Genomic DNA, 115,343 nt, shown 5'->3' with positions numbered 1-115,343 from the left:
TGCGCGGATGTGATCGTCGATCATGGCCAACGCGACTGACGGATGAGCAAAGTCGATATCGTCCACGTGCCAGTAAGTCACCCTGTCGGCGACCTCGGGGAACCGGCGCTCGATCAGCGGACGGTGCTCGGTCTCCTTGAGCGCGATCACGAGGTCGGCGTCGTCGAAGTCGGCCAATGAACAGGGCTGCGGAAAGCGCGTTGCGCCTTCCGGAACGATGCCGCTCGCGCGGAGACGATCGTCGGTGAAGACTGACATCGGCCCGACATTGTCGGGCGATCCCCGCTCGGCCGCGCCTCTGGACGATGCGCGCCACGCCAGTTGTTCGGCTCTTGCAAGATGGTTGAACAATTCCTCGGCGTATCGACTGCGATAATAGTTGCCGGTGCAGAGAAAGAGGACACGCTTCATGGGCGTCATGATGGCCAATGTGGGCCCTCGCGGTCAACGGCTTGAAATACAGTTTTTCCTGTCCTTCTAATCCCTGCACGTATCGTCGCGTCTTGTTTTATAGACGTTTCTTGAAACGACGGGACCGGCTAATCCTCATCCCTGCCCGTCCGCTGAGTTGGGTGCCAATTGCGGTTCCAATTTTGAGCGGCGGGCGGCAACCGAAAACGGCCTCAGCGTGGGGTTGCTGAGGCCGTCATTCCGTCTGCTGGGGGCGCGGGCGCCAGTGAGCAGGCCGCCTCAGGTTCAGCAGATCGCGCCGGTACATCCGCGGCAGCCTGAATTGTACTCGACGTCGCAGCGCACTTGCCGAGATCTCACGGGGTACCCCACAGGGCGCATCCGGAAATTGGGGTTCGTTAGCAAATCAACGACCCCATCGGCGCAGGCTTCTCTGAAGGACCGGTCCGTTGGGGACGCAGCACGGTCACGTTTCGGAGGAGCTAGCGCACCGGCCCCGAACGTCGGCTCCTCTTTTTGACCTTGTGTGAGTTAGGCAACAGCTGTCCCTCCGCGTACCTGCTAAATAAATGACATTGGGAATTTCAGGGCCCTAGCGCTGGGAATGACAGGGCGCCGCCGGGACAAACCATTTCGGGCCCGGCGGCGTAATTTTTGAGATTTACCGCGCTGACGCGCGAGAGGCGTCTCGAGATGACTGGCGACAAGATTGCTACGAAGGCCGTGCTATTCGCGCCGGCCTAAAGGTCTCAGACCAACAGTTTGCTTCAATCGTGCGAAAGTCAGGCTCCTCGATTTCCGCCATCACGAAGGACCCAAAGGTTATGATCTGACTGGCCGCCCAAATCCGCCCAAGGACAGGCACCGCTGGAAACCATTCCGGGAGCTGGCTGCTTAGTGTCCTTGGGAGATTGGGCACTGTCGCTTTAGGCTGGCGTCACTCGAGCGGTAGAGAGAGCCCCGGCAGTGGCCTATTGCCCTGCTGGCAACCTGTTCTTCCCTTGAGCGGTAGAACCGGCATTGAGGCATCCGGGGCAGTCCGGCTCATGAAATGGGCCAGATTAACGCCCGACGACCACTCCACATAACCAACAGCCGCAAAGCTAACTGCTCCCACGATGAGAATACTGGGCACTGAAGCCGCGACTGCTGACGACAAGCTTTGGCTGCTGAAAAACGGCATCACGATTCTCCGACACCGAGCTGCCACCCGCCCGTGGGTTAGGCCAACTCGCGATGATCGAGTGTGAACGGCCTCACATTTCACGGACACTTGATGCCAATACCGAGCCCGCCGACGCCGGTTCGCGCCCGGCGGGCCGATTTCGCCAATTCAGATCCAGGCCGCGGCCCAGCCTGCTGCTCGCCGGCAGCGGCGATGGCGATCTTATAGGCGTCTGCGGAAGCGCTAGTCTAGACTATGCCCTGGCCGCAAGCCCACTCACCTTTTCCGCTACTGGACCGGTCCCGTCGATCGAAGCGCCGGTTTCAAAATGGTGCTTGTCTTCCGTGTCGGCTGTCAGCACCACAACGGTCTACTGAAGCTCGACCTCCCCGACTGGGACTGGCACGACATCTCGGCACACCTGAATGCCCCGCCTGCGGCAAGGTAGGCTGGGTCGATGCCCAGATGGACTGGGGCGAGGTGATTGATTTCGCCAAGGGCGTCTTGGGCTAAGGCTTTTTCATTCGCCAGCCCGAGCATTTGAGCCGACGGATACGCCTAAAATTTACGTCCGGACAATTCCATCTTTTTGCATTCCCCGCTGACTGTGAGGGATTTCCCTTCCGACCTCAGCGTTTTGGTAGCTTTGCCTGACTGTCGGGAAATAATGATCGAAAGCGAAGCTGTGCTATCCTTTCCACCGATAGCAATTTTTGTCGGACCATCGAAGGAGAAGGAATCTTCGTTCACTCTCCAACCTCCTGCTGTATCGATATAGTACTGGAGGGTCGATGCGGCCATGTTCCAATCACCCGTTGAAGCTGGCGGAAAATCGCACTCCAATGCTGCGACCACAGTTTGCGCGTGACCCTCCAGGGTCAACGCTCCCAAGGCCAGCAGCGATAAAAATCCATTCCGTATGACTTGCACGCAAAGACTCCTCGAGGCGCTCATCGCATATCGATTGGCGATCTCACCAAAGCTGCATTTTAGCCTATTCTCCCCACCCGAAATTCCCGTGTTTCTACGGCCATCGTCGCCATTTCGCAAAGCGCGGAACGCTTATCTCCCAGTCATGCTCAAACGAAGGCCTCTCGAGACCCCGTCCGAAAGCGCTCGGCAATTTGCCGCCGATATGCGGGCGTTCCACGGCGGGCGCGACCGATCAAGCGTGACGAGTTAGCGGCCAATACCCAGGCATCTCCTCCTGCAATATATGCCTAATGGCACGAAGCTCCGGCTTGCCGGCGTCCTCGAGCTGTTCAAGCTGATGCGATCACAGTCCCAAAGACAACGACTGGCAGGAAACTTTGCCCTTGATAGCAGCCTGCGGTTGATTCAGACTCTCGGAAGAAGATCACCGGGAGCAAGACTACGATGGCAACCATCGGCACCGTGACTTTTCTCGTACTTGTGGGCATTCCGATCGCGCTGATCATTGCCGCCCGTTTCAGCGCGCGCGCAGCCTATCAGAAGCAAATGACAGATAACGCGATGCGGTCCATGGGCAACCAGAGCACATGAAACTTGTCTGGGCGGTCGCAGTTTCGCTCATGCCTTGCGTACTTGCCGCGAATGCCAATGCCCAAAACTGTTTCACGGGCCCCATCAAAACGAAGGACGGCTCTTTGCAGACCTGGACTGTCGTCAATCGCTGTGGCGCACCGGTAACGATGCAATATTCGCTAAAGCGGCCCGACGGCAACAGCACAAAAAGCGCAGTCGTTCCAGCCTGCAGCAGACAGCGAATTATTCAGACTTTCGAGACAGATCAGATCGAATTTCTAGGCACAGCCTATGGTGTAGGCTGGGAGAAGATATGCCCATCATCGAACGATGAGATTCGCTTCGAGAAACGACTAGAGAAATCAATCAATGGAGCGGATCAAATCCCCTTTCCGTCCATGAGCCCTCGCCCCTAGCCGGCCCCGCGCCAATAGGCCCTGCGGGGCGGAAATCCATTCCCTAACAAGCCGCCGTCAGTTGGCGATTCCCTCGAAAGGGTACCCGGCAGCCCAGCTCCGGCTTGCTGATGCCTTCCAGCACAGAGCAGACCGATGCTGGCGAGATCCACGAGAAAGAAGCTAAGAAGCGGCAAGGCGCGGACAGTCGCCCTCCCCGCCATGGCGGTCGAAGAGCTGCGCCGCTGGCGCGCGGCCCATGCGGAGGAATTGCTTCGCCTTGGGGTTCCGTGGACCGCCGAGCTTCGCGTCGTCACCCAAGCGGACGACAGCCGGCTCCAGCCGCAAAGCGTGACGCTCGTCGTGCCCGACTTCCTGAGGGGTACGTCACCTTGCACAGCCTACGGCACAGACACGCCAGCCACATGCTGGCATCCAACATTCACCCCAAGGTGGTGCAGAAACGGCTCGGACATTCGTCCATCGCGATCACGATGGATCTGAGCCACCTGATGCCGAATATGCAGGGTGAAGCTGCCCCGGCGGTTGACGGGGTACTGCGCGCGGCCATAAACAAGCGCGCCGACGACGTTGGGTAGCAAGACGGTAGCAAAGTCCTGGCTTTGTTCTCACCCGCCAGCTAGAAACCTCAACGATTACAAGGCTGGGAAGGGTGGCCGAGTGGTTTAAGGCACCGGTCTTGAAAACCGGCGTGCCCGCAAGGGTACCGTGGGTTCGAATCCCACCCCTTCCGCCAGAGCAAATTGAAATCATTATCTTATTTCAGATATCGAGCATTGTGCGCACAAATGACTGCACAATGCAAAGCGACCCCAGCGCGGGCGCGCCGGGGCCACCACTAACTCCCGGTCGAGGGCGCCACCTGATCCGGGAGCTGCATTGACAACTCCCAACATCGCCACCTTGTTCCCGGCTTGTCAGGTGGTTCCCGGCTTATCAGCCCACCCGCAAATTTTCGGCGGACGTTTTCCCGCGATTGTCCTTCGCTTCGTAGCTGACTTTCGCACCCTCATTGAGGCTGCTCAGGCCTGCCCTTTCAACGGCAGAAATGTGTACGAACACATCCTTGCTCCCATCGTCGGGCTGGATGAATCCATAACCCTTGGTCGGGTTGAACCACTTCACTGTACCAGTCGCCACAGACAAATCTCCTTTGAGCCCAGTGGCGACAGCCTAAATAGCGCTGCGCCCCGCAAGAACAAACACACCGCGCAGCCCGGTTAGCAATTCAGCAACCGAACCGGCGCAGGCTTCTTGTGGGACGGGACCGTTGGGGACGAAACATGGCGGTCCGTTTCGGGAGGAGCTGGCGTGCGGCCCTGGCGCCGGCTCTTCTTCCAAACGTTTGTGTGAGCCAAGCAACAGTCGTTTGGCGCAAAGACTGCTAGGCAACCGATACTGGGAATTTCAGGGCCCCAGCGCTGGGAATGACAGGGCGCCGCCGGGACAAACCATTTCGGGCCCGGCGGCGTACTTTTGAGATTTGGCGACTGCGCGCGTGAGAGGCGTCTCCAGGATGAATAGCAATAAAATCGCTACCAAGACTATGTTGGTCGCGCTGGCCATCGGCATTGCCGTATGGGCGACGATGGGCGCTCCCCAGCCGGGCACAAATTCGACCGTTCACCTCGCCAGCAAGCGATAAGCCCAGCGGCACGGACCATGCAGTTAGATTGACGCTGGGGATTTCAGTGTCCCAGTTCAGGAAGGAAACGCCGCCGGGCGTGTATTTTGAGACCGGCGGCGTCTTTTCTCGGGACTATTTCGATGATCCACACGGGTTTCGTGAAGTTGGGCAGCAAAGACTGTAGCTAGCCGCCCTCGCCAAAACCCGATTCCGAAATCTTTAATAAATTCGGACCAGCCTCCCATCCGCGACAGGGAGGTGTATCATGCGTAACCATGACTTCGTGTCCGATGGATTCCTCGCGCTAATCGCGACCTGCCTTGTGCTGTTGTGCTCGGGCCTGCTCGTTATCGCATTTAGCTAGTCTGGACTTTGGCACCCTCATCGTTCCGGATGCTCCTAGGGGCCGCTTGGAGACACTCCGCGCAGAGCATAAGCGCGCCGCATTTTCGTCACGCAAAAACGGCCGGCCTGCTCATCCAGCATTCACGTTCAACTTCCTACAGTGTGGGGTGCCTTAGATTCCACGAGAGGAAACCCCATGAAGCTTAAATTTGCACTTGTTGGACTTGCTGCGCTCGGCAGCCTTGCTGCGGCAGGAAGCGCGTCGGCGATGCCGCTCGCCATACTTTCTCCCGCTTCAAACGTCGAGAACGTCGCCGTAGTCTGCGGCCCGAACGGCTGTGTCCGCACGGCGCCCGTCTACAGGGGGTACGGCTACGGTTACGGCTATCGTGGCTACGGCGCCCGTCGTTACGGATACGTGCACAGGGGCTACGGTTATCATAGGGGTTACGGCTATCACGGCGGTTATCGCCGCTGGTGATTTCGCGCAAAAGCCCGTCGGTAGGATTGATCTGCATCACTCGCGTGTGTTGACCGCGCTGCTACCGCTGTGTTGCGGGGACAGGGCCAGTTGGAAGACCGCCGCCGGGATGCTGCATTTCAAGCCCGGCGGCGTACTTTTTGGGATCAGATCCAAGCCGCCGCCCAAGTCAGGCAGATGATGGCTTATCGAACAGCGGCACCCATCACAGCAAGCCCCCGCGCCTTCGATAGCGCTCTCTGCATACTCGACTTTGCCTTTCCATTCGAAATGAAAGACTTGCCCCTTTCGGTGCGCGCTCACCGTCTGGGCCGGCTTCTGATTAATGGAACAGCAACGTCGTTTGCATAAGATGCAGTCCACTCGCTGCAGGACGCTCGAAAATGACCGAGTACGTCATCAGGGAAGTTGGCCTTCGCCAGTGGCTCGTGTTTGCCGATCGGCGAAGCATCGCTTTTTGCGCCGACGAAGATGAGGCGGTGAAAGCCATGACCGAACATAGCGCGCGCCGCGGTCGACCGCCTGAAACAATGGAAATTGCGTTAAAGGGAAACCCGCCGGCGTGATCCGGCGGGCTCCTCGCGCCTTCACGCTAGGCTAAGTTGACGGCTGCTGCGGCCATCGTCTGCCTTAGCTTGTAGTGCCAACTGTCCGGGCCGATACCGTAGGCTTCCTCTACTGGCCAGACGTCGCCCGAAAGTTCGAACTGGTTGACGTACTCCAACACGCCGGCAATGCCGGCCAGGGTCGATAGTCTTAGCCAGCATCCAAGTAGCATCCGCCTCACGATCGCAGGCCGCCTCTTGGCGGTCTTCGGCGTCCCAGCGAGCATCAGTCCGTGGCTCGGTGGCGTCGGTAGCGAGGATGGCGGCTAGGTGGTCCGCTGTGGCCCGCCGGAGTGTTGCGATAGCTTCCAGAGCGGGATCAGTGGCCGAGATTACGGTTCCGCTCTGCTTCGCTCGCCGGGCAACCTCGGCGAACTAACCGGTGAGCGCCGAGGCTTCCGTCGACCGTGAAGCAGCAACGTAACGTCAAAGGCAATCGACCACGCCACGATCTGCTTTTCGTTTCGCAGATGATGGCGGGCGCTTGGGTCGTCCAGGATCGCCCCCTCGTAGGCCATCGAAGCCATCGACTTCAGAGACAGTTCGCCGAAATCATTGGCTCGCACGCTCCCAAGAACGTTCTGCGCACTGCGGTAGTCCTTCTGAGCTCGCTCGTAGCCATCAAGCTTGCTGGCGAGATCAAGCTCGTCTTGCAGGACCGGCAGAACGGCGCGACCATTTCCTATATGCCCGCGGTGCGCCGGGACGGGGGTTCTTGCGCTCCCATGCGGCGTACTGGTCCCACGCCGCCTTTTGCGCCGCGCCGGCCTGTTTGAGAGCATTGTATGCCGCCTCGAGCGCGCGGAAGGCGTCGCGAAGTTCAGGGCGAGCATCGTCGACGCTCGGGAGCGTAACCGTAGCCGATGCGGGATCAGCGATAATCGATGCACCCGTGCCCTGGCGCAACCAAAGCCCGCTCGCTTCCTTCTCCCGCTACTGGTCCGACCAATAGGATCAAAAGCCAGCTCTATGCGTTGACCATTATTGAGCCCACAGGAGGAGTTCAGCAATGGTCGGCTTTCGAGAGCGGAGGGCCGCATCGGCAGGTGCCGAACGAGAAGCCCGCAAGGTATTCAGACAGGCGGAAGCGAAAAAAGCTTTGAGCGATTACGAGAAAGCGCAAAAGGCCTTCCATGAGAATCGTGAGAGGCTAAAGGCCGAGCGCTTGGCTCGCGAGACCAAGAGCCGCGAGCCAGCCGGAAAGACGCATTAGGACCCTCAGCAGTACGCAATTTGTAACACCGACGATGTACTACAAAGACGCGATCATTGACGAGCTTAGACAGATTGAGATCGATGTGGTCGAAGGCGAAAGGCGGCTCGCAGACCTTGAGGCCCGTTTAATTGAATTGAAGAGGCTGAACGAAGACACCACCAAGATTTAAGCCGAATTCGAAGTGATGCGTAAAAATCAGCTCGACCGGGAACAGAACCGCCAACGCCTGCTTTCGCTTCTCCATCCCTAACGGAAGGGCAATTGCGGATGACTCCCAGAGAACGCCACGACATGCCTTGGATTATCGCAGCCGCCGCCTTGGCTTTCGTCCTAGCGATCGTGGCGGGAGGATTGACCTATTTCCATTAAGCGCCCGCCCCCATCTTCACCGGAACATCAACCGATCGGATGATCGAGCCTCGCTTGCCGCAGACTGTGCAGGTGAATCGCGGCTCGAGATCCGAAAGGCGCATCTCGTCCGGCCATTTCGATGCATCCATTTGGACGTTATGAGAACACCGATAGTCGTGGCAGAAAACGATGATGCGCGTTGCGCCCGTCTCGCGCATTTCGCCGAACGTGATCTTGGTGGGGTAATTCTTCATAGGAGCGCGATTTCAGCGCTTACCGGCGTGATCAGCAATCCCACGAACCTTAGCGGCTGTACTACAGTGGTGCCTACCATTGGTCGGTCAAGGAATTCGCAGACCTTGCCCAAGGGATACCAAGCGCAGCCACCTCGTGGAGTTGCGCACCACGAAGATCTCCGCCATGAGCCCGCAATCGACCTGGTGGCCCAGAGAGCGGTGAGAGTTTCGGCGGCGCCGCGAGAAAGTCCCCCCGCCTCTTTGGAACACAGCCAACAGAACAGTTGTTGTCTTGAGCACCGGTGGAGGCCGCGGAAGTGGCAGACGAACTTGAATATTCAGGGCACCGGCTATTGCTCGTCGAGCAACCTGGCGGCGGCTTCCTAGTTGAGATAGCGCCTCTGGGCGGCCGGCAAACCATTAGAACCATGACCTATCAAAGCTCGCGGGAAGCGATCGCCGCGGCAAAGAGAACCATTGACCAGCACCCGGGACACAGGCGCGCGTCGTAGCGCCCGCAATTCGTTTTGTGATCGGTGATCCGGTTGCATGGGGCTATTCTCGTAGTGGGATGATCCCCCGTACCTTCCCGGTGCTTCCCGCGCGCGTCGATTGCTAAATCACTGACATGCCCACGACCTACCAGCACCGAGGCGTTCCGTTCAGCGTCACCCACCAATACGACGATCAATTCGAGATCGTCATTGAACTCGACGATAAATCGATACGCAGTACCGTGCGCACGAGGCTGCTTGAGCTGGCAAAGCGACGCGCCGAAATGCTCATCAACCGCAAGCTCAAGGAGAAAATCAGGGTTGTCTGAGAACGCGAAGGCCGGCGAAGACCTGTTCGCATGAGCGCAAACGCTTCCCGCCGCTGCCAAACTGCACGGGAAAACGTGGCAATTCCTGATACCGGTGTTAATCTTGAACTTCTCGGGTCACGTCCCAATTCATCTTTAGGATGACTGGCCCCAGCACCGGCCTCTAGGTGTTTAGTCCCGGCATTTGCTGGAGCGGATTAAGTTTGAATCGCTCTGGCTGGGAAGTCCAGCATTTGCAGATGTATTCGTAAGGTGTGAGGCCCTTCAGGGTCTTCAACCGCCGAGCGTAGTTGTAGGCGTTGATGAAGTCGGCAAGGTGAGCTTCGAGCTGATCGTGTCGATCGTAATGGCAGCGTTGGACGGTCGCTTCCTTGATCGTGCGGTTCATGCGCTCGACCTGGCCATTGGTTCAGGGATGCTTGATCTTAGTCAGCCGATGCTCGATGCCATTCTCTTGGCAGCGCATATCAAACATATGCGTCACGTATCTTGCCGTCGGACCATCCGCGTAACGCGGCGGGAAAGTGAACTGAATCCCATTGTCGGTGAGAACCGTGTGGATCTTGTAGGGGACGGCCACAATCAGAGCTTCGAGGAAGGCCGAGGCTGAGGTTCTTCCCGTCTTGCTGACCAATTGCACGAAGGCGAATTTACTGGTGCGATCGATCGCGACGTAGAGGTAGAGCTTGCCTTCAGCGGTCTGGAGCTCAGCGATGTCGATGTGGAAATAGCCGATCGGATAAGCCTTGAACTTTTTCTTCGAAGGCTTGCTGCCTTCGACCTCCGGCAATCGGCTGATGCCGTGGCGCTGGAGGCAGCGATGCAGAGATGATCGCGTCAGATGCGGGATGGTCGGCTGGAGCGCATAGAGGCAATCGTCAAGCGGCAGTAGCGTATGCCGTCGGAAAGCGACGATGACTGCCTCCTCCTCGATGGAAAGGGTAGTCGACTTGGCTTCCTTTGGGCCAGTCGGAAGATCAGCGACGGTGTCGCGCTGCTTCCACTTCGCGACAGTCTTCTGGTTGATCCCGTAGCGCTTGGCGAGCGCTCTCAGGCTCTCTTGACTATTTTGTATTGCTCGACGGACCGCCTCCGTCGTGGTGGCGCAGCCGTGTAAAACTTGTCCCATAGCGCATCCTTCGAATCGTGCGATAAGGATGCACCATCAAAGCTTGGGACAAAACATCTAGGCGTTGTGGACTCTAGGGATTCCCTTTTGAGGCCAAATCAGATTCAAGGCTTCTTTTGGGAGGCGGCCTTGGGTGTGATGGATCGTTTGGTGTTGAGCGACGCGGCTTGGGAGCGCATGGCGCCGCTCATCATTGGCCGGCCCGACCAGAAAGGTTCGACCGGACGCGACAACCGGATGTTCGTGGAAGGGGTGCTCTGGATCGTTCGCACGGGCTCTCCCTGGCGTGATCTTCCGGAGGCGTTTGGGGATTGGAACAGCGTGTTCCGGCGCTTCAGTCGATGGAGCACCAAGGGTGTCTGGTTGCGGATCTTCGAGGCGATGTCCGATGATCCGGACTTCGAATATTTGATCGTCGATTCCACCATCGTCCGGGCGCATCAGCACGCCGCCGGGGCAAAAAAAGGGGGTCTGAAGATCAAGCGATCGGGCGCTCGCGCGGCGGCTTGAGCACCAAGATACATATGGCCGTTCGAGGTTTGGGATGTCCCGTGCGGTTCACCCTCACCGCAGGCCAGAAGGGCGATGCCCCGCAAGCCGCCACGTTGATCGAGGGATTGCCCGCCGAGGTCGTCATGGCCGATGCAGCCTATGACGCCGATCATTTGCGCCAGGCCATCGCAGCCAAAGGCGCGATCGCCGTCATCCCCAACAACCCCTCGCGAGCCCTCAAACATCCGCTCGACAAGCATCTCTATGCCCAGCGCCACCTCGTGGAATGCTGCTTCAGCAAGCTCAAGCAGTTCCGTCGCGTCGCAACCCGCTTCGAAAAGACCGCCCGAAATTACCGAGCCATCGTCACGCTCGCTGCAATCGTCCTATGGATGCGATAAGTGTCAACACCACCTAGGTGTTTTGTCCCAGGCTTTGATGGTGCATTCTTATCGCACGATTCGAAGGATGCGCTATGGGACAAGTTTTACACGGCTGCGCCACCACGACGGAGGCGGTCCGTCGAGCAATACAAAATAGTCAAGAGAGCCTGAGAGCGCTCGCCAAGCGCTACGGGATCAACCAGAAGACTGTCGCGAAGTGGAAGCAGCGCGACACCGTCGCTGATCTTCCGACTGGCCCAAAGGAAGCCAAGTCGACTACCCTTTCCATCGAGGAGGAGGCAGTCATCGTCGCTTTCCGACGGCATACGCTACTGCCGCTTGACGATTGCCTCTATGCGCTCCAGCCGACCATCCCGCATCTGACGCGATCATCTCTGCATCGCTGCCTCCAGCGCCACGGCATCAGCCGATTGCCGGAGGTCGAAGGCAGCAAGCCTTCGAAGAAAAAGTTCAAGGCTTATCCGATCGGCTATTTCCACATCGACATCGCTGAGCTCCAGACCGCTGAAGGCAAGCTCTACCTCTACGTCGCGATCGATCGCACCAGTAAATTCGCCTTCGTGCAATTGGTCAGCAAGACGGGAAGGACCTCCGCCGCGGCCTTCCTCAAAGCTCTAATCGCGGCTGTCCCCTACAAGATCCACACGGTTCTCACCGACAATGGGATCCAGTTCACCTTCCCGCCGCGCTACGCAGACGGCCCGACGGCAAGATACGTGACGCATATGTTTGATATGCGCTGCCAAGAGAATGGCATCGAGCATCGGCTGACTAAGATCAAGCATCCCTGAACCAATGGCCAGGTCGAGCGCATGAACCGCACGATCAAGGAAGCGACCGTCCAACGCTGCCATTACGATCGACACGATCAGCTCGAAGCTCACCTTGCCGACTTCATCAACGCCTACAACTACGCTCGGCGGTTGAAGACCCTGAAGGGCCTCACACCTTACGAATACATCTGCAAATGCTGGACTTCCCAGCCAGAGCGATTCAAACTCAACCCGCTCCAGAAAATGCCGGGACTAAACACCTAGGCCCCCAGAGGTGCTGGGGCTTTTTCTTCGGGAACGAGGCACCAACTGTCAGCCTTGCTTACGTTCATTTGATATTGCAGGTTCCCGTGAGCGGGCACAAACTGCATATATGTATCGACCAGATCACCACTTAGACGCGATAGAATACGGCTTCCTGGGCTTTGCCGGCGCGTCGTTTATCGCGCTCATCGCTAGCATGAGTTGGCTTCTGATGGGTTGAACTGTCTCGTCATGGACGACACAAAACTCGGCCTCAGCTTGCACCCCCTCGCTGGAGCCTTTTCTTAGGATTCGCCAAAGCAGTCCCGGATACCCATCTTCCGGGCATGGCTATCACCCGAAAGCCACTTGAGATTCCGCCGGAAGCTGCGCGCCAGTTCCTGGCCGACATGAAGGCCTATCACGCCGAGCAGGACGATATCCGACGCGATCGGATCGCAGTCGCCACCCGGCATATGCTTCTTGATCATATGCCGGCCGGCACCAAGCTGAGGGTGAGCGAAGTCAAAGAGCTGTTCGAGCTGATGCGATGAGTGAGCCAGTGTGTATCCTTTGCGACGATACCGGCTGAGTCTGCGAAAACCACCCCGATCAGCCCTGGACCGGCAACCACGCCTGCAGATGCGGCGGCGCTGGTGCGCCCTGCCCCAAGTGCAACAGACCGAAGCCGGAAGACGGCATCCCGAGGCTGCCACGCGGATTTCGCAACATGTTCAGCAGACGCGATCGCCGGGGCAATTAAGATTCGCCCGATGGCAACCATCGGCACTGTGGCCTTTCTAGCGGTAATTGGAATTCCTGCGGCATTGCTGATTGCGGCCCGCCTCAACGCGCGCGCGGCCTACCGAAGGCAAATGACCGAAAACGCTATGCGCGGCTTCGGGCCGCGGCCTCAGGAGGATAAGAAAAAAGCGTTATCTCCACACCTTTCTGCGCTAACTGGTCGGCAATCCTCAGCCGATACGCCGTGGCCGAAACCGTAGCTTTCCTAGACCAAATCTCAGAAAGCTAAATTATTTCAGTATGGTTGACAGGACACCCCTTCCGCCACTGCTTTCGATTGGGCGACGTCCTGCCGGGCTCGGAGCTGAGACCAAAGCGGCAGCGATAGCCAACCACCAGATGTCCGCAACGAAGGTAACGGGTTGCGCGCCGCCGTATCCGGCCACCTCCCGCAGGACGTGATCCGCAGAAAGTGATCGCTCCGGCGTTGTGCGGTTGTTTCCGAATATTGCTCGGGCTGGAGCCGCGATGATAGCTCTGAGGAGCAATGCGTCGCGCACTACCTTGGGTTTTGGCCGTTACTTTTCTGATTGGTTTTGTCGCTTCCTTTGCGGAGCTGCAGAGGATGCGCAACCGCTTCGGCGAAGTGTCTCAGCACGCGTTTCACGATCATGCCGCGGTGCGCGAATTCATGATACGCGCTGCGCTATCCGACGCGCCGGCGCCGATCGTCGTGCTTGGCGACAGCATCACCGAAATGGCTCCGCTGCCCCGGCAGCTCTGCGGACGTCCGGTCATCAATGCCGGCGTTGGCGGTCAGACCATCGCGGAGGCAAAGCAGCTCGCCGGGCGCGTGCTGCAGGACCAGGGCGCGTTCTTGCTCGTCCTCGCGGTGGGCGCCAACAACGCCGGATCGCCAACGGCGCAACGCGACTTCACCGACCTCATCGAGACCGTCAAGTCGCTGTCGACGCGGCCATTGGTGGCCATCGCCGTCGCAGCTGACGAACCGACCAACCGGGCGATCGAAGCCGCCGCAGCTGCGCGTGATGTTCGGTTTGTCGACCCGCATCTGCCGCCCGGCGCGAAGATGGCCGACGGCATTCACTTCACTGCGGCCGCCTACAAGGCCTGGGTGCCGGCACTTGAGGCTGCGATCTCGGCGGAATGCACGATGTGACTTGCGAGGGCCGGCCCGGCGACTGGCACGGCCCCCAATACAGGAGCGTTGCATGGTCCGTGCTGCCCTGCCCGCGGCACGCGATCAGGCGCGCAGTCACGTTTGCCGGATGAACTCCGCAATCAGGGCGGCAATTTCCTCAGTCGCATCCTCGAAACAGTAATGCCCGACGCCGGCAAGGCGCCGGACCGGTGCCGCCGGGAAGATTGCGGAGAACAGCGGCAGGAAATGCTCTGCGCGCAGCGTGCGATCCGCCTCACCCCAGATCGCGAGCGCAGGCCTGCTGCGAATCAAACGGTTGGCGGCGGCATCGGGCGCCTGGAATTGATGCGCGCCGGTTGCAAATCCCTTGGCCCAGCCGATCGCACCGAGGCAGTCCGCCGGACGGGCGAAGTGCGCGCCGTAGGCGGCGAGCCAGGCGTCCGTGATGACGGCGTTGTTCTCGAATCCGTTGAGTTTCAGCGTGCTCAAAATGTTGAAGCCGAGCTGTCCGAGAACCGGCTCGAGGTCGCCGCTCGCCTCGGCCTTTGCGATCCATTGAAACCACGGCGAGACCTGCGCGTTGGCGGCGACGCGATCGAACAGATCGCCCTGCCCGAACGGCGTTGGCCCATTGGCGGAGACGATGCGGCGGATCCGGCCCGGATGCCGGGCCGCTAGCCCCATGCCGACCGGGCCGCCGAAATCATGCATGACGAGCGTGATGTTGGTGAGATCGAGCGCGCGGACCAGCGCTTCGAGATTGTCGACATGGTCCTGCAGCCAATAGCTGCGATGCGCCGGCGTCGCGCTCTTGCCAAAACCCATGTGATCCGGAACGACCACCCGGTGCGTCGCACTGAGGCCCGGCACGAGGCGGCGGAACAGATAGCCCCAGCTTGGTTCGCCGTGCAGGCAAAGCACCACCTCGCCGTCCCGCGGACCTTCGTCGACATAATGCATCTGAAAGCCCGGCGCCGCGCTGAAATGCGGTGCGAAAGGAAAGGTGCCGTCGAACGCGGCGTCGGGTTGGATCATGGCGGACCTCAGGAGGTTTTAATTTGAAACCATCGTGTATCGCTTGAGGTTTTACTTTGCAACCAATATATCGAACCCACGATCGGGTGGTTTTCCGGCTGCGGCACTGAGCGCCGATCACCCCCCAGGGAATGAGTGTTGAGGATCACGATGGCCAAGCGAGTGAGCCACAGGGACTCGATGTGCGGCGTTGCCCGGCCGCTGGATGCGATCGGCGACTGGTGGTCGCTGCTGATCGTCCGCGATGCGTTCGACGGGCTGCGCCGCTTCGGCGAGTTTCAGAAAAGCCTCGGGCTTGCCAAGAACATCCTCTCGGCCCGGCTCCGCAATCTTCTGGCGCACGGCATCATGGAGACGGTGCCCGCAAGCGACGGCAGCCCCTACCAGGAATATGTGTTGACCGAAAAGGGACGCAGTCTCTTTCCGCTCCTCGTTGCGCTCCGTCAATGGGGTGAGGATTTCTTCTTTGAACCCGATGAGGCGCATGTGCTGCTGGTCGACCGCAAGAACGGGCTGCCGGTGCGACGGCTCGAATTGCGCGCGCAAGATGGACGCGTCGTTGGCGCGGAGGACACGATGGTGTGGCTGCCGCCGGCTTCACCTGAGTGAGAGAAGCGAGCGTGTCCCACGCGCCATCAACAGCAACCGGATGTTAACCCCCCGTGCCGCAGCATCCGCGCGTGGAGGTTCGACCAATGCAGACATTCCGGATTTCGCTGAGCGATGGGACGCGGCAATTCCACACGGCGATTCAGGCGCCGGACCCCGCTTCCGCGCGCATCAAGGCCGCATACTTCTTCGATATCTCGAAGTGGCGGATTCTGAGCGTGTCGCTGAGTGGAGCCAGCGCCGCGGCGGCGTAGTCGCTGCGCGCCCTACGCCATCCGGTCGAGTTCGGCGACGGCGAGTTGTGCGATCGTAAGGTCGATTTCGGCGAGCGGATCGCCATCCCCCAGAAACCATGCAGCCGACAAGCCGGTCCAGGCTACGATCCATGACAGCAGGCGCCGGCGATCCAGCCGCGCCGCTTCAACGACGATATCGAGCCGCCGTGCAAAGCGTCCGGGTTCGATCGCGACCGGCTGTGTCGGATCCGCAAGATCCGGATTGGTGAAGATGTTGGCGAAGTCGAAGCTGCGCTCGCCGACAAGGTGCTTCGGATCGATCGCAAGCCAGCCGCGCGCGCCGAAGTCGAGCACGTTGTCATGGTGCAGGTCGCCATGCAGGACCACGATCTCACGCTGATCGCCCAGCAGAGCTTCGGCAACTTCCGCGGATCGGTTCAGAATGCCGCCATGCGCCCTCGCCGCGGGCCACAACTCACGAAACCAGTGCGCTAGCGGCGTCAAATCCGGCCGCGGCTTTGCTCTCTCGGCGTGAAGCCGATCAGCCGTCGCACAGAGAATCCTGCAGGCCTCGTCGTCCCCGCCGGTTCGCGCCATTTCGCTGAGCGACGCCGATCCCGACGCCATCTCGAGCAGAAGGGCGTCGCCCTCACGGGCAAGAACCCGCGCCGCACCTTCGCCGTCCCACCACTCCATCACGACGGCACCGAGGCGCTCGTCCGGCTCGTGCGAGAGCTTGAGCATGGCCGGCTCCCCATGCTGGCGCACCGGCAGCAACCGTGCGGCGTGCGTCACGATCGGGTCGCCGTCGGGGACAAGAACTCCAGGCCGAGAGATAGGGAGCGAACATTTGGGTGGACTGACCGGGGACGAAGTAGCGAGCCTCGTGGTTCTAATCATTGCTTCCGCGCGCTGCCACGCCGGTTCCCTGCGGCGCATCGTGGCAGGGCCACGCGAACCGGTTCCCCGCTGCCCTGCCCATGTTGGCTGATGACAGCCCCCACCCATCTCGCGCTACAATGTCGCAGCCGGTGCTACGGAGGGTGTGGCGATGCCGCGAAAGGGAATTACCGGACACGACGAATGGGTGGTCACGGAGGCCCTGGCCACAGCGCTGGTGGCGCTCGAACAGCTGCCGACAAAGCATCAGCCGCGCGCGCATATGGAGGATGTCCGAAAAATCCTGACCGCCAGATGTGAGGCCGGCGCCGTCACGCTGCATCTTGCGCAGGCCAAGTGCAGGTTGTTTCCCGACACCGATCCCCTGACCATCTACGAGGAGTATGGCCTCAAGGACGGGCTCGGCTAGCGCGCGCCGCTTACAGCGCTAAAGCATGATCCGGAAAAGTGCGAAGCGGTTTTCCGAAAAGATCATGCTCAAACAAAGAGCTAAGGCGCGATGACGATTCAACCTAATCTCATCGCGCTTTAGTCGCGGCTGACGCGCCAGATCGTGCCGTTGCCGTCTTCGGAGACCAGCAGTGCGCCGTCGCGCGCGACCGTCACACCGACCGGACGGCCCCACACCTCGGTGTCGCTCACCACGAACCCCGTGACGAAATCCTCGTATTCGCCGGTCGGCTTGCCGTCCTTCATCTTGATGCGGATCACCTTGTAGCCGGTGCGCTTCGAGCGGTTCCAGGAGCCGTGTTCGGCGGCAAACGCATCGCCGCGATACTCCGGCGGAAAGCTGCTGCCGGTGTAGAAGGTCATGCCGAGCGAGGCCGAGTGCGGCTGGATCAGCACGTCGGGCACCGTCACCTTGTCCTTCAGGTCCGGCCGCGCGCCGGCATGGCGCGGGTCTTCATTGCTGCCGATATAGAACCACGGCCAGCCGTAGAACGCGCCTTCGCGGACCCGTGTCACATAGTCGGGCACAAGATTGTCGCCGCGGCCGTCGCGCTCGTTGGTCGAGCACCACGGCGTGCCGCTTCCGGGCTGGATCGCAAGTCCGACGCAATTGCGGATTCCGGTGGCAAACAGCTTCTGGTTCTTGCCATCAGGATCGAAGGCGAGCACGGCAGCGCGGTCGGTCTCGTCGCCCCAGGCAGCGCCGAGTGGGTGGTCGCGGCTCCAGGTCTCGATCCCCTTCGGCGGGCGGCCGAGCCCCTCGCCTGCGTTGCCGGCGGAGCCGACCGACACCAGCATCCGCTTGTCGTCCGGGGTGAAGACGATATCTCGCGTGGAATGGCCGTAGCCGTGCGGCAGCCGGGCGACGACGGTCTCGGGCTTTCCCGACGCCTTGAGATCGCCGTTGCGGTAGGGAAAGCGGACGACGCCGTCGGTGTTGGCGACATAGACCCATTGCGGATTGCCGCCGTTCGGAAAGAAAGCGATGCCGAACGGCTGCCTCAGGCCGGTTGCGTAGACGTCGTTGGTCGCAGGCCTGGTGGCCCCTTCGGCGCTGCGCAGGATACGAATACGGCCGGAGCCGGTTTCCATCACGAAGATATCGCCATTGGGCGCGGTCCGGATCATCCGCGGGCCGCTGAGCCCGCTCGCAAACAGTTCGACCTTGAACCCTGCCGGCACCTGCGGCGCAACCGATGCAGGTCTCGGGATGACGCGCGGAAACTTGCTGCTCGACGCCGTTGCCCCGGGCTTGGGCAAGTCCTGCGGCGTGATCAGGCGCACCGTGCCCGGCTTGTCGCGTTGCCAGTCGCCGAAGGCTTCCGCGCCTTTCAGCACGGGCTCGGCGCCCGACCGCGTGATGCTGACCGCCGCGAGGAAGACGGCCGACAGACCTGCACCGGCAAGACTCGTCCTGGGCATATGCTCCTCGCGCGATTTCCCTTCGGCCACGCCGTTCATAGCGCGGTTCGGCCGCTCCCGCGTTCACAATGTCGTCTGCTTTAATGTCCCTTGGGCGGCGCCGTCAGATCGACCGGCTTGATGATCAGCGCCAGCGGGATCATCACGAGGCCGATGATCGAGAGCATCCAGAACACGTCGATATAGGCGAGCAGGTCGACCTGCCGCTGCAAGGTCTGGCCGACCCAGGCGACCGCCTGGGACGCGGCGTCCGATGCGTTCGATCCCTGCGCCTGAAAGAATCGCGTCATCGTGTCGATGGTCTGCTGATACCCGATATCCGACGGCGCGGCATGCTCGACCAGCCGGCTCTGGTGGAATTGCTGGCGTTGCGCCAGTGCGGTCTGGGCGAGTGCGACGCCCATCGACCCGCCGATATTGCGCGCGACGTTGATCAGCGCCGAGGCCTGGTTGGTCTTGTCCGGCGGCACGCCGTCATATGAGGCCGTCGTGACGGGCAGAAACAGGAACGGAAGCCCGGCGGAGAGGAAGATGCGTGCGAGCGCAGCATAGCCATAGGTGATGTCGCCGTTCAGTCCCGTCAGGTGCCACATCGAGAATGCAACGATGCAGCCGCCGATCGCGATCAGATATTTCGGTTGGACGCGACTGACGAGATTGCCGACCACCGGCATCAAGATCAGCGTGACGATGCCGCCGGGCGACAGTGCGAGCCCTGCAAGCAGCGCAGTATAGTTCAGCTCGGTCTGCAACAGCTGCGGCAGGAGCTGCGTCGATGAGATCAGCACCGCACCGGTGCACAGCATCACCAGGAAACACGATCCGAACTGGCGACGTCCCAGCAGGCGGAGATCGACGATCGGGTCCTTGCGCGTCAGCTCCCAGGGGATCAGCGCGATCAGGCAAATCGCCGAGGCCAGCGCGAAGCCGACGATCATGTTGGACCCGAACCAGTCCTTGCGCTGGCCTTCGTCGAGCACGAATTCGAGCGAACCGAGCCCGATCGCGACCAGCACGAATCCGATGTAGTCGACGCGCAGGCCGTCCTTGAGGAACTCCTTGCGTTCCTGCTCGGCGCCGGACGGCTCCTTGACCAGCGTCCCGACCAGGAACAGCGAGAGCAAGCCCATCGGTACGTTGATCAGAAAGATCCAGTGCCAGCTATAGGTATCGGTGATCCAGCCGCCGAGCGTCGGCCCGACCACGGGAGCAACCACCACCGCGACGCCGTAGATCGCGAACGCCTGGCCACGCTTGGCCGGCGGAAAGGAGTCGGCGAGGATCGCCTGCTCGCTTGTCGCCATTCCGCCGCCGCCAAGACCCTGGATGATCCGGAACAGAACCAGCGCCTCCAGGCTCCAGGCAAGCCCGCACAGCAGGGACGCGAACGCGAAGGTGCCAACGCAGATCATGTAGAAGCGCTTGCGGCCGATCACGGTCGAGAGCCAGCCCGAGATCGACAGCACGATCGCGTTGGCGACCAGATAGCTGGTGATGACATAGGTGCTCTCGTCGATGCCGACCGCCAGGCCGCCCGCGATATGGCGCAGGGCCACGTTCGCGATAGTGGTGTCCAGCACCTCCATGAACGTCGCGATCGAGACGACGAAGGCAATCAGATAGGGGTTATGTCCGCCGGCGGCCGAACGCTCCGGCGACCAGGCTGCGCCGCCGCCTGCCGCAACGTCGCTCATCGCACCCTGGTCCAGGGCACGACCGACATGCCCGGCCCGATCGGAACGTCATTCGGCCAATTGTCGATCAAGATCTTCACGGGAACGCGCTGCACGACCTTGACGAAATTGCCGGTCGCGTTCTCCGCCGGCAGCAGGCTGAACGCAGTGCCCGAGCCCGGCTGAACCGAAGCCACGCGGCCGGTGAGCTTCCGCCCCGGATAGGCATCGATCCTGATCTCGACCGGCTGGCCCGGGCGCATGTCCGTCAGCTGCGTTTCCTTGTAGTTGGCGGTGATCCAGACCTCGTCAGGAACGAACATCATGACGCTCTGGGCCGGCGCCACATAAGTGCCGACCGCGCCGCTCAGCTTGACGACGCGTCCGGATTGCGCCGCGACGATGCGGGTATATTGCAAATTCAATTTGGCCTGATCGAGCTGAGCCTGCGCCTGCTCGAGCGATGCCTTGCTGCTCTTGAGCTGAGCCTCGAGCGTCTTGACGCCGAGCTCTGCGGCAGTCACTGCCGTTCTGGCGCGGCTGGCATTGGCCTGCTGAGCGTCGAGATCCGAGCGGGTCTGCTGCTGCCGCTGCACCGTGCCCGCGCCCTTTTCGACGAGGTTCTGGGCGCGCTCTGCCTCCTCCCGCGCGAACTTTAATTGCGCCTCGGCCTGCTCCTGCTGCGCCTTGGCTTCCTTGATTTGCTCCTGCTGGCTGTCGATCTGGGCCTCGACATTGGCGATGTTGGCCTCTGCGACCGCGACCTGCGCGCTGGCTTGATCGACTGATATCTTGTAGTCGCGCTCATCGATCCTCGCGAGGAGATCGCCGGCATTGACGTGCTGGTTGTCGGTGACGGGGACCTCGACGACATAGCCGCCGACCTTTGCCGCCACCGCAAAGCTGCGTGCGGCCACGAACGCGTCATCGGTCGATTCATAGTGACGCACGTTGAGCCAATAGCTCACGCCACCGATGATCGCGAGCAGGAGCAGACCGGCGCCGACTGTGGCAAGCAGCCAGTGCTCGCGCAGCCGGTCGCGCATCGATGGCTTGCGCTCGGTTTCCTGCTGTGGCGAGGATGCGCTGTCGGGTCGCGATCCTTGCGCGGGATTGCGCTCGGGCTGCCGCGGCTTCTCCCCGGACGGCCCGCGCTCTCGGGTTTGGGCATCCACGGTAGCACCTCAAGCCACGAATGGAGCGATCAAGCCCCGTTAACCGCAGCGTCCGGCGCTTGGTTCCTGTTCGGGTGGGATGCGCTACAAGGCCCTGGAACTGACCATGGGCTGGCGCTGCTCGGCCGTCGACAAATCGCGGTAGGCCGCGGGCTCTCCAGCCAGCGCCTTGAGCGGAACCGTGAGCCGGCACACCAGGCCCTCGGTGCGCCAATCGAAGTCGGCGCGACCGCCGAGCTGGGTCTCGATGCTGGCGATGACGCTTCTCGTGCCGAAACCTCTCTGCTTCGGCTTGGTCACGGGAGGTCCGCCGGATTCTACCCAGGCCAGGATCAGCGTTTCGTCGTGCAGTTCCCAGGTGATCGCAAGCCGGCCCGAGAGCACCGACAGGCTACCGTATTTGGCGGAGTTGGTGACGAGCTCATGCAGCGCCAGCGCCAAGGTCTGCGCGGTCGCGGGCTGCAACTGCACCTCTTCGCCATCGATCCGGATCTGTCCGGCTTCCGAATACGGCGCGATCTCCTCGGTGACCAGCCGCCGGATTTCGGCGCCCTGCCAGCTCGACAGCGAGAGCACCGTGTGCACGCGTGCCAGCGCCGTGATGCGGCCCTCGACCGCTCGCACATAGGCGGTCACGTTCTGCGCGCGCGTCAGCCGCACGATTGATTGCGCCAGCGCCAGCGCGTTCTTGGCGCGATGATCGACTTCCCGCGCCAGGAGATTCTGCCGCTCCTCGGCGCGCTTGCGCTCGGTGATATCGACGGTGACGCCGCTGACGCGCACCACCTTGCCGTTGCGGTCGCTGGTGGCCGCGGCTGTGCCGACGCACCAGCGCACTTCGCCGTCCGGCCGCATGACGCGGAATTCGGTTTCATAGGACGTCTGGCCGTTGCCGAAGCCGGTCCACGCTTGCCGGAGGTGCTCGACATCGTCGGGATGAAACAGCGCCTGTATATTGTCGGAGGTGAGCTTGAAGGATTTCGGGTCGACGCCGAAGATGCGGTATTGCCCCTCGTCCCACATCCAATCGCCGCTGATCCAGTCCCAGTCCCAGGATCCCATCTTGCCGGCAGCGATCGCCATGCTGCGCCGCGCCTCGCTTTCGACCAGCCGCGTGGTCGACTGCTCGAGCTCGGCGGTGCGTGCGCGGACGCGGTCCTCGAGCTCGTGGTTCAGCCGTTCGAGCTCGCGCGTCTTGCGGTAGAGCTCGGCAAATACCCTGATCTTCGCGCGCAGCACCTCCGGCACGACCGGCACCGGCACGTAGTCGACCGCGCCCATCTCATAGCCGCGCAACCGGTCGATGTCGCTGACCTGGATGGCCGAGATGAAGATCATGGCGGTCTTCTGGAAACGCGGATGCTCGCGGATCATCGCGGCGAGCTCGAAGCCGTCGAGCTCGGGCATGCAGACGTCGACCAGGATCACTGCGATCTCGGTCTTGAGCAGCACCTCCAGCGCCTCGCGCCCCGAGGAGGCGATCACGAGGTTCTCGCCGAGATCCTTCAGGATCACCTCATAGGCGAGCAGCTTGGCCGGCTGATCGTCGACGAGAAGGATGTTTACCTTTTCGTGGTCCATCATGTTCGATCGCCGATCAGCGGTGCAGCCACATGCGGATCGCAAGCAGCAATTGGTCGGTGTTGACCGGCTTGGCGAGATAATCGGACGCGCCGGCTTCGAGGCATTTCTCCCGGTCGCCCTTCATCGCCTTGGCGGTCAGCGCGATGATCGGAAGACGGGCGAAGGCCGGGTTCTCGCGGATCACGCCGATGGTCTGATAGCCATCCATCTGCGGCATCATGATGTCCATCAGCACGATCGCGATCTCCGGATTGGATTCGACCAGCGAGATCGCTTCGTGACCGGTTGTCGCAGTCAACACCTTCATACCTCGCCGCTCCAACACGCTCGAGAGCGCGAAGATGTTGCGGGCATCGTCGTCGACCAGCAGTGCGGTCTTGCCAATAAGATCCTCATCGGAACTATTGAGCTTCTCCAGCATCCTCTGTTTTTCGACGGGCAATTCCGTGATCACACGGTGCAGGAACAGTGACGTTTCGTCGAGCAGACGCTCCGGCAATTCCACGCCCTTGACGACGATGCTGCGCGCCATCGTATGCAATTCCGCGTCTTCTTCCGCTGAAAGTTCCCGGCCCGTAAACACGACAACGGGAATATTGGACAGCGTCTCGTCCTTGCGGATCTGATCCAGCACCTCGAAACCGCTCATGTCGGGCAGGCGCAGGTCGAGCACGACGCAGTCGCACGGATTGTCGCGCATCGTCGCGAGCGCCCCTGCCCCGGTGCCGGTGGTCACGATCTCGATATCCTCGTGCCCGAGCAGTTCGGTGATGCTGAGCTGCTCCGCCGCATTGTCCTCCACGATCAGCAGGCGCTTGCGGCGTGGTCTGGCGTATTCCTTGATCTGCGACAGCGCAGCGCTGACGCCTTCCGTGGTGGTCGGCTTGTTGACGAATGAGAACGCGCCACGCGCCAGCGCATGCTGGCGGTCCTCGTCGAGCGTGATGATCTGCACGGGGATGTGGCGGGTCAACGGATTGTGCTTGAGCTGGCTCAGCACGGTCCAGCCGAGCATGTCGGGCAGGAACACGTCGAGCGAGACTGCTCTCGGCTGATACTGCTTGGCGAGCTCCAGCGCCTCGGCGCCCCGTGCGGCGACCAGAACCTTGAATCCCTTGTCGCGCGCGAGGTCGACTAGCACACGCGCGTAATGCGGATCGTCCTCGACGATCAGCAGGATGGTGTCGCCGGGCTCGAGATCAAGCCGGTCGTCCGGAAGCTGCTCGATCACACGCTCCTGCGCGCCTGACACCTGCAACGCCGGCGCCGGCGTGTGCGGCATCGGGAGCGCCTGGGCCTGCTGACGCAGTGCCACCGAGGGGCCGGAATATTTCAAGGGCAGATAGAGCGTGAAGGACGAACCCTTGCCCGGCGTGCTGCGGAGATGGATCTCGCCTCCGAGCAGGCTCGCGAGTTCGCGGCTGATCGCGAGCCCGAGGCCGGTGCCGCCGTATTTCCGGCTGGTGCCGGCATCCGCCTGCTGGAACGCCTCGAAGATCAGCTTCTGCTTCTCCAGGGGAATGCCGATGCCGGTATCGGACACTTCGAACGCAACGACGGCGGGCGCCGCATTGAGGATCGGATGCTCCACACTCCAGCCGCCGAGCGCGGCCGACACGGTCAGGCTGACGCCGCCTTCCGCGGTGAACTTGAACGCATTCGACAGCAGGTTCTTCAGGACCTGCTGCAGGCGCTTGGAGTCGGTGACGATGCTGCGTGGCAGGTTCGGATCGACGTCGATCTTGAACGACAGATTGCGGTTGTCCGCCTCGTGCCGGAACGGGCGGCCGACGGTCTCGAGCAGGTTCGCGGTCAGGATTTCCTCGGCGTCGACCGTGACCGTGCCGGACTCGATCTTGGAAAGATCGAGAATGTCGCTGATGAGGTTGAGCAGGTCGGTGCCGGCGCCGTGGATGGTGCGGGCAAATTCGACCTGCTTGGCCGAAAGGTTGCCGTCCGGGTTGTCGCTGAGCTGCTGTCCGAGGATCAGGATCGAATTCAGCGGCGTGCGCAGCTCGTGGCTCATGTTGGCGAGGAACTCGGACTTGTATTTCGAGGTCAGCGCAAGCTCGGTCGCCTTCTCCTCGAGCGCGCGGCGAGCCTGCTCGATCTCCTGGTTCTTGCGTTCCACCTCGACGTTGCGTTCGGCGAGCTGCTGCGCCTTCTGCTCGAGCTGGTCGTTGGTCTGCTGCAATTCGCGCTGCTGGGTCTGCAACTCGCCGGCGAGCTGCTGCGACTGCTTGAGCAGGCCTTCGGTCTGCATCGTCGCCTCGATCGAGTTCAGAACGATGCCGATGCTGTCGGTCAACTGCTCGAGGAAGGTGATCTGCGAGGTCGTGAACGAGGAGATCGAGGACAGCTCGATCACCGCCTTGACCTGGTTCTCGAACTGCACCGGAAACACGACGAGATTCTTCGGCATGATCCGCATCAAGGCCGAATTGATCGGCACCGCATCGCCGGGAATCTCGGAGACGAGGCGCTGGCGCTTGTCGAGCGCGCATTGGCCGATCAATCCCTCGCCGAACTGGACGATCTGCGGATGCGGATTGCTGCTGTCGCTGGCATAGGCCGACAACAGGCGCAACTGCGCATTCTCGGGATTGTCGACCTGGTAGATCACGCCGGTATGGGCGTTGACCAGCGGCGACAGCTCGGTGAGCAGCAGCCGGCCGACGGTGGTGAGATCGCGCTGGCCCTGGAGCATGTTGGTGAACTTGGCGAGGTTGGTCTTCAGCCAGTCCTGCTCGGTGTTCACGTCCGTCGTCAGACGGAGATTCGTGATCATCGTGTTGATGTTGTCTTTCAGCTCCGCGACTTCGCCGCGGGCGTCGACCTGGATCGATCGCGTCAGGTCGCCCTTGGTCACGGCGGTCGCCACTTCCGCGATGGCGCGCACCTGAGAGGTGAGGTTGGCAGCCAGAAGGTTCACGTTGCCGGTGAGATCCTTCCAGGTCCCGGCAGCACCCGGCACGTTGGCCTGGCCGCCGAGCCGGCCTTCGACGCCGACCTCGCGCGCAACCGACGTCACCTGGTCGGCGAAGGTCGCGAGCGTCTCGGTCATGTTGTTGATGGTGTCGGCGAGAGCGGCGACCTCGCCGCGCGATTTCATCGTCAGGTTCTGCTTGAGGTCGCCGTTGGCGACCGCCGTCACCACCTTGACGATGCCGCGCACCTGCTCGGTCAGGTTCGCAGCCATCAGGTTCACGGTGTCGGTGAGGTCCTTCCAGGTGCCGGCGACGCCGGGCACCTCGGCCTGGCCGCCGAGCTTGCCTTCGGTGCCGACCTCGCGCGCCACGCGCGTCACTTCGCCGGCGAAGGCGTTGAGCTGGTCCACCATGGTGTTGATGGTGTTCTTGAGCTCGAGGATTTCGCCCTTCACGTCGACGGTGATCTTGCGGGAGAGGTCGCCGCGCGCCACGGCCGTGGTCACTTCGGCGATGTTGCGGACCTGCGTGGTGAGGTTCGCCGCCAGGAGGTTGACGTTGTCGGTGAGGTCCTTCCAGGTGCCGCCGACGCCGGGCACGACGGCCTGACCGCCGAGCCGGCCTTCGGTGCCGACCTCGCGCGCCACGCGCGTGACTTCGGCGGCGAAGGAGCGGAGCTGCTCGACCATGGTGTTCAGCGTGTCCTTCAGGAGAAGGATCTCGCCGCGCACGTCCACGGTGATCTTCTTCGACAGGTCGCCGCCGGCGATCGCGGTCGCGACCTCGGCGATGTTGCGGACCTGCGCGGTCAGGTTCGAGGCCATGAAGTTGACGTTGTCGGTGAGGTCCTTCCAGGTGCCGGCGACGCCGGGCACCTCGGCCTGGCCGCCGAGCTTGCCCTCGGTGCCGACCTCGCGCGCCACGCGCGTCACTTCGCCCGCGAAGGCGTTGAGCTGGTCCACCATGGTGTTGATGGTGTTCTTGAGCTCGAGGATCTCGCCCTTCACGTCCACGGTGATCTTGCGGGACAAGTCGCCGCGCGCCACGGCGGTCGTCACTTCGGCGATGTTGCGGACCTGGGCGGTGAGGTTGCCGGCCATCGAATTGACGCTGTCGGTGAGATCCTTCCAGGTGCCGGCGACGCCGGGCACGTTGGCCTGACCGCCGAGGCGCCCTTCGGTGCCGACCTCGCGCGCCACGCGCGTCACCTCGCCCGCGAAACGGTTGAGCTGGTCGACCATCGTGTTCAGCGTGTCCTTGAGCTGCAGGATCTCGCCGCGCACGTCCACGGTGATCTTGCGCGACAGGTCGCCGCCGGCGATCGCGGTCGCCACTTCGGCGATGTTGCGGACCTGGGCGGTGAGGTTGCCCGCCATCGAGTTCACGCTGTCGGTCAAGTCCTTCCAGGTGCCGGCAACGCCGGGCACGCCAGCCTGACCGCCGAGCTTGCCGTCGGTGCCGACCTCGCGCGCGACGCGCGTGACTTCACCGGCAAAGGCGTTGAGCTGGTCGACCATCGTGTTCAGCGTTTCCTTCAGCTGAAGGATCTCGCCCGACACGTTCACCGTGATCTTCTTCGACAGATCGCCCTTGGCGACCGCAGTTGCGACCTCGGCGATGTTGCGGACCTGGCCTGTGAGGTTCGAGGCCATCGAGTTGACGCTGTCGGTGAGATCCTTCCAGGTGCCGCCGACGCCGCGCACGACGGCCTGACCGCCGAGCTTGCCTTCGGTGCCGACCTCGCGCGCGACGCGCGTGACTTCGCCGGCGAAGGCGTTGAGCTGATCAACCATCGTATTGATGGTGTCCTTCAGCTCCAGGATCTCGCCGCGCACGTCCACGGTGATCTTCTTCGACAGGTCGCCACCGGCGACCGCCGTCGTCACCTCCGCGATGTTGCGGACCTGCGCGGTCAGGTTGGACGCCATGAAGTTCACGCTGTCGGTCAAGTCCTTCCAGGTGCCGGCAACGCCGGGCACGCCAGCCTGACCGCCGAGCTTGCCGTCGGTGCCGACCTCGCGCGCGACGCGCGTGACTTCACCGGCAAAGGCGTTGAGCTGGTCGACCATCGTGTTCAGCGTTTCCTTCAGCTGAAGGATCTCGCCCGACACGTTCACCGTGATCTTCTTCGACAGGTCGCCGCTGGCGATGGCGGTGGCGACGTCGGCGATGTTGCGGACCTGCGCCGTCAGGTTCGAGGCCATGAAGTTGACGTTGTCGGTGAGGTCCTTCCAGGTGCCGGCCACGCCGGGCACCTGGGCCTGGCCGCCGAGCTTGCCCTCGGTGCCGACCTCGCGCGCGACGCGCGTCACTTCCGAGGCGAACGAGTTGAGCTGGTCCACCATCGTGTTGATGGTGTCCTTCAGCTCCAGGATCTCGCCCCGCACGTCCACGGTGATCTTGCGCGACAAGTCGCCGCGCGCCACGGCGGTCGTCACGTTGGCGATGTTGCGCACCTGTGCGGTCAGGTTGCCGCACATCGCGTTGACGCTGTCGGTCAGGTCCTTCCAGGTGCCGGCCACGCCCGGCACGATCGCCTGGCCGCCGAGCTTGCCGTCGGTGCCGACCTCGCGCGCGACGCGCGTCACTTCCGAGGCGAAGGAGCGGAGCTGGTCCACCATCGTGTTGATGGCTTCCTTAAGCTGCAGGATCTCGCCGCGGACGTCGACCGTGATCTTCTTCGACAAATCGCCGTTGGCGACCGCGATCGTCACCTCGGCGATGTTGCGAACCTGGTTGGTCAGGTTGTTCGCCATCGAGTTGACGCTCTCGGTCAGGTCCTTCCAGACGCCGGTCACCTCAGGCACCTGGGCCTGACCACCGAGTTTGCCCTCGGTACCGACCTCGCGCGCCACGCGCGTCACCTCGGAGGTGAACACGCCGAGCTGCTTGATCATGGTGTTGACGATGTTCGCCGACTGCAAAAACTCGCCGCCGAGCGGACGGCCATCGACGTCGAGCTTGACGGTCTGGAGCAGGTCACCTTGTGCGACGGCGGCGACCGCGCGCGTCACCTCGCGCGTCGGCCACAGCAGGTCGTCGATCAGCGTATTGACCGAGCTCTCCATGTCGGCCCAGGCGCCGCTGGCGAGGCCGAAATTGACGCGTTGGCGGGTCTGTCCCTCGCGGCCGACGACCTGGCCGACGCGCGCCAGTTGCTGCGCCATGCGCTGGTTGGCGGCGATGATTTCGTTGAGCGTGTCGGCGATCTTGCCGTCGATGCCGAGATAGTCGCCACGCATCCGGACTGAGAAGTCGCCGGCGCGCATCGCCTGCAGCGACTGCAGCAGGTCATGCGAGGAATCGAGGCTTCCGTTTGATTGTTGGCTGCGGCGCGTATCAGCACGGGGACGAGGCGACGAACCGAGATCGGTCATGTAATTTCCCCTACGCGCTGGCCGCGAATCCAGAGACTCGGAAAAGCCAGTGTGACCATAAGAATGACTGCCCTTGATCTATTCAAGCGGGAAAACGCCAAAGCCGCAATTTGTGACGCAAACCGAGTACCTTAATCGCGATTGGAACCAAAAGTTCCGACCGTTGGCCGAACTTTTCCGAAGAACGACGGAGCCGGCCCTGATCGTCCGGCCCTTGCGTTCGCATGGAACATTGACTGCCCCCGCGCGTTTCGGGCGGGGGCAGGATCGGTGATGGTTAAGAAATCAGAACAACTCAAACGGGGCATCGTCGAGAGCCGGCACGATCGCCGGCAGGTGGCTGGCGGCGTGGTCGACTACGCCATTTGCATGCTCGGCCCCGATGGCCGCGTCATCAACTGGAACAAGGGCGCCGAGCGCATCACGGGCTATCCGGCCAAGGCGATCCTCGGCAAGCACTTCGCGGTCTTCTATCCTGCGGAAGACCGCGCATCCGGCGTTCCGGCGAGAGCGCTGCAGATGGCGCGGAAGGAAAAGCACTCAGCGGCCGAAGGCTGGTCTGTCCGCAAGGACGGGTCGCAATTCTACGCCGCTGTGGTCATCGATCCGATCTACGAGAAGCGCAAGCTCGTCGGCTACGCGATGGTTACCCGCGACATCACCGAGCGGCGTCAGGCGCGCGCGGACCTCGAGGCCAGCGAAAGCCAGTTCCGCCTGCTGGTGAGCAATGTCACCGACTATGCGCTCTATATGCTGACGCCGGCCGGCATCGTCGCCAATTGGAACGTCGGCGGCGAACGCATCAAGGGCTATTCGCCCGAGGAGATCCTCGGCCAGCATTTCTCCCGCTTCTATACGCCGGCCGACCAGGCTGCCGGCAAGCCCGCCCATGCGCTCAAGATCGCGGAAGAGACCGGGCATTACGTGGAGGAAGGCTGGCGGGTCCGCAAGGACGGTTCGTTCTTCTGGGCGAGCGTCGTGATCGATCCGATCCGCGATACCGACGGCACTCTGGTCGGCTTCGCCAAGATCACCCGGGATATTTCCGAACGCCGCGAGGCGCAACAGAAGCTCGAACAGGTGCAGCGTCAGCTTGCGGAATCGCAAAAGATGGATGCGCTCGGCCAGCTGACCGGCGGTGTTGCGCACGACTTCAACAACCTGCTGATGGTCATTTCGGGCAATCTGTACCGCATCAAGCGCGAGGTGACGAGCGAGCGGAGCAAGCTTGCACTCAGCGCCATCGAAACCGCATCCGAGCGTGCCGCGTCCCTGACCAGGCAGCTCCTCACCTTCGCGCGTCGGCAGAGTGTCAATCCGCAGAGCATCAACGTCGCTGACAGGGTCACCGCAGTACGAGAGGTTTTGACCAGCGCGCTCGGCGGCGCGATCAAGCTGAACATGGAGATCAGACCGGATCTCTGGCCGATCTTCGTCGATCCGACGGAATTCGAGACCGCACTGATCAACCTCGTGGTCAATGCCCGGGATGCGATGACCGACGGCGGCACGCTGACCGTTGCGGCGCGCAATGTCCCGGAAGCCGCCCAGGTGGTCGTCAGCATTACCGACACCGGCGAAGGCATTCCCGACGATGTCATGAACAAGGTCTTCGATCCCTTCTTCACCACCAAGCCGGTCGGCAAAGGGACCGGCCTTGGGTTGTCCCAGGTTCACGGTTTCGCACACCAGGCGGATGGCCGGGTCGAGATTGCAAGCGCGCTCGGCAAGGGCACGACGGTCAGCATCTATCTGCCGCGGGGAACTGCGGCCGCAAAGCGCACGGCCACGGGGCACAGCGCGCCCGGCTTGGCCACGATCCTGCTGATCGAGGACAATCCTGCCGTCGCCGATGCGAGCACGGGCCTGCTCGAACAGCTCGGCTACACCGTGCGCTGGGCCTCGAACGCGGAGGCCGCCTTGTCGGAGATCGACGCCAACGGAATCGATGTGGTGTTCAGCGACATCGTCATGCCCGGCAGGATCGATGGACTGAAGCTGGCGCGCACGATCCGGGACAGAAAGCCCGAGCTGCCGATCCTGCTGACGACAGGCTACAGCGCGAGCGCACGCGACGTGAGGTCCGACTTTCCGGTGTTACGCAAGCCGTACCACATCCACGACCTCAGCCGCGAACTCGCAAAGTTGACGGGGCACAGCGTCGGCAGCGCGACGAGCGGGCCATCCGGCAACGCTTCGAGCGAGTTCGATGCCACCGCGCATGACGTCGCGGCAAGACCAAAGGCGAAAGCCCGCTCCTAAAGCATGATCCGGAAAAGTGCGAAGCGGTTTTCCGAAAAGATCATGCTCAAACAAAGAGCTAAGGCGCGATGACGATTCAACCTAATCTCATCGCGCTTTAGTTCAAAATCGAAAGGCTAGCGTTCCGCCGGCCAGCTTCGGCGCACCAATTGCACCCGCTCGATGCGGCTGCATTGCTCGCAGCGGTACTGAAGAATATCCCTGCCCTCACTGCCCGGATGGCTGCTCTCGAGCCGCATCGTTCTGATGCAGCTGATGCAGGAGATCAGCGTCAGCAGCGGACTGCGATCGTCATTCATCGATGCCCGCGGTGGCGCGGTCGGATCGGCGATCATGGCGCTGGGCGATGCTATGGTGTTGGCTCTCACCACAAGAAAATGCAGATCCTGCGGTTCGGGTTCCTGCCTTGAAACCTGATTTGGGCCTGAGCCGGCGTTCGAGGCTCCCTTCTTTGGGCGAACCGCCGGATCACACCCGGGCGTTGCTGTGACCGGGCGTAGGCTTCGCCTTGTCCTTGTCCACCTTGACCTTCGTGCCGGCGCGATCCTCGAAGCTCCGGCTGAGCCGCTCCCGGACCGTGGGGAGACGCTCGCCGCCGCCGGCGGCCTTCCACCGGCCGACCAGTTGGGCCACTTCGGCTCGCATCGCCATCAGCCGGTACGATGCTTCGCTGCAATCGAGGTCGCGGTTGACCTGATCCCGGATCGACGCCTCGATCAAGCTCATCTCAGCTCGCAACGTGCTGATCTTGCGCCGAATTTCATTGACCTTGTTGTCCATGGCTTGTTAGAACAAAATAAGAACATATAGTCAAGTCACGATCCAGCAAGCGAGGCAAGCAATGAGCGTGGCAGCGGTAAGATATGGTGGGGTTGCGGAGCGGCTTGGCGGGCTGATGACCCGTGCCCAGGCGCTGCGGTTGAGGAGCCTCGCCGAGGAGGCCTATCAGCCGAACCAGTACGCCCGCGACCTGACGTCCGAGGAAGCCGAACGGCGCATCGGTGCGCTGAAGGCGGAGATCGCGCTGGCGGATTCTTTCTGAACCGTCCGCTCCAACCAGGCCGGACGTCCCCTGAAGGCTTTGATATAGCGGCGCAGCTAGGTCTGTTCCTGTTATTGCTGCTTTGTCTTATTGCTGCTTGGTCCTGGGGGAGCCTGACGTGCTGGAGTTGGAGAAGCGGTCGCCGCTTGCGTTCCCGATTACGCTGAAGGACGGGCGAACGCTCGCGACGGTCGGCGACGCCGCGGACTATCTGTCCGCGCTGAACCTGGATCAGCGCGAGCGCGGATACTGGAAGACGGCGATCATGATGTTCAACAACGCCATGCGCGAGCCGGGCTATCTGAAGATCGCAACCATGAACCTCCGGTCCGCACTCGTGTATGACCGCTTGGTCGACGACGTTGGCTCCTGATTGTGGTGCCGCGGCTACAGCCGAATCGGCGGTGGTTGCGTAAGGCCCTGTTCGTTATGGCCGCAAACAAGGTAACGGCGGTACACGCGACGGCCGGGTGCGCAATGCGCTTCAGCCGCACTCTCGGGCCGCCTTGGAGGGCCAAGGGAACACCAAGGCGGCTCATTTTCTTTTCAAAGCAATTTCGCGCGGACGAACAGCATCCGCAACGCGTTGGTCGCTTGCACCGTCAGCATGGCGTTACCGGCCGCTCTCTCGAGCGCAACCAATGCCTCGTCATGCAGCGAGCGGAACTCCATCCATTCGACGGCGCTGAGATTGCTGATGAAGCGATAGGCCTGGCCGACGGTCGCGAGCGTCACCGTCTCGCCGTTCAGCCGCACCTTGAACGTCGCCTTCAGCGGCGTGTCGGATTTGGATACGTCACCCATGGCGGGGTTGTGCGCCGCGCCACGTTAATGTCAATCTAATTTCTCTGCGTCCGCCTCGGCGCGTCGGCCCCAATAAATCGCAATGTCTGTTAGCGTTTCGTGGGGGTGATTCGTGACTGATCTTGCCAACACAGCCTATCTCGATGCGCTCAATGCCGAGCAGCGCCGCGCTGTCGAGCACGGGGTCGGCAAGGATTGCATCGTCGGCGCACCGCTGCTCGTCATCGCCGGCGCGGGCTCCGGTAAGACCAACACGCTGGCCCACCGCGTCGCGCATCTGATCGTCGCAGGCAGCGACCCCCGCCGCATGCTGCTGATGACGTTTTCGCGCCGCGCGGCGGCGGAGATGGCCGGCCGGGTCGAGCGCATCGCGCGCCGTGTGCTCGGCGATCGCGCCTCGGTCATGACCGATGCGCTCACCTGGGCCGGCACCTTCCACGGCATCGGCGCGCGGCTCTTGCGCGAATATGCCGAGCGGATCGGCGTCGATCCCGCCTTCACCATCCATGACCGCGAGGACTCTGCCGACCTGATGAACCTGGTGCGGCACGATCTCGGTTTCTCCCGTACCGAAAGCCGGTTCCCGACCAAGGGCACCTGCCTTGCGATCTATTCGCGCTGCGTGAACGCGGAGATGCCGATCGAGGCCGTGCTCGGCCAGTTCTTCCCATGGTGCTCCGGCTGGGCCAGTGAATTGAAACAGCTGTTCGGGGCCTATGTCGAGGCCAAGCAGGCCCAGCACGTGCTCGATTACGACGACCTGCTGCTCTACTGGTCGCAGATGATGAGCGATCCGCTGATCGCGGAAGAGCTCGGCAGTCGCTTCGACCACGTGCTGGTCGACGAATACCAGGACACCAACCGCCTGCAATCCTCGATCCTGCTGGCACTCAAGCCCGACGGGCGCGGCCTCACCGTGGTCGGCGACGACGCGCAGTCGATCTATTCGTTCCGCGCCGCCACCGTGCGCAACATCCTGGAGTTCCCGGCCCAGTTCACCCCGGCCGCCGAGATCGTTACGCTCGACCGCAACTATCGCTCGACGCAGCCGATCCTGTCGGCCGCCAATGGCGTGATCTCGCTCGCCAAGGAACGCTTCACCAAGAACCTGTGGACCGACCGGACCTCGACCCGCAAGCCGCTGCTGGTCACGATCCGCGATGAGGCCGATCAGGCCCGTTACATCGTCGAGCAGGTGCTGGCCAATCGCGAGGAAGGCACACTGTTGAAGCACCAATCGGTGCTGTTCCGCACCTCCTCGCACAGCGGACCGCTGGAGGTCGAACTGACCCGCCGCAACATTCCGTTCGTGAAATTCGGCGGCCTCAAATTCCTCGACGCCGCGCATGTCAAGGATATGCTGGCGCTGCTGCGCTTCGCCGCCAATCCACGCGACCGGGTTGCAGGTTTTCGCGTTCTCCATCTGTTGCCCGGCGTCGGACCGGCCTCGGCGCAGCGGGTGCTCGACCGCATGACCGAGGCCGCCGATCCGATTGCTGCGCTCGTCGCGCTGCCCGCTCCGCCCCGCGCCGGTGCGGACTGGCGACTGTTCGTGGAGGCCATCGAGAATCTGCGCTATTCGGAATGGCCGGTCGACCTCGAGCGCGTCCGGCTCTGGTACGAGCCGCATCTCGATCGCATCCACGAGGATTCCGAGACGCGCCGCGCCGATCTGATGCAGCTCGAGCAGATCGCCGCCGGCTACCCGTCACGCGAGCGTTTTCTCACCGAACTCACGCTCGATCCACCCGATGCGACCAGCGACCAGGCTGGCGTGCCGCTGCTCGATGAGGATTATCTGATCCTGTCGACAATCCACTCCGCCAAGGGCCAGGAGTGGAAATCGGTGTTCGTGCTCAACGTCGTCGACGGCTGCATGCCGTCCGATCTCGGCGCCGGCACCAGCGCCGAGATCGAGGAAGAGCGCCGCCTGCTCTACGTCGCGATGACCCGCGCCAAGGACGATCTCCACCTCGTCGTGCCGCAGCGTTTCTTCACCCACGGCCAGGCCGCAAAGGGCGATCGCCACGTCTACGCCTCGCGCACCCGCTTCATCCCGGAACGACTGCTGCCGATGTTCGAGCGGACCACCTGGCCGCGCGCCGCGGCCGCGCAGGCATCCGCAGCCAACCGCGCGCCGCCGATCGATATCGGCGCCCGGATGCGCGGCATGTGGCGCTGACGCCGGTTCGAAGATTTTCATCCGGGCTGGAACAAAGCCGCCGACCTTGCGTTGAGGCGGCGTTCGTAATCGGCAAACGACCATCCCCGACGGCTTCGGCGCGCAGTTGCACGCGGGAGCCGTCTTTTTGCGCCGCGTCAATTCACGCGAAAGCCAATTCACTCAGGAAATAATGTGACGGGCTGGTCGAAGCCCTTCAAGGTGTAATCGGCGCCGGCTGCCGTGATCATGTCGCGGGTTCGATCCCGCACGGCCGTCGTCACAAGAATCTCGCCTGACCTGGCGGCCGCCTGCGCGCGTGCCGCGCGATTGACCACCGTGCCGACTGCCGTCAGGTCGCGGTGGGCCTGGCCGAACTCACCGAAATTGGTGTCACCGCTATCCATCCCGATTCCAATGCCGATCTCGATGTCGCCGGCGCCGATCGCCCGCACCAGCGCGTCGTGCCTGTCGCGAAAACTGCGCTGGATCTGGCGCGCCGCGAGCAAGGCCTGCACGGCATGATCGTCGCGCCGCACCGGAAAATTGAAGATCGCGAACACGGCGTCGCCGATGGTCTTGTTGAGGATGCCGTCATAGCGCCAGATCGCGGCGGCGCAGTCGTCGTAGAACGCGTCGAGCAGCGAGGTCAGCCCGTCCTGCGCGATGGTCTGCGTCAGTGTGGTGTAGCCGCGCAGATCGGCGAACAGGATGGTCGCATCGATGGTCACGGCACGCGCCTTCATGATCTTCGAGAAGGCCATCTCGCAGATCGTGCATGTGTTCGGGTTCATGCGGCTCGGCCGGACGCCGAACAGACGGAACGGCGCCGCCAAGGGACCGCGCAACGGGATCGGCATATGCAGGTTTTGCCAGCAGCCAAGGCAGATCGTTGCAGGTTCCGGAGTCATCGGCGGATCACCTGCTGTTCCAGTGACGAAACCCGGGCCCCCTTGGCACGCTGGTTCATGGGCGTCCCCAATCGAGATTGCCGCGCTCAGGCGGTCGCCACGAAACTCACTCCAATTCGCGTCTTCTTGCTCCAGATCACCTGGCACTCATGGACGACAGAGGCGTCGCGGGCCATCACCAGGCGGAATCGGTGCGGGACGAAGGCCGGATTCTCCACCTCGATGGCCGCCCCTTCCGGCGAGATGTTCACGATCGTGCAATGCATGACCGAACCGCCCGACGAGACATAGCCGGGTTCATTGACCTCGGTTCGCGGATGCTTGCGCTTTTCGTCCACCCGGCTGCTCCCCGCTTCCTCCACGCAAACGTGAGCGATCGGCATTGCAGAAGTCAACGGCTCCGTCGGCTCACATCGGGCTTTCGCACCACGATTTGTGCGCAGCAGTAAGCCGAACCGCTTATCGCGCCAATGCAGATGAGCCCCGCGTCGGCGCGGGCTTGTCGTTCGCGCTGGCGCGAGGATAGCCTCATCCTATGGGCGATGCGCTGGCGCGACGCACGCTCCGGGGAACAATGAACAGGCGCCATGGGGAAACGCGCCATGTTCGAGATTCTCGATCGCCGGACGACTCTGACCGGCAACCAGATCAAGATCCTTGCGGCGGCCATCATCGGCGATGCGCTGGAATTCTTCGACTACTTCCTGATCGGCTTCGTGCTCGCGTTCCTGATTGGACCGTGGAAGCTCACCTTCGGCCAGTCGGCCACCGTGCTGATGAGTTCCGGCATCGGCGCCATCCTCGGCGCCTACCTGTGGGGCTGGCTCGCCGACCGGGTCGGGCGGCGTATCGTCTTCATCGGCACGGTGCTGAACTTCTCGATCGCGACCGGCCTGCTCTATTTCACCCCCGATAATGGCTGGGTCTATCTGGCGATCCTGCGCTTCTTCGTCGGCACCGGCGTCGGCGGTCTTTATTGTGTCGACCTGCCGCTGGTGCAGGAGTTCATGCCGTCGCACAAGCGCGGCTGGATCGGCGGCCTCGTCACCTGCGTGATCCCGCTCGGTGTCGGCCTAGGTGCGGTGCTCGGAGCCGTCATGGGAACCGATCAATGGCGGCTGCTATTTGCGATCGGCGTGTTGCCGTCGGTCCTGGTGCTGCTGGTTCGGATCTGGGTTCCGGAGTCGCCGCGCTGGCTGTGCCGGCAAGGACGCTATGACGAAGCCCGCAAGTCGCTGGCCTGGGCGCTGCAGGTGCCGCCGTCGGAGCTGCCGCTGCCGAGCGCGGCCGACGCCGGTCCGATCGTCACGACGAGCTGGTTCGATCTGTTCAAATATCCGCGCAGCCTGATCGTCTCCTGGCTCGGCAATGCCGGCGCGCAGACCGGCGTCTACGGCATCACGCTATGGGCCCCCGCGCTGTTCGTGCTGCTCCTGAAGGTGACGCCGCAGGAAGCCGCCAAGATGATGATCCTGCTCAGCATCACCGGCTTCCTCGGCCGCATCTCGTTCTCTTATTTCTCGGAGCTGCTCGGACGGCGTGTTGCCGGCGGCCTGCTCGGCTTCGGCGCTGGCGCGCTGACCATCATTGCCGGCTACCACTACGACGCAACTTTGTTCGGCATGTCGGCGTTCTGGCTGCTGCTGGCCGCCGCCTTCTTCTTCGCCGACGGTGGCTTTGCGATCGTCGGTCCCTACGCGGCGGAAGTCTGGCCGTCGCATCTGCGCACCACGGGGATGGGGTCGGCCTATGGCTTCGGCGGCATCGGCAAGATCATCGGGCCGGTCGGGCTCGCGCTGATCGTCGGTTCGAACAACTACCTCAAGCCCGACGTGCCACTGACCCAGATTCCGACCGCCTTTGTCTATCTCGGCTGCTGGTTTCTGATGGCAGGTGCTGTCTATTTGTTCTTCGGGCTCGAGACCCGGGGCAAATCGATCGAGCAGATCGACAAGGAGCTCAACGCGACGGCCGACGTCGCGGCCTCCGCGACGATCCGGCGCGCCTGAGGGAGGCGAACATGAATGTGACTTCTGCGGACCTTATGGGTGATCGCGACGTGATCGCCCGCGCCGAGGCGATCAGGGACGCGGTGGCGGCCGCCTCCAACGATATCGAAACGACGCGCCGCCTGCCGCCCGACCTGCTCGACCGGCTGCATGAGGCGCGGCTGTTCCGCCTTTTGCTGCCGCGTTCAACCGACGGGATCGAGACCGATCCCGTCACCTTCTTCCATGCCATCGAGACCATCGCCAAGGCGGATGCCTCGACGGCGTGGTGTCTGAGCCAGGCCGGCGGCTGCGCGATGTCGGCGGCCTATCTCAACCTGCCGGTCGCGCAGGAAGTGTTTGCCGACCCGCGTGCCGTGCTGGCCTGGGGCCCCGGCCCGAAGGTCAAGGCGATCGAGTGCGAGGGCGGCTATCGCGTCACCGGGGTCTGGTCGTTTGCCTCGGGCGGGCGGCACGCCACCTGGCTCGGCGCGCACTGCCCGGTCTATGCCGCGGACGGCGCGCCGCGCCGGGATGCCAATGGTGAGCAGGTCGAGCGCACCATGCTGGTGCGGACCGAGGACGTCGCATGGACTGACATCTGGAACACGGTCGGATTGCGCGGTACCGCCAGCGACCAGTTCGCGCTCGACGACTTCTTCGTCCGCGCGGACCATTCGATCACCCGCGAATTCGACCGCGAGTGCCGCGAGGATGGCCCGCTGTACCGGATGAGCAACCACACCTGCTACCAGATCGGCTTTGCCGGGGTCGCCTGCGGCATTGCCCGCAGCGCGCTCGACAATTTCGTCGACGTCGCCCGCAACAAGGTGCCGCGCGGCATGAAGAAGACGCTGCGTGACAATGCCGTGGTGCAGTCCGGCCTCGCCCAGGCCGAGGTCAATCTGCGCGCGGCCCGCGCCTTCCTGCTGCAGTCGATGGCCGACATCTGGAAGGATCTGGTTGCCGGCCACAGCATCACGGTCGCGCAGCGCATGACGATCCGGATGGCGGCCACGCACGCCATCCACAAGGCGCGGGAGGCCGTCGATTTCGCCTACAACACCGCCGGCGCCACCGCGATCTTCGACGGCCATCCGCTGGAGCGGCGCTTCCGCGACATTCACACCGTGACCCAGCAATTGCAGGGCCGCTTCAGCCATTTCGAGACCGTCGGCGCCTGGATGCTGGGCGTCGATGCCGACCTCAGCTTCGTTTAACCCGATTTCTCAAGGAGAAGAACCATGCCATTGGGCGGACTACAGCATTACACCATCGAGCCGCAGGATCTGGAGAAGACCAAGACCTTCTATTGCGATGTGCTCGGGCTCGAGAACGGCGAACGGCCGCCGCTCGATTTCCCCGGCTACTGGCTCTATTCCGGCGGCCAGGCCACCGTCCATCTGATGGGCACCCGCAAGCCGCGCGACGGCATCGTGGTGCGCGGCACCGAGAAGAAATATGAGGACACCGGCCGCCTCGACCACATCGCCTTTGCTGCCAGCGACGTCGAGGCCGTGCGCAAGCGCCTGCAGTCGAAGAACGTCACCTTCCGTGAGCAGATCGTGCCGCGCACCGGCGACACCCAGATATTCCTCTACGATCCGGACGGCGTCGGTGTGGAGCTGAACTTCCCGAAGAGCTAAGCGCCGGCGTTTCCGGATCGCGGGTTGCCGGCATAGCGTCCGAAGGACATCGCCGCTTTTGCGCGCCGATGTCCCGGTCATTGACGGCTCAATCCGCGCTGGCCTCAGGCGCTGTGGATGGTTCCCGACAAGGCCCTGACTCGGCCATCACTCGGGCGTGATCCGGTCCGTTTTTCTTCAACATTGAATGACGAATTAACCGGGCCGCGCCGCTGCGGCAGAATAGCCGGGTGCTGCGCCTTTAACCTACCCCAGGGCTTGGTGGCCCGGCTATTCGTCCCCACTGGCCGGCGAGATTTCCTCAGTCGAGCCCGCGTTCGTGGCTCAGGCGGACCATTTCGTTGATGAAGATTTGTTTCTGCTTGTCGTCGAGGCTGGCAAACAGCGGCTCGGCTGCGTCGGCAACGCCGCGCTGATCGACCGCCCGGTCATTGAGGAACTGGGCCTCGTTGCGCATCTGTTCGATAATGTCATCCGGCGGATCGCGCTGCGCCCGCGCGATGCGCAGGTTGAGGCGGTCGGCGCCGTTGTGGCCGAGATAGTGCATCGCACTGTTGAAGCCGGCCCAGTGCTTCTCCTGGTCCGGCGTGAGGTTCAGCTGGGTCTTGATCCGCTCGATGTAGGAATCGCTGTTGGCGACGATCTGTTCGGCGGTCAGCTGCGGCGTGCCGGGCTGGGTGAGCACGGTCGGTGCCTGCTTCGCGCCCTTGTCCTTGGCGGCAGCCTTGGCCGACTTGGTGGCCTTGGCGCCGGCCGCCGGGGCCTGCGCGTTCTTGCCGCTGCCGGCATTGGGGTTGGCGCTGTTGCCATTGTTGCCGGTCAACACCCCGGTCACGCCGGTCACCACCCCGACAACGCCGCCGATGGCTCCGCCGAGGACGCCGCCGACCGGCCCGGCGGCCTTGTTGCCCTCGCGCGCACCCTTTTCGACGCCCTGCACGATCTGCGCATCGACCCGATGAGGCGCTGCGAGCAACGTGACGGTGGCGGCCCCAACCGCGGCGCACAATCTCCATTGCGCTCGCAGCTTCGCTACCGGGATGAGCATGATCGGGTCTCCATGATCGGTGGTGGATTGCGGAATTGATGCGGGAGCAGGTTTGACGAATCCGGACTTTAGCGTTTCCGGCTTCGGCAAGTCTATCGGCCGCACCGGGCATCACCACGGCGGAACAGAGTTCGCTAAGGCTCGACCGGAAAGCTGCGGCTCAACCGCGCACCGCCTCCGACCTTGTCTGCGTCACCCCCCGCGTGCGTCGCAGCATGATCGTAAGACGCGCGGCAAACCGCCGGCAACTGCAATGATGCGAACGACACTGCCTGCTATTTGACCACAACGTTAGTTCTAGTTGGCATCAGCATCTCGTTTCTCGACAGATGCCGGCAATTCTGTTCTGATCGGTGTCAACGCAATCCCGCGACGTCGCGCAAACGCGACGCACAAAAACAACAACGGGATTCAAAAAAGCCTTTTGTCCGTTGGCTACCAGGGAGGGAATGCCATGTCACGGAAGAAGCTCTCGCGCCGAGAATTCGTCGCAGCGACAGCGCTGTCATCGGCCGCGCTGATTACAGCCCCCTACGTGCGTGGCGCCTACGCAGCCGGAAAGCTCTCGATGGGCTTCTGGGATCACTGGGTGCCCGGCGCGAACAGTGCGTCGACCGAGCTGGTCAATGAATGGGCTGCCAAGGAGAAAGTCGAGGTCCAGATCGACTACATCACCAGCCAGGGCAACAAGAACATCGTCACCATTGCCGCCGAGGCGCAGGCGAAATCCGGTCACGATATCTTCCAGATGCCGACATGGTGGCCGCAGGCCAACGCCGAGTTGCTCGAGCCGGTGAACGACGTCATGGACCCGCTCATCAAGCAGAACGGCGAGGTCAACGGCACCGTCAAATATCTCGGTCAGGCCGGCGGCAAGTGGCTCGCCGTTCCCGCAACCCCGGGAAGCCAGATCAAGGGTCCCTGCTCCCGCATCGATCTGATGAAGAAGCATGCCGGCATCGACGTACAGGAGATGTACCCTGCCGGAAGCGAGCCGAAAGCCGATAACTGGACCCTCGATACGTTCCTCAAGGCGGCCGAGGCCTGCCACAAGGGCGGCGTGCCATTCGGGATCGGCCTCGGCGAAACCACCGACAGCGTCGACACTGCAGGCGCGATCTTCCAGTCGTTCGGTGCCGAGCTCGTCAACGCCAAGGGCGACGTCACGGTGAAGACCGATGCCGTTCGTCAGGCGCTCGAATACTACAAGAAGCTGATCGCCTTCCTGCCGCCCGACGTGTCGGCATGGGACGACGCTTCCAACAACAAGTGGCTGGTTGCCGGCAAGGGCGCGATGATCCTGAATCCGCCGAGCGCCTGGGCGGTCGCAAGGCGCGACGCGCCGCAGATCGCCGAGCAGTGCTGGACGCACGGCATGCCGTCCGGGCCCAAGGGTCGCTTCGCACCCTACCTGCCGTACTTCTGGTCGATCTGGTCGTTCTCGAAGAACAAGGAGGCGGCCAAGAGCCTGCTGTCCCACCTGTCGCAACCCGCATCGATCGAGAAGATGGTGGTCGCAAGCGGCGGCTATGACCTGCCGGCCTACGAAAAGCTCACGACCTTGAAGACCTGGGCGGAGGAAGGGCCGCCGAAGGGGACGCTGTATCACTATCCGAACCCCAACAACCATCAGACGCTGTCGATCGCGGCATCTCCCGCGCCGCCCAAGATCGCGCAGCAGATCTACTTCCAGGCGACGTTGACCAAGATGTGCCTGCGGTACTACCAGGGTGAAAGCATGGAAAAGACGCTCGCCTGGGCCGAGGGCGAGTGCGAGGGCTTCATGCGAAGCTGACGACAAGCGAGATCTCGCGCGACCGCCCGTGATGTTGGCCGCGCGAGGTCCCGTCTTCACTGACCGGCCGCCGAACCGGCGAGCTGTGCAACCAACCCGCGCGAGGGACCTGCGTTATGGTTGATGTCGCATTCCAATCCAACCGCGCAGCCGCTGCCCAGTCGGGACGAAGGCGCGTCGGCCTGCGCAACGCGCTGCGGCGCAAGTCGATGGCCGCGTTCCTGATGACCCTGCCGCTGATCCTGCTGATAGCGCTCCTGGTGCTCTATCCCGCCGTCTACTCCGTCCATCTCGCCACCCTGAACAAGTCGATGCAGAAGTTCGTCGGCTTCGGCAACTTCCTGTTCCTGTTCAAGCGCGACACCTTCTGGATGGTGGTGAAGCAATCCTGCATCTTTGCCGTCACGGCCGTGTTCTTCAAGGCGCTGATCGGATTCATCGTCGCCCATTTCGTACACAACATTCCGGCCAAGGGGCAGCGCAAATGGCGCGGCATGCTGCTGGTGCCCTGGGTGATCCCGCCGGCCATGAGCACGCTGGCGTGGCTGTGGCTGTTCGACCCCTCCTACAGCGCCTTCAACTACACGCTCTCATTCTTCGGCATCGGCCCGATCAACTGGCTCGGCGACAATGTTTGGGCTCGCTTTTCCGTCATCCTCGTCAACGTCTGGTACGGCGCGCCGTTCTTCATGATCATGTATCTGGCCGCGCTGAAATCGGTGCCGGACCAGCTCTACGAGGCCGCCGCGATCGACGGCGCCAATTGGTGGCAGAAGATCTGGTATGTCACGCTGCCCATGATGCGGAACATCATCGCGATCACGGCGCTGTTCTCGCTGATCGTGACCTTCGCCAATTTCGACATCGTCCGCATCCTGACCTCGGGTGGCCCGCTCGACCAGACGCATATCTTCGCCACCTGGGCCTTCAAGGTCGGCATCGAAGGCAGCGACATTCCGCTCGGCGCCAGCGTCTCGCTGTTCATGGTGCCGATCCTCGCCATCGCAGCGATTTTCATCCTGCGCGATATCTCCAAACGCGGGAATGAAGCCTGATGAGCACGCTTGCAATCGACAAGGCCGGACCGTCACGCAAGGTCAAGTACGGCAGCATGAGCCGGGACCGCGCCTGGGCGCTGCGCTGGTCCTACTTCTTCCTGGTGCTGTTCGCGATCTTCTTCCTGACGCCGCCGATCTACATGCTGATCACCTCGCTCAAGAGTAGCGCGGAAATATCGGCGGCGACCAATCCCTGGTGGGTGTTTCACCCGACGTTGTCGAACTATGTTGAGCTCCTGACCTCCAACCAGTTCCTGCGCTTCTTCTGGAATTCGGCCTGGGTCTCGATCATCGTGGTCACCATCACCATGCTGATCAGCGTTCCCGCGGCGTTTGCACTGGCGCGGATGAAGTTCTGGGGCTCGACGACGCTGGCGACCGGCGTCTTCCTCACCTACCTCATTCCGGACAGCCTGTTGTTCATTCCGCTGTTCAAGATGCTGGCGCTGGTCCAGGACCTGACCGGCATCACGCTGCTCAACCGATGGTACGTGCTGCTGTTCATCTATCCGACGCTGACCGTGCCGTTCTGCACCTGGATCATGATCGGCTATTTCGCCTCCATCCCGAAGGAGCTGGACGAGGCCGCCCTCATCGACGGCGCCTCCTGGCTGCAGACCCTGACGCGGATATTCATCCCGGTCGCCCTGCCCGGGCTGATCGCAGCGACCATCTTCGCCTTCACGGTGTCCTGGGCGCAGTTCCTCTATCCCCTGGTGTTCACGACGTCGGTCGATCAGCTCGTGCTGCCGGTCGGCATCACCACCACGCTGATCAAGGGCGACGTGTTCAACTGGGGGCAGATCATGACCGGCGCGCTGCTGGGCGCTGCGCCGCCGCTGATCATCTACGCCTTCCTGATGGACTATTACATTGCCGGCCTGACCGCCGGCGCGACAAAGGGTTGATGGCTCATGGCTGAAGTTGCTTTGCGGAAGGTAGTCAAGCGTTACGACGAAGTCGAAGCCGTGCGCGGCATCGATCTCGATATCGCCGACCACGAGTTCATCGTGCTGGTCGGCCCCTCCGGCTGCGGCAAGTCGACGACGCTCCGCATGATCGCAGGCCTCGAGGACATCAGCGACGGCGACATCATGATCGGCGGCGACGTCGTCAACGACGTGCCGCCAAAGGACCGCGACATCGCGATGGTGTTCCAGAATTACGCACTCTATCCGCACATGACGGTCGCCGAGAACATGTCGTTCGGGCTGCGCCTGAAGCACTACCCCAAGGCCGAGATCAAGGCGCGGGTGACGGAGGCCGCCCGCCTCCTCGACATCACCGACCTGATCGACCGCAAGCCGAAGCAGCTCTCCGGCGGCCAGCGGCAGCGCGTCGCGATGGGCCGGGCCATCGTGCGCAACCCGAAGGTGTTCCTGTTCGACGAGCCGCTGTCCAATCTCGACGCCAAGCTCCGCGTGCAGATGCGCATCGAGATCAAGAAAGTGCACCAGAAGGTGCGCACCACCACGGTCTACGTCACCCACGACCAGGTCGAGGCGATGACGCTGGCCGACCGCGTCGTGGTGATGAACAAGGGCAGGATCGAGCAGATCGGCACGCCGAACGAGCTCTACCACAAGCCGGCGACGCGCTTCGTCGCGGGCTTCATCGGCTCGCCGGCGATGAATTTCGTGCCCTGTCGGCTCGAGGACACCGGCGGAAAGCTCAACGTGCGACTGACCGATCGCCTCACCTTCGCGCTGCCGCCGGCACGCGCCGCCCGCTACCAGGCTCTCTCCCGCACCGACAAGCTGTTGCTGGGCATCCGGCCCGAGCACGTCATGGAGGCGCGGCCGCATGCCGATCCCGGCGTCGAGACCTTCGACACCGTGCTCGACGTCACCGAGCCGATGGGAATGGAGACGCTGGTCTATTTCGGGCTCGAAGGCACGCCGGTCTGCGGCCGCGTCAATCCCAATGCCGGCGCGCAGGATGGCACCCCGCTCCGATTGGCTGTGGACCTCAACAATATGCATTTGCTAAACGAGGTGACCGGCGCCGTCCTTTGACGGCGCACAAGAAACCTCAAGGGCAGGAAATGGCCACCAACAAGAAGAAGATCTTCATCACCCAAACTCTGTCTCCGGGGGCACGGGTGCTCCTCAAGGAGCGGGACGACGTAGAACTCATCGAATTTCCCAACCTGATCTCCGCCAAGGACTTTCAGACCATGCTCGAGCAGCATGCGCCGGTCCATGGCGTGGCGCTCGGCGCAACCCGCTTCGGCGAGGCGGAGCTGGAGGCGTCCAAGGACATGAAGGTGGTGACCCGGATCGGCGTCGGCTACGACGCCGTCGACGTGCCCGCCCTCTCCCGCCGCAAGGTGCCGCTGATGGTCGCGGGCAGCGCGAACTCGCCCTCGGTCGCGGAAGCGGCGCTGTTCATGATGCTGACGCTGGCCAAGCGCGCGCAGGAGATGCACGCCTGTGTCAGGGACGGCAAATGGGCCGACCGGCTCGGCATGCTGCCGTTCGATCTCTACGGCAAGACCGTCCTGATCGTCGGCTTCGGCCGCATCGGCAGTCGCACCGCCAAGCGCTGCCTGGCGATGGAAATGAAGGTGCAGGTCTACGATCCCTTCAAGCCCGCCAGCGAGATTACCGCAGCGGGCTGCGAGGCCGTGCCGAGCCTCGAAGCGGCGCTGCCGCGGGCGGATTTCGTCACGATCCATTGCCCGAAGAATCCCGAAACGGTCGGGCTGTTCAACGCCGCGCGGATCGGCCGGATGAAGCCGAAATCCTACCTCATCAACACCGCGCGCGGCGGCATCGTGAAGGAGGCTGCGCTGTACGACGCCCTGGTCTCCGGCAAGCTCGCCGGCGCCGGCATCGACGTGTTCGAGGTGGAGCCGCCGCCCGTCAGCAATGCGCTGTTCGCGCTGCCCAACGTCATCGTCGCCCCGCATGTCGCCGGCGTGACGGTCGAGGCCGTCCAGCGCATGAGCGAGCAGACCGCACGCAACATCCTGAGTGTGCTCGATGGCGATCCGATCAGGCAGAACGTGATCAACCAGGACGTGCTGGGCTGAGCTTTCAGCCTTCCTCGTTTGCGCCGCGGCCGATCCGAAAAGATCGGCCCGGCGATGCGGAGTACCCACATGGCCTTCAAGGAATTCGGCAACTACGATGCGGTCGGTCTCGCCGAACTCGTCCGCAACAAGGACGTGACGCCGAAGGAGCTGCTCGACGAAGCGATCGCGCGCACTGCCGCCGTCGATCCCAAGATCAACGCAGTGGTCGTCAAGCACTACGACTACGCCGAGCGCCAGATCGCCAAGGGGCTGCCTGACGGTCCCTTCACCGGCGTGCCGTTCCTGCTCAAGGACCTCGATCTGCTCGAGGGCACACGCACCACGTCGGGTGCCAGCCTGCTGAAGGACTTCGTCGCCGATCATAACGGCACGCTGGCCCAGCGCTTCCTCGACGCCGGGCTTGCGATCTTCGGCAAGAGCTCGAGCCCAGAATTCGGCCTGATGCCGACGACCGAATCCCGCCTGTTCGGCCCGACCCGCAATCCCTGGAATCTCGACCATTCCTCCGGCGGCTCGTCCGGCGGCGCCGGGGCCGCGGTCGCGGCCCGCATCCTGCCCGTCGCGCATGCCAGCGACGGCGGCGGGTCGATCCGGATCCCCGCCTCCGCGTCCGGGGTGTTCGGCATGAAGCCGACGCGTGCCCGCAACCCCTGCGGGCCCGATCGCGGCGAAGGCTGGGGCGGCTTCTCGGTCGGCCACGTGCTCAGCATCAGCGTCCGCGACAGCGCGGTCATGATGGATGCGATCCACGGCCCGGAGCCGTCGAGCCTCTATGTCGCGCCGCCGCCGGAGCGACCGTTCTCGCAGGAAGTCGGCCGCGATCCCGGCCATTTGCGCATCAGCTTCACCGACAAGTCGCCCTACGGCGATGCCATCGATCCCGAGATCGCCGCGGCGGTGCGCGACATAGCCAAGCTCCTGGCGGGGCTCGGCCATCATGTCGAGGAGCGTGCGCCGCCGCTGGCGGCCGATCCCGCCGCGGTCATGACGACCATCGTCGGCGGCAACACGGCGCTGACCATCCGTCTGCTCGAGCAGCGCGTCGGGCGCACCCTGACGTCGGACGATGTCGAGCGGCTCACGCTCGCCAGCGCCCAGAATGCGACCAAGATGAACCCGGCCGACTACGTGGCCGCGCAGCTTGCAGCGTTCCAGATCTCGCGCGCGCTTGCGACCTTCTTCGAAGGTTGCGACATCTTCCTCAGCCCGACGCTGTGCGCGCCGCCGCTCCGCCTCGGCGAGCTGAACACGATGTCCGAGGACCTCGGCCACATCGCGCCGGTGCTGCGCCGCTACATGCCGGGCACCTCGATGTTCAACATGTCCGGACAGCCGGCGATGTCGGTGCCGCTGGCCTGGAACAAGGCCGGTCTGCCGCTCGGCATGATGTTCGCGGCCAAGCTCGGCGAGGAAGGACTGCTGTTCCGCCTGGCCGGCCAGCTCGAACAGGTCCGCCCCTGGAAGGACCGGCGTCCGCCGATTTGCGCGTAGGCCCCACCGAAGCGCCCGGGCTGACAAAGGCCAGTCACATCAGGTAGATAGGAATGGCGTCGGCGCGATTCCGCCAACGCCGAGCCTGGGAGACCGAACCGTGAGTGACCCGACCGACAATGCGCTCGCTGCAATCGCGAGCATTCTCGATCAGACGACGACACCTCCCGAGAAGGCCAAATCGTCTGACAAGACGGCGGATAAGGAAGCCGAGCCTGCCAAGGAGCCTCCGGTCTCCATCGCGATGCCGCCGCCCCTTCCGTCGTCAGTCGAAGTCGTATCAGTCGAGACCGTGTCCATCACGACCGTGTCCGTCGAAGCCGCGCCCGCCGAGCCGTCGGCGGTCGAGCCGCCTCCGATCGAGCAGCCCGAACCGGTCGAACAGCCTGAGCCAAGTAAAGCTGAGGCAAGTGAACCGGAGCCAAGCGAACCGGAAGCGGAGCCGGAGCCGATCCAGCCGCCGCCCCAACCGATCGAGGCCAATGGCTATTCCAGGTCCGGCCCAGGCCCGATGGCCGCGCTGCGCTTCCGCTGGACGGTACGCCAGGACGGCGCCCAATATTATGTCGACGAGACCGTCGGTGACGCATCGACCCCACTCGTCAACGGCCCGATGGAGCGGGACGCCGCGATCAAATTCGTCGACGATCGCGAGGCCGAAGCGCGGCGGCGCTTCGAGCATTTCAAGCACGAGATGCTCAGCCGCACTGCGAGCGTCGTTCAGGCAAAGGACAGCAACGAGGCCTGAGACGCGATACGTGCCCTTCGGGCATCGCAATCAAATGCGGATGGAGTAGACCTCGATGTTTCGCGCGCTGGTCGGCCTCGCCTTCGCCTTGCTCCTGTCCACCGCGCACGCGCAGCAGGCGCCGTCCCGGCTGGATGAGATCGTCAAGCGCGGCATCCTGCGGGTCGGCATGACCGGCGACTATTTGCCCTTCACCTATCTCGACAAGGAGACCAAGGCCTTCCGCGGCTTCGATGTCGACATGGCGCAGTCACTCGGCAAGGCGCTCGGCGTCAAGGTCGAGTTCGTGCCGACGTCGTGGCCGCAGATGACCAGGGATTTCGAGGCCGACGATTTCGACATCGCGATGGGCGGCGTCTCCATCACCTTCGATCGGCAGAAGAAGGGTCTGTTCTCGACGCCGATCATGCGCGAGGGCAAGACGCCGATCGCGCGCTGTGCCGACAAGGGCAAGTTTGAGACGATCGCCGAGATCGACAAACCGGGCACCCGCGTGATCGTCAATCCCGGCGGCACCAATGAGCGCTTCGCGCGCGCCCATGTGAAAACCGCCGAGATCCGGGTCTTCAACGACAACACCAAAATCTTCGACGAGATTGCCAAGGGCGATGCCGACCTGATGATGACCGATGCATCCGAGACGCGCTATCAGCAGAAGCTGCATCCCGGCGTGCTGTGCGCCGTTCATCCCGACAAGCCGTTCGACTTCGCGGAAAAGGCCTACTGGATGCAGCGCGACGTCGCCTTGAAGGCGTTCGTCGACCAATGGCTTCACATCGCACGCGAAGATGGCGGCTACGCGAAGATCTACGCCGCGTGGTTCGAATAGCCCGCGTCACGCTCATCATTTGAAGCGCACGGCCTGAAACCAGACCGTAATCCAGCGATTTGAACCTAAGCCGCAAGGATACGACTCATGTTCTGACCGTGATCTGGGACACGTTCAACGAGGTGGGCACCGGATAGCCTTGCGAACGGGGTTCCCTGCACCGGAGGTCGAGATGAGAAAGCTACTGGCGATCGCCACGCTCGTGCTGGCGAGCACCGCCGCACAGGCGCAGTACACTTTCGAGTATGGCGGGCGCACCATCCGCATCGATCCGGACCGCGGCACGGTGCAGATCCCCGGCGTCTACGACAACACTCCCCGCGGCACCAAGCGCGCCAAACGCGAGGACACCGAGCAGAAGCGCAAGGCTCCGAAGGAAGCCAACACGGACGCTAAGACGGATTCCCAGGCCGCGCCGTCCGGCGCGCCCGCAGCGGCTGCTCCGCCAGCCCTCGATCAGGCCGCCGTCCCGCCGGCGCCTGCCGCAACCACGACGGATCCGGCCAGCACGGGTGTTGCGGCCACGCCGCCTTCAGCTACAGCCGCGACCACACCGCCGCCGCCCGCGCCGCCAGCCGTCCAGCAAAATGCCGCGCCTGCTGCAAAGCCCACCACCGCTCCAACCGTCGGTGCCGCCTCGCCGAGCGCTCCAGCGCCCAAGCCGCTCGCCAATCCCGTGCAAGCAGCGAACTCGCCGCTTGGCGTCTGGATCACCGAAGAGAAGGAAGGCAAAATCCGCATTGAGCAATGCGGTGCCAATCTCTGCGGCTACGCCGTCGACAAGAAATCGAACGCCAACGGCGAGCAGGTTCTGATCAACATGAAGCCGGGCAAGGACAAGTGGAGCGGCCGCATCTTCGATCCGAACAGCGGCAGCACCTACAATTCCACCATCGCGATGAAGAGCCCCGACACGCTACGCGTCCAGGGCTGCGCCTTCGGCGGCATGTTCTGCGGCGGCCAGACCTGGACGCGGGTGAATTGATTACGCTTGGATCGTAGCCCGGATGAAGCCAACGGGTCGCGCGAATGCGCGCCCGATGACAGGCTCCGCGAAATCCGGGATTGTTACCGCAGGAGAGATCGCCCCGGATTGCGCTTCGCTCCATCCGGGCTGCGGTCTCCATCCGGGCTAGGCATACGAAAAAGCCCCGCCTGACGAGCGGGGCTTTCATCTCGCGAACTGCTACGACGCTTCAGCCGACCTTGCCGTTGTATTCCTCGTCGGTGACGTGCTCCATCCAGGTCGAATAGACGCCATCGAGCGCCTCCTGCATGGCGATGTGGGTCATGCTGTTGTCCGGCGAGGCCCCGTGCCAGTGCTTCTCGTTCGGCGGAATCCAGACCACATCGCCGGGACGAATCTCCCTGATCGGGCCGCCCTTGGCCTGCACGCGCCCGATGCCGGAGATCACATACAGCGTCTGTCCGAGCGGATGGGTGTGCCAGGCGGTGCGTGCGCCGGGCTCGAACGAGACGCGCGAGGCGTTCAGCCGCGCCGGCGCAGGCGCCATGTTGATCGGGTCCTGCAGCACGGTGCCGGTAAAGTTCTCCTTCGGCGCGCGGCGGGTCGGCCGCGAGCCGGAAACGTGGATGTCCATGGGGTTACCTCCCTTTCTTGAGGTTACTTCTTGCTCGCGGCGTAGCGCGCCTTGGTTTCGGCATTCATGGGGTAGAGGCCCGGCAGCACCGCGCCGTTGTTCACCTCGTTGACGATCCAGGCCTCCATCCGCTCCTGCTCGACGCCCTCGGCGAGGACGTGATCGAGCATCGCCTGCGGGATCAGCACGCAGCCATCCTGGTCGGCGACGACGATGTCGTTCGGGAAAACGGCAACGCCGCCGCAGCCGATCGGCTCGCCCCAGCCGACGAAGGTGAGCCCCGCGACGGAAGGCGGCGCGGCATAGCCGTCGCACCACACCGGCAAATTGGTGCCGAGCACGCCCTCGACGTCACGCACGACGCCGTCGGTGACCAGCGCGGTGACGCCGCGCTTGACCATGCGCGCGCACAGGATGTCGCCGAAGATGCCGGCATCGGTGATGCCCATGGCATCGACCACGGCGATGCATCCTTCCGGCATCGCCTCGATCGCGGTGCGGGTCGAGATCGGCGACGACCAGGATTCCGGCGTCGCCAGATCCTCGCGCGCCGGCACGAAGCGCAGCGTGAAGGCCGGACCCACCAGCCGCTTCTGCCCCGGCTTCAGCGGCTTGGTGCCGCGCATCCAGATGTTGCGCAGGCCCTTCTTGAGCAGGACGGTGGTGATGGTGGCGGTGGACACGTGCGACAGCGTCGCGATCGCTTCGGCGGACAGTGACATCTGGAAAGCTTGCTCCGATGGGAGGAAAAGACCGGCGCATGTTGCCGGGCAAGGGCCTTGCGTCAAGGGCTGCGCGAAAAAGCTGCGATCATCCAAATTTATCGCCAGCATGCCGATTAATTTATTGAAGTTGCTGCATCATTTTGCACGAAGCGAATTCCGTTTTATCTCGAAACACGCTAGCTTGATGGCTGACGACAGCGCTTGACCCAATGGCCGAACCCTTAAGTCCTCCCCGCCTTTTGCCGAGTGGCGACAGCGCCATCACGGTGGAATTTAGCCGCACCATCGATGACGCCGCCAACCGGCGGGTGCTGGCGCTCGACCGCGTGATCGCTGCCGAGCCCATCGACGGCATCACCGAGACCGTGCCGACCTATCGCTCGCTGCTGGTCCACTACGACCCCGTCCGGATCAGCTTCGATGCGCTCGGCGGGCAACTACTGGCACGCGCGGCCAAGGCGCCGCCGACCGAGACCGGGACGCGGCGCTGGCGCATTCCCGTCGCCTATGGCGGCGAGCATGGCATCGACCTCGAGGATGTCGCGAAGGCGCTCAACACCACGCCCGACGACATCATCGCCCGGCATGCGGGCGGCGACTACAAGGTCGCCATGATCGGCTTCACGCCGGGCTGGTCCTATCTCAGCGGCCTCGATAAATCGCTGCACATGTCGCGGCGGCAGAATCCGCGGCTGCTGACGCCGGCCGGCACGATCTCGATCGGCGGCATCCAGGCCGGGATCCAGTGCCTCGCCGCGCCGAGCGGCTGGCACCTGCTCGGCCGCACGCCAGTGAGGACCTACCAGTTGCATCGCGATCCGACCTTCCTGCTGGAGCCGGGCGATGCCATCACCTTCACCGCGATCGACGCCAAGACCTTTGCCGAACAGGACCGCGCCGCCGAGGCCGGCGAGTTCGTCGCCGAACTGGTGACGCCATGAGCAAGCTCGTCGTCACCTCGATCGGCCCGGCAAGCTCGGTGCAGGACGGCGGACGTCCGGGCTCGCAGCGCTACGGCCTGACGCCGAGCGGGGCGATGGACCGCCTGTCGCTTGCGGCAGCGAATACGCTGGTCGGCAACGAGCCTTTCGCGGCCGCCGTGGAGATCGGCCCGTTCGGCGCCTCCTTCACTGCCCGCGACGGCGCCGTCCGCGTCGGGATATCAGGCGCGCCGCGCAATGCCGATATCGGCGGCCGGCCGGTCGCGTTCGACAGCTCGGCGACGCTCGCCGAAGGTGAGACGCTCACTCTCGGCTTCGCGCGCGGCGGCGCCTTCACCTATCTCGCGATCGAGGGCGCGATCAAGGGCGAGCCGGTGTTCGGCAGTCTCGCGGTCAATGCCCGCGCCGGCCTCGGCAGCCCCTACCCGCGCCCGCTGCAAAGCGGCGACGAGTTGACGACGCAGGCTGCAAGCGGCGCGCCCGAACGCCGCATCGAAATGCCGGCCGCGACCGATGCGCCGATCCGCATCGTGTTCGGCCCGCAGGATGACGAGTTCGACGAGGCCAACAAGGCGCTGTTCCTGGACAGCGAGTGGAAGATCTCGGCAACCTCCGACCGCATGGGCTACCGGCTCGAGGGCCCCGCGATCAAGCATCTGCACGGCCACAACATCGTCTCCGACGGCACCGTCAACGGCAGCATCCAGGTGCCCGGCAACGGCGCGCCGATCGCACTGATGATGGATCGCGGCACCTCCGGCGGATATCCGAAGATTGCAACCGTGATTACGGCCGATGTCGGCCGCTTCGCGCAGATCTCGGCCGGCCGGCCTTTCCGCTTCAAGGCGGTGACGATGGCAGAAGCGCAGGCCGAGGCGATCAAGTTCCACGAGATGCTGCGTTCCCTGCCCGACCGCCTCCGTGGCATTGAGGATTTTGGCCTCAACATCGAAGCGCTGCGGGATGCGAATGTCGCGGGTCAGGCCGTCAACGCCGTCGATGTGTCGACCTGGCAAGTTGCGCTACCCTGAATCTGTACAACAACAGACGGATCGATCGTCATGACCTCAACCATCGATCTCAATTGCGATCTCGGCGAGGGTTTTGGCGCGTGGGAGATGGGCAACGACGCCGCGATGATCGAGCTCGCTAGCTCGGTCAACGTCGCCTGCGGCTTCCATGCCGGCGACCCTGATATCATGCGGCGAACGGTTGAGCTGGCGAAGGCGCGCGGCGTCTCGGTCGGCGCGCATCCCGGCTACCGCGACCTGCACGGCTTCGGCCGCCATCCGATCGCGGGCCTGAAGGCGTCCGAGATCGAGAATCTCGTCGCCTACCAGATCGGCGCGCTGCAGGCGATCGCGACCGCGGCCGGCCACAAGGTGACGCATGTGAAGGCGCATGGCGCGCTCTCCAATGTCGCGTGCGAGGACGACATGACCGCGAAGGCGATCGCCGCCGGCATCAAGGCGGTCGATCCCAGCCTGATCTTCGTTGTGCTCGCCAATTCGAAGCTGGTGAAGGCCGGCGAAGCGGCCAATCTGCCGATGGTGCACGAGGTGTTCGCCGACCGCGCCTATGAGGACGACGGCAACCTCGTCTCGCGCAAGAAGCCCGGCGCGGTGCTGCACGATGCCAAGGCGATCGCCGACCGCGTGGTGCGCATGGTGCAGGACGGCGCGGTGGTGTCGGTGACTGGCAAGGTCATCAAGATGCGCACGGACACGGTCTGCATCCACGGCGACACGCGTGGAGCCGTCGAGATCGCGCGCGGCCTGCGCGAGGCGCTGAAGCAGGCGGGCATCACCGTTGCGCCGTTCAAGACCGCGTACTGAGCCGCGAACGCATCGATCAAAAAAGGGCCGGCCGCCGCGCCGGCCCTTTTAGATTCCGTTAAGAGTCTTCTTAAACCCAAACTTGCCGTTTGATTGCTAGGTGCAGCTTCCGAGCCTTTGATTGTCCTCTTGGGAAATTGGGTACGAAAGCATGTTCCGCACCAGCCTCTCCCTCACCATCGCCGCGGTTGCTACCGCCGCCTTCACCAGCGCGGCATCCGCCGGCTGCTACAGCTGCTATACGCCGCCGCCGCAGCCGTGCACGACCTGCTATCAGGTGCAGAGCGTGCCGCCGCAGTATCGCACGGTGCAGGAGACCGTCATGGTGGCGCCGGGCCGCGTCGTCGCGCATCGCACGCCGGCGCAGTACCGCACCGTGATGGTGCCGCAGACCGTGATGGTCGCGCCCCCGGGCGTCCAGTACCAGCGCATCCCGCCGCAATACGCTACCCGCCAGCGCGTCGAGATGGTCTCGCCGGGCTATTCCTACTACGCCCCGGTTCAGCCGACCTGCAGCACCTGCGGTGGCGGCTACGGCTACGGGTATGGTCGCGGCTACGGCTACTGAGCCGTCAGCATCCAGCCAACACAAAGCCGCCGCCTGAGGATATCAGACGGCGGCTTTTGAATTTTCCGAAGGGTTCAGAACGGGTGGACGGACAGCGTGCCGAACACGATGGCCGCGATCACCGCAAAGGCGCTGTAGAGCGCCGCCGTGTGAATTCCGGTCCCGGACTTCCGTGAAATGTGTCGCGCGTAGAAGTGCAGCCTGGCTTCCGCCGATAGTTCGCGCATGGTCGATCTCCAACGCCCCATTCTCGGGCATATGGAATATCGTTCGCGTCCGGATTCAAGCGGGCGGCAAAAATAGCGATGCCGCCGCCTTCGGGAACTCGGTTCCGAGAGGAATATTCCTTCTCGCGCGCTCGGCCGAGAATCCTATTCGCCGCAATTCGAGGCGTCGGGAACCCGCGCCAGTCCCGCAATAATCGAAAATCTCGAAAACAACCCCATGCAAAGTAGCCGGAGGTGGATAGTCGAGGCGCTGCCGCTGCCGCGCCTGTTGCCCATCCTTGTCCCAGCAACAAGACGCACCGGTCGTGCACGTGCCGCCGGAAGCGGCCGCTCCGTCACGCTCAGGCCTTCCAGCGCCCGATCTTGAACGCCGCCAGATGCCCCGGAACGTCGCCCGGGTCGAACGGCGGGCCGGCGAACGCCCCGATGGCGCTGGAGGCGCCGGCCGGGCGACCCGATGCGGCGTCGTAGAGATCGGGCCTGAACACCGCCATGGCGGTCTTCAGCGCCTCCGGCCGGTACGCCGTTTGGCCCCAGCGAACCATCTGCGCATAGAGCCAGGCCGCCTGCCCCGGATCAGGCCGCGCCGCAGCCTCGCGCCCGACCAGCAAATAGCGATTGCTCTCGCGCATGGTGCCGTCGGGCGAAATCTTCAGGTGGCCATCGAGCGTGCGCTGGATGACGCTGGCATCGACACCAATCCGCTCGGGCTGCGCCAGGATGCCCGCGACCTCGGACCGGTTCTCGGGCCGCTCGATGAACTCCACGGCGCGCAGATGTGCACGCACCAGCGCCGCCACGGTGTCGGGATGCTTCTCCGACCAGCTCTGCCGCAGAGCCAATACCTTTTCCACCGCGCTGAGCAGGATGTCGGAGACGAAATGCAGGATGTGACCGATGCCGAGATCGACCGCGACCGAATTCCAGGGCGCGCCGACGCAGAACGCATCGACATGGCCGTTCTTGAGGCTGTCGACCATGAAGGGCGGCGGCAGCACCACGAGGCGCACGTCCTCGTCGGGATCGACGCCGGCCGCGGCCATCCAGAACCGCAATTGATAGTTGTGGGTGGAGAACGGGAAGGTCATGCCGAAGGTCAGCGGCTCGGCTCCGCTCTTCCGCCGCTTGGCAACCACGCGGGCGAGCGCCTTCGCGGTCGCCATCGGGTCGAACCGATCGCCGTCGATCTCCTCCATCAATGCGGCATGGAGCGCCGGCGACACCGTGATGGCATTGCCGTTGATGCCGAGATTGAAGGGCGCGGCGATCGGCACCTTGACGTGACCGAGCCCGAGCGAGGACGCGATCGCCACCGGCGCCAGCAGATGCGCGGCGTCGAACAGGCCGATATTGAGCTTGTCGCGGACGTTGGACCAGGACACCTCGCGCACCAGCTCAACGTCGAGCCCTTCGGCTGCGGCAAATCCCTTGTCGACGGCGACGATCAGCGCCGCGGCATCGACCAGCGGAATGAACCCGATGCGGAGGGGAACGGTCATTTCAGCATCTCCGACGCGGTGATGATCGACTGCGCGATCTCGCCGATCTTCTTCTTCTCGCGCATTGCGGTGGAGCGCAGCAGCACATAGGCCTCGTCTTCGGTCAGGCCCTTCACCTTCATCAGAATGCCCTTGGCGCGCTCGATGACCTTGCGGTCCTCCAGCTGCGACTTGGTCCGCTCCAGCTCTTCCTGCAGCTTGGCGAAGGCGTTGAAGCGGGACACGCAGAGGTCGAGAATCGGCTTGATGCGCTCCTTCTTCAGCCCGTCGACGATATAGGCGGACACCCCCGCCTCGACCGAGGCCTGGATCGAGGCTGAATCGCTCTGGTCCACGAACATTGCGATCGGCCGCTTCACGGCCCGGCTGACCTGGAACATCGCTTCCAGCACGTCGCGGCTGGGGTTCTCCAGATCGATCAGGATGATGTCGGGGTCGACCGCATAAATACGGGCGAGCAGGCTCTGCATCTCGCTGATATGGACGACATCCGTATACCCGGCCTCCCGCAGTCCCTCCTCAAGGATGGCCGCACGGATCGGGCTCTCGTCGACTATGACGATCTTGGGAGACGATTCAGCGCTCATCGACAACTCTTAAGGCCCGGCAGATGCATCCATATCATGCCGGAAGCCCCGGGAAAGGGTTGTAATTCTCGGCAATTGGGACTAGCTCCTGCCCATTCATCAGGCAGATCAGAGATATGCAAGAGGCCGCCGCGCCGAAAGTGAGCTTTGTGTCCTTGGGGTGTCCCAAGGCATTGGTGGATTCCGAGCGCATCATCACGCGGCTGCGCGCGGAGGGCTATGAGCTCGCCCGCAAGCATGACGGAGCCGACATCGTCATCGTCAACACCTGCGGCTTCCTCGACAGCGCCAAGCAGGAATCGCTCTCGGCGATCGGCGAGGCCATGGCCGAGAACGGCAAAGTGATCGTGACCGGCTGCATGGGCGCGGAACCGGAAGCGATCGAGCAGGCCTATCCCGGCGTGCTCTCCATCACCGGCCCACAGCAATATGAGAGCGTGCTCGATGCCGTGCACCGCGCGCTGCCGCCGGCGCACAATCCGCATCTCGACCTGGTGCCGCCGCAGGGCATCAAGCTGACGCCGCGCCACTACGCCTATTTGAAGATCTCCGAAGGCTGCAACAACCGCTGCACCTTCTGCATCATCCCGAAGCTGCGCGGCGATCTGGTGTCGCGCCCCGCCAACGACGTGCTACGCGAGGCCGAGCGCCTGGTCGGCGCCGGCGTCAAGGAACTGCTGGTGATCTCGCAGGACACCTCCGCCTACGGCGTCGATCTCAAATATGCCGAGAGCCCGTGGAAGGACCGCCAGGTCCGCGCCAAATTCCTCGACCTCGCGCGCGAGCTCGGCGAGTTGGGCGCCTGGGTCCGGCTGCAATACGTCTACCCCTACCCGCATGTCGACGAGGTCATCGCGCTGATGAACGAGGGCAAGGTGCTGCCCTATCTCGACATCCCGTTCCAGCATGCGAGCCCCGAGGTCTTGAAGGCGATGAAGCGTCCGGCGGCGCAGGACAAGACGCTGGCGCGGATCAAGCGCTGGCGCGAGGAATGTCCCGATCTCGCTTTGCGTTCGACCTTCATCGTCGGCTTCCCCGGCGAGACCGATGCTGACTTCGCCTATCTGCTCGACTGGCTCGATGAGGCCGAGATCGATCGTCTCGGCTGCTTCAAGTACGAGCCGGTCGCCGGCGCAACGTCGAACGCGATCGAGAACCCGGTACCGGAAGAGGTCAAGCAGGCGCGCTACAACGCACTGATGGCCCGCCAGCAGAAGATCTCGGCGCGCAGGCTGAAGCGCAAGGTCGGGACGCGCCAGCAGATCATTATCGACGAAGTCGGCCCGACCGTCGCCAAGGGTCGCTCCAAGGCCGACGCGCCGGAGATCGACGGCGCGGTCTATCTGACGAGCCGCCGCCCCTTGCGCGTCGGCGAGATCGTCACCGCCAAGATCGAGCGCGCGGACCAATACGATCTGCACGGCAGCGTCGCCGGATTCTGACGCTTGACATGTTCCGGCGTTCGGCTGTATGGCCCTGCGCCATGAAGCTGAATCGGACCCACCGCCGCGCCATCTGCCGTCGTCGCACCCGCGACGATGCTGGGCTGCGCCGTGTCCGACGCCATCGCTGATCCTATAAATCAGCCAAGGTTTTCGAGAAGGCCGCGCCCCCAAAGCGCGGCCTTCTCGTTTTTCGGCCTGCCCTTTCCCAACATCGACCCCAGAGGAGAACGACATGACCAACGCACCCCATCCGTTCGATGCGCTGATGGACATCACCGCTCGCCCCGAGGTCGTCTTCGTGCGCGGCGCCGGCTCGTATTTGTGGGACAGCAACCGCAACCGCTATCTCGATTTCGTGCAGGGCTGGGCCGTCAATCCCCTCGGCCACTCGCCGGTCATCGTTGCCGACGCGCTGGCCGCGCAGGCGAGACGGCTGCTGACGCCAAGCCCGGCGTTCTACAACGAGCAGAGCCTGAAACTGGCAAAGTTGCTGGTCGACAACAGCTGCTTCGACCAGGTGTTCTTTGCCAACTCCGGCGCGGAGGCCAATGAAGGCGCGATCAAGCTCGCGCGCAAATTCGGCAGCGTGCACAAGGGCGGTGCGTTCGAGATCATCAGCTTCGAGGGCGGCTTCCACGGCCGGACGCTGGCGACGATGTCGGCCTCGGGCAAGAAGGCATTCGAGCCGCTGTTCGAGCCGAAGGTCGCAGGCTTCCGCAAAGCCAGGCTGAACGACATCGAGTCGGTGCGAAAGCTGATCTCGTCGTCGACGGTCGCGGTCATGCTGGAGCCGATCCAGGGCGAGGCCGGCGTCTGGCCCGCGACGGATGAGTTTTTGAAGGAGTTGCGGGCGCTGACCCAGCAACGCGGCCTGCTGCTCATTGTCGACGAGATCCAGACCGGCATGGGTCGGACCGGCAAGCTCTTCCACTACGAGCACACCGGGATTGCGCCCGACATCATGACGCTCGGTAAGGGCATCGGCGGCGGCGTGCCCCTCGCCGCGCTGCTGGCGGCCGAGCGCGCCTCCTGCTTCGAGCATGGCGACCAGGGCGGCACGTTCAACGGCAACCCGATCATGTGCGCGGCGGGGCTTGTCGTGCTCGATCAGATCAGCAAGCCCGATTTTCTGCAATCGGTCGTCGATGCCGGCCTTTTGCTCGAGCGCGAATTGCAGCGGCTGTCGTCGCGGCACGGTCTCGGCGAGATCAGGGGCCGCGGGCTCCTGCTGGCACTCGACCTCAAGATGCCGATCGGTGCCGCCGTGGTTGCCGAGGCGTTCGCGGCCGGCGTGCTGATCAACTCGCCGCAGCCGGACGCGCTACGCTTCATGCCGGCGCTAAACGTGGCGCGGGAGGAGATTTCCCTTGTCATCGACTGCCTGGATACCGTGCTGACCAAGGTCGGCGCGGCGCGACGGGTGGCTTAGCAATCGTCCAGTCATTCCGGGGCGATGCGCAGCATCGAACCCGGAATCTCGAGATTCTCAGGTGCGCAATTGCGCACCTGAGTTCACGCTTCGCGTGCCCCGGAATGACGATCTCTCTACGGCCGCAGGATTGCCGCGCCCGTCGTCGCCCTGCTTTCGAGATCGATATGCGCCTTGGCGGCGTCCTTGAGTGCGTAGGCGTGGTTGATCGGAACGTGCAGCTTGCCGTTGATGACGGCGGCGAACAGCGTGTCGGCGCCCTCCAGCAGCTCCTTGCGCGTGCCGACATAGTCATTGAGCTTGGGCCGCGTCGCGAACAGCGAGCCGTGATTGTTCAGCTCGGCGATCGAGAATGGCGGCACCGGACCTGAGGCATTGCCGAAGGAGACGAACATGCCGCGCGGCTTCAGGCAGGACAGCGAACCCGGAAAGGTGGCCTTGCCGACGCCGTCATAGACGACGTCGCAGCCCTCGTTGCGGCTGATCTGCTTCACGCGGGCGACGAAATCCTCCTCGTTGTAGAGGATGACGTGATCGCAGCCATTGGCCTCCGCAAGCTCGGCCTTCTCGCGCGAGCCGACCGTGCCGATGACATGCGCGCCGAGCGCCCTCGCCCATTGGCAGGCCAGCAAGCCGATGCCGCCGGCGGCGGCATGAATCAGCACGCGGTGATGCGGCTCGACCTTGAAGGTCTTGTGCAGGAGATACCAGACCGTCAGCCCCTTCAGCATCAGCACGGCGCCCTGCTCGTAGGTGATGTGGTCGGGCAGCTTGACCAGCTTGTCGGCCGGGATGACCCGCTCGGACGCGTAGCCGCCGAGATTGTGATAATAGGCGACGCGATCGCCGGGATGAAAATTCGTGACGCCCGGCCCGACCGCGACGACCTCGCCCGAGGCCTCGTTGCCCGCGATGAAGGGCAGCCCCGGCGCCTTGTAGAGGCCGGTGCGGTAATAGACGTCGATGAAGTTGAGGCCGACCGCATGCTGGCGAATGCGCACCTCGCCCGTCCCCGGCGCACCCACCTCGACGTCCTCATAGGTCAGGACTTCCGGCCCCCCCACCTGGTGCACGCGCACAGCCTTGGTCATGTCGTCGCTCCCCTCATATACCAGCGTCAAGCGAGCGAATGCCATCGCGGCCGGCTTGTCAACCAAGCGGGCCGGAACCGGCTACGGCACGATCCGGAGAAGTGCGCAGCGGCTTTCCCTCGCGACAAACGCGCAGCGTTTGCGCGGAGACAATGCCGATTAGCGCGCCGGCTTCCTGCGGTTGCGCTTGGCCAGCACGTTGAAGAATTCCACTGCCGCCGAGAACGCGATCGCGAAATAGATGTAGCCGCGTGGAATATGAAACGCCAATCCGTCCGCGACCAGCGCGACACCGATCAGCACCAGGAACGCCAGCGCCAGCATCTTCGTGGTCGGATGCTCCGCAACGAATCGCGACACCGGGCCGGACGAAATGTACATGATCAGGCATGCGATCACGACGGCCGCGACCATGATCTCGATGTCCTGCGCCATGCCGATCGCGGTGATGATCGAGTCCAGCGAGAACACGATATCGATGACGATGATCTGGACGATCACCCAGAAGAAGGCGCTGGCGCTCGGCCTGTCGTCGGCTTCCCCCTCGCGGGCCTCGACCTCGGCGTGAATCTCGTGCGTCGCCTTGGCGATCAGGAACAGGCCGCCGCCGATCAGGATGAGATCACGCCAGGACAGCGCGACGTCCCTCACGGTGATGACCGGTTGGGTCAGCCCGATCAGCCAGACCAGGATCGAGAGCAGCAGAATGCGGAACACCAGCGCCAGCAGCAGGCCGATCTGCCGCGCGCGCTTGGCCTGCGCGGGCGGGATGCGCGAGACGATCACCGAGATGAAGATGACGTTGTCGATGCCGAGCACGATCTCGAGCGCCGTCAAGGTGAGCAGCGCGGCCCACGCTTCCGGGCTGGTGATCAATTGCATCATGCTCTGAAGGCTTTCATCCGGCGGATCACGGTATCGCTGCCGACGATGTAGACGGCGATGGCGCAGAGACCGAAAGTGATCGGGGCTCCGACCACGAAATCGTTCGCAAGCGTGTACATGCCGAGCAGCGCCCATGCGCCGAGCAGCGACATCGTCAGCCAGCGCAGCCGCACGACGCGGACCGGATGCAGCACGTGGAACGGCACGAAGGTCAGCACGATCAGAGCCGCGACGACGATCGTCGACAGCACCGGCGGCAGGTGCAGCAGAAACAGATAGAACGCCGCCGCATTCCACAGCGCCGGGAAGCCGCGGAAATGGTTGTCATCGGCCTTCATGCGGCGGTCGGCGAAATACAGCGCGCTGGAGACCACGATGCCGACCCCGAGGATCGGCGCCGCCAGCGGCAGCAGCATGCCGCTCGCGGTGATCGCATAGGCCGGCACGAACACATAGGTGACGAAATCAACCACCAGGTCGAGCACCTCGCCCGACCAGTTCGGCTGCAGCCGGACCACGTCGAGCCGGCGCGCCAGCGGGCCGTCGATCCCGTCGATGATGAGCGCGACCCCGAGCCAGGCGAACATGTTGGCCCAGTGCTCGCGCACCGCCTCCAGCATCGCCAGCAGCGCGACCCCGGCGCCGAGCGCCGTGAAAATATGAACGGAGAATGCGGCGGTCCGCATCCGTTCTGGCAACGCATCGGGCTGGCTCGAATGCTCCATCGGCCGAGTGCTATCAGGAATCGGACTGGTTTGCATATGCGGTCTTGCGGCGTTCCGCCGCGCAAAGCGTTGGAAACTCTTGGTGGTTACCGATGGCTTGAAAATCGGGCCAAGCATGTCAAATGTCCTGATATGACCGACAGCTCGCTGGATTATGACGTTATCGTAATAGGCGGCGGTCCGGCCGGATTGACGGCTGCGATTGCCCTTGCCGACGCAGGTGCACGGACTGCGCTGCTGGCGCGCCGCGCGCCCTATGCCGATAATCGGACCACCGCGCTGCTCGGTGCCTCGACCGATATCCTGGAGCGGCTGGACGTCTGGCGGCGCTGCAGCGACCGAGCGGCGGCGCTCAAGACCATGCGCCTCGTCGACGACACCGGCCGCCTGATCCGTGCGCCAGAGGTGCGCTTCTCGTCCGACGAGATCGGCCGCGAGCAGTTCGGCTTCAACATCGACAACCGCTCGCTGGTCGCAGCCCTCGAGGACCGCGCCGGCGAAATGACCGCGCTGACGCGGTTCGACGATGAAGCCGCCTCGGTGCGGCCGGACGCTGCCGCGGTCACCGTGGTGACGCGGCAGGGCCAGTCGCTCCGGGCCCGGCTCGTGGTCGGTGCCGACGGGCGCAATTCATTGTCCCGCGAGGCCGCCGGCATCGAGGTGACAAGCCGCGAGCTCGGGCAGTCCGCCCTCACCTTCAACGTCACCCACACCCGGCCGCACCACAACGTCTCGACCGAGTTCCACACCGAGCACGGCCCCTGCGTGTTCGTGCCGCTCGGCGGCAACCGGAGCAGCGTGGTCTGGGTCTCCTCGCCCAAGGAGGCCGAACGGCTGATGGCGCTCGGTGACGACGAATTGTCCCTCGCCGCCGAGCGGCAGTCGCATTCCATTCTCGGCCGCGTCGAGGTCCAGGGTGGCCGTCACGTGTTTCCGCTCGCCATCGAGCGGCCGCGGCAGTTTGCAAAAGACCGGATCGCGCTGGTCGGGGAATCCGCCCATGTGCTGCCGCCGATCGGCGCGCAGGGTCTCAATATGGGACTGCGCGATGCCGCCGATATCGCCGAGATCACGGGTCAGGCGATCGGTCGTGGCGAAGATCCCGGCGCGCCCAATGTGCTGTCGCGCTACCAGGCGGCGCGGCGCCCCGATGTCGCCAGCCGGACCTGGGCGATCGATATCGCCAACCGGTCGCTGCTGAGTGATTTCCTCGGCATGCAGACGGCGCGCGCTGCCGGACTGCATCTGCTCGGCGCATTCGGCCCGTTGCGGCGCCTCGCGATGCGCGAAGGCCTCGCGCCGTCGTGGCGGCGGTGAGCAAAGCGTTTTCGAGCGAAGTGGGCACCGGTTCGCGTTAAGAAAACGCGTCAAATAAGAAGCGCGCCGATCAGGGAAACGCCAGCCGCCCGCTCTGGATCGCCCACATCACGCTGGTCAGCGTGACCACCGAGGCGAAGGTGCCGAGCAGCACTGCCACGGAGGCGGATTCGATCCAGGCATCGTTCTGCCGGGCGATCACGAACACGTTCAGCGCCGGTGGCAGCGAGGCCATCAGCACGGCAGTGGCCGCCCAGGGCTGTGCGAACGGACCGAACAGCAGCATCAGGCCGAACGCCAGCAGCGGATGGATCAAAAGCTTGATCGCGACCACGCCCGGGACCTCCCACGGCACCCGCTCGAACGGCCGCAGCGCCACCGTGATGCCGAGCACGAACAGCGCCGTCGGCGCGGCGGCATTTTCCAGGAACTGGATGGTGCGATCGAGCGCGACCGGGATCGGGATGTGAAAGCCGGCGACCAGCGCCCCGAACACCGCGGACATGATCAGCGGGTTGAGCACGATCTGCTTCAGCACGACGCCGAAGGCGTGCACGAGCGAGGGATGGTCGCGATCGGAGAGCTCGATCAAGAGCGGCACGATCGTGAACAGGAAGATGCTGTCGCAGCAGAAGATCAGCGCCGTCGGCGCCGACGCCTTCGGCCCGAGCACCGCGAGCGCCAGACCCGGCCCCATGTAGCCGATATTGCCGTAGCCGCCGGAGAGACCTGCGAGCGTCGCCTCGCGCAGCGTCAGCCGGCCGATCACCTTGCCCGCGACCATCGCTAGGAAGAATGCGAGCACGGTTCCCAGCGTGGTCGCGACCAGGAATGGCGGGTTGTTCAATTCCGAAAACGGCGTCTTCGACATGATCGCGAACAGCAGCGCCGGCAGCGACACGTAGAGCAGGAAGAAGTTCATCCAGGCGAGGCCGCTCTCGGGCAAACCCTTGACCTTGCCGCAGGCGAAGCCGACGAAGATCAAGCCAAAATAAGGCAGCGCCAGATTGAGGATATCGACCATTGTGAAAGTAGTTTCTCGGCCGGATTTCGGGTCGTTTTTGCAGAGCTGGAATCGGTAAAGCGTGGGTTAATTCGGACCTTAGCCCCTAGCATCGGCCACAATGTTGGTCTATCGACGAGCCATGATTAAAGCGCGGACCGCGAAATTCCAGATCGGACAGGTCGTTCGCCACCGGATCTTCTCGTTCCGGGGGGTGATCTTCGACATCGATCCGGAATTCAACAACACCGAGGAGTGGTGGCTGTCGATCCCCGAGGAGGTGCGGCCCAACAAGGACCAGCCGTTCTATCACCTGCTCGCGGAGAACGCGGAATCGGAATACGTCGCCTATGTCTCGGAGCAGAACCTGTTGCCGGACGATTCCGGCGAGCCGGTCCGGCATTCCCAGGTCGCCGAGATCTTCATCAAGGACAAATCGGGCGGCTACCGTCCGCGCAATCCGTCGCTGAACTGAGCTTCGGCGGTCCGGCGAATGCCACGGCGTTCGTGCTGCCACGCTCACACCCCCTCGCGCTTGGCCAAGACAACCGCGATCGCCCAGACCGCAAAGCCCGCCAGCGCCAGCCCCGCGCCGACCAGGCCGGTCGACGTCCAGCCGTAGCCGGCTGCGACCGCCATTCCGCCGAGCCACGGCCCCAGCGCATTGGCGACGTTAAAGGCGGAATGGTTGAGCGCCGCAGCGAGGCTCTGCGCCTCGCCCGCGACGTCCATCAGGCGGGTCTGCAGCACGGTGGCGAGCGCCCCGCCCAGCCCGATCAGGAACACGTCGGCGGTCAGCGTCCAGAAATTTCCTGCCGCCAGCGGATAGAGCGCGAGCGTCGCCGCCGACCACAGCAGGAGCCCGCCAGCGGTTGCCATCAGCGCGCGGTCGGCGAAGCGCGGCACGATGATGTTGCCGGCGGTGAGGCCGGCGCCGAACACGCATAGCGTCACCGGCACCAGTGCGGGCGAAGTGTGCGTCACCGCCAGCATGGTCGACGCCAGATAGGTGTAGACCGAGAACAGCCCGCCGAAACCGACGGCGCCGATCGCCAGCGTCAGCCAGACATGCTTGCGCCCGAGTGCCGACAGTTCACGCAGCGGGCTCGCCTTGCTGTTGGCGGCATCACGCGGGGCGAAGATCAGGACCAGGATCGCGGTCAAGAGCGCGAGGCCGGCGACGATCGCGAAGGCCCAGCGCCAGCCGATTGCCTGCCCGACCCCGTTGGCGAGCGGAACGCCGATCGTCGTCGCGATGGTGAGCCCCAGCAGCACGCGGCCGACGGCCGCGGTGCGCTTGTCCGTCGGGACCAGCGAGGCCGCCACCAGCATGGCGATGCCGAAATAGGCGCCGTGCGGCAGCCCCGCCAGGAAGCGCAGCGCCAGCATGGTGCGGTAATCGGGCGCCAGCCCCGAAAGGCCGTTCATCAGCGCGAAGAAGCCCATCAGTGCGATCAGCAGCGTCCGCCGCGTCATGCGCGCCGACAGCACCGCGATCACCGGCGCACCGACGACGACGCCGAGCGCGTAGGCGCTGATCGCGTGGCCGGCCTGGGGCTCGCTAACGTGCAGATCGTGGGCGAAGAACGGCAACAGGCTCATGGTCGCGAATTCGGCGATACCGATTGCAAAGCCGCCCATCGCCAGCGCGAGATGGACGATGCCGGGATGAAACATTCCGGGGACGTTGTCCTGGCTGACGCGAACGCCAGCATCGGCCGAAGCACCGCCGGTCGGCTGCTCCCGAGGCCGGGAGCGCGGTTCTCGCCGCTGCGTGCTGACTTGCTGGGACATTGCGCGACTTCCATGGCTGCGAACGGCGGCCAGGATTTGCGGAAAGACCCACGCGCGCATTTGCGCATCGAAGGCGCTGTTCGCGCTTTCGTCTGGCCTCCCGTATCGGATTTATGATTGTGCTTCGACGCCGGACTTGTCCGGACGAGGCACCAACGATGCGCGCTCATCGCGCGACGCAATCGGAGCACCCTGCCGCGACCGTCGCATACGATCTGCGCAATCACCAGCGCAGCAGGCTGCCAGCAGCCAGTCTGTTTCGCATGACAAAAAAGGCGCCCTTCCGGGCGCCTTTTGATCGCGATGATCTCGCGCTTTCTTGAACGCGTGATTGAAGTGTTTACTTGGCCGCCGGGTTGGCCGGCGCCGGAGCCTGCGCGGAGCCACCGCCCGCGCCTTCGAGCTTCTTGCGCTGCTCGTCGGCCTTCTTCTGAAGCTCTTCCTGAAGCTTCTTCTGGGTTTCCTCGAACACCTTCGGATCGGTCGGCGGACCGTCATAGGCCTTCTGGAATTCGCCGGCGAGCGGCAGCGGCAGGGTCAGCGGTGCGCCGTTGGCATTGATCGCCTGGACAACGAGATTCTGACCCTTCTTCATGTTGTTGATGAGCTCGGGCGTGGCCTCGTAATCCGACATGCAGCCGTTCTGGAAGCAGATCACATAGGGCTGCTGCAGCGGTGGGTTGTTGTCCACGATGATGCGGGTGCCGTGCACGAGCTGCATGCCGAGCGGCAGCGTCACGCGCAGGATCTTCTTGGGCTCGCCTTCCGGCTCGATGATGACGGCCGCGATGACCGGCTGTCCCGACTCGATGCGGCCGTCCTTGCCGGTGAAGCAGACTTGCTTGGCGTTGGCATCCTGGCCCTTGAGACAGAACTTGGTCCAGGGGGCGTAGATCAGCTGGATCTGCTGGTCCTGCGCCGGCGGCTGGCCGGCCGCAGCGGGCGGCTGGCCGGCGGCCGGTGCTTGGGCGGGCGCCTGGGCTGCCGGAGCCTTCGGAGCTGCCTTGGGTGCCGCCTTGGGCGCAGCCTTCGGTGCCGCAGGCGCCGGCGCTGCCGGCTGCTGGGCCTGAGCGGCAGGAACCAGGAGCGCTGCAGAGAATGCCGTCGCCGTCAACAGGGCGAGAAGTCGCCCGCGCGGCCGGACGGACGCGGCCAAGTAACGGAAATTCATTGCGGAAAACCCTTTCTGAACGGGAGCCCGAAACCGCTGCAGGCGCCGACACATAGCCGTTTGGGCGGCTGTCTCCTAGTCAATTGAGGCGGATACGTGACAGGCGTTCCCGCCTTCGAATTGCACGCCTTCAATACAGCGGCGTGCGGAAAGATCAATGCCGACAAGCGTATTTGCGCCCATCTCGCGGCGAGTTTCAGCCGCCTGTGATAAACCTCCGGACGTGACGTTTCGCGAATCAAATCCGGCGCCTCACGCACGTGTTCCCGGGCACACTTGGCGCGCCGCATGGGCCGCCATCTGGCTGGCGTTGGGATTCCTGGGCTTGGGATTCCTGACGAGCGGGCTGGTCCCTGCGGCCGCCGCCGAGAGCCACGCGATCGCGATGCATGGCGCCCCCGCGCTGCCACCCGACTTTACCCACCTGCCCTACGCCAATCCCGACGCGCCCAAGGGCGGTCGCCTGGTTCAGGGCGTGATCGGCACCTTCGACAGTCTCAATCCCCTGATCATCAGGGGCGTCCCCGTGCAGCAGGTCAGGGGCTACGGCTATGAGCGCGGTTATGTCTACGAAAGCCTGATGGCGCGGGGCAATAACGAGCCGTTCACGCTGTACGGCCTGCTCGCGCGCAGCGTCGAGACCGACGACGCCAGAAGCTATGTGACATTCCACATCGATCCCCGCGCCCGCTTTTCGGATGGCCGGCCGGTGCTGGCCGACGACGTGTTGTTCTCGCTGGCGCTGCTGCGCGACCACGGCCGTCCGATGCACCGTCAGTATTATTCGAAAGTCGCAAAGGCCGAGGCGCTCGACCCGCTCACGGTCCGGTTCGATTTCGGCGGCGTGGCGGATCGCGAATTGCCGCTGATCCTCGGCCTGATGCCGATCCTGCCGCGGCACGCCATCGACCCCGAAAAATTCGAGGAAACCAGCTTGGCGCCGCCGATCGGGTCCGGCCCCTACCGCGTGACGGCGGTCAAGCCCGGCGCCAGCGTGACCTTCACGCGCGATCCCGATTATTGGGGCCGCGACCTGGCCATCAATCGCGGGCTCTACAATTTCGACGAGATCCGGCTCGATTATTTTCGCGAGGCCAACGGCCAGTTCGAAGCCTTCAAGCGCGGGCTCTACGATTTCCGCATCGAGCACGAGCCGCTGCGCTGGCACGACGGTTATGACTTCCCGGCGGCGCGCAACGGCGAGGTGATCCGCGACACCATCAAGATCGGCACGCCGCGGCCGTCCGAATTCCTGGTTTTCAACAGCCGGCGGCCGAAATTCGCCGACCTGCGAGTGCGTCAGGCACTGGCGATGCTGTTCGATTTCGAATGGGTCAACCGCAACTATTATTTCGGACTGTTCTCGCGCGCCGGCGGTTTCTTCGCCGGATCGGATCTGTCCGCCTATGGCCGCCCCGCCGACGATCGCGAGCGCGAGCTGCTGAAGCCATACCTGTCGCACATCCAGCCCGATATCCTCGACGGCCGCTATCGTCTGCCGGTCACCGACGGGTCGGGGCGCGACCGCGGCCTCCTGCGTACTGCGCTCGCGCTGCTCGCCGAGGCGGGCTACGCGCTCGACGGCACAGTCTTGAAGCAGCGCTCGACAGGGACGCCGCTGCGCATCGAGATCCTGGTGACGACGCGCGAGCATGAGCGGATCGCCCTCGCCTATCAGCGTGACCTGAAGCGGGCCGGCATCGAAGCCGCGGTGCGGGTGGTCGACGCGGTGCAGTTCGAGCAGCGCCGGGTCGGCTATGACTTCGACATGATCCCCATCCGCTGGGACCAGTCGCTGTCGCCGGGCAACGAGCAGTGGTTCTATTGGGGCAGCCAGGCCGCCGATTTGCCGGGCACAAGGAATTACATGGGCGCCAGGGATCCCGCCATCGACGCCATGATCGCGGCGCTGCTCGCGGCGCGCGAGCGGCCGGCTTTCGTCCCGGCGGTGCGGGCGCTCGACCGCGCTCTGATCGCGGGCTTCTACACAATCCCGCTGTTTAACGTATCGGAGCAATGGATCGCGCGCTGGAATCGGATAGAACGGCCTTCGACCACGGCGTTGACGGGCTACCTGCCGGAGACTTGGTGGCAGCAGAAGCCCGGCACGCAATCCAGATGATTTGCCGAGTGATACGACCCGACGCGGCATGACCTGGTCCGAGCGAAGCGATGCAACCGACGTTGAACCCGTGAACCAGTCGATCACCTCGCCAACGCTCGATACCCTGTTCAAGCGCACTTTGGCGCGGCAGCCCGAGGCGCTGGCGCTGGTCGACCCGCTCAACAAGCAGCGCATCACCGGACAGACCCGCAAGCGCCTGACCTACGCCCAGGCCGACCGCGCGATCTCGGCGATCGCCGCCCACTTCGTGCAGAGCGGATTGCCGGCCAACACGGTGATCGCCGTGCAGCTGCCCGGCACGGTCGAATTCGCCCTGACGGTTCTTGCCGCGCATCGGGTCGGCCTCGTGGTGGTGCCGCTGCCGCTGCTGTGGCGGCAGGCCGAGCTGACGTCCGTGCTCAACCGCACCGCGGCGCGGGCGATCGTCAGCTGCGGCCGGATCGACGGCGTCTCCTATGCCGACATCGCGATGAACGCCGCGGCGGAAGCGTTCTCGATCCGCCACGTCTGCGGCTTCGGGAGCGATCTGCCCGAAGGCATGGCGTCGCTCGACCAGGCGATCCTGGAGGACTCCCGGGCCTCGCGCCCGATGATCCAGGACGGCCGCAAGGCGGCGATGATCTCCTTCGACGTCACCGCCGAAGGCTTTCGTCCGGTGCCGCGACCGCATTTCAGCCTGATCGCCGGGGGGCTCGCCATGTCGCTGGAGAGCGATCTGCCGCAAGGCGCCACCATCATGTCGGCGTTCGCGCCGATGTCGTTCGCCGGCATCTGCTCCTCGCTGGTGACCTGGCTGCTGTCGGGCGGAACGCTGGTGCTGCATCACCCGTTCGACGAGGACGCGTTCGAGACCCAGTTCAACGATCACACCTGCAACACGCTGATCGCGCCGGCGCAGCTCGCACTGCGGCTCGACGAGCGCGGCCTGTCGGAGCGCCTGCCCAGCCTGCGCACCGTGATCGGCCTCTGGCGTACGCCCGAGCAAGTTGCCTCCAGCGCGCGCTGGAGCTCGCGGCGGGTGACCCTGACCGACGTCTATCTGTTCGGCGAGGCCGGACTGTTCGGCACCCGCCGCGGCGAGGACGGATCGCCGGCCGTGATCAAGCCGGGGCCGCACAGCGCGCCGCGCGAAGCGCCCGGCGCATCGGTCGCCGGGGAAATCCTGCTGACGCCGAAGGGCACGCTCGGCCTGCGCGGCGCGATGGTGCCGATCGCGGCCTACGCCCCGCCGCCTCCGCCCGGCGACAGCCTGATCGCGCCGCCGCCGCGCGATTTCGTCGACACCGAATATGCCGCGCGGGTCGATCGCGCGACCGGGGCCATCAACATCACCGCGCCGCCGTCGGGGGTGATGACGGTCGGCGGCTACCGCTTCCTCGCCCAGGAGCTGCAGGAATGGTCGCGCCGCCTCGGCCAGGGCGCGCTGCTCACCGCATTGCCGGACCGTCTCAGCGGCCACCGGCTGGCCGGGCGGGCGCAGGACAATGCGCGCGCCCGTGACGCGCTCACAGAACTTGGGCTTAACCCCTTGATGGTCGAAGCGTTTCGCGACCGTGGTGGCGCCGGGGTGAGTTAAAATCTTATCATTGTGTTAGTCTTATCATTGTGTTGACGCCGCATTAAGCCATGCGAACTAGCATCGCAGCCGTTGCTGATTTCTGCATTGGTTTCGAGCGTTCGAATGTCTCAACAAGGTCCGGTCCTCATCGTATCGGCGTCGACAAAGCCGTCGTTTGCAGCAGCCCTCGATGAGACGAAACTGTTCCCGGTCGTGGTCACCGACTGGACCGACGCCGGACGGGCCATCGAGCAGGTCAAGCCGGCAGCGATCATCGCGGCCGCCGAGGGGGTCGACTTCGTCACCCTGTCGGGTCTCGCCAAGCGCGCCGCCGCCCGCGCGCCGTATCTGCCGCTGATCGCGGTCGATCCCGTGACCACCCTGCCCGACACCGTGATCGCATTCTTCCAGAACAAGGGTCTGCCGGATCGGCTGGTGGCCCGGCTCAACGCGTCCTTACGCGTTCGCGCGCTGCATGCCACCGTGATGCGCCGCCTGGTGCCGCCGGCACCGATCGCCCTGTCTGACATCGATCCGATCGGAGAGGCCACCGCGCTGTTGATCGGTCGCGGCGGCGCCTACCCGACGCTGTCGGTCGCGCTCGGCGAACGCGCCGGTGTGGTCGGCGCCCTCAGCATCGAGGCCGCCGCCAAGCATCTCAGTAGCCGCGACATCGACGGCATCGTGCTGGCGGAAGGCTTCACGCCGCGGGTGATGGACGCGTTCCTGACCGTGCTGACCGAGGATGTCCGCTTCCGCCCGTTGCCCGTGATCGTCGCCTCGGGCGAGCTGACGGCGCGATACGAGTTGCCCAATCTCGAGATCGTCACCGCCGGGCCGACCCGCATCGCCGACATGGCGCTGCCGATGATCCGCCAGCACGCCTTCGAGGCGCGGCTCGGCCGCATGCTGAAGGCGATCGACGCCAAGGGCCTGATCGATGCCCGGACCGGCCTGCTTACCAAGGCCGCGTTCGAGCGCGACTTCGCAACCGCCGTCTACCAGACCGCCGAGCGTGGCGGCGCGCTCTCGGTGGCGCGCTTCACCTTCGACGACACGCAACCCCGCGCGCAATTCGACGGCGCACGGATCATCAGCCGGCTGATGCGCCAGGTCGATTTCGGCGCGGTGCATGACGACCGCTCGCTTGTCGTGGTGTTCGCCGGCACCGACCTGCGCAACGCGCAAGCGATCACGCGGCGACTGGCGAGCGTGATGCGCCACACCCAGAACGGCCGCCGCGATGCCCGCTCCGAGCCCGCAGTCAGCGTCGCAACGCTGATGCCGGGCGATTCCGCGATCTCCTTGCTCGGGCGCCTGTTCGGAACGCCGGAGCGCGCGGCGTCTTAAGCCGTGAACCTATCATTTGCCGGCTGAACGGTTACCGGCGTCCGCTATGCCCCGATAGCGATTGAACTCCACAGCGCAACGAAATGACGCGGTGGGCCAACAAGCGACATGTGAAGGTGCAAGAGACTGCCCGAAGGCGATCTCGCCACCGGTATCACTGCTGGACGCATTGCTGGACGAACTTGATACGGTCCACGATGCCGAGCCCCTGCGCCTCGGCCTGCTTGCGACAGCCCTCGCGCTTGTCGATCCGCAACTGGATCTTCTCGACAAGGCTTACGCCAACAGTGCCGACCTGCGGCGTGACCGAAGCCGTCTTTCCGGGGTCGGCGGAAGGACCGTCACCAGCCGCACGCGCAGCCTCCTGCAGACGCTTGACATCCTCCGGGCTCAGCTTTGGAGGGTCGATGTCCAGCGAGATCTTGTCGATCTTGCCTGTGAAGGCGAATGGCGTCTGATAATCATTGTCGTCGACCGGCGTGCCCGTGTCGGAGCCGATGTCAAACGCCTCGTCCCACTGCAGGATAAACGGCAGCGTATGCTCCATCTTCTCTGTGGCTACCGCGTTGCCATCAACTTTCAGCGTGCCGGTGCCGCCCTGTCCGATGCCGCTGTAGTTGCCGAACACCATGGTGGCAGCGCCAAGGCCATCGTACTTGAAGTCGAACTCGATCACGTGCTTGCCGGGGGTTAGCCCCGACCCCTCCCAGCGCACGCGCTTGAGGTCGACGAGATTCCAGGTGAACACGGGCTTGCTGTTCAGGACATAGAGCCCATAGCCGCCGAAACGACCGCCCTGGGTCACAAGCATGCCCTCAGCGCCGCCTTGCGGAATGTCCACTTCGGCTTTGAAGGTGTAGGAGGAGTTGAGGATGCTCGGTGCGTCGCCATTCGGCGTGCCCGTGATCGGCCGGGTCCAGCTGAACTTGGTGCGGGCAGCACTGAGGCTCGGACGCGGCGTGACGAGGCGGGCGGCCACCGAGGAGTCGAGCGGCAGCACCTGGTACTTTTCCGCCTCCTTCCAAAACATCGCCTGCAGTTCCTTCAGCTTGTCCGGATACTTGGCGGCGACATCCTCGGCCTGCGTCCAGTTGTTGCGGAGATCGTAGAACTCCCACGGGTAATCCTGCGGGCTCGGCAGTTTGGCAATCGTCACCCATGGTGGTCGCAGGACCTTGGTGCTCGCGATCCAGCCATCATTGTAGAGCGCGCGGTCGGCGAACATTTCGAAATATTGCGTCTTGTGGGTGGACGGCGCATCCGCGTTCTTCTGATCAAACGTGTACATCATGCTGACGCCCTCGATCGGGCTTTGCTTGATGCCGTCGACGATGTCGGGCTGCTTGATCCGGGCCGCCTCGAGAATGGTCGGCACAACGTCGATGACGTGGTGGAACTGGCTCCGGATACCGCCCTTGTCCTTGATCGCCGCTGGCCAGGAAATCGCCATGCCCTGGCGCGTGCCGCCAAAATGCGACACGATCTGTTTGGTCCAGGAGAACGGTGTGTCAAACGCCCAGGCCCAGCCGATCGACATGTGATTGTAGGTGCGATCGGTGCCCCATACGTCGTAGAAATATCTGAGCTGATCTTCGACGGACGGGTTGATCTGGTTGAACATCGCCACTTCGTTCGGCGTTCCGTTCGGCTGGCCTTCCGCGCTGGTGCCGTTGTCGCCCTCGATGTAGATGATCAAAGTGTTGTCGAGCTTGCCCATGTCTTCGATAGACTGAATGACACGACCAATTTCGTTGTCGGCATAGGCGGCGTAAGCCGCAAACACCTCAGCTTGGCGGATGAACAGCTTCTTCTCATCGGCCGAAAGCTGATCCCATTCCTTGATCAGATCCTTCGGCCATGGCGTCAGCTTTGCATTCTTTGGAATGACTCCGAGCCGCTTCTGGTTCTCGAAGATGGTGTCACGCAGCTTGTTCCAGCCTTGGTCGAACAGGTGCATGTCGCTGATCTTCTTGACCCACTCCGGCGTTGGGTGATGGGGGGCGTGCGTCGCACCCGGCGCGAACTTGACGAAGAACGGTGTGTCGGGCGAAAGCGCGTTCATACGATTTACGTAGTCGATCGCGTCGTCGGCCATCGCCGTCATCAAATTCCAACCGGGTTTACCTTCGTAAGGATAGATCGGCGTGGTGTTGCGAACGAGATTGCCGGGCTGCCACTGATTGGTGTCGCCGCCCATGAAGCCGTAGAAATATTCGAACCCCATGCCGGTCGGCCACTGATCGAACGGACCGGCCTGGCTCGACTGATATTCCGGCGTGTTGTGGTTCTTGCCAAACCAGGCTGTGCGATAGCCGTTGTCGGTGAGGATGCGGCCAATGGTGGCCTTGTCCTTGGTGATGACGCTGTCATAGCCGGGATAGCCGGTGGCCTGTTCGGCGACCACGCCATAGCCGACCGAATGATGGTTGCGCCCGGTAATGAGCGCGGCGCGCGTCGGCGAACACAGCGCGGTGGAATGGAAATTGGTGAAGCGTAGGCCGTTCTGGGCGACGCGGTCCAGCGCGGGTGTCGGAATCACGCCGCCGAATGTGCTCGGTACGCCATAGCCGGCATCGTCGGTAATGATCAACAGAACGTTCGGTGCTCCCTTGGGCGGCACGATCCGCGACGGCCAATAGGGCGACGACTGGGTTGCATCGCGTTCGATCTTGCCACCGAATTGTTGTGGAGGCGGCGGAAGCTGATTGCCGGGGATGGTGATCGTAGCCGCCGGCGAACCGGGGGTGCCGGCGGTGCCCTGCGCCAACGCAAACGTGGAGCTGGAGAGCAGAAATCCGATAGCGACAATACGAATTGCGCTCATTCCACCCTCCCTAAACAATAAATTGAAGATAGGGGAACGAGTCTGGCCCGGCGCAAGCGCGGAACATTGATGTAGATCAAGCCGGGAGCGCCGGCCGAAAGCCCGCTGTCCGTTTTGGGTCATTCGCGACCAGGTCGAGCGGGTAGCAAGGCCGGTCAAGTCCGCTGGAACGCGATCTGCCGGAGAACGTAGTCTAAGCTGCCTTCTTGCTCTCGGCGAGCTGCGCCAGTTGCCGCATGATCTCCGTCGTGCCGGCGAGGCGCTCTTCCGGAGTTTCCCAGTCCTGCAGGAACACAACCTTCATGTCGGGCCGCACCTTGGCGGCCTGGCCGTGGCTGCGGATGAAGCTGACCAGCCGCTCCGGATGCGCAAAACTGTTGTCGCGGAAGGCAATGACGGCCCCCTTCGGACCGGCATCGATCTTCTCGACATTGGCCCTGCGGCAAAACGCCTTGATCGCGGCGACCTTGAAGAGATAGCGCACCTCGTCCGGCAGCACGCCGAAGCGGTCGCGCATCTCGGCGCCAAAGTTCTCGATCTCCTCCTCGGTGTCGAGATCGGCAAGGCGCCGGTACAGCGACAGCCGCACCGAGAGGTCGCTGACATAGTCGTCCGGAATCAGCACGGGCATGCCGATGGTAATCTGTGGCGACCAGCGGTCGGCAGCGGGCTCGGAGACGCCGGCCTTGAGGTTGACGATCGCCTCCTCCAGCATCGATTGATAAAGCTCGAAGCCGACCTCCTTGATGTGGCCGGACTGCTCCTCGCCCAGGAGATTGCCGGCGCCGCGGATGTCGAGGTCGTGGGAAGCGAGCTGGAAGCCCGCGCCCAGCGTCTCCAGCGATTGCAGCACGGTGAGCCGGCGCTCGGCCTGCGCCGTGATCTTCTGCTGCGCCGGCAGCGTGAACAGCGCATAGGCCCGCAGCTTGGAGCGGCCGACACGGCCGCGCAGCTGGTAGAGCTGGGCCAGGCCGAACATGTCGGCGCGGTGCACGATCAGCGTGTTGGCGTTGGGGATGTCGAGGCCGGACTCGACGATCGTGGTCGACAGCAGGATGTCGAACTTGCCGTCGTAGAACGCGGTCATGATGTCTTCGATCACGGCGGGCGGCATCTGGCCGTGCGCGACCGCGACCTTCATCTCCGGCACGTTCTTGTCGAGGAAGTCCTTGACCTCGGCGAGGTCGTCGATGCGCGGCACGACGTAGAAAGCCTGGCCGCCGCGATAGCGCTCGCGCAGCAGCGCCTCGCGGATCATCAAGGGATCATGCGGGGCGACGAAGGTGCGGACCGCGAGGCGATCGACCGGGGGCGAGGCGATGATCGAGAGTTCGCGCACGCCGGTGAGCGCCAGCTGCAGCGTGCGCGGGATCGGCGTCGCCGACAGCGTCAGCACGTGGACCTCGGCGCGGAGCGCCTTCAGCCGCTCCTTGTGGCTGACGCCGAAATGCTGCTCCTCGTCGACGATGAGCAGGCCAAGGTCGCGGAATTTGATGGCCTTGCCGAGCAGCGCATGGGTGCCGACGACGATGTCGACGGAGCCGTCCGCGAGCCCCTTCTTGACCTCGTTGAGTTCCTTGGTCGACACCAGCCGTGAGGCCTGCGCGACATTGACCGGGAAACCGCGGAAGCGCTCGGTGAAAGTCCGCGAGTGCTGGCGCGCGAGCAGCGTGGTCGGCACCACCACCGCAACCTGCTTGCCGTCGAGCGCGACCGCGAAGGCGGCGCGCAGCGCGACTTCCGTCTTGCCGAAACCGACGTCGCCGCAGATCAGCCGGTCCATGGGGCGGCCCTTTTCGAGATCCTTCAGCGTGGATTCGATGGCGCCGAGCTGGTCCTCGGTCTCGTCATAGGGGAAGCGCGCGCAGAACTCGTCATAGAGGCCCTGCTGCACCGGCAATTTCGGCGCCTCGTGCAGCATGCGCTCGGCGGCGATCTTGATCAGCTCGCCCGCGATCTCGCGGATGCGGTTCTTCAGCTTCGCCTTGCGGGTCTGCCAGCCCGAGCCGCCCAGTCGATCCAGCTCGACGTCGGTCTGGTCGGAGCCGTAGCGCGACAGCAGCTCGATGTTCTCGACCGGGAGAAACAGCTTGGTCTCGGCGGCGTAATGCAGCTCGAGGCAGTCATGCGGCGCGCCGGCGACGTCGAGCGTCTGCAGGCCGATGAAGCGGCCGATGCCGTGATCGACATGCACGACGATGTCGCCGGCATTGAGGCTCGTCACCTCCGAGATGAAATTGTCGAGCTTGCGGCTGGCCTTGCGCGGCCGCACCAGGCGGTCGCCGAGGATATCCTGCTCGCTGATGAGCGCGATCTCGTCGGTCTCGAAGCCGCTTTCGAGGCCGAGCACGGCGAGCATGGTCTCGTTGCGCGGCGTCGCCTGCACCGTGCGCCAGCTGTTGACGCTGGTGGTGTGGGTCAGCTTGTGATCGCGCAGCATCGAAGTCATGCGGTCGCGCGAGCCTTCGGTCCACAGCGCGATCACGACCTTCTTGCGTTGCGACTGCAGCGCGCCGACATGGCCGACCACGGCCTCGAACACGTTGACGTTGGCGTCGGCGCGTTCGGGCGCGAAATTGCGGCCCTGCCGCGCGCCGGCGTCGAACACCTCGCTCGAGCCCTCGGGCACCGCGAACGGCGTCAGCCGCGCCAACGGGATGTCGCCGAGGCGCTTGCCCCACTCCTCCTCGGTCAGATAAAGCCGATCGGGCGGCAGCGGCTTGTAGATGGCGCCGCCGCCGGGATGCTCCATCGCCTCGCGGCGGGCCTCGTAATAGTCGAGGATCTGCTTGAAGCGTTCGCGCACGGCGTCCTCGGCCTGCGGCTCGATCGCGACGGCCGCGCCTTGCAGATAATCGAACAGCGTATCCATCCGGTCCTGGAACAGCGGCAGCCAGTGCTCCATGCCGGGATGGCGCCGGCCTTCGCTGACGGCCTCGTACAGCGCATCGTCACGCTCGGGCGCGCCGAACTCGGCGACATAGCCCATGCGGAAACGTCGGATGGTGTCGGTGACGAGCTGAAATTCGGACACCGGCACGAGGTCGAGCGAACGCATGTCGAGCAGAGTGCGCTGGGTCTCGGCGTCGAAGGAGCGGATCGATTCCAGGCTGTCGCCGAAGAAGTCGAACCGCACGGGCTGCTCGAGGCCGGCCGGAAACAGATCGAGGATGCCGCCGCGCACGGCGTATTCGCCGGGCTCGCGCACGGTCGAGGAGCGGTTGTAGCCGTTGTGCTCGAGCCAGGCGACGATAGTGTCCATCGGCACGACATTGCCGGGGGCGACCGACAGCGCCTGCGCCGCAACGAGCTCGCGCGCGGGCACGCGCTGCACTACGGCGTTCACGGTCGTCAGCACGATCAGCGGCTTGTCGCTGCCGACCAGCCGCGACAACTTGGCCAAAGCGGTGAGCCGTTGCGCGAGAATGCCGCCATGCGGCGAGACGCGGTCATAGGGCTGGCAGTCCCAGGCCGGAACCTGCATCACGGCGATATCGGGCGCAAAGAACTCCAGCGCGCGGGCGAGCTGCTGCATCCGCGCGCCGTCGCGGCACACCACGGCAAGGGTGACGGCCGGCCGCTTCGGCTGCGCCGCAATCGCGCGCGCCAGATCGGAGATGACGAGCCCTTCGGCGCCCTCGGCGACGTTGGCGATGGTGAGCACCCGGCCGGGCGCGAGCATCGCGGCCGGTGATTTCATGGGCTGTTTCATGCGCTGGGATCCGCGACCCGGAACGCCTTGATGCGGGCAAACAGCGCGGTCGCATATTCGGCCGGCAGCACCTTGTCGCCGGTCAGCGCCGCATAGAGGTCGGGATCCGGCACCTCGATCAGATGCTCGAGCTCGCCGAGCTCGTGGTCGGACAGTTCGCCAATGGTCGCATCCGCGAAACGGCCGAGGATCAGGTCCATCTCGCGCGTGCCGCGGTGCCAGCAGCGGAACAGAAGCCGCTTGCGGCGGTCGTCCAGCCCGCTGCTCGATCGTGTCGTTCCCGTCATGTCTCAAATCCAGTCAAACGCAGAAAGCCCGGACGTGCCGGGCCGGGGTGATATAGCGATGGCGATGGCCGATGTCAGCCCTCATTCGCCGCGTTTTGGGGTTTCCGTGGGCGCATGCCGTCATTGCCGGGCTTGCGCGTCTGTCGAAGCCTTTGCCGAAGACGGGACCCGGCCGACATCAGCTCCAAAAAAAGACGTGGATGCCCGGCACAAGGCCGGGCATGACGGTGTGAAACGGTCTTGGATTCGTCGATGCGCCCAGCCTGCTCAATCCGCTGTTTGCTCCCGTGACCAGCCTGCCCGGCGTCGGTCCGAAGCAGGACAAGCTGTTGCAGTACCTGCTCAGCCGCAGCGAGACGCCGCGGCTGGTCGACCTGCTGCTGCACCTGCCGAGCCAGGTCATCGACCGCCGGGCCCGGCCGAAGATCCGCGATGCGGCCGTCGGAACCATGGTGACGCTGGAGGTCACCGTCGATCGCCACCGCCCGCCCCCGCCGCGCAATGCGCGCGCGCCGTATCTCGTCTACGCCAGCGACGACACCGGCGATGTCGTGCTCACGTTCTTCCGCGCCAAGCCGGGCTATGTCGAGAAGCTGCTGCCGGTCGGCGAGAAGCGTTACGTCTCCGGTACGCTCCAGACGTACGACGGCATCCCGCAGATCGTGCATCCGGACCGCGTGCTCGACGAGGAGGCGATCTCGAAACTGTCGGGCATCGATCCGGTCTATCCGCTGACCGAAGGCCTCGCGCTCGGCTCGCTCCGCCGCGCGATCGCGCAGGCGCTGCAGAAGCTACCCGCCTTGCCGGAATGGATCAGCTCCGAGGTGCTGCGACGCTGCCACTTCCCGACGATCAGGGAGGCGCTGACCCGCGTGCATGTTCCGGTCGAGCTGACCGACATATTGCCGGACCAGCCGTTCTGGTCGCGCCTCGCCTTCGACGAGCTGCTGGCCGGCCAGCTCGCGCTGGCGTTGATCCGCGCACAGCTGCGCCGTCCCGCCGGCGTGCGCAATGCCGGCGACGGACACCTGCGCAACAAGATCATCGATGCCCTTCCCTACGCGCTGACCAGGTCGCAGCAAGAGGCGGTCGCGGCAATCATCGCGGACCTGAAGCAGCCGGTGCGCATGCTGCGCCTGCTCCAGGGCGACGTCGGCTCCGGCAAGACGGTGGTGGCGCTGCTCGCAGCCGCCGCGGTCGCCGAAGTCGGCAAGCAGGCCGCGCTGATGGCGCCGACGGAAATTCTGGCGCGTCAGCACATCAAGACCATTGCCCCGCTGGCCGAGCGCGCCGGCATGCGCGTCGCCATCCTCACCGGCCGGGAAAAGGGCAAGGAGCGGCGCGAGTTGCTGGCACAGCTCGAGGCCGGCGAGGTCGATCTCCTCGTCGGCACCCATGCGCTGATCCAGGACGATGTGATCTTCCACGATCTCGCGCTCGCCGTCGTCGACGAGCAGCATCGCTTTGGCGTGCGCGAACGGCTTGCGCTGACGTCCAAGGGCGAAGCCGTCGACGTGCTGGTGCTGAGCGCAACGCCGATCCCGCGCACGCTGGTGCTGACCTATTTCGGCGACATGGATATCTCCGAGCTGCGCGAAAAGCCCGCCGGCCGCCAGCCGATCGACACCCGCGCCGTCGCCATCAGCCGGCTCGGTGAGGTGATGGACGGTGTCGGCCGCGCGCTCGAAACCGGCAAGCTGGTCTACTGGATCTGCCCCCTGGTCGAGGAATCCGAAGCCGAGGGCACCGAGCACCTGACCAATGCGACCAAGCGTTTCGAGAGCCTGCAAAAACGTTTCGGCGAGCGTGTCGGCCTCGTCCACGGCCAGATGAAGGGCACCGAGAAGGATCGCGTCATGGGCCAGTTCGCCGCCCACGAGATCGGGCTCCTTGTCGCCACCACCGTGGTCGAGGTCGGCGTCGACGTCCCGGCCGCGACCATCATGGTGATCGAGAACGCCGAGCGCTTTGGCCTTGCCCAGCTGCACCAACTGCGCGGCCGCATCGGCCGCGGCTCGGAAGCCTCGACCTGCATTCTGCTCTATGGTGAGCCGCTCGGCGAGATGTCGAAGGCGCGGCTGAAAGTGATCCGCGAGACCACCGACGGCTTCCGCATCGCCGAGGAGGACCTGAAGCTGCGCGGCGAAGGCGACGTGCTCGGCGTACGCCAGAGCGGCCTGCCCGGCTACCGCATCGCGCGTTCGGAGGTGCACGGCCAGCTCATCACCCAGGCCCGTGACGAGGCGCTGCGGATCCTGAAGGACGATCCGAAGCTCAAGGGCGAGCGCGGCGAGGCGCTGCGCGTCCTGCTCTACCTCTACGAGCGCGACGAAGCCGTGCCGCTGATCGGCGCGGGGTAGCGGCCAGCCCATTCATTGCGAGCGCAGCGAAGCAATCCATCGTTCCGCACATGCGGAAGCGTGGATTGCTTCGTCACTTCGCTCCTCGCGATGACGCGGGATACGGGAGCTACTCCACCTTCGCCGGCGCGGGCTGAGTTGCCGGCTGCAGCGAGGCCTGGCTCGCCGAAGCCTGGCTCGCAATGCGCGCAGCATTGGCCATGCCGGCGAGCGCCGCGGCGCGCTTCTGATCATTGGCGCCCGGCTGCACCACGCCGGCCGACATGATCAGCGTCGCGGCATCCTCGGCGGTGAGATCGACCTCGATGATCTTGCTCTTCGGGACATAGAAGAAGAAGCCGGTGGTCGGGTTCGGCGAGCACGGCAGGAACACCGAAATATGCTCTTCCGCTCCGGGCAGGCTGGAGGCGAGTTCGGCGCTTGGCGCTTGCGAGATCAGCACGATCGACCACATGCCCGGCGAGGGAAACTCGACGAGGCCGACTTTGCGGAAGCTCGAGCCCTTGCCCGAGAACAGCGTCTCGAACACCTGCTTCAGGCCGCGATAGATGGCGCGCACCGCCGGGATCCGGCCGAGCAGCCGCTCGCCGAGATCGACCAGGGTTCGCCCGATCAGATTGGCGGTGAGGAAGCCGAGCAGCGTCAGCGCGATGACCGCGACGATCAGGCCGGAACCCGGCAGCCCGAACGGCAGATAGGTTTCCGGCCGGTAGGCCGTGGGCACGAACGGCCGGACCAGATTGTCGACCCAGTTCACGAACCACCAGGTCAGATACAGGGTGATCGCAACCGGCCCGGCCACCACGAGGCCGGTCAGGAAATAGTTGCGAAACCGCGCCATCAGCCCGCGCGGGGCATCCGGGGGCAATTCACCGGTCGAGGCGGGAGGCACTTGGTTGGAGGTCATTGCGGTTCCAGGGTCGTCGAAGCGGCCGTAGTCCACCACCCAGCTAAGCCATTCTGTCGCATTTTTGAAGGGCCGCGTGAAGCCGCGGCTTGCGACTATTCGACCGTCACCGATTTGGCGAGGTTGCGAGGCTGGTCGACGTCCGTGCCCATGACGACAGCCGTGTGATAGGCGAGCAGCTGCACGGGGACGGCGTAGACCATCGGCGTGAAGGCCGCCGCCATGTCGGGCATGACGATGGTGACGAGGGACTCGACGGTCGCCTCCGCGGCGCCCTTGGCGTCCGTCATCAGGATGATGTTGCCGCCGCGCGCGGCGACCTCCTGCATGTTGGAGACGGTCTTTTCGAACACCCTGTCGTGGGGCGCGATGACGACGACCGGCATGGTCTCGTCGATCAGCGCGATCGGCCCGTGCTTGAGCTCGCCCGCGGCATAGCCTTCGGCGTGGATGTAGGAGATCTCCTTCAGCTTCAGCGCGCCTTCGAGCGCCAGCGGGAAGCTGGTGCCGCGGCCGAGATAGAGCACGTCGCGCGACTTGGCGATCCGGTGCGCGAGCTTTTCGATCTGGGGCTCGGTGGTGAGCGCGTCTGCCATCAGGCGCGGGACCTCGACGAGGCCATGGACCAGCCTGGTCTCGTCCTCGTCGGACAGCTCGCCGCGCGCCTTGCCGGCGGCGACCGCGAGCGAGGCCAGCACCATGAGCTGGCAGGTGAAGGCCTTGGTCGAGGCGACGCCGATCTCCGGTCCCGCCAGCGTCTGCAGCACGGTCTCGCTCTCGCGCGCGATCGTGGAGGTCGGCACGTTGACGACGGCGACCGTGTGCACGCCTTGCGCCTTGGCATAGCGCAGCGCGGCCAGGGTGTCGGCGGTCTCGCCGGACTGCGAGATGAAGATGGCGAGATCGCCCTTGCGCAAGGGCGCCTCGCGGTAGCGGAATTCGGACGCGACATCGACCTCGACCGGCACGCGCGCAAAGCGCTCGAACCAGTACTTCGCGACGAAGCCGGCATAGCTCGCGGTGCCGCACGCCGTGATGTTGATGCGCTGGATGGTCTTGAAGTCGAACGGGAGCTTGACCGGCAGCGCGACGCGCTCGGTCGCCATGTCGACGTAGCGCGCCAGCGTGTGGCCGACCACTTCCGGCTGCTCGTGGATCTCCTTGGCCATGAAGTGGCGGTAATTGGCCTTGTCGACCAGCGCCGTTGCCGTCGTGTGCTTGATCGCCTCGCGGTGGACGATGGCGTTGTCCTTGTCGAAGATCGTTGCGCTCTTGCGGGTCAGCACCACCCAGTCGCCGTCTTCGAGATAGCTGATCGTGTCGGTGAACGGGCCGAGCGCGATGGCGTCGGAGCCGAGATACATCTCGCCGTCACCGTAACCGATCGCCAGCGGCGGTCCGTTGCGGGCCCCGATCATGAGGTCGTTGTCGCCGGCGAAAATGAAACCGAGCGCGAAGGCGCCGCGCAGCTGCGACAGCACCGCCCTCACCGCCTCGATCGGCTTGACGCCACCCTTGAGCAGATTGTCGACGAGATGCAGCACGATCTCGGTGTCGGTCTCGGTGTGGAACACCGTGCCGTTCTTCTCGAGCTCCTCGCGCAGCTCGCGGAAATTCTCGATGATGCCGTTGTGAACGACAGCGACGCGCTCGGTCGCGTGCGGATGGGCATTGTTGACGGTCGGCTTGCCGTGGGTGGCCCAGCGCGTGTGGCCGATCCCGGTGTGGCCGCCGAGCGGCTTGGCCTCGAGCCGGACCTCGAGATTCTTCAACTTGCCCTCGGCACGGCGCCGCGCCAGGCCGCCATTCTCGAGCGTGGCGACGCCCGCGGAATCATAGCCGCGATATTCAAGACGTTTGAGCGAATCCACCAATTGCTCTGCAACCGGCTCGCGCCCGAGAATGCCGACAATCCCGCACATGCGGATCACTGTCCCCAAAAATCGCCGAAAATTTGCCAAAGCGGCGACACGGTCCCTTAACGGGAATCGCCGGCCGCAAGATACTCAATAATTATTGCCGATTGCGACAGTCTTAAACGGCAAGGTTGATGCGAAAGGCTGGTTAATCGGGGCTAACCATTTTGGCAAGAGCGCGTCAGCGCGGATCCGCCGGCGCGGGCCACGGTTTCGCCTCCCAGATCGTGGTCCATTCCTGACCCGCGCCGCACGCAGGCGCGCTGACCTCGACGCGAACCACGACAAAGCTTTCGCGACTGGTCACGTCTAGCCGATAGACATGCCGCAGGTGCGGGCTGGGACACAGGTCCGATCCGGTTTCAGCCTGAAACAAGCCGGCCTCCTCCCTCCATGTGATAAATCCTGGAGTGTCCGTCGTACCGAAGCCGTTCAGCGCGACGTACGGAAATTCCATTGGCTTTGGTCTGCTGACGTCGGAAAGATCGAACGCGCGATGCGATCCGGTCATGGAAAGCCGACAGAACATCAGCGCGAGACGGTGCCCGGCCACTTTCATGAAGCGAACCGGCAACTTTTCGATGTCATCCCTGTATTTGCAGCCGGATTGCTCGGCGGCAAGCGCGAGCATCCTTGGCACCAAGGCCGCATCGGAAATTTCGAAGTCCGTGCGTCCATTGGCAAGGCTGCTCCATTCGCGAAGCGCCTCGCGTCGTGCATTGATGCTCGAAGTTTCGTCGCCGCGCGCGACCGACACGAGCGGCGGACCGGCCGTGAGAAGACCTCCGAGCAGCACCTTGATCAATCGAGCGATCAGCCGCGCGCTCACGGTTCCCATCCCCGGCCACGCAGCCAGACGTCGCGGCACGTGACCAGCATGCCGTGCAGTCCGTTCTTGAGGAAAAACAGATAGAGCGCGAACAGCAGCACGAAGCTGGGCCGATCGTCGCCCCAGGAAACGAACTCAGGTTGGTCGTGTGCCTTCCGGGACAGCACCGCCAACTGTCCGGTCTCGGCCCATTGGTAGAGTCGTGCGACGCTGAAGTACGTCACCAGGCTGCAAAAGATTCCGGTCAGAATGGTCGCGGCATGTTTGCGCATGATGCGTGTTTTGCCTCGTCGCCTCCTAAGAGCGATGAAACCGCAGACGGCAAACGTCGCTAACCGCATCAATACGTCATTAACGCCTTTCGGCGAGGCCAGCCGCCGCTGGCGGTAACCGGCGTTCCCAGGACGTCCTAATGCTCAACCCGGTAGAGCCGCCATCGCTCCGGCACGCCTTTGAGCTGGTGCGCGCCGCGGTCCTTGAAGCGGATTTCGGACTTTGACATCAGGTCCTTGACCGCGCTCGAGACCAGCACTTCGCCGGCCCGTGCTTTCGCCGCGACGCGCGCGCCGATGTGAAACGCAAGACCGATCACCTCCGCCCCGCTCACCTTGTATTCGCCCGCGTGCAGTCCGACCCTGATCTCCAGCCCCAGCGTGCGCACGGACTCGCGGATCGCGGTCGCGCAACGGATCCCGGCTGCCGGCGCGCGGAACGTCGCCAGCAACCCGTCCCCGGTCGTCACGACTTCCTTCCCCCGCAAGGCCTTCAGCTCCCTGCGCACAGCGACATAGTAGTGATTCATCACCGTCGCCCAGCGCGTGTCGCCGAGCCGCGCGGCCTTTTCGGTGGATCGGACGATATCGACATAGAGAATCGTGGCGAGCGCCTGCTTGAGCTGCGAGTCCCGATCGACGGTTCGGCGCCGGTTCGCGATATTCCCAGCCAGAGGCTCATAGCGATGGCTGCGTCGCCGCGCGATGGCGGCCTTGGTGTAGTCCTGGGCGCGCTGCACCGTGCGGCAGCGAATGGTTTTTTCCTGCGGTGGAAACGTCCAGTAGACCTTTCGCCCGTCGCCCGCGCCATCAACCTGCACGGCGCCCCATTTCAGGAAAACCGTCGAGCCGGCCCGTCGAATGCACCATGCCTTCGACGTGTATCCGGAAACGTTCGACTGATGGACTCCGATGCGAAGGAATTTTGGCATGAGCGTCCGGCCGATCGAAGAAGCGTTTGGCAGCCTACCCAGGGTAAAGCGTAGCCATACATTCCCGCGTTGGCAACGGTGCAGGTTTGCGGACTATCGAGAGTGCCGGACCGCGATGTCCGCGTAGAGTCCCGCACGCGGACGAAGGATTGTATAAGGCAGCACCAGCGCTTCGTCAGCTCCGGAGGTCGCGCCCCTGCCCATTCGATGCAGCGTCGGCATCGACCGACAGAATTGCCGCGTCTTGCGCTTCCGCTATTGGCTGCTCTGAATCGCGAAATCGAGCCGGGGTCAATCGGCTACGGTCGACCGTCACGCCAAAGATGTCGAAGCGGTTGTAGTAACCGACCACGTCGTGAAACTGTTTCGGCTCGACGCAGCGATTGAGATCGATCTCCGCGTAGGCGATCCCCTCCTCGTCCTGCAATCCATCGCCGAAGACGCTGCCGGTCGGATCGACGAAGAAGCTCGCCGCACGCGGCGTCTGGTCGATCACGTCGGCGATCGTTCGATCGCGTTCAATGAGGAAGGCGCGCATCGCCTGGTCCATGTAGCCGGCGGTGACGATCCCGAATACCTTGGCCTCGAAGCAATGGGCGCTGGCCCGGATGCGGTTGGCGGCCACGTTGTCGAAATTGCCGCCGCCGGCCGGGCGCCGGGTGGGCCACATCGGCGGCCAGCTCGAAATGTGCACCTGCTCGCCCTGCGCCATCAGCGCGAAGCGGGCCAATGGATTGGTATTCTCGCCGCAAATCAACCCGCCGATCCGGCCCTGCCGCGTCTCCGCGACCTTGAGGCCCGCACCATCGCCGGACGACCACACCAGCTTCTCATAGAATGTCGGAACCAGCTTGCGGTGATGGATGAGAATTTCTCCGGTCTCGCCGATCAGCAGGTTCGAGTTCCACAGCCCCCCGACGCTGACGGCCGAGCGCTCGCTGATGCCGATCGAGACCGTGACGCCGAGGGCGCGCGCCTCGGCGCAAAGCCGCGCCACTTCCGGTCCATCCGCCAGCACGGATTGCTCCGCCATGCGCACGAACAGATCGTGGTTGTCGATTGGAGGCCACAGCGCGGCCCAGACCGGAAAGGCGGGAATATAGGTTTCGGGAAACGCGATCAGCTCGGCGCCGGCCCTGGCCGCCTCGCGAATGATGGCGATCGCCTTTTCGGTGGTGGCCCAGCTGTCGAGGAAAACGGGCGCGGCGTGGACGGCAGCAGCCTTGAAACGAGGGAGCATGTCGAAAATCCCGGCCAGAGCGTTTTCCAGCGAAGTGGATACCGGTTCGCATGAAGAAAACGCGTCAAAACAAAAATCTGGAGCCCCCGTTCCGATCCAACCGGAACGGAAGGCTCTAGGATGAGCAGCGCGAAGCGGTATCATCCCTGCCTTGCCGGCGTGCATGGGAATTGTCGCAAGGTCGGTTGCGAAGGATCGGAGCCGCCACGCGGCTGGAACGGGAATTGCTTTGCTGACAAGGGCCGCAATCTCAACGGCCGCAACCTGGAGGCAGATCATGTTCGACACGATCAACTGGGACGATCTGCGGGTGTTTCTCTGCGCCGCCCGCGCCGGCAATCTCAGCCAGACCGCAAAACGGCTGCGGCTCGACCATTCCACCGTCAGCCGGCGCATCGCCCAAATGGAAGCTTCCCTCGGGGTTGCGGTGTTCGAACGCCACCGCACCGGCCTCAAGCTCAACGAAGTCGGCGAGCGGCTGTTGCGTCATGCCGAGCGGGTCGAGAGCGCGGTGATCGCCATCCGCGAGGAGGCCAGCGCCAGCGACACCCAGGAGCTCGTCGGGACCGTGCGGCTCGCCACCATGGAGGGGATCGCCTCGCTCTATTTGGCGCAGCGTTTCGCCAAACTGCGACGCACCACGCCGCAGCTCACCGTCGAACTCGTCACGTCCGCCCAGACGGTCTACGTCCATAAGCGCGAGGCCGATCTGTTCGTGTCCTTCTTCCGGCCGCCCGGTCCGGGCCTGATCTCGGAGCGCATCGGCAAGTTTCGGCTCGGGCTATTCGCGAGCCAGGACTATCTCGACCACCATGGGATGCCCGCAAGCCTGCGCGAGCTGCAGGATCATTGGTTCGTGTCCTATATCGAGGACCTGATCCAGGTCGATTCGGTGCGCTGGCTCGCCGACGTCATCGAAGAGCCGAAAATCGCCTTTCACTCCAACAGCATGATCGCGCAGATGAACGCAGCAGCCGGCGGCATCGGCCTGGTGCTGCTGCCGAGCTTTGCCACAAGGGACCGGCCCGACCTGATACCCGTGCTGCCGGCTCTCGCCGGCACCGTTCGCGAGGTCTGGCTCAATGTCCACAGCGACCTGCAATTCGCTCCGCGCATCCGCGCCGTCCGCGCCTTCCTTAAAAATACCCTGAAGCAGGATCCGGACATGCAGGTCACGCTGGCCGATGTCGTGCCGCAGCCACGCACGGCAGATTGCAAAAATCCATAATTCCCTTCCGTCGGCCCCCGGCTGAAGCTCGTCCGATTGGCGCAAGCAGAGCGCGCTGAAGTTTTGAGGGGGCCGATATGAACGTGATTATTCCCGGCAATGCCGATCCGGCATCGAGCGGCGGCGCATTGGCCAAGAAACAGACCGAGAAGCTCGCCAAGAAACTAGCCAAGAAGCGGCTGACGGTCGCGCTCGTTCTGAGCGTCGCGATGATCGTGATCTATTTCGGCTTCATGGGGCTTTTCGCGTTCGACAAGCCGCTGCTCGGCACCATCCTGATGCCCGGCCTGTCCCTTTGCATCGTGCTCGGCCCGCTCGTCATCATCTCTTCCTTCGTGCTCTGCCTGGTCTACGTGCTGTGGGCGAACCGGGTGTTCGACGCAGGCGTTCGCGAGCTTCGCTAAGGGGACAGGCAAATGGGCAGCAGCACGCTTTCGATCGGGTTCTTCTTCGCCTTCATGGCGTTGACGCTGGCGATCACCTATTGGGCAGCGCGGCGCACGCGCACCACCGAGCATTTCTTTGCCGCCGGCGGCCAGGTCACGCCGTGGCAGAACGGCTGGGCACTCGCGGGAGACTTCCTGAGCGCCGCGGCCCTGCTCGGAATTGCCGGCATCGTCACCTCGAACGGCTTCGACGGCATGATCTATTCGATCGGATGGCTGGTCGGCTGGCCGATCATTCTGTTCCTGATCGTCGAGCCATTGCGCAATGTCGGCCGTTTCACCTTCGCGGACGTCGTGGCCTATCGCCTGCGCCAGCGCCCGGTGCGCCTCGCCGGCGCCATCGGTACACTTGCCGTGATCCTGTTCTACCTGATCGCCCAGATGGTCGCGACAGGATCGCTGATCAAGCTGCTGTTCGGCCTGCCCTACACCTGGTCGGTCATCGTCGTCGGCAGCGTGATGCTGGTCTATGTGCTGTTCGGCGGCATGTTGGCGACGACCTGGGTGCAGGTGGTCAAGGCTGTGCTGTTGATGGGCGGCGGCATCCTGCTCGCCCTCCTCGTGTTGACCCATTTCGACATGAACCCGCTGAAGCTGTTCGCCGCGGCGTCCGAGAAATACGGCACCAGGGTGCTGCAGCCGGGATCGAAGGTGGTCTCGGGTCAATGGGATGCCATCTCGCTCGGGCTCGGCCTGATGTTCGGAACCGCCGCGATGCCGCATGTGCTGATGCGGGCGTACACGGTGAAGGATTCCAAAGCCGCACGGCTGTCGATCCTCTATGCCACCGGCCTGATCGGCGTCTTTCATCTCATGGTCTTCATCATCGGCTTCGGCGCCATGGTGCTGGTCGGCGCCGAGGCGGTGGCCAAGGCCGGCGGCGGCGGCAACATGGCAGCCCCCCTGCTCGCACTCACCGTCGGCGGCAATGCGTTCTTCGGCTTCATCTGCGCGGTCGCGTTCGCGACCATGCTTGCCGTCGTCGCGGGGCTGACACTGTCGGGCGTCGCCACGCTCTGCCACGACGTCTGGACCAATGTGATCCGAAACGGCACCGCTTCGGAGGCCGAGCAGCTCAAGGTCGCGCGAGTCGCGACTGTTCTGATTTCCATCCTCGCCATCGGTCTGGGAATCGCGTTCGAAGGCCAGAATGTCGCCTTCATGGCGGGACTTGCGTTCTCGATCGCCTGCGCCGCCAACTTCCCGTCGCTCGTGCTCGCCATCACCTGGCGCCACTTCACGACGCCTGCTGCCGTGGCGAGCATCCTCGTCGGCACGCTGAGCTCGCTGGTGCTGATCTATCTGTCTCCGACCATCCAGGTCGACATTCTCGGCAAGCCGCTCGCCACGATCGAGCATCAATGGTGGTTCGTGTCGCTGCGCAATCCCGCGATCATCAGCATGCCGCTATCCTTTGCGGTCGCGATCCTGCTGTCGCTGGTGACACGGGAGAAGAACGCAAACCTCGCCTTCGACGAGATGCAGCGGCGCATCCTGCTCGGACCGGTCCAGCCGACCCTCGACGATCCGGGCCAGGCGAAGAATGCGGCATGAACGGGGTCAACCGATCGACGTTGCGGATCGGCCCGTTGCGAACCCCGTCACCCGATGCGGATGTGTGACTCACAGATCGCGCAACACACGCAGTGTCGTCCTGGCGAAAGCCAGGACCCATTACCCCAAATCTTGGTTGTTGCGCGACGCTGGGGCCGCGATCCCGTTCATCACCGAATTCGGTGGTTATGAGTCCCCTGAGTTCGCAAACGAAGTGCAACACTTCCTTGAGGAGGTGTTGCCATGGGGCGGACTTACAAGCAGCTCTCTCTGGACGACCGATGCGAGATTGCCTGCCTATCGGCCAATGGCAGCTCGGTCCGGCAAATCGCGGCAGCTCTGGATCGCTCGCCATCAACGGTCTCTCGGGAACTGAGGCGCAATCGGGGGAGCCAGGTCGGCTACAAGCCAAACTATGCCCAGCACCAGATGCGAGCGCGGCGCTGGACGGGCGGACGCCTCGAACGGGAGCCCGGCCTGCGCCGCGCGGTGTTGGAACGCCTTCGCCGGGGCTGGTCGCCCGAGCAGGTCGCCGGCCGGCTGGCCCGCGAGTCCGGGCGCAAGGTGATCTCGCACGAGACCATCTACCGCTTCATCTATGCCCAACTCAGGCGCACCACGGATTTCAACTGGCGGCGCTATCTGCCGCGCGCCAAGAGCAAGCGCGGCCGCCGCGGCAAGAGGGGCGGCAGCCCCGCAAGCTTCATCGAAGGCCGTGTTTCCTTGGCAAATCGGCCGATCGAAGTGGCCGACCGCAGCGTGCCCGGACACTGGGAGGCCGACCTGATGATGTTCTCGAAATACGGTCAGGCCGTGCTGACCGTGCACGAGCGCACCTCGCGTCTGCTGCTCGGCATCCGCCTTGCCAGCAAGGTCGCGCGCGGTGTCGCCCGCCATCTCGTGGGCTTCTTCGCGACCCTGCCACAGGAGCTGCGCCAGACCGTGACCTTCGACAACGGCACCGAGTTCGCCGGTCACCTGGCGCTGCACCGCCTCTCGATCGAGACCTTCTTCTGCGATCCCCACGCCCCCTGGCAGAAGGGCGGCATCGAGAACGCTATCGGCAGGATGCGCCGCTTTATTCCCCGCAAGACCGATCTCGTAACCCTCTCGACCGCCAAATTCCGCCAGTTCATCGCCGCCTACAACAACACCCCGCGCAAATGCCTTGACTACCGCACGCCTGCCGAGGCCTTTGCTCAAGTGTTGCACTTCGAATGTGAATCTACCTCCTGGCTTTCGCCAGGACGACGGTTGAGGAGGGTGCGGGCTCGTCTCTATCACCGTCATGAAGCCGCGACGCGGCCGTCCCGAAGCACGACGACGGCATCACTTCCCCTTCGCAGCCTTCTCCTTCAGCTTCGCCGTGCGGTAGCGCGCGGCGCCGCCTTCGCGGATGGACTGCTCGCTGCGCTCGAGCGCCATCGCATCGTCAGGAACGTCCTTCGTGATCACCGAGCCGGAGCCGATATAGGCGCCATTGCCGATTTTCACGGGAGCGACCAGCGAGGAGTTGGTGCCGACGAACGCGCCCTTCCCGATCACCGTCTTGTGCTTCTTGAAGCCGTCGTAGTTGCAGGTGATGGTGCCGGCGCCGATGTTGGAGTTGGCGCCGACGGTGGCATCGCCGATGTAGGAGAGATGGTTGACCTTGACGCCGGCCTCCAGCGTCGCCGCCTTGGTCTCCACGAAATTGCCGATGCGCGCGCCGTCGCCGAGCGAGGTGCCGGGACGAAGCCGCGCATAGGGGCCGAGCTCCACCTTCTTGCCGATCGTGGCTTGGGTGATATGCGAGAAGGAATGGATCACGGTGCCGTCCGCGATCGACACGCCGGGGCCGATCACCACGAACGGCTCGATGGTCACGTCCTTGCCGAACTTGGTGTCGGCGGCAAGATAGACGGTTTCCGGCGCGATCAGGGTCACGCCGGCCTCGAGCGCCTGGTTGCGCAGCCGTGTCTGCATCACGGCCTCGGCTTCGGCGAGCTGCGCCTTGGTGTTGATGCCGCGCACCTCGTCCTCGCTGGTCTCGATCACGACGGACTCCAGTCCGAGTTCCCTGACAATGCCGACGGCATCGGTCAGATAATATTCGCCCTTGGCATTGGCATTGCCGATCTTCTCGATGATCGCGAGCGCCTTCTTGCCGTCGATCGCCATCACGCCGGCATTGCACAGATCGATCTTGCGCTCATCCGCACTGGCGTCGGCCTGCTCGCGGATCGCGACCAGCTTGCCGTTCTCGACCACCAGCCGGCCGTAGCCGGTCGGGTCGGCGGCATGGAAGCCGAGCACCGCAAGCGCCGCGCCGTCGCGCAGCGGCGCGCGCAGCCGCGCAAAGGTCTCGGCCGAGATCAGCGGCGTGTCACCGAAGGCGACCAAGAGGTCGTCGGCACCGCGGGCGATCGCCTCGCGTGCCGCCAGCACCGCATGCGCGGTGCCGAGCCGTACGCGCTGCACGAAGGTCTGCGCGTCGGGCCGCACCCGGCGTGCTTCGGCTGCGACCGCCTCATGGTCCGGGCCGACCACGACCGCCAGCTGCGATCCCTCGCCGGAGGCGGCGGCGTTGAGCACAAGCGCCAGCAGCGGCTGCCCGGCCACGGGGTGCAGCACCTTCGGCAGCGACGAGCGCATCCGCGTGCCCTCGCCGGCCGCAAGCACCACTGTCAGGCTCGTTCGCGCAGTCATTCGCAATCCTCGATGTCGCGCGCAGTTCGCGCGCAAAGCTGTCTTCGAGGCCGTCTTTAATTGTTTTCCCCGGCAGAAGAAACCGATTCGCCTCCGTGGCGCTCCGGATTCAAGTTCCCGGTCCATTTCCTGTTAATCTTTGCCTCGTGATTCGGCGGGCCTTGAGGAGGGCCAAGCGGGCTTTGGCCAAAGATCGCGACAATCTGGCGGCGGAATTCGACACCGAGAGCACCACCGGCTTTTTGGCCGAGGAGGATGCTCTGGATCGCCGCATGCTGTGGCGGCTCGGCTCGTGGGGCGTTGCCGCGGTCGGCGCCGTCACCGTCGCGGTGATGGCCAACCAGTCGGCGTTGTCGCTGCGGCGCGACCAGGTCGCCGCAGCGGACCTCGCGCGACAGGCCCAGCAGTTGCAGACGCTGGCGAAGGAGAGCCACAACGAGACGCGCCGGCTCGCGTCCGCGATCGATACGCTTAACGGCGACCGCGACCGGCTGTATTCGCGCGTCACCACGCTGGAGCAGGGTCTCGACTCCGTAACCGGCGCGATCGCGAGGCAGCCGCCGGCACCATCGCCCTTGGCAGCGGCGCCCTCGCCCGGAACCGCCAGTTCGTCGCCCGCCGCCTCCGCGCCAACCGTTGCCGCCGTCGCAACGACGCCGCCGGTCGCGTTGGACAAACCGGCGGCGGTCGACAAGCCCGCAGCCGGCGACAGCAAGGCGACTGGGCCGATCGAGAAGCCGGTTGCGGCGGCCGAAAAGCCGGCAACGGCCGACAAGAAACCGGTGCTCGCGGCCGCCAAGCCGCAGGCCGTCGCGGAGAAGCCGCCAGTCTCCGGCAATTCGCCGCCGAATTCCGCCGCGGCCGCATCGATCGCCAGTCCGATGAGCGCCGCCGCGGCCGGCGCCGAGGATTCCCCCGCAGCGCCGGCGCTGGTCGCGGATAACAAGCCGCTTGCCGACAAGCCGGTCCTGGCATCGCTCGATCCTGCGGCGAACAAGGCAACCGAAGCGGTCAAGCCGCCGACCGCCAACGATGTCACCACCGCACCGATGCCGCCGCTGGTGATCACAGCGGATCCGGACGCCGAGGACGATGCGCCGCAGGCACAGATCCACCGCACCGAGTTCGGCGTCGATCTCGGCACGGCCAATTCGGTCAATGGACTGCGCGCGCTGTGGCGCGGCCTGTTGAAGTCGAAGGCCAACGCGCCGCTGGCGGCGCTGCGGCCGATCATCGTGATCAAGGAGAACAGCAACGGGCTCGGCATGCAGTTGCGCCTGGTGGCTGGACCGCTGAACGACGCCGGCACCGCCGCCAGGATCTGCGCGGGCCTCAGCCTGGTGCAGCGGACCTGCGAGACGGCGATCTATGACGGCCAGCGGCTGGCCCTCAACGAGCCGCCCGCCGGAGCCAAGCCGGCGCCATCGCATCGGCGGGCCGTGCCGAAGCGCGCCGCCGCACCACCATCGCCGCCGCCGCAGCAGCCGGTCGCCGAGGACAAGAAGCCGGAGCCGACCACGATCTCCTCGATATTCCGGCGGAACAGCCAATAATCATGTTGGCCAAGGGATTGTGGCCGGATTTTCAACCGATTTCGATGCTCCGACCGAGCTTGTCCCGCAACCCGATCCCGACCATAGTGCCGCGATGACAAAACCTCCGTTCCGCCTCTCCCCCTATCAGGTCCAGTTCCTGATGGTCGTGGGCTTCGTCACCGTCGGCTACTCGCTCTACGTGCGCTATCTGGCAATCGAGTTCTCTCCCGTTGCGCTGGCCTGCGACGCCGGCGCGCAGACCATGCTCTGCAAGGCTCGCGCGCTGTCGACCGTCCTGTTCAAGAATTCGGTGTTCGGCATCGTCGCGCTGGTGGTGGCGACGCTGAACCTGATGCGGCCGTCGATCGTGCTGCTCACCGTCGGCATCGTCGCCGCCGGCCTCGGCATCGTGCTCTACAACGTCGTGTTGTCGGGCCTTGCGATCGGCCTGTTCATTCTTGGGTTTGCTCGGCCCGCGCCCGCCACAGCGTAGCGGCGAGCAAGAGGTACATCACGCAGGTCCAGTCCGACTGCCAGTTGATCGTGCCCTCGTTGTAGATCGTGTAGCCGGCGGCGATCACCAGCAGGCCGGCGAACACGGATTCCGCGAGCGGCCGGATGCCTTCCTTCGGGCGATTGAGCATGGTCAGCAGCGCGAATGGCACCACCGCCATGGTCAGCGAGGCATACGGGAAATCGCGGTAGCGCGGATCGAAGGTGAAGCCGAGCGCGGTTTCGGCAGCAATCACGGTGGTGATGATCAGCACAATCGCCAACACCGCGCCGATCACGCCCTTGCCGCGATAGTCGCGCGGCCCGACCAGCTCCAGGAAGGTCGGCAGCGACCGCCCGGCGATCAGCGCATGCGCCGTCAGCAGTGGCGCGGCAATGCCCGCCGCGAGCAGCGCGCCCCAATGCAGCCAGCCGCCGACGCCGTAGCTCTCGTAATACATCTTGTCGCCGGCAATCCCGAGCAGCGCCCCCGCCGTCGTCGCCGAAACGGCGACCGCGATCCAGGCCGACGGCCGCGGCGTCCAGGGCCGGCGGCGCAGCGTCAGCCAGGCCGCGAGGAATGTGGCGACGGACAGCGCCATGCCGCCCGCCATCTGTAGCTTCCAGTCCGGATAGTTCGTGATAGCAACGCCGGGCGGATATTTCACCTGCCGCTTGATCGAATCGAACAGGCCCCAATTGCCGCCGACGGTGCCCTCGAGCTTGCGCTTCCAGGGCTGGTCATAGGCCTCGATCAGGTTGACCCGAAAGCCCTCGCGCTTGGCGAGGTCGAGGATCTCGGACACTACCCGCGCCTGGTTGGTGCGCGACGGCAATGCGCCCTCGCGCATGCGCCCCTCGCTCGGCCAGCCGGTCTCGCCGATCAGGATCTCCTTGCCGGGGAACGCCACCACCATGCGCTCGCGGATCGTCTCGACATGGGCGGAGGCGAACTTCGCCTTGACCGGGAAATCCTCCCAATACGGCAGGATGTGGATCGTGACGAAGTCGACCGCGTCGGAGATCTCGCGATTCTTCAGCCAGTACTCCCAGACGTCGGCATAGGTGACAGGAAGATTGCCCGCCGCTGCCTTCACCGCGCGGATGTTGCCGGCAAGATCGGTGGCGGTCATCTCGCCGCGCAGCAGCACCTCGTTGCCGACGATGAGCGTGGTGATGACGCCAGGATACTCCTTGGCGAGCCGGACCGCGATCGCGATCTGCTGCAAATTCTTGAAGCGGTTGCTGCTGAGCCAGATGCCCTGCATCACCTTCAGCCCGACCTTGGCCGCAACGCCGGGGACCTGGTCGAGGCCGTTCTCGATCGAATAGGTGCGCACGCAGTCGGTGACCTTGGCGAGATCGGTCAGATCCTGCTCGATCTGCTCGACTGGAATCTGCGTGGTGGGATCCAATGGCGTCTGCGCGCCGCGGAACGGCGTATAGGACACGCATTGCAGCTTTGCAGCGGGATCGATCGGCGCGCGCACGAGCGTAATCGGCGTGGCGAGCCACCACCACACGGATGCAATCACGGCGAACGAGATCAGGAGAAGCGCCAGCGGCGTACGAAGCGAAATCGGTTCCATCCTCCGGGGGACCGTCGAATTAGCCGGTCACAGCCCATCTGCCAAGAGCGGGATTAGGTCAATACCATGGTTGTCCTGCGACAGTTTTGCGCTGGGTCGATAAAGTTGTGAGTTTGCTGGACAAAATACCAAATTCCAGTCATCAGATTTCGCCAGAGTCTCCGCCGCACTGGAGACCTATTTGGACGGCATCACGCGAGCCGTTAGGATGATCCCGCGGGGGCAGGAACATTATCGGGGAATACATGCGTCGACGGCTGCTTGAGTTGAAGAACACTAGTTTGCGCCATCTTGCCGTAACGGGCCTAGTCACGGGCCTTGCGCTCCTCATTGGGGCCGGCGGCGCGTTCGCCCAGAGCGGCACGCCGAATCCGCCGGATCAGGCCAAACAGCAGCCTGGACAGCCCGACGCCAACGCAAATGCCGCACGGGAAGCCAACCAGCGCAAGGTCGAGGAATTCGTCGAGGCCCAGCAGGTCATCAACGGCCCGGCCGGCAACCCCGAATGCGTCTGGCTCGGCCGGCGCGTGGTGCGGCTGATGTGGCGCGACGACCTCGATACCGCGTTCCGCCATCTCGACCTCTACGACCGCTTCGGCTGTCCCGGCGGCCACATCCAGGCCGCGTTCCGCTGCCTGACCCGGTTCGGTGGCCAGATCGACGACAAGGTGCGCGGCAGCCTCGACGGCCGCATCCACGCCTGCTGGATCAATCCGGGCGCGCAGCCCCAGGCTGCGGCGGCGGCCGCTGCTCCCACCCCGGCGCCGGCGACGGCCGGCACCGCCGCACCGGCACCGGCGGCGTCGCCTTCGCCTGCACCGACCCCGTCGGCGGCACCTGCGCCGGCGTCGAAATAGCCGTATCCCGCGACGGGGTCCGACCGCGATTTTTTTTCGCGGCTGGAACGGCTTGCGCCCTTAAAACGCCATCGCGGCACACCAGTTGTTAAATCGGATGGCGGAGATATCTTTCCCTCCGCTGTCGTGTTGGTCGAACCTAGGGGACGGGTTCGCTTAGTCCTCAATCTCAGGCCCCGTATGGTTTAACCGCGATGCGCGCCGTCGTCGCCGTCCTGTTGCTTGTCACCGCCGCCCACGCCGCCCTGTGGGGTCTCTTCCAGGAGAGGCAGTCGGCGCCCGATTTCCGTGGCACGCTGCCGAGCCTGTCCTACGCTCCGTTCGAGTCAGGCCACACCGTCGCAGACGTTGCCGCCGACACCGAGAAGGTGCGCGCCGACCTGAAGAAGCTCTCCACGCTCACAAAGGCGGTCCGCCTCTATTCGTCGACCGAAGGCAATGAGCTGGTGCCGCCGGTCGCCGCCGAGTTCGGCATGAAGGTCACGGTTGGCGCGTGGATCGACAAGGACGCCAACCGCAACAACCGCGAGATCGAAGCCGCGATCAACCTGGCCAAACGCAACAGCAACGTCATCGGCATCGTGGTCGGCAACGAAACCGTGTTCCGCGGCGAGCAGGTGCCGCTGGAAAACCTCGGTTCGGTTCCGGAGATCGGCGTGCCGCCCGAGGAGTCCGAGAGGATTCTTCGCGAGGAAGCGCAGCGTCTTCACGACGCCGAAATGCAGCCGGATGAGAACGGCAGCAGCGGCTTGAGCAAGCGCGCTGAAGCGATCAAGTGGGCAGTCGCCGAAAACAACGTGCACCGGCTGATCAAGGTGATCCAGCGGGTCAAGAAGTCGGTCAACGTCCCCGTCACGACCGGTGAAATCTGGAACATCTGGCGCGACCATCCGCAACTCGCCAATTCCGTCGATTTCATCGCCGCCCACGTGCTGCCCTACTGGGAAAACTTCCGCTCGGACCAGGCGGTCGACCAGGCCGTCGACCGCTACAACCTGCTGCGCAACCTGTTCCCCGGCAAGCGCATCGTGATCGCCGAGTTCGGCTGGCCGAGCCAGGGCTACAATCTGCGCAACGCCGACCCGGGCCCGTTCCAGCAGGCGCTGATCCTGCGCGACTTCGTCACCCGTGCCGAGGCCATCGGCATGGAATACAACATCGTCGAAGCCATCGATCAGCCCTGGAAGTTCTTCGAAGGCGGCGTCGGTCCGTACTGGGGCATCCTCAACGCCAGCCGCGAGCCGAAATTCGCCTGGACCGGCCCGGTGACCGATCTGAACTACTGGAAGATTGCGCTGGTCGCCGTCCTGGTCGGCCTGTTCATGTCGCTGCCGATCCTGCGGCTGGACCAGCCGACCGTGATGCAGGCGCTGCTCTTGTCGGCGGCCGCCAACGGCGTTGGCGCGTGGGTCGCGACCGTGTTCTCGTACTGGACCACGCACTACTTCGTCTGGGGCTCGGCCTTCGCGCTCAGCCTCGGCCTGGTGCTGCTGGTTCCGCTGGTCCTGATCGCGATGGCCCGGATCGAGGAGATCGCTGCGGTCGCGTTCGGCCGCGGCCCGCGCCGGCTGATCGGCAAGAGCGCGCCGCTCGCGCCCGCCACGATCGGCGAGAACGTGAAGTTTCCGAAGGTCTCGATCCACATCCCGGCCTATTTCGAGCCGGTCGAGATGCTCAAGCAGACGCTCGATGCAGTGTCGCGGCTGAACTATCCGAACTACGAATGCGTGGTCATCATCAACAATACGCCGGATCCCGCCTTCTGGCAGCCGATCCAGGACCATTGCCGCGCGCTCGGTGAACGCTTCAAGTTCATCAACGCCGAGAAGGTGCAGGGCTTCAAGGCCGGCGCGCTGCGCATCGCGATGGACCGCACCGCCGCCGATGCCGAGATCATCGGCATCCTCGATGCCGACTATGTCGTCGAGCCCGACTGGCTCAAGGACCTCGTGCCGGCCTTCGCCGATCCGCGCGTCGGCCTGGTGCAGGCGCCGCAGGAGCATCGCGACGGCGACCTGTCGATCATGCACTACATCATGAACGGCGAATATGCCGGCTTCTTCGACATCGGCATGGTCCAGCGCAACGAGGCCAACGCCATCATCGTGCACGGCACGATGTGCCTGATCCGCCGCGCCGCGATGGACATGGCCGGCGGCTGGTCGAGCGATACGATCTGCGAGGATAGCGATCTCGGCCTTGCGATCCAGGAGCTCGGCTGGACCACGCACTACACCAACACCCGCTACGGCGCGGGCCTGTTGCCCGACACCTACGAGGCCTTCAAGAAGCAGCGGCACCGCTGGGCCTATGGCGGCCTCCAGATCGTCAAGAAGCACTGGCGCCGCTTCCTGCCGGGTACGAGCCGGCTGACGCCCGACCAGCGCCGCGAGTTCTCGCTCGGCTGGCTGAACTGGCTGGGCGCCGAAAGCCTCGGCGTTGTCGTGGCGCTACTCAACCTCGTCTGGGTGCCGATCGTCGCCTTCGCCGACATCGCCATTCCCGACAAGATCCTGACGCTGCCGATCATCGGCGCCTTCGTCGTCTCGCTGGTACATTTCGTCGCGCTCTACCGGCTGCGCGTGAACATCAAGGCCGGCCAGATGTTAGGGGCGATGATCGCGGCGATGAGCGTGCAGTGGACGGTGTCGCGCGCGGTCGCGCAGGGCCTGATCACCGAGCACATCGCGTTCGCGCGCACCTCCAAGGGCGGCCTCAGCCGGATGTCGATCGAGTTCCAGGCATTCTGGGAAGCCGTGATCGGCGCCCTGCTTGTGATCGGCGCCGGCGTGCTGGTCGCCTCCAACAGCTTCCGGCAGATCACCGAGATCTACATCTTCGCCGGCGTGCTGGTGCTGCAGAGCCTGCCGTTCCTCGCCGCCGTCGCCATCGCCATCCTGGAAAATTCGCGGATCAACGAGTTCGCATTCTGGCGCGACAGCGCGATCCGCACCGCCGAGCTGATCGGCCTGCGCCCGGTCGCCCTGCCCCCGGTCGGCGCCCCGTCGCAGCCGGTCGGCTCGGAAATCCGCCGCGACAACTAGCGCCGGATTTGGCCGACTTCAAGAAACGGCCCTAACCGCAGGCGCCGGAACGGCAAATCCGGCGCGCCGGTACACAATTGACCGCCCTTCGGCTATTGACCCGATGGGCCCTGCCCCCTACACAGCGCGGGCTGGAGCACGATCCGGAGCGGTTCACCGCTGGCGTCCGGATCTAATGTTCAGGTGAGTGAGCGCGTAGCTCAGCCGGTAGAGCACGTGACTTTTAATCACGGGGTCCTGGGTTCGAGCCCCAGCGCGCTCACCAACAAATCAATCACTTAGCAGATGTTGCCGGTGTCATTCCGACATCGCGTCACCTGCTCATTCCGATATTTGCCCACCTTTCGTTCTCGAGTCTCGTCGCATCCGCGCCGCTGTCCGACGCTGATTCATCGTCTGCTTCGTGTAAAGGACCGTCATGTTTGGCGACCGATGACCGGATAGCGCGCGGATCTGGGCGTCGGTCAAGCCTGCGTCTCCACCCTCCGTGTTGCCACCATGACGGAGCCCCATGAATTTGAATTCCGGGCCGATGCCGGCGGCAGCTTTGATCTCCGCGACTCTGTCGGCGAAGTATCGATACTTCCAGGGGAGCCGAACCTTCTTCCATCGATCGACGATATCCCGCGTCACGATCAACGTTCCGTGGCGCGGCGCGCTATCCAGGCGGCGTGTAAGATCCGGCCAGAGGTCGCTTCCATCCTCGTCGAGCAGCGGCATGTCGACCGGCTCGCCGGTCTTGTGGTGAAAGATCTTCGCTATCGGCGCGCCTTCGGGACGATAATGCGTCCATGTCAGACGCTCCAAGATGTCCTTCTCGCGCTGCAGCCAGAAAAACGCGATCATGGCTGCCGTACCGATCGAGAACTCGCCGGCGGCGTCGGCGGCCTCAACAAACCGCATCAACTGGTCATAGCGTAATGGTTGGGTCTGCTTTGCCTTATAGGTCAACCCCATCTTCGCAAACGGATTCTCCGACGGCACAACCTTCGGCTCAGAGCGCCGAGCCACATTCCAGGCACGTTGGCTTACCTTCATCGCGAGCACGGCCGTCTTGTTGCGCTCGCCGCCGCCGGGCTTCTCTTTGATCCGATCGTAGAGTTTGTCTGCGGCGCCGGGTGTTATGGACGAGAGCAGCAGCGCGCCGAATGCGCGGCCATCCTTGAGCGGAAACTTAGAGACCAGCGCGAGCATTCGATCGTAGCTCGAGCGCGTTTCCAGAGGCAGCTTGCTGTATTTCGGATGGCGCTTGTAGACGCCGACCATCCAGTCGAACGACCCCCGCAGCGGCCCCTCACCGTCAGGAAGGCCCTGGCCGGTCAGCCATGCCTGATAGTGGGGGTTTAACACCTCATCGCAGTAGCGCTTAGCTTCGCCGTAATCCACGCCCAGCGCCTTCGCTTTGATCGGACAGCGCTCTCGCACATGAGGTGACGGCGCCCAGTAATAGGCCACGCCTGATTTGGTCGGTTTAGCGACCATCAGGTCCGGCCAACCTACTGGTTTCCCCTTCGGCATTAGATCAAGTCTTCTGCGCTGTCAGTTGCTGGCAGTACTTCGGTTTCTCTTTGGTCGAAATAGAAGATCATTCGCGTCGGCTCGACCTCGAGTTGCTCGACCTTAACGCCTGCGTCTTTGGTCGCTTTCAACAGTCTAGTCACCCTGGTCTGGGTGAATGATTCTTTGCGGGGAGCCATGTTCGTTGCTCTCAAATGCCTCTGAAACGTTGCCAACGATTCTTACGTGTTTCGAGAGTCGATCCGGAAGCATCTTGAACAAAGTCATCCACCGCCGATTTTTGGCCAGGGCCTTGACACTGACATTGGTGGTGGATGGCCGCATAGAAACCGCATTGGTGGCACGCGTTTTGCGGCCGCTGTGCTGACACCTTGTCAGAGGATGTGCGCGCGGACGCAAAGGCTAGCCGGTTCAATTCGGTACCCGTGTTCAGGGGTGTGCGAGGAGCTTGCGAAACAGCAATCGGAACACCGGCGAAACCCTGGCCGGGACGGCGAAGCCTCTGATCAAACAGCGATATCGGCCCCGGCCGGGACGCCGGCGAGACGCAAAGCGAGACACTGATCGAAGCACCTCCGGATGGACCGTCACGGTCTACGTGACGGTCATCGTGCAGCAACGAACTCGCAACGATCGTTACTCCCGGGACGAACGATTCCAAGCACTTACCAACTTACACCCGACTTCGGATCGTGCACGAAGTCGCGGAGAGCTCGAGCTCTCTTGTCGGCCTCATATGCCGAGAACAGCAGCCGCTCGCGCGCCTCGTCGCCCATCTCAACGAAGTTGTCCGGGTCGACGCCCTTGGCGAAGCAGCTTTCCGGAGCCTTCCTTTGGGCAGTCTCCTCAACGAACTTCGTTAGGATATCGACGGCGCGGACAAGGTCGCTCACCTGATCCTCCAGGTTGCCGTACTGGTTGGTCATTCCGATCGGCAATTCCGCGATGGCGACTCTGGTAGAGGTTGATGCAGCCTTCGACATGGATCCGTTCTCCGTGGACAGGGTTAGGGCCGAACCGGAAGTTGCCGCTTCCGGTCGGCTCGCTACCGTGATACCAAGGAATCATGAAAAAGAAAACCGTGATTCCACAGAAACGGAAACGCGGTCCGCCGCCAACCGGCAAGGGCGAACCGGTGGTTGTGCGGATGCAGCCAGGGCTTTTGGCCGAATTGGACGCTTGGATTGGCAACCAGCAGCCCCCGTTCCCTAGCCGTCCGGAGGCGGTTCGGCGGTTGATTGAGACGGGATTGCGGCAGCGACGCTGACACAAGCGTGCACGCGCAATGGCTAGAAAGTAAGACCGAGGTATGTGCTGTCGGTATTTCCCAACAGCACACAGAACGGGCGAGAGTCGAAGTGGGACAATCGCTACCACCATTGCATATGGAGACCTCAGGCGTGACCGACGACAGGAGCAAGATGCCTTACGAAGAGGCGATCACCGAGGGCGCGAAGGCCGTGAACAATACTGTCGATCTCGTCCGCGAAGGCGGCCGCGCGGTTGGTCCGGCGATCGGCAACATCTATGGGCTTCTGATCGGCGATTCCATTGCGGCCGCACGCCAACGAAGGCTAGACGCTATCACCAGAAAAACAGAGAAGATTTTGCGCGACAGGAACATCAACGAGCGGGTCGAAGCTCCCGAGAGCATCGCCATCCCACTGCTGGAAGCAGCACAGGGTGAGCCGCGCGAGGAAATGCAAGAGCTCTGGGCTCGGCTGCTGGCCAATGCTTTGGACCCGGGCCGCGCACACGATGTACGACCCGAATTCATCGAAACGCTCAAAAAGCTCCACCCTCTAGACGCAGCAATCTTACAGCGGACCAACAATGAAGAAGAAGGCTCGATCGGCGACTTTGATACAGCGGGCGCGTTGGGCGTGCGCGTGTCCGCCGTCCGTGCGAGCTTTAATTTTCTCTATGAAATCAAATGTGGCGAGAAGTTCAGCGGATCTCATCCCAATGGCGCTAGCTTCGGCCTTTCCCCCTTCGGTCAGGAATTCATGATTGCTCTGAATCCCTAGCCGATATTGTCATGGTCGACGAGGATCCAGCCACGCAGGCGGCGTTGTTGATGACGACGCTTCTCCGGTCCGGCTAAACTAACCGGCCGCTCTCCGGGGGCGCGGGAGAGTAATCCACGACAGGAAACAGACGACCCAGCTGGATGCCTTCAGTAGTTCGGTCCTGGGAAAGGAGGCCACATGTCCATAAGAATCGATGTGAAAGTCGACGTACAGCTGATCATGCTGCTGATTCCAGCGTAATCAGGACGACTGAATGGCCCGGCGGGTGGTGTCCGACCGCGACCTGATCGACTTCGACAAGGACATTTGCTCCTAAGTCGCCTGTGGGAATCGTGGATAGCAGGCAAAACTGCTCGCCTACCGCGAGCGGTACTGCATCCTGATCGCCTTCGACGAATCACGGGAGAGATAGATGGAAGTTTATCTGGTCAATCCACCACTAGGCCGACTGCAGCACCCGCTGCGCGGCATAGCAGACAGGCTCTAGCCCTTGACCGTCAGGCACAAACCGCTCTCAAGGTCGACAGGGCTGAGCCAGTCAGCCCCATTCGAGACAAGTGCATCCCGCGAGGAAGAGTGTGCCTCTCTCCTGCGACGCAGCGCGTCGGCTTTGGAGCGCTGTTCGTTCGACCAAGACGCGTACCAAGTATCGATAATTGCCTGATGAGCTTGGAGCAATTCGCTCGAGTGCTGCAGGACGGAAGCACTCGTATGTTGAATCTTCAGATTCATCCGGAATCATCCTGCGCAAGACATCAGAGAATAAACTAGCATTTTGTTAAAAAGGAGTAAATTCCGTTGTGTGCCGCATTTACGCGCATTGACTTTCCCGAGATCTTTTTGGGATTCGTTGCACCTGTCGGCGTCGAGATGACGTCGTCGTTAAAGCACTTCCGCACCCACTTCGAAAGGTTCGGGTACAACGTCATCCCCATCAAAGTAACGGACGTCTTCGAGGAACTTGAAAAGGTCGTTCCGCCGAAGGAGGAACTCGTTACGAGTCCACCTCACCTTCGCCTGGAACGGTACATCAAATACGGCAATCAAGTTCGAGAGTATTTCGAGGACGACGCATTGCTTGCTGGTCTAACGATCGCAAGCATCGTGAAAAAGCGAGTAGAACGCGCTGCTGACAAGGTCTCCTCTCCCGAGAAGAACGTTTTCTTTCTTCATCAATTCAAGAGACGCGAAGAGATCGACCTGCTGAGGTCCATCTACGGCCGCGTCTTCTTCCAAGTTTCCATTTATTCCAGAACCGGAGCTCGAGTTGAGCACCTCGCCAAGGCGTTTGCGCGGGCCGAGAACTCGGGGACAAGCGATCCGTACCGCTCTTTGGCTGAGGCCATCGTCCAGACCGACCAAAATGAAGCAGGCAACACCCACGGCCAACGGGTATCGGCGATCTTCCACAACGGCGATCTTATCCTCAATGCGGATGCCGCCAGCGATGCCGCGCTGGAGGATCAGATCTGCCGGTTCGTGAACCTCCTGTTTGGATCCAACCGAATTTCACCGACCAGAGATGAATACGGGATGTTCGTCGCCAAATCGGCGGCGCTGAGAACCCTGGACCTTTCACGTCAGGTGGGCGCAGCAATCTTCTCTTCGGAAGGAGAGATTCTCACAATGGGCTCGAATGAAGTACCCAAGGCGACTGGCGGAACATATTGGTGCGACGACCCCAATCAATTCGATGATCGAGATTATGTGCGAGAGTACGATAGCAACGATCAGCGGAAGCGCGAGCTCCTCTTCGACCTCGTCAAAGCGCTAGGACTCGATGCCGACGCCGTTACGAAACCAGCGGTCAACAAATCTCAGTTCATGGACGCGTTGGAGTACGGTCGAATAATCCACGCCGAGATGTCGGCGATATGTGATGCGGCAAGGCTTGGCCGCTCTCTGGCAGATGCAACTCTCTACACAACAACTTTTCCATGCCACATGTGCGCAAAGCACGTCGTCGCCGCAGGGATCGCAAAGGTTATATTCCTCGAACCCTATCCCAAGAGCCTGAGTGCCGCTCTCCATGGGGATTCGGTGAAAATCGAAGGAGCAGATAGAGGACGGTACCAAGGTTATCCGGCTGTGGACTTCATGCATTTTCACGGCATCTCACACAGACGTTACCGTGAACTCTTCGAAAGAACAAAGCGCAAAGACGATGATGGCAAGTTCCTCGAATGGCATGATCCGCACATCGATGAAGACACGCGCACACGATATCCTAGGCCAATAGTCGATCTGCAATTCCCATTCTACCTGGAGCTCGAAAAGCGCACGATGCAAGCCTACACCGATCTCGTCCGTCAACTCATCGAAGACGATGGGCAGGCCGAAGCTGACGGTGCTCTTCAAATGGAAGAGAGGCCACATTAAGCGCGGAGGATGACGCGGCATGAGCCGAGACATCGTCTTTTTGTATGACCAAGTTATCGAATCGATGGCTCGACTGCATGCATTCGATGCTGTGAAGATTCACGATTGGCCGGATCCAACGAACGATGTTGAGGATGACCTGGACGATTTTGCCGAGATCATGGCGAGGCGTGATTTACTCACGTTCGCGGCGTCCGCGCGGAATTTTGCTGAGGCCTGCGAGGCAGCCGGCGAAATGCGTGCCGTAACGGCCGCGACGTGCAAGCTGCTGTCACCGCCCAAATCGCCGTTCTTCATCGAAACGCCTGAAACGATCACGCTGTATCAAGTACTCAGTCGTCTCTTGCACTCGACGAAGATTCGAATCTGCAAATACTCGGACGATTATCACGAGCTCCTCACGTCGATCGATGCATTTCTACAATTGGCCGGCAACCGACAAGGACAGGTGATTGAGCGCAGCGAGACGCTTGTAATTATTCAAAGCGAAAAAGAGCCCTTTACAGCTGTACGGCTTCGGAGCCTCCTCCTCAAGGCTTGCGATTTTCTAAACGCCGTATCGGACCGTCTTTCGGCGGAGAACAAGATCTTCCTGCAGCGGAGCTATCGAGAGCTCTGACGTGCGCGGAGGCCACTGCGCCTCGGGGACCTTAGCAGCGGCGGCTCCTGACCTTCGCCTGTGAATAGCCGGGATAACCTTACGTTGCACTCGCCTCACGCGTATTTTTTAGCACCCTGATCGCAATACGCGAATCAAGGAGATGAGGAATGGGCGTTTATTTAGTGACATGGGATCTCAACCGACACCGGTCGAACTACGCTGATGCTCGACAGCGATTGATCGATCATATGTCGCGGTATCCGCACATAAAGGATCCAGGACTGGATTCGGTCTGGTTCGTTCAGTCAACTGGTACCGCCGATGCGCTTGATGCTGATATTCGGCGGCACATGGACACAAACGACAGGTTGATGGTGACTAAGCTGGTGAATGGACAACATCAGGGATGGCTCAACCCGGCCGTCTGGGACTGGCTCAACGCGCACATATAACTCCATCTTTCGTGAGGAAATCACATGGGACGATCTGAAGATGGATCGCGCTCTTGGCCGAATAACCTTGAAGCTCAGAGCTTGATTGTTGCCTCGATTCTTCGAGTGTTGCTGGAGGGTGGCATCGCAAAATCCAGTCTCTACGCCGAACAGTTTTTGTCGGACATACGGAAGGCTGGGTACCCCGATCCGGTCGATTCCAATGGCCTCTTCTCGGACATCATGGACTGGTTGCGCGATGAAGGGGTGATCCGATTTGGACAGGTCGCCGATGATGGCAATGGGGGCGATCTGTTCTGCGACGTGGTGATCACCGGTTATGGGATGCGGCTACTTGGAACTAAGATTGAGTCACTGAGCGGCACCTCGGCGGCAGATGCGATCATGGCGGACCGAAACGCCTCAGCTCCACAACTGGTCAAACTTGGAGGGTTGATCGGTGGCGTCATCGGTGGTTTCGCAAAATCCGCTAGCTAACCGCTTTGGCGGCGACTCTTGGAAAAGCAGATCTTCATAAAATGGCTTGGCAGTTTTACCACTTCAGTCTCCCCGATGATCACGCGTTCATCTATTCCGTGCGCGGGCTGGTCGATGGTGTATTTAAAGTTTTCGGCTGGCTCGCGTTGGCAGCAACTTTTCAGGTCGCTGCTGAGGCGACCCAGAGCAAGTTCCTCTGGGTGATCTGCGGAATCGCGTACTTAGCAATTTTCCTTTATCTGCAAGCATTCATTGAATGGTTAGGCTACCTGAAATTCAACGGTCTTAGCAGCGCGCTGCGTGAGCTGAGACCCGGTCAAAGTTCGAAGCACAAGACCGTACGCCGCCTCAGTCGGGCAATGCACGCAGTCATATCCTTCGCCATCTGGGCTGCGCTGGTGATTGGAATGCAAACTGTCGTCGAAAAGTCTGCGGCCGCAATCGTCGTTTTTCAACAGGCCAAGGCAAAATGAGAACGTTACGAAGCCTCTTCAGCAGAGGTTTTGACGCGTACGGCGATCTCACGGACGCGAGCCGCGAATGCAACGGCATGCGCAGACACCCAAGCTGCAATCCGATCCTCGGAGATTCCGGCATCAGTCAGCCGCCGGCATCGATCGGCCATCCGCTGGCGCTGCAAAGCATGAACGAGAACCCGGTCGGCCAGCGTCAACCCTGAAAACACGGCGAGCGCGTCCTCGGCGGCGTGCTCACGGCCTAGTGCCGTGAATGCCGCCACAGGAGCTTTCCGAGCTCGCCTGTGGTGACGGCGGAGATCGAGGTCACTGTTCACCTCGGTCATGATCACGCTCCCCTGAAGCCGCGCTGGCGTGCAGCAATCGCCTGCGAAATCGGGCCATTCCGAGAGGCGTCGTCGACCATGAGACCGGTGACGGCGTTCTTGAACATGATGTCGACCTGCGTACCGTTGTTGGTCCGGCTGACGCTGGTCTGAGGATCCGAGCCCGACGGCGCGTTGTAAATGTTCACGACGACGCTGCCGGCGGCGCCGTTGTCGTTGGCGGCACCGCCACCGATTCCACCGGCGGAGACGCCGAGACGTCCATCCGCACCGCGACGCAGCGGCATCACGGCCTCGGGGCCCGCCTCACCCATCAAACCGGTTCCACCATTCGCCATCGGGAAGAGCGTCGGCCGGGTCACGACACCGCCCCGCGCGAAGGGCACGATGTTGCCGCGGGAGAAGATGTTGCCCAGTGCACTGGGCGCAATCGGGCCGAACAGGTTTCTGCCGGCGGCGCCGGGCGTGCCATAGGTGACGCCGGCCGACCCGAAAAGTGACCCGAAATCGCCGCTGCCCCCAGTGAGGCCGCCGAACGAGCTCTGCAGGCTCCGCATCAACGGGCCGACGACCAGCAGCTTGACGATCATCTCCTCGATCGCGCGGATCACCAGCTTCGAGGTGTCCGAGAACGCCTGGCCGAAGCTCTTGGTGCCATCGAGCGCGTCGGTGATGCCGGTCACCAGGTCGCCGGAGATGGTCGAGGAGACCTGGCTCAGCGCGGCGTTGGTGCGGAGCCCGGCCGCCTCTACCGAGGCCAGCGCCGTCGCGACGTCCGGATAGAGCCCCTTCAGTTGTTGGGCGATCTGGATGTCATCTGGAGACAGCAGGGCCGTTGCCGAGCCGAACCGAATATCTTGGCGCACCCGAGCCTGCTCGGCCGCCTGGGCCGCCTGCCCCAGCGCAGCGGCCTGGGCCCTGATCTGTGCGATGTCCTGATCCGTGAGCGCCTGCTTGTTGCGCAGGGCCTCGGCGAGTCGGGTCTGGACCGCCGTGAATTCCGCGGCGGCCCCGGCGGACATGCCGAGCGTTTCGGCTTGGATCCGGGTCGCGTCGGCCTGTTGCTTCATCGCCGTAATACCGAGCGCCTGCTCCCGGGCCAACTGCAGAACGGCGGCACGCTGCTTGTCGGTGAGATCGATACCGTTCAGTCGTGCCTGATCGAGCCCGATCTCGGCAGCCCGGACCTGCTGGTCGACCGTCGCCGTCGCACCGAGCAGCCCGATCCGCTGCGACTCGATCGAGAGCAACTTCTGAGTATCAGCCGTAAGCTTGGTCCGGCTCGAGGACGCGACGCGATCATTCTCGGCCGAAACGAGTTGGAAAGATCCCTCGAGCCGGCGCTGCGGATCGTTGACCGCCGACGGCGCCGCGGCACCGGCGACGGCATTGTAGGCTGACCGACCGAGAGCGATCGGCGTCCCGATGACGGGGAGCATGGTGGCTGCCGTGACCAACTTCGAAAAAAATGGGCTGTCGGCCAACTTGCCGAGGGTATCCGACGTCTCGGCAAGCCAGGCCTTCATCCGTAGCGAGATGTTCGTGGTCGCCGTGGTCCACTTCTCGTCGAACGCTTGCGCCGACCGGATGAGCCGCTCATCGATCACGCCGCCGGCGAGTTCGAGCGTCCTCCATCGCAAGCTTGATCGCGGTGCCGCCCTGCTCAAGATATCGAACCATTTCGGCTGTCGGAGAGAGCCCGAGTTGCTGCACGACCAAAAGTTTGTCCTGCTCGGTGCGGGCGTTCCGGACGAAGTCGGCGCCTTGGGCCAAGATGTCGACCAGGTTCTTGGCGTTGCCGGACTGCGTTTTCAACGACGCGCCGTTTTGGGCAAACAGCTGGCTGAGGTTGTTGCTATATTTCAGTGCTTGATTGAGGCCCGCCGCCAACGATTGCACCGCGGCCGCGCTCTCGTCTCGGGACACTCCCTTGTATTGGCCCGCGGCCTGGAGCAACTGAAAGTTCGATGTGCTGACGTTCGTCCGCTGGGCGGCGTCCCCGAGCTCAACCATTTCTTTACGCAAGTTGCTGATCGCCTGTGCAGCAGCCACGATGCCGGCGACCACGGTGACGCCACCGATCGCGGCGAGTGCGCCGGTGACGGTGGTGGCGCCCGCCGTCCAGATCTGCGAAATTTGCGTTCCTTGCTGCGCCAGAATGGTCAGCGGCGATTGGCCGCTGACGAGGCCGCCGACGATATCGTTGACCTGGTACCCCAGCTGGTTGAGCTTTTGCGCCGCGGTGCTCCCCGACTTTCCGAACTTGTCGGTTTCATCGCTCGCGGACCGCATCCCGACGACCTGCGCGGCGAAAGCATCCTTTGTCCGCTGAATGGCAGCGGCGCGCTCGACCTCGGTCAGCGCGGTCTTTGCCTCAAGGGACTGGAGCTCTTTCAGCGTGCCGAGGTAGTCGCGCTGTGCGGCGAATAGCGGCGAATATTTGGCCCGCAAGTTATCGAGCGACTCGCCCAGCGCCGCGACGTCGGCGGCCCGGGACGCGCTGTTGTCATTTGCGCCGATCCCGAACGACGTATTGATGGACTGTTGGAAATTCTGAGCTCGGATGTTCGCCTGTAGGCGCTGCGCATTCTCCGCCGCGGCCGCCATCCTGCCGTTTAACGCATCCACGGCCGGCGCGATCGAGACAAATCCCTTCTCGGCGAGTGCTGCGGCATCGGCGGTCAAGCCGAATTTGCGGTACACCCCATCGAGCAGCACCTCGGCGCGGTCCAGGCCCATGCCGCGGTCGACAGCGTTGCCGATTTTCCTGATCTGCGCTTCGAAGGCGGCGCCGGCGCCGTAGCCGTCGAGCAGCGAGCGGCTGAGGGCTGCCATCCCCGGGATTGCTTTCGCGAGCGTGGCGTCGGCCTGGGCTAGAGCGACGTTGCGGGCCCTGTCGCTCGCAATCATCTTGTTGTCGGCGTCGACCTTCTGCTGAGCGGCCCTGACGTAACCGCCGGCGTCGCCGTCCATCGAGACGCGTAGAGACGAGAGTGCTACTGCGGCCATCACAGTCGCTCCAGGTTCACCGCATCGACGCGGCCATCCGGCCTTCTGCGCTTCTCGAACGTGTAGCGCTCGCCTTTCGCGGGGAGTGGCAAGCCGCAGGCCGTGAAAATCGTCGCGTGCACGAACACGTTGTCAGCGCGTTCAAGCGCTCCCGACGGCCGCAGAAAACCGTAGCCCCGTCGATCGTCCCAATACGCGATGTGTCCGAGATGCCGAGCGCTCATGACAGTTCCGCCAGTCTCAGTTTGATGCGCAGTGCCTCGGCCTCTCGCTCGTCCGGCGTCATGGCGGCACGCTCCAGCTTAAGGCGCAGACGCCGCGCTTCGCGCTCCCGATCGGTCTCCGCAGTTGTCGCAATGCGGGCCGTCTGCCTTGCTACTCCGGCCCCGCCGGTGCTGGCCGCTGTGAATGCTTGCTGGAGCGGCATAACGGCATCGATCATGCCGACACGAAGGGCATCCGGCGCCGAGAGAGTGCGACCACCCCCGAATTTAGCTTTGACAGTTGCGGCGGACACGCTGCGGCCGCGACCAACAGCGTCGAGAAATCTGCCGTACGTCTGGTTGATCTCACTCTGGTAGAAATCGCGGCCGGTCTTGCTCAAGGGCTCCAAGGCATTGCCCTCGGTTTTGAACTCGCCGGCGTAGATGAACGTCGGCTTGATGCCGGCATCTGCCATCATCGCGGAGCAGTCATAGTGGCACGTGAAGACGCCGATCGATCCGATGTCACCCGACGGCACCGAGATCAGCTTGGTGGCCTGGCTGCCGATCCAGTAGCCGGCTGAAGCGCACAGCGGATTAATTATGCCGACCACCGGCTTCTTCTGCCGAGCCACCCAGACGGCGTCAGCTGCTTCAGGCGTCCCAGTCACGGCGCCACCCGGCGTATCTATGTCCAGGACGATGCTTGCGACAGAGGGATCGTTCGCCAATTGCCCGAGCGTTTGCGACAGCTTCAGCGTCGAGAAACAATATCCGTAGGCCTCGATCGCATAGGTCGCAACACCTCGAAGGGGAATGACCGCGGTAGCCTTGTTCGAGTTCGCGATCGGGACGAGGCTGATATCGCCCGCCTTCGTCGGGCCGAGAGCGTCGCCACGATGGCCCATCACCTCGCGGATTTCATCCTCGTAGACCTTCTGACCACG

General features: G+C 63.6%; 97 protein-coding genes, 2 tRNA genes and 5 pseudogenes (2 of these 104 only partly in view). 57 read left to right on the top strand and 47 right to left on the bottom strand.

All coding sequences use genetic code 11. The annotated features are described in order from the left end of the window. Nucleotides 1–420, bottom strand: partial view of a low molecular weight phosphatase family protein gene (locus RX327_RS20550; protein ID WP_082190639.1) — the 5' portion only. The gene continues 60 nt to the left of window position 1, outside the view; the window shows 420 of its 480 coding nt (coding positions 1–420); its start codon is at nt 418–420; its stop codon lies beyond the left edge, outside the window. A 1,714-nt stretch (nt 421–2,134) separates the two neighbouring features. Then, nucleotides 2,135–2,506: a hypothetical protein gene (locus RX327_RS20545; RefSeq protein WP_317246941.1), complete on the bottom strand. Its 372-nt coding sequence runs from the start codon at nt 2,504–2,506 to the stop codon at nt 2,135–2,137. A 447-nt stretch (nt 2,507–2,953) separates the two neighbouring features. Between RX327_RS20545 and RX327_RS20540 the strand changes: the two genes are divergently transcribed. From RX327_RS20540 to RX327_RS20530, 3 genes are all read left to right on the top strand, one after another. Then, nucleotides 2,954–3,100, top strand: a complete 147-nt coding sequence (locus tag RX327_RS20540; RefSeq protein ID WP_160321764.1) for a hypothetical protein — start codon at nt 2,954–2,956, stop codon at nt 3,098–3,100. Nucleotides 3,101–3,608: 508 nt separating this feature from the next. Further along, the gene (locus tag RX327_RS20535) at nt 3,609–4,076 is read left to right on the top strand and encodes a tyrosine-type recombinase/integrase (RefSeq protein WP_244482214.1); all 468 of its coding nucleotides are present in this window, start codon (nt 3,609–3,611) and stop codon (nt 4,074–4,076) included. Between the two features lie 68 nt (nt 4,077–4,144). Next, nucleotides 4,145–4,234 (top strand) — tRNA-Ser (locus RX327_RS20530). 200 nt (nt 4,235–4,434) lie between these two features. Here RX327_RS20530 and RX327_RS20525 read toward each other — a convergent pair. Next, complete coding sequence (locus RX327_RS20525) at nt 4,435–4,638, bottom strand: cold-shock protein (RefSeq protein ID WP_050385323.1); 204 nt, start codon at nt 4,636–4,638, stop codon at nt 4,435–4,437. A 1,028-nt stretch (nt 4,639–5,666) separates the two neighbouring features. On the opposite strand from RX327_RS20525, the gene RX327_RS20520 reads away from it, so the two are divergent. From RX327_RS20520 to RX327_RS20510, 3 genes are all read left to right on the top strand, one after another. Further along, nucleotides 5,667–5,951 (top strand): hypothetical protein, encoded by a 285-nt coding sequence (locus RX327_RS20520; protein WP_082190635.1) that lies wholly within the window; start codon nt 5,667–5,669, stop codon nt 5,949–5,951. Nucleotides 5,952–6,334: 383 nt separating this feature from the next. Further along, nucleotides 6,335–6,517: a hypothetical protein gene (locus RX327_RS20515; protein WP_152977683.1), complete on the top strand. Its 183-nt coding sequence runs from the start codon at nt 6,335–6,337 to the stop codon at nt 6,515–6,517. A gap of 1,048 nt (nt 6,518–7,565) precedes the next feature. Beyond that, on the top strand, nt 7,566–7,769 hold the full coding sequence (locus RX327_RS20510; RefSeq protein WP_050385319.1) for a hypothetical protein: 204 nt from the start codon (nt 7,566–7,568) through the stop codon (nt 7,767–7,769). 368 nt (nt 7,770–8,137) lie between these two features. Here the strand turns inward: RX327_RS20510 and RX327_RS20505 are convergent, their stop codons facing one another. Beyond that, entirely contained in the window at nt 8,138–8,377 is a 240-nt protein-coding gene (locus tag RX327_RS20505; protein WP_050385317.1) for a hypothetical protein, read from the bottom strand. A gap of 610 nt (nt 8,378–8,987) precedes the next feature. On the opposite strand from RX327_RS20505, the gene RX327_RS20500 reads away from it, so the two are divergent. Then, the gene (locus RX327_RS20500) at nt 8,988–9,182 is read left to right on the top strand and encodes a hypothetical protein (RefSeq protein ID WP_050385316.1); all 195 of its coding nucleotides are present in this window, start codon (nt 8,988–8,990) and stop codon (nt 9,180–9,182) included. 163 nt (nt 9,183–9,345) lie between these two features. Here the strand turns inward: RX327_RS20500 and RX327_RS20495 are convergent. Further along, a pseudogene (locus RX327_RS20495) lies at nt 9,346–10,311 on the bottom strand (IS481 family transposase). Between the two features lie 129 nt (nt 10,312–10,440). On the opposite strand from RX327_RS20495, the pseudogene RX327_RS39295 reads away from it, so the two are divergent. The 4 genes and pseudogenes from RX327_RS39295 (at nt 10,441) to RX327_RS20470 (ending at nt 14,147) form a co-directional block, all read left to right on the top strand. Beyond that, a pseudogene (locus tag RX327_RS39295) lies at nt 10,441–11,204 on the top strand (IS5 family transposase). A gap of 74 nt (nt 11,205–11,278) precedes the next feature. Beyond that, a pseudogene (locus RX327_RS20480) lies at nt 11,279–12,244 on the top strand (IS481 family transposase). Between the two features lie 326 nt (nt 12,245–12,570). Then, a complete protein-coding gene (locus tag RX327_RS20475; RefSeq protein WP_050384680.1) occupies nt 12,571–12,777 on the top strand; it encodes a hypothetical protein in 207 nt (68 codons plus the stop codon). Nucleotides 12,778–13,592: 815 nt separating this feature from the next. Next, nucleotides 13,593–14,147, top strand: coding sequence for an SGNH/GDSL hydrolase family protein (locus RX327_RS20470; RefSeq protein WP_317246940.1), 555 nt, complete (start codon nt 13,593–13,595; stop codon nt 14,145–14,147). A 96-nt stretch (nt 14,148–14,243) separates the two neighbouring features. Here the strand turns inward: RX327_RS20470 and RX327_RS20465 are convergent, their stop codons facing one another. Beyond that, a complete protein-coding gene (locus RX327_RS20465) occupies nt 14,244–15,164 on the bottom strand; it encodes an alpha/beta fold hydrolase (RefSeq protein ID WP_050384682.1) in 921 nt (306 codons plus the stop codon). Nucleotides 15,165–15,314: 150 nt separating this feature from the next. On the opposite strand from RX327_RS20465, the gene RX327_RS20460 reads away from it, so the two are divergent. Together RX327_RS20460 and RX327_RS20455 are read left to right on the top strand one after the other, a co-directional pair. Next, nucleotides 15,315–15,773 carry a winged helix-turn-helix transcriptional regulator gene (locus RX327_RS20460; protein WP_082190597.1) on the top strand — a complete coding sequence of 153 codons (459 nt, stop codon included), beginning with the start codon at nt 15,315–15,317 and terminating at the stop codon, nt 15,771–15,773. An 86-nt stretch (nt 15,774–15,859) separates the two neighbouring features. Further along, nucleotides 15,860–16,027, top strand: coding sequence for a hypothetical protein (locus tag RX327_RS20455; RefSeq protein WP_016847764.1), 168 nt, complete (start codon nt 15,860–15,862; stop codon nt 16,025–16,027). Between the two features lie 12 nt (nt 16,028–16,039). Here the strand turns inward: RX327_RS20455 and RX327_RS20450 are convergent. Next, nucleotides 16,040–16,859: pseudogene (locus RX327_RS20450) on the bottom strand (aminoglycoside phosphotransferase family protein). A gap of 201 nt (nt 16,860–17,060) precedes the next feature. Here RX327_RS20450 and RX327_RS20445 point away from each other — a divergent pair. Beyond that, a complete protein-coding gene (locus RX327_RS20445; protein ID WP_028332011.1) occupies nt 17,061–17,318 on the top strand; it encodes a hypothetical protein in 258 nt (85 codons plus the stop codon). A 119-nt stretch (nt 17,319–17,437) separates the two neighbouring features. Here the strand turns inward: RX327_RS20445 and RX327_RS20440 are convergent, their stop codons facing one another. The 5 genes from RX327_RS20440 to RX327_RS20420 form a co-directional block, all read right to left on the bottom strand. Continuing rightward, entirely contained in the window at nt 17,438–18,781 is a 1,344-nt protein-coding gene (locus RX327_RS20440; protein ID WP_317246939.1) for a sorbosone dehydrogenase family protein, read from the bottom strand. Between the two features lie 80 nt (nt 18,782–18,861). Then, nucleotides 18,862–20,475 carry a DHA2 family efflux MFS transporter permease subunit gene (locus tag RX327_RS20435; RefSeq protein ID WP_317246938.1) on the bottom strand — a complete coding sequence of 538 codons (1,614 nt, stop codon included), beginning with the start codon at nt 20,473–20,475 and terminating at the stop codon, nt 18,862–18,864. Next, complete coding sequence (locus RX327_RS20430) at nt 20,472–21,629, bottom strand: HlyD family secretion protein (RefSeq protein WP_050384685.1); 1,158 nt, start codon at nt 21,627–21,629, stop codon at nt 20,472–20,474. The genes RX327_RS20435 and RX327_RS20430 overlap by 4 nt, the downstream gene beginning before the upstream one ends. An 84-nt stretch (nt 21,630–21,713) precedes the next feature. Further along, complete coding sequence (locus tag RX327_RS20425; protein ID WP_317251291.1) at nt 21,714–23,210, bottom strand: sensor histidine kinase; 1,497 nt, start codon at nt 23,208–23,210, stop codon at nt 21,714–21,716. 16 nt (nt 23,211–23,226) lie between these two features. Beyond that, on the bottom strand, nt 23,227–29,517 hold the full coding sequence (locus RX327_RS20420) for a HAMP domain-containing protein (RefSeq protein ID WP_317246937.1): 6,291 nt from the start codon (nt 29,515–29,517) through the stop codon (nt 23,227–23,229). Between the two features lie 273 nt (nt 29,518–29,790). On the opposite strand from RX327_RS20420, the gene RX327_RS20415 reads away from it, so the two are divergent. Then, nucleotides 29,791–31,779 (top strand): PAS domain S-box protein, encoded by a 1,989-nt coding sequence (locus tag RX327_RS20415; RefSeq protein ID WP_317246936.1) that lies wholly within the window; start codon nt 29,791–29,793, stop codon nt 31,777–31,779. A gap of 116 nt (nt 31,780–31,895) precedes the next feature. Here RX327_RS20415 and RX327_RS20410 read toward each other — a convergent pair whose 3' ends face one another. Next, entirely contained in the window at nt 31,896–32,114 is a 219-nt protein-coding gene (locus RX327_RS20410; protein ID WP_016845796.1) for a hypothetical protein, read from the bottom strand. 133 nt (nt 32,115–32,247) lie between these two features. Then, nucleotides 32,248–32,559, bottom strand: coding sequence for a hypothetical protein (locus RX327_RS20405; protein WP_050384687.1), 312 nt, complete (start codon nt 32,557–32,559; stop codon nt 32,248–32,250). Nucleotides 32,560–32,620: 61 nt separating this feature from the next. Between RX327_RS20405 and RX327_RS20400 the strand changes: the two genes are divergently transcribed. Both RX327_RS20400 and RX327_RS20395 read left to right on the top strand, forming a co-directional pair. Next, nucleotides 32,621–32,821: a DUF3072 domain-containing protein gene (locus RX327_RS20400; protein ID WP_050384688.1), complete on the top strand. Its 201-nt coding sequence runs from the start codon at nt 32,621–32,623 to the stop codon at nt 32,819–32,821. A gap of 118 nt (nt 32,822–32,939) precedes the next feature. Further along, nucleotides 32,940–33,194, top strand: coding sequence for a hypothetical protein (locus RX327_RS20395; RefSeq protein ID WP_016845793.1), 255 nt, complete (start codon nt 32,940–32,942; stop codon nt 33,192–33,194). Between the two features lie 173 nt (nt 33,195–33,367). On the opposite strand, the gene RX327_RS20390 is transcribed toward RX327_RS20395, so the two are convergent. Further along, complete coding sequence (locus tag RX327_RS20390; RefSeq protein WP_018271640.1) at nt 33,368–33,625, bottom strand: hypothetical protein; 258 nt, start codon at nt 33,623–33,625, stop codon at nt 33,368–33,370. Nucleotides 33,626–33,737: 112 nt separating this feature from the next. Between RX327_RS20390 and RX327_RS20385 the strand changes: the two genes are divergently transcribed. Then, nucleotides 33,738–35,807, top strand: coding sequence for an ATP-dependent helicase (locus RX327_RS20385; protein ID WP_317246935.1), 2,070 nt, complete (start codon nt 33,738–33,740; stop codon nt 35,805–35,807). Between the two features lie 158 nt (nt 35,808–35,965). Here RX327_RS20385 and RX327_RS20380 read toward each other — a convergent pair whose 3' ends face one another. Together RX327_RS20380 and RX327_RS20375 are read right to left on the bottom strand one after the other, a co-directional pair. Next, nucleotides 35,966–36,697, bottom strand: a complete 732-nt coding sequence (locus tag RX327_RS20380) for an adenylate/guanylate cyclase domain-containing protein (RefSeq protein WP_050384690.1) — start codon at nt 36,695–36,697, stop codon at nt 35,966–35,968. An 86-nt stretch (nt 36,698–36,783) separates the two neighbouring features. After that, entirely contained in the window at nt 36,784–37,035 is a 252-nt protein-coding gene (locus tag RX327_RS20375) for a PilZ domain-containing protein (protein WP_028332020.1), read from the bottom strand. Between the two features lie 264 nt (nt 37,036–37,299). Between RX327_RS20375 and RX327_RS20370 the strand changes: the two genes are divergently transcribed. From RX327_RS20370 to RX327_RS20360, 3 genes are read left to right on the top strand one after another with little or no spacing between them, the layout of a single operon-like run. Further along, nucleotides 37,300–38,706, top strand: a complete 1,407-nt coding sequence (locus RX327_RS20370; RefSeq protein ID WP_050384691.1) for an MFS transporter — start codon at nt 37,300–37,302, stop codon at nt 38,704–38,706. Between the two features lie 11 nt (nt 38,707–38,717). Further along, the gene (locus tag RX327_RS20365; RefSeq protein WP_082190598.1) at nt 38,718–39,905 is read left to right on the top strand and encodes an acyl-CoA dehydrogenase family protein; all 1,188 of its coding nucleotides are present in this window, start codon (nt 38,718–38,720) and stop codon (nt 39,903–39,905) included. Nucleotides 39,906–39,929: 24 nt separating this feature from the next. Then, nucleotides 39,930–40,331: a VOC family protein gene (locus RX327_RS20360; protein WP_028332023.1), complete on the top strand. Its 402-nt coding sequence runs from the start codon at nt 39,930–39,932 to the stop codon at nt 40,329–40,331. Between the two features lie 301 nt (nt 40,332–40,632). Here RX327_RS20360 and RX327_RS20355 read toward each other — a convergent pair whose 3' ends face one another. After that, nucleotides 40,633–41,379 (bottom strand): Spy/CpxP family protein refolding chaperone, encoded by a 747-nt coding sequence (locus RX327_RS20355; RefSeq protein ID WP_317246934.1) that lies wholly within the window; start codon nt 41,377–41,379, stop codon nt 40,633–40,635. 454 nt (nt 41,380–41,833) lie between these two features. Between RX327_RS20355 and RX327_RS20350 the strand changes: the two genes are divergently transcribed. The 9 genes from RX327_RS20350 (at nt 41,834) to RX327_RS20310 (ending at nt 51,322) form a co-directional block, all read left to right on the top strand. Then, entirely contained in the window at nt 41,834–43,174 is a 1,341-nt protein-coding gene (locus RX327_RS20350; RefSeq protein WP_317246933.1) for an ABC transporter substrate-binding protein, read from the top strand. 116 nt (nt 43,175–43,290) lie between these two features. After that, entirely contained in the window at nt 43,291–44,229 is a 939-nt protein-coding gene (locus RX327_RS20345) for a sugar ABC transporter permease (RefSeq protein WP_317246932.1), read from the top strand. Continuing rightward, entirely contained in the window at nt 44,229–45,140 is a 912-nt protein-coding gene (locus RX327_RS20340) for a carbohydrate ABC transporter permease (protein ID WP_317246931.1), read from the top strand. Before RX327_RS20345 ends, RX327_RS20340 begins: the two co-directional genes overlap by 1 nt. Nucleotides 45,141–45,146: 6 nt before the next feature. Beyond that, on the top strand, nt 45,147–46,247 hold the full coding sequence (locus RX327_RS20335) for a sn-glycerol-3-phosphate ABC transporter ATP-binding protein UgpC (RefSeq protein WP_317246930.1): 1,101 nt from the start codon (nt 45,147–45,149) through the stop codon (nt 46,245–46,247). A gap of 29 nt (nt 46,248–46,276) precedes the next feature. Continuing rightward, nucleotides 46,277–47,266: a hydroxyacid dehydrogenase gene (locus tag RX327_RS20330; RefSeq protein ID WP_317246929.1), complete on the top strand. Its 990-nt coding sequence runs from the start codon at nt 46,277–46,279 to the stop codon at nt 47,264–47,266. 69 nt (nt 47,267–47,335) lie between these two features. Next, nucleotides 47,336–48,760 (top strand): amidase, encoded by a 1,425-nt coding sequence (locus tag RX327_RS20325; RefSeq protein ID WP_028332029.1) that lies wholly within the window; start codon nt 47,336–47,338, stop codon nt 48,758–48,760. Between the two features lie 100 nt (nt 48,761–48,860). Then, entirely contained in the window at nt 48,861–49,508 is a 648-nt protein-coding gene (locus RX327_RS20320; protein WP_050384696.1) for a hypothetical protein, read from the top strand. Between the two features lie 55 nt (nt 49,509–49,563). Beyond that, a complete protein-coding gene (locus RX327_RS20315; RefSeq protein WP_050384697.1) occupies nt 49,564–50,337 on the top strand; it encodes a transporter substrate-binding domain-containing protein in 774 nt (257 codons plus the stop codon). 172 nt (nt 50,338–50,509) lie between these two features. Beyond that, nucleotides 50,510–51,322 carry a DUF2147 domain-containing protein gene (locus RX327_RS20310; protein ID WP_317246928.1) on the top strand — a complete coding sequence of 271 codons (813 nt, stop codon included), beginning with the start codon at nt 50,510–50,512 and terminating at the stop codon, nt 51,320–51,322. A 211-nt stretch (nt 51,323–51,533) separates the two neighbouring features. Here RX327_RS20310 and RX327_RS20305 read toward each other — a convergent pair whose 3' ends face one another. Next, nucleotides 51,534–51,938, bottom strand: coding sequence for a cupin domain-containing protein (locus tag RX327_RS20305; RefSeq protein WP_016847553.1), 405 nt, complete (start codon nt 51,936–51,938; stop codon nt 51,534–51,536). A gap of 23 nt (nt 51,939–51,961) precedes the next feature. Next, nucleotides 51,962–52,660 carry a ribonuclease activity regulator RraA gene (locus RX327_RS20300; RefSeq protein ID WP_317246927.1) on the bottom strand — a complete coding sequence of 233 codons (699 nt, stop codon included), beginning with the start codon at nt 52,658–52,660 and terminating at the stop codon, nt 51,962–51,964. Between the two features lie 212 nt (nt 52,661–52,872). Between RX327_RS20300 and pxpB the strand changes: the two genes are divergently transcribed. The 4 genes from pxpB to RX327_RS20280 all read left to right on the top strand — a co-directional run bounded on the left by pxpB (nt 52,873) and on the right by RX327_RS20280 (nt 56,007). Beyond that, nucleotides 52,873–53,604, top strand: coding sequence for a 5-oxoprolinase subunit PxpB (pxpB, locus tag RX327_RS20295; protein WP_317246926.1), 732 nt, complete (start codon nt 52,873–52,875; stop codon nt 53,602–53,604). Next, complete coding sequence (locus RX327_RS20290) at nt 53,601–54,635, top strand: biotin-dependent carboxyltransferase family protein (RefSeq protein WP_317246925.1); 1,035 nt, start codon at nt 53,601–53,603, stop codon at nt 54,633–54,635. The genes pxpB and RX327_RS20290 overlap by 4 nt, the downstream gene beginning before the upstream one ends. 30 nt (nt 54,636–54,665) lie before the next feature. Next, a complete protein-coding gene (locus tag RX327_RS20285) occupies nt 54,666–55,439 on the top strand; it encodes a 5-oxoprolinase subunit PxpA (protein ID WP_317246924.1) in 774 nt (257 codons plus the stop codon). A gap of 151 nt (nt 55,440–55,590) precedes the next feature. After that, entirely contained in the window at nt 55,591–56,007 is a 417-nt protein-coding gene (locus RX327_RS20280) for a hypothetical protein (RefSeq protein ID WP_317246923.1), read from the top strand. A gap of 74 nt (nt 56,008–56,081) precedes the next feature. Here the strand turns inward: RX327_RS20280 and RX327_RS20275 are convergent, their stop codons facing one another. From RX327_RS20275 to RX327_RS20265, 3 genes are all read right to left on the bottom strand, one after another. Continuing rightward, entirely contained in the window at nt 56,082–56,234 is a 153-nt protein-coding gene (locus RX327_RS20275; RefSeq protein WP_171947587.1) for a hypothetical protein, read from the bottom strand. A 341-nt stretch (nt 56,235–56,575) separates the two neighbouring features. Then, the gene (locus tag RX327_RS20270; protein WP_317246922.1) at nt 56,576–57,733 is read right to left on the bottom strand and encodes a CmpA/NrtA family ABC transporter substrate-binding protein; all 1,158 of its coding nucleotides are present in this window, start codon (nt 57,731–57,733) and stop codon (nt 56,576–56,578) included. Beyond that, complete coding sequence (locus tag RX327_RS20265) at nt 57,730–58,320, bottom strand: ANTAR domain-containing response regulator (protein WP_317246921.1); 591 nt, start codon at nt 58,318–58,320, stop codon at nt 57,730–57,732. Before RX327_RS20265 ends, RX327_RS20270 begins: the two co-directional genes overlap by 4 nt. Nucleotides 58,321–58,436: 116 nt before the next feature. On the opposite strand from RX327_RS20265, the gene rimO reads away from it, so the two are divergent. Then, the gene (gene rimO, locus RX327_RS20260) at nt 58,437–59,762 is read left to right on the top strand and encodes a 30S ribosomal protein S12 methylthiotransferase RimO (protein ID WP_317246920.1); all 1,326 of its coding nucleotides are present in this window, start codon (nt 58,437–58,439) and stop codon (nt 59,760–59,762) included. Between the two features lie 235 nt (nt 59,763–59,997). Next, complete coding sequence (locus RX327_RS20255) at nt 59,998–61,194, top strand: acetylornithine transaminase (protein ID WP_317246919.1); 1,197 nt, start codon at nt 59,998–60,000, stop codon at nt 61,192–61,194. 116 nt (nt 61,195–61,310) lie between these two features. Here RX327_RS20255 and RX327_RS20250 read toward each other — a convergent pair whose 3' ends face one another. From RX327_RS20250 to pcsA, 3 genes are all read right to left on the bottom strand, one after another. After that, nucleotides 61,311–62,285, bottom strand: a complete 975-nt coding sequence (locus RX327_RS20250; protein ID WP_317246918.1) for a quinone oxidoreductase — start codon at nt 62,283–62,285, stop codon at nt 61,311–61,313. Nucleotides 62,286–62,444: 159 nt separating this feature from the next. Then, nucleotides 62,445–63,170, bottom strand: coding sequence for a TerC family protein (locus RX327_RS20245; protein WP_317246917.1), 726 nt, complete (start codon nt 63,168–63,170; stop codon nt 62,445–62,447). Beyond that, the gene (pcsA, locus tag RX327_RS20240) at nt 63,167–63,895 is read right to left on the bottom strand and encodes a phosphatidylcholine synthase (protein ID WP_317246916.1); all 729 of its coding nucleotides are present in this window, start codon (nt 63,893–63,895) and stop codon (nt 63,167–63,169) included. Before pcsA ends, RX327_RS20245 begins: the two co-directional genes overlap by 4 nt. A gap of 132 nt (nt 63,896–64,027) precedes the next feature. Between pcsA and RX327_RS20235 the strand changes: the two genes are divergently transcribed. Beyond that, complete coding sequence (locus RX327_RS20235; protein WP_050384707.1) at nt 64,028–65,212, top strand: UbiH/UbiF family hydroxylase; 1,185 nt, start codon at nt 64,028–64,030, stop codon at nt 65,210–65,212. Between the two features lie 70 nt (nt 65,213–65,282). On the opposite strand, the gene RX327_RS20230 is transcribed toward RX327_RS20235, so the two are convergent. Beyond that, complete coding sequence (locus tag RX327_RS20230; protein WP_317246915.1) at nt 65,283–66,236, bottom strand: AEC family transporter; 954 nt, start codon at nt 66,234–66,236, stop codon at nt 65,283–65,285. A gap of 121 nt (nt 66,237–66,357) precedes the next feature. On the opposite strand from RX327_RS20230, the gene hspQ reads away from it, so the two are divergent. Then, a complete protein-coding gene (gene hspQ / locus RX327_RS20225; protein WP_317246914.1) occupies nt 66,358–66,690 on the top strand; it encodes a heat shock protein HspQ in 333 nt (110 codons plus the stop codon). A gap of 44 nt (nt 66,691–66,734) precedes the next feature. Here hspQ and RX327_RS20220 read toward each other — a convergent pair whose 3' ends face one another. Both RX327_RS20220 and RX327_RS20215 read right to left on the bottom strand, forming a co-directional pair. Next, nucleotides 66,735–68,009 carry an MFS transporter gene (locus tag RX327_RS20220; RefSeq protein ID WP_202814547.1) on the bottom strand — a complete coding sequence of 425 codons (1,275 nt, stop codon included), beginning with the start codon at nt 68,007–68,009 and terminating at the stop codon, nt 66,735–66,737. Nucleotides 68,010–68,349: 340 nt separating this feature from the next. Further along, the gene (locus tag RX327_RS20215) at nt 68,350–69,180 is read right to left on the bottom strand and encodes an invasion associated locus B family protein (RefSeq protein ID WP_317246913.1); all 831 of its coding nucleotides are present in this window, start codon (nt 69,178–69,180) and stop codon (nt 68,350–68,352) included. A gap of 385 nt (nt 69,181–69,565) precedes the next feature. Between RX327_RS20215 and RX327_RS20210 the strand changes: the two genes are divergently transcribed. From RX327_RS20210 to RX327_RS20200, 3 genes are all read left to right on the top strand, one after another. Further along, on the top strand, nt 69,566–71,302 hold the full coding sequence (locus RX327_RS20210) for an extracellular solute-binding protein (protein WP_317251290.1): 1,737 nt from the start codon (nt 69,566–69,568) through the stop codon (nt 71,300–71,302). Nucleotides 71,303–71,330: 28 nt separating this feature from the next. Next, a complete protein-coding gene (locus RX327_RS20205; RefSeq protein ID WP_317246912.1) occupies nt 71,331–72,881 on the top strand; it encodes a class I adenylate-forming enzyme family protein in 1,551 nt (516 codons plus the stop codon). Between the two features lie 105 nt (nt 72,882–72,986). After that, nucleotides 72,987–74,213, top strand: coding sequence for a hypothetical protein (locus tag RX327_RS20200; protein ID WP_050384711.1), 1,227 nt, complete (start codon nt 72,987–72,989; stop codon nt 74,211–74,213). A gap of 154 nt (nt 74,214–74,367) precedes the next feature. On the opposite strand, the gene RX327_RS20195 is transcribed toward RX327_RS20200, so the two are convergent. The 3 genes from RX327_RS20195 to RX327_RS20185 all read right to left on the bottom strand — a co-directional run bounded on the left by RX327_RS20195 (nt 74,368) and on the right by RX327_RS20185 (nt 81,036). Continuing rightward, nucleotides 74,368–77,037 carry an arylsulfatase gene (locus tag RX327_RS20195; RefSeq protein ID WP_317246911.1) on the bottom strand — a complete coding sequence of 890 codons (2,670 nt, stop codon included), beginning with the start codon at nt 77,035–77,037 and terminating at the stop codon, nt 74,368–74,370. A gap of 193 nt (nt 77,038–77,230) precedes the next feature. Further along, a complete protein-coding gene (gene mfd / locus RX327_RS20190; protein ID WP_317246910.1) occupies nt 77,231–80,749 on the bottom strand; it encodes a transcription-repair coupling factor in 3,519 nt (1,172 codons plus the stop codon). Further along, nucleotides 80,746–81,036 (bottom strand): succinate dehydrogenase assembly factor 2, encoded by a 291-nt coding sequence (locus RX327_RS20185; protein WP_317246909.1) that lies wholly within the window; start codon nt 81,034–81,036, stop codon nt 80,746–80,748. The genes mfd and RX327_RS20185 overlap by 4 nt, the downstream gene beginning before the upstream one ends. Nucleotides 81,037–81,323: 287 nt before the next feature. On the opposite strand from RX327_RS20185, the gene recG reads away from it, so the two are divergent. After that, nucleotides 81,324–83,396: an ATP-dependent DNA helicase RecG gene (recG, locus tag RX327_RS20180; RefSeq protein WP_410712068.1), complete on the top strand. Its 2,073-nt coding sequence runs from the start codon at nt 81,324–81,326 to the stop codon at nt 83,394–83,396. Nucleotides 83,397–83,505: 109 nt separating this feature from the next. Here recG and RX327_RS20175 read toward each other — a convergent pair whose 3' ends face one another. The 6 genes from RX327_RS20175 to RX327_RS20150 all read right to left on the bottom strand — a co-directional run bounded on the left by RX327_RS20175 (nt 83,506) and on the right by RX327_RS20150 (nt 89,492). After that, entirely contained in the window at nt 83,506–84,303 is a 798-nt protein-coding gene (locus tag RX327_RS20175) for a DUF502 domain-containing protein (protein WP_317246908.1), read from the bottom strand. Nucleotides 84,304–84,398: 95 nt separating this feature from the next. Further along, nucleotides 84,399–86,225, bottom strand: coding sequence for a glutamine--fructose-6-phosphate transaminase (isomerizing) (gene glmS, locus RX327_RS20170; RefSeq protein WP_317246907.1), 1,827 nt, complete (start codon nt 86,223–86,225; stop codon nt 84,399–84,401). Nucleotides 86,226–86,400: 175 nt separating this feature from the next. Further along, nucleotides 86,401–87,048: a hypothetical protein gene (locus RX327_RS20165; RefSeq protein ID WP_317246906.1), complete on the bottom strand. Its 648-nt coding sequence runs from the start codon at nt 87,046–87,048 to the stop codon at nt 86,401–86,403. After that, the gene (locus tag RX327_RS20160) at nt 87,045–87,320 is read right to left on the bottom strand and encodes a hypothetical protein (protein ID WP_028332057.1); all 276 of its coding nucleotides are present in this window, start codon (nt 87,318–87,320) and stop codon (nt 87,045–87,047) included. Before RX327_RS20160 ends, RX327_RS20165 begins: the two co-directional genes overlap by 4 nt. 137 nt (nt 87,321–87,457) lie before the next feature. Continuing rightward, nucleotides 87,458–88,252: an adenylate/guanylate cyclase domain-containing protein gene (locus tag RX327_RS20155; RefSeq protein WP_050384717.1), complete on the bottom strand. Its 795-nt coding sequence runs from the start codon at nt 88,250–88,252 to the stop codon at nt 87,458–87,460. 175 nt (nt 88,253–88,427) lie between these two features. After that, nucleotides 88,428–89,492 carry a carbon-nitrogen hydrolase family protein gene (locus tag RX327_RS20150; RefSeq protein ID WP_028332059.1) on the bottom strand — a complete coding sequence of 355 codons (1,065 nt, stop codon included), beginning with the start codon at nt 89,490–89,492 and terminating at the stop codon, nt 88,428–88,430. Nucleotides 89,493–89,769: 277 nt separating this feature from the next. Between RX327_RS20150 and RX327_RS20145 the strand changes: the two genes are divergently transcribed. From RX327_RS20145 to RX327_RS20130, 4 genes and pseudogenes are all read left to right on the top strand, one after another. Then, nucleotides 89,770–90,720, top strand: a complete 951-nt coding sequence (locus RX327_RS20145) for a LysR family transcriptional regulator (protein WP_317246905.1) — start codon at nt 89,770–89,772, stop codon at nt 90,718–90,720. Between the two features lie 77 nt (nt 90,721–90,797). Next, nucleotides 90,798–91,124: a DUF485 domain-containing protein gene (locus RX327_RS20140; RefSeq protein ID WP_082190599.1), complete on the top strand. Its 327-nt coding sequence runs from the start codon at nt 90,798–90,800 to the stop codon at nt 91,122–91,124. A 12-nt stretch (nt 91,125–91,136) separates the two neighbouring features. Continuing rightward, complete coding sequence (locus RX327_RS20135; protein ID WP_317246904.1) at nt 91,137–92,720, top strand: sodium:solute symporter family transporter; 1,584 nt, start codon at nt 91,137–91,139, stop codon at nt 92,718–92,720. A gap of 243 nt (nt 92,721–92,963) precedes the next feature. Then, nucleotides 92,964–93,824, top strand: a pseudogene (locus tag RX327_RS20130) (IS30 family transposase); the annotation flags it as partial. 225 nt (nt 93,825–94,049) lie between these two features. On the opposite strand, the gene glmU reads toward RX327_RS20130, so the two are convergent. Beyond that, entirely contained in the window at nt 94,050–95,408 is a 1,359-nt protein-coding gene (glmU, locus tag RX327_RS20125; RefSeq protein WP_317246903.1) for a bifunctional UDP-N-acetylglucosamine diphosphorylase/glucosamine-1-phosphate N-acetyltransferase GlmU, read from the bottom strand. Between the two features lie 182 nt (nt 95,409–95,590). Between glmU and RX327_RS20120 the strand changes: the two genes are divergently transcribed. Further along, complete coding sequence (locus RX327_RS20120) at nt 95,591–96,961, top strand: hypothetical protein (RefSeq protein WP_050384386.1); 1,371 nt, start codon at nt 95,591–95,593, stop codon at nt 96,959–96,961. Between the two features lie 94 nt (nt 96,962–97,055). Then, nucleotides 97,056–97,436, top strand: a complete 381-nt coding sequence (locus tag RX327_RS20115) for a hypothetical protein (RefSeq protein WP_317246902.1) — start codon at nt 97,056–97,058, stop codon at nt 97,434–97,436. Here RX327_RS20115 and RX327_RS20110 read toward each other — a convergent pair. After that, nucleotides 97,396–99,024, bottom strand: a complete 1,629-nt coding sequence (locus tag RX327_RS20110; RefSeq protein ID WP_317246901.1) for a beta-(1-6) glucans synthase — start codon at nt 99,022–99,024, stop codon at nt 97,396–97,398. The two genes, RX327_RS20115 and RX327_RS20110, sit on opposite strands and share 41 nt — an antisense overlap. Before the next feature lie 245 nt (nt 99,025–99,269). On the opposite strand from RX327_RS20110, the gene RX327_RS20105 reads away from it, so the two are divergent. From RX327_RS20105 to RX327_RS20095, 3 genes are all read left to right on the top strand, one after another. Next, nucleotides 99,270–99,881 carry a beta-1-3, beta-1-6-glucan biosynthesis protein gene (locus tag RX327_RS20105; protein WP_317246900.1) on the top strand — a complete coding sequence of 204 codons (612 nt, stop codon included), beginning with the start codon at nt 99,270–99,272 and terminating at the stop codon, nt 99,879–99,881. A gap of 194 nt (nt 99,882–100,075) precedes the next feature. After that, a complete protein-coding gene (locus tag RX327_RS20100) occupies nt 100,076–102,925 on the top strand; it encodes a glycosyltransferase (protein WP_317246899.1) in 2,850 nt (949 codons plus the stop codon). A 189-nt stretch (nt 102,926–103,114) separates the two neighbouring features. Continuing rightward, nucleotides 103,115–103,190 (top strand) — tRNA-Lys (locus RX327_RS20095). Between the two features lie 56 nt (nt 103,191–103,246). On the opposite strand, the gene RX327_RS20090 is transcribed toward RX327_RS20095, so the two are convergent. Further along, on the bottom strand, nt 103,247–104,443 hold the full coding sequence (locus RX327_RS20090) for a tyrosine-type recombinase/integrase (RefSeq protein ID WP_317246898.1): 1,197 nt from the start codon (nt 104,441–104,443) through the stop codon (nt 103,247–103,249). A 665-nt stretch (nt 104,444–105,108) separates the two neighbouring features. Next, nucleotides 105,109–105,426, bottom strand: coding sequence for a hypothetical protein (locus RX327_RS20085; protein ID WP_317246897.1), 318 nt, complete (start codon nt 105,424–105,426; stop codon nt 105,109–105,111). 417 nt (nt 105,427–105,843) lie between these two features. Between RX327_RS20085 and RX327_RS20080 the strand changes: the two genes are divergently transcribed. The 6 genes from RX327_RS20080 (at nt 105,844) to RX327_RS20055 (ending at nt 110,855) form a co-directional block, all read left to right on the top strand. After that, nucleotides 105,844–106,470, top strand: a complete 627-nt coding sequence (locus tag RX327_RS20080) for an Abi-alpha family protein (RefSeq protein WP_317246896.1) — start codon at nt 105,844–105,846, stop codon at nt 106,468–106,470. Between the two features lie 801 nt (nt 106,471–107,271). Then, entirely contained in the window at nt 107,272–108,852 is a 1,581-nt protein-coding gene (locus RX327_RS20075; protein WP_317246895.1) for an anti-phage dCTP deaminase, read from the top strand. A 19-nt stretch (nt 108,853–108,871) separates the two neighbouring features. After that, nucleotides 108,872–109,471 (top strand): hypothetical protein, encoded by a 600-nt coding sequence (locus RX327_RS20070; protein ID WP_317246894.1) that lies wholly within the window; start codon nt 108,872–108,874, stop codon nt 109,469–109,471. A gap of 149 nt (nt 109,472–109,620) precedes the next feature. Next, nucleotides 109,621–109,905, top strand: coding sequence for a hypothetical protein (locus tag RX327_RS20065; RefSeq protein WP_317246893.1), 285 nt, complete (start codon nt 109,621–109,623; stop codon nt 109,903–109,905). Nucleotides 109,906–109,929: 24 nt separating this feature from the next. Next, on the top strand, nt 109,930–110,382 hold the full coding sequence (locus tag RX327_RS20060) for a hypothetical protein (protein ID WP_317246892.1): 453 nt from the start codon (nt 109,930–109,932) through the stop codon (nt 110,380–110,382). A 41-nt stretch (nt 110,383–110,423) separates the two neighbouring features. Beyond that, entirely contained in the window at nt 110,424–110,855 is a 432-nt protein-coding gene (locus RX327_RS20055) for a hypothetical protein (protein WP_317246891.1), read from the top strand. A 5-nt stretch (nt 110,856–110,860) separates the two neighbouring features. Here the strand turns inward: RX327_RS20055 and RX327_RS20050 are convergent, their stop codons facing one another. The 5 genes in view from RX327_RS20050 to RX327_RS20030 are tightly spaced (at most 2 nt apart) and all read right to left on the bottom strand, a layout consistent with a single transcriptional unit that may run on beyond the window. After that, nucleotides 110,861–111,184: a hypothetical protein gene (locus RX327_RS20050; protein ID WP_317246890.1), complete on the bottom strand. Its 324-nt coding sequence runs from the start codon at nt 111,182–111,184 to the stop codon at nt 110,861–110,863. Nucleotides 111,185–111,186: 2 nt separating this feature from the next. Further along, entirely contained in the window at nt 111,187–112,791 is a 1,605-nt protein-coding gene (locus RX327_RS39290; protein WP_410712067.1) for a phage tail tape measure protein, read from the bottom strand. Then, nucleotides 112,781–114,193: a phage tail length tape measure family protein gene (locus RX327_RS20040; RefSeq protein ID WP_317246889.1), complete on the bottom strand. Its 1,413-nt coding sequence runs from the start codon at nt 114,191–114,193 to the stop codon at nt 112,781–112,783. The genes RX327_RS39290 and RX327_RS20040 overlap by 11 nt, the downstream gene beginning before the upstream one ends. Continuing rightward, nucleotides 114,193–114,417 carry a hypothetical protein gene (locus tag RX327_RS20035; RefSeq protein WP_317246888.1) on the bottom strand — a complete coding sequence of 75 codons (225 nt, stop codon included), beginning with the start codon at nt 114,415–114,417 and terminating at the stop codon, nt 114,193–114,195. Before RX327_RS20035 ends, RX327_RS20040 begins: the two co-directional genes overlap by 1 nt. Beyond that, nucleotides 114,414–115,343: the 3' portion of a S49 family peptidase gene (locus tag RX327_RS20030; protein ID WP_317246887.1), read on the bottom strand. Its footprint extends 117 nt past the window's final position; 930 of the gene's 1,047 nt are visible here — the last part of the coding sequence; the start codon falls outside the window, past its right edge; it ends in the stop codon at nt 114,414–114,416. Before RX327_RS20030 ends, RX327_RS20035 begins: the two co-directional genes overlap by 4 nt.

This window comes from Bradyrhizobium sp. BEA-2-5, from assembly GCF_032918025.1.
Taxonomy (GTDB): domain Bacteria; phylum Pseudomonadota; class Alphaproteobacteria; order Rhizobiales; family Xanthobacteraceae; genus Bradyrhizobium; species Bradyrhizobium pachyrhizi.
This window is presented reverse-complemented; position numbering and strand designations above follow the sequence as displayed.

Excerpts from the sequence above, each read along its gene's own strand:
- RX327_RS20540 (WP_160321764.1), top strand. The coding sequence starts at position 2,954 with ATGGCAACCATCGGCACCGTGACTTTTCTCGTACTTGTGGGCATTCCG.
- RX327_RS20535 (WP_244482214.1), top strand. The coding sequence starts at position 3,609 with ATGCCTTCCAGCACAGAGCAGACCGATGCTGGCGAGATCCACGAGAAA.
- RX327_RS20520 (WP_082190635.1), top strand. The coding sequence starts at position 5,667 with ATGAAGCTTAAATTTGCACTTGTTGGACTTGCTGCGCTCGGCAGCCTT.
- RX327_RS20515 (WP_152977683.1), top strand. The coding sequence starts at position 6,335 with ATGACCGAGTACGTCATCAGGGAAGTTGGCCTTCGCCAGTGGCTCGTG.
- RX327_RS20510 (WP_050385319.1), top strand. The coding sequence starts at position 7,566 with ATGGTCGGCTTTCGAGAGCGGAGGGCCGCATCGGCAGGTGCCGAACGA.
- RX327_RS20505 (WP_050385317.1), bottom strand. The coding sequence starts at position 8,377 with ATGAAGAATTACCCCACCAAGATCACGTTCGGCGAAATGCGCGAGACG.
- RX327_RS20500 (WP_050385316.1), top strand. The coding sequence starts at position 8,988 with ATGCCCACGACCTACCAGCACCGAGGCGTTCCGTTCAGCGTCACCCAC.
- RX327_RS20475 (WP_050384680.1), top strand. The coding sequence starts at position 12,571 with ATGGCTATCACCCGAAAGCCACTTGAGATTCCGCCGGAAGCTGCGCGC.
- RX327_RS20470 (WP_317246940.1), top strand. The coding sequence starts at position 13,593 with ATGCGCAACCGCTTCGGCGAAGTGTCTCAGCACGCGTTTCACGATCAT.
- RX327_RS20465 (WP_050384682.1), bottom strand. The coding sequence starts at position 15,164 with ATGATCCAACCCGACGCCGCGTTCGACGGCACCTTTCCTTTCGCACCG.
- RX327_RS20460 (WP_082190597.1), top strand. The coding sequence starts at position 15,315 with ATGGCCAAGCGAGTGAGCCACAGGGACTCGATGTGCGGCGTTGCCCGG.
- RX327_RS20455 (WP_016847764.1), top strand. The coding sequence starts at position 15,860 with ATGCAGACATTCCGGATTTCGCTGAGCGATGGGACGCGGCAATTCCAC.
- RX327_RS20445 (WP_028332011.1), top strand. The coding sequence starts at position 17,061 with ATGCCGCGAAAGGGAATTACCGGACACGACGAATGGGTGGTCACGGAG.
- RX327_RS20440 (WP_317246939.1), bottom strand. The coding sequence starts at position 18,781 with ATGCCCAGGACGAGTCTTGCCGGTGCAGGTCTGTCGGCCGTCTTCCTC.
- RX327_RS20435 (WP_317246938.1), bottom strand. The coding sequence starts at position 20,475 with ATGAGCGACGTTGCGGCAGGCGGCGGCGCAGCCTGGTCGCCGGAGCGT.
- RX327_RS20425 (WP_317251291.1), bottom strand. The coding sequence starts at position 23,210 with ATGGACCACGAAAAGGTAAACATCCTTCTCGTCGACGATCAGCCGGCC.
- RX327_RS20420 (WP_317246937.1), bottom strand. The coding sequence starts at position 29,517 with ATGACCGATCTCGGTTCGTCGCCTCGTCCCCGTGCTGATACGCGCCGC.
- RX327_RS20415 (WP_317246936.1), top strand. The coding sequence starts at position 29,791 with ATGGTTAAGAAATCAGAACAACTCAAACGGGGCATCGTCGAGAGCCGG.
- RX327_RS20410 (WP_016845796.1), bottom strand. The coding sequence starts at position 32,114 with ATGATCGCCGATCCGACCGCGCCACCGCGGGCATCGATGAATGACGAT.
- RX327_RS20405 (WP_050384687.1), bottom strand. The coding sequence starts at position 32,559 with ATGGACAACAAGGTCAATGAAATTCGGCGCAAGATCAGCACGTTGCGA.
- RX327_RS20400 (WP_050384688.1), top strand. The coding sequence starts at position 32,621 with ATGAGCGTGGCAGCGGTAAGATATGGTGGGGTTGCGGAGCGGCTTGGC.
- RX327_RS20390 (WP_018271640.1), bottom strand. The coding sequence starts at position 33,625 with ATGGGTGACGTATCCAAATCCGACACGCCGCTGAAGGCGACGTTCAAG.
- RX327_RS20380 (WP_050384690.1), bottom strand. The coding sequence starts at position 36,697 with ATGACTCCGGAACCTGCAACGATCTGCCTTGGCTGCTGGCAAAACCTG.
- RX327_RS20370 (WP_050384691.1), top strand. The coding sequence starts at position 37,300 with ATGTTCGAGATTCTCGATCGCCGGACGACTCTGACCGGCAACCAGATC.
- RX327_RS20365 (WP_082190598.1), top strand. The coding sequence starts at position 38,718 with ATGAATGTGACTTCTGCGGACCTTATGGGTGATCGCGACGTGATCGCC.
- RX327_RS20360 (WP_028332023.1), top strand. The coding sequence starts at position 39,930 with ATGCCATTGGGCGGACTACAGCATTACACCATCGAGCCGCAGGATCTG.
- RX327_RS20355 (WP_317246934.1), bottom strand. The coding sequence starts at position 41,379 with ATGCTCATCCCGGTAGCGAAGCTGCGAGCGCAATGGAGATTGTGCGCC.
- RX327_RS20350 (WP_317246933.1), top strand. The coding sequence starts at position 41,834 with ATGTCACGGAAGAAGCTCTCGCGCCGAGAATTCGTCGCAGCGACAGCG.
- RX327_RS20345 (WP_317246932.1), top strand. The coding sequence starts at position 43,291 with ATGGTTGATGTCGCATTCCAATCCAACCGCGCAGCCGCTGCCCAGTCG.
- RX327_RS20340 (WP_317246931.1), top strand. The coding sequence starts at position 44,229 with ATGAGCACGCTTGCAATCGACAAGGCCGGACCGTCACGCAAGGTCAAG.
- RX327_RS20335 (WP_317246930.1), top strand. The coding sequence starts at position 45,147 with ATGGCTGAAGTTGCTTTGCGGAAGGTAGTCAAGCGTTACGACGAAGTC.
- RX327_RS20330 (WP_317246929.1), top strand. The coding sequence starts at position 46,277 with ATGGCCACCAACAAGAAGAAGATCTTCATCACCCAAACTCTGTCTCCG.
- RX327_RS20325 (WP_028332029.1), top strand. The coding sequence starts at position 47,336 with ATGGCCTTCAAGGAATTCGGCAACTACGATGCGGTCGGTCTCGCCGAA.
- RX327_RS20315 (WP_050384697.1), top strand. The coding sequence starts at position 49,564 with ATGTTTCGCGCGCTGGTCGGCCTCGCCTTCGCCTTGCTCCTGTCCACC.
- RX327_RS20310 (WP_317246928.1), top strand. The coding sequence starts at position 50,510 with ATGAGAAAGCTACTGGCGATCGCCACGCTCGTGCTGGCGAGCACCGCC.
- RX327_RS20305 (WP_016847553.1), bottom strand. The coding sequence starts at position 51,938 with ATGGACATCCACGTTTCCGGCTCGCGGCCGACCCGCCGCGCGCCGAAG.
- RX327_RS20300 (WP_317246927.1), bottom strand. The coding sequence starts at position 52,660 with ATGTCACTGTCCGCCGAAGCGATCGCGACGCTGTCGCACGTGTCCACC.
- pxpB (WP_317246926.1), top strand. The coding sequence starts at position 52,873 with ATGGCCGAACCCTTAAGTCCTCCCCGCCTTTTGCCGAGTGGCGACAGC.
- RX327_RS20290 (WP_317246925.1), top strand. The coding sequence starts at position 53,601 with ATGAGCAAGCTCGTCGTCACCTCGATCGGCCCGGCAAGCTCGGTGCAG.
- RX327_RS20285 (WP_317246924.1), top strand. The coding sequence starts at position 54,666 with ATGACCTCAACCATCGATCTCAATTGCGATCTCGGCGAGGGTTTTGGC.
- RX327_RS20280 (WP_317246923.1), top strand. The coding sequence starts at position 55,591 with ATGTTCCGCACCAGCCTCTCCCTCACCATCGCCGCGGTTGCTACCGCC.
- RX327_RS20275 (WP_171947587.1), bottom strand. The coding sequence starts at position 56,234 with ATGCGCGAACTATCGGCGGAAGCCAGGCTGCACTTCTACGCGCGACAC.
- RX327_RS20270 (WP_317246922.1), bottom strand. The coding sequence starts at position 57,733 with ATGACCGTTCCCCTCCGCATCGGGTTCATTCCGCTGGTCGATGCCGCG.
- RX327_RS20265 (WP_317246921.1), bottom strand. The coding sequence starts at position 58,320 with ATGAGCGCTGAATCGTCTCCCAAGATCGTCATAGTCGACGAGAGCCCG.
- rimO (WP_317246920.1), top strand. The coding sequence starts at position 58,437 with ATGCAAGAGGCCGCCGCGCCGAAAGTGAGCTTTGTGTCCTTGGGGTGT.
- RX327_RS20255 (WP_317246919.1), top strand. The coding sequence starts at position 59,998 with ATGACCAACGCACCCCATCCGTTCGATGCGCTGATGGACATCACCGCT.
- RX327_RS20250 (WP_317246918.1), bottom strand. The coding sequence starts at position 62,285 with ATGACCAAGGCTGTGCGCGTGCACCAGGTGGGGGGGCCGGAAGTCCTG.
- RX327_RS20245 (WP_317246917.1), bottom strand. The coding sequence starts at position 63,170 with ATGATGCAATTGATCACCAGCCCGGAAGCGTGGGCCGCGCTGCTCACC.
- pcsA (WP_317246916.1), bottom strand. The coding sequence starts at position 63,895 with ATGGAGCATTCGAGCCAGCCCGATGCGTTGCCAGAACGGATGCGGACC.
- RX327_RS20235 (WP_050384707.1), top strand. The coding sequence starts at position 64,028 with ATGACCGACAGCTCGCTGGATTATGACGTTATCGTAATAGGCGGCGGT.
- RX327_RS20230 (WP_317246915.1), bottom strand. The coding sequence starts at position 66,236 with ATGGTCGATATCCTCAATCTGGCGCTGCCTTATTTTGGCTTGATCTTC.
- hspQ (WP_317246914.1), top strand. The coding sequence starts at position 66,358 with ATGATTAAAGCGCGGACCGCGAAATTCCAGATCGGACAGGTCGTTCGC.
- RX327_RS20220 (WP_202814547.1), bottom strand. The coding sequence starts at position 68,009 with ATGTCCCAGCAAGTCAGCACGCAGCGGCGAGAACCGCGCTCCCGGCCT.
- RX327_RS20215 (WP_317246913.1), bottom strand. The coding sequence starts at position 69,180 with ATGAATTTCCGTTACTTGGCCGCGTCCGTCCGGCCGCGCGGGCGACTT.
- RX327_RS20210 (WP_317251290.1), top strand. The coding sequence starts at position 69,566 with ATGCATGGCGCCCCCGCGCTGCCACCCGACTTTACCCACCTGCCCTAC.
- RX327_RS20205 (WP_317246912.1), top strand. The coding sequence starts at position 71,331 with ATGACCTGGTCCGAGCGAAGCGATGCAACCGACGTTGAACCCGTGAAC.
- RX327_RS20200 (WP_050384711.1), top strand. The coding sequence starts at position 72,987 with ATGTCTCAACAAGGTCCGGTCCTCATCGTATCGGCGTCGACAAAGCCG.
- RX327_RS20195 (WP_317246911.1), bottom strand. The coding sequence starts at position 77,037 with ATGAGCGCAATTCGTATTGTCGCTATCGGATTTCTGCTCTCCAGCTCC.
- mfd (WP_317246910.1), bottom strand. The coding sequence starts at position 80,749 with ATGAAACAGCCCATGAAATCACCGGCCGCGATGCTCGCGCCCGGCCGG.
- RX327_RS20185 (WP_317246909.1), bottom strand. The coding sequence starts at position 81,036 with ATGACGGGAACGACACGATCGAGCAGCGGGCTGGACGACCGCCGCAAG.
- RX327_RS20175 (WP_317246908.1), bottom strand. The coding sequence starts at position 84,303 with ATGACCTCCAACCAAGTGCCTCCCGCCTCGACCGGTGAATTGCCCCCG.
- glmS (WP_317246907.1), bottom strand. The coding sequence starts at position 86,225 with ATGTGCGGGATTGTCGGCATTCTCGGGCGCGAGCCGGTTGCAGAGCAA.
- RX327_RS20160 (WP_028332057.1), bottom strand. The coding sequence starts at position 87,320 with ATGCGCAAACATGCCGCGACCATTCTGACCGGAATCTTTTGCAGCCTG.
- RX327_RS20155 (WP_050384717.1), bottom strand. The coding sequence starts at position 88,252 with ATGCCAAAATTCCTTCGCATCGGAGTCCATCAGTCGAACGTTTCCGGA.
- RX327_RS20150 (WP_028332059.1), bottom strand. The coding sequence starts at position 89,492 with ATGCTCCCTCGTTTCAAGGCTGCTGCCGTCCACGCCGCGCCCGTTTTC.
- RX327_RS20145 (WP_317246905.1), top strand. The coding sequence starts at position 89,770 with ATGTTCGACACGATCAACTGGGACGATCTGCGGGTGTTTCTCTGCGCC.
- RX327_RS20140 (WP_082190599.1), top strand. The coding sequence starts at position 90,798 with ATGAACGTGATTATTCCCGGCAATGCCGATCCGGCATCGAGCGGCGGC.
- RX327_RS20135 (WP_317246904.1), top strand. The coding sequence starts at position 91,137 with ATGGGCAGCAGCACGCTTTCGATCGGGTTCTTCTTCGCCTTCATGGCG.
- glmU (WP_317246903.1), bottom strand. The coding sequence starts at position 95,408 with ATGACTGCGCGAACGAGCCTGACAGTGGTGCTTGCGGCCGGCGAGGGC.
- RX327_RS20115 (WP_317246902.1), top strand. The coding sequence starts at position 97,056 with ATGACAAAACCTCCGTTCCGCCTCTCCCCCTATCAGGTCCAGTTCCTG.
- RX327_RS20110 (WP_317246901.1), bottom strand. The coding sequence starts at position 99,024 with ATGGAACCGATTTCGCTTCGTACGCCGCTGGCGCTTCTCCTGATCTCG.
- RX327_RS20105 (WP_317246900.1), top strand. The coding sequence starts at position 99,270 with ATGCGTCGACGGCTGCTTGAGTTGAAGAACACTAGTTTGCGCCATCTT.
- RX327_RS20100 (WP_317246899.1), top strand. The coding sequence starts at position 100,076 with ATGCGCGCCGTCGTCGCCGTCCTGTTGCTTGTCACCGCCGCCCACGCC.
- RX327_RS20090 (WP_317246898.1), bottom strand. The coding sequence starts at position 104,443 with ATGCCGAAGGGGAAACCAGTAGGTTGGCCGGACCTGATGGTCGCTAAA.
- RX327_RS20085 (WP_317246897.1), bottom strand. The coding sequence starts at position 105,426 with ATGTCGAAGGCTGCATCAACCTCTACCAGAGTCGCCATCGCGGAATTG.
- RX327_RS20070 (WP_317246894.1), top strand. The coding sequence starts at position 108,872 with ATGAGCCGAGACATCGTCTTTTTGTATGACCAAGTTATCGAATCGATG.
- RX327_RS20065 (WP_317246893.1), top strand. The coding sequence starts at position 109,621 with ATGGGCGTTTATTTAGTGACATGGGATCTCAACCGACACCGGTCGAAC.
- RX327_RS20060 (WP_317246892.1), top strand. The coding sequence starts at position 109,930 with ATGGGACGATCTGAAGATGGATCGCGCTCTTGGCCGAATAACCTTGAA.
- RX327_RS20055 (WP_317246891.1), top strand. The coding sequence starts at position 110,424 with ATGGCTTGGCAGTTTTACCACTTCAGTCTCCCCGATGATCACGCGTTC.
- RX327_RS20050 (WP_317246890.1), bottom strand. The coding sequence starts at position 111,184 with ATGACCGAGGTGAACAGTGACCTCGATCTCCGCCGTCACCACAGGCGA.
- RX327_RS20040 (WP_317246889.1), bottom strand. The coding sequence starts at position 114,193 with ATGGCCGCAGTAGCACTCTCGTCTCTACGCGTCTCGATGGACGGCGAC.
- RX327_RS20035 (WP_317246888.1), bottom strand. The coding sequence starts at position 114,417 with ATGAGCGCTCGGCATCTCGGACACATCGCGTATTGGGACGATCGACGG.